This window comes from Massilia sp. BGA-UO-ETr-WB1, from assembly GCF_059567845.1.
In genome coordinates this window covers 111,090-222,730 of record NZ_JCAQOT010000013.1, presented here as the reverse complement: position 1 = coordinate 222,730, position 111,641 = coordinate 111,090, and the positions used below count along the sequence as shown (strand labels likewise).

Here is a 111,641-nt window from a genome sequence, read left to right as displayed (position 1 = left end):
GATTCCATCGGTGGCCTACACCGATCCGGAAGTGGCATGGGCCGGCATCACCGAAGACGAAGCGAAAGCCAAGGGCATCAAGGTCGAGAAGGGCCACTTCCCTTGGGCAGCGAGCGGCCGCGCCGTGGCCAATGGCCGCGCAGAAGGCTTCACCAAGCTGCTGTTCGACGCTGAAACGCACCGCATCATCGGCGGCACCATCGTCGGCACGCACGCCGGCGACATGATCGGCGAAATCGCGCTGGCCATCGAAATGGGCTGCGACGGCACCGACATCGGCAAAACGATCCACCCGCACCCGACCCTGGGCGAGTCGATCGGCATGGCCGCCGAAGTGTACGAAGGCGTCTGCACCGACCTGCCGCCACCGCGCAAGCGCTAAGCAGCAAACGCCAGGCAGCAACCGAAAAACCCGCCACGGCGGGTTTTTTTACGCCATCGCCGAGGCGGGCAGGCCGAACACGCGGTCGAAGGTCCAGCTGAAGATGAAGGTATAGACCATGAAGAAAATCACCAGCCCCAGGTCCAGCACGAAGGCGTCCCACAGCGACATGTTCAGCCACCAGGCGAACAGCGGCACCAGCACCAGCACCAGGCCGCCTTCGAAGCCCAGCGCGTGCGCCACCCGGCGCGCTACGCTGCGGCCGCGCGTGGCCTGGCGCGCTTCCCACGCTTCGAACAGCGAGTTGTAGATCAGGTTCCACACCACCGCCGTCAGCGACGAGCCCACGGCGGCTACCCCCGCGTGGCCGGCGTCATGCCCGCCCAGCAGCATCAGCGCGCTGCTGGTGAGGCCGACGGCGATCAGTTCAAACAACGACACGTAGACGACTTTTCGTTTGATTCCTTGCATGGCATTTCCGGTTTGATTCAATGGCGCCATGGTAGCGATGTTTTTTTGATTGAAAAAGTCGACAGCTATCAGTTTTTCTGACAGCATGCCGATATGGCTTTCTCCAGCGACAACGTCGCCATCTTCCTCGCCGTGCTCGATCACGGTTCCTTCTCGGCGGCGGCGCGCGCGCTGGGCCGGGTGCCGTCGGCCGTCAGCATGGCGGTGGCGCAGCTGGAAGCGGAGCTCGATCTGCAGCTGTTCGAGCGCAGCTCGCGCAACGCCCGCCCGACCGAGATGGCGCGCGCGCTGGAGGCGGAGGCGCGCCAGATGGCCGGCCAGCTGCGCCGCCTGCAGGCGCACGCCTTGTCGCTGCACCGTGGGCTGGAGCAGCGCCTGACGCTGGCGATTGCGCCGGAACTGCTGTCGGCGCCGTGGAGCCATCCGCTGGCGCGGCTGGCCGAGGAGTTTCCGTCGCTGGAGGTGGAGGTGCGTTCGGCGCCGCAGGCGGACGCGCTGCGCATGCTGCACCAGGGCGAGGCCCAGCTGGCGCTGATCTACGAACGCCAGCGGGTGGACGAGCGCGAGGATTTCCAGGAGTTGGGCAGCGAGGTGCTGGTGGCGGTGATCTCGCCGCAGCATCCGCAGGCGCGCGGACGCAACGGCAGCTTCCGCTGGGAAGACCTGGTCGATATCCGCCAGATCGCCATCGCCAGCCGCGACACGCAGGCGCAGGACGAGCGCATCCTGATCTCGCGCAAGGTGTGGCGCACCGACAGCCACCTGGCCACGCTGGGACTGGTGCAGGCGGGACTGGGCTGGGCGTATCTGCCGAAACGGCTGGCGGCGCCGCTGGTGGAGGCGGGCGAGCTGCTCGGCATCGGCTTCGAGCACATGAGCAACCAGGTGCGGCTGTGGGTGGATGTGGTGTGGCTGAATGACAAACCGCTCGGCCTGGGGGCCAAGCGGCTGATCGCCCTGATGAAGGATATCTCGGGGCTGGAGGCGCGCCCGGCGCAGGAGTAGGCCGGGCGGAGGCGCAATTACTGGGTGCGGTATTTCTCGAAATTCACTTCGAAGTCGCCGAAGTTATCGTTCAGCATCTTCTCGTGCTGCTCCTTGTAGTACTGGATGGCAGCGTCCTTCTGCTGGGCGAAGGCTTCCTGGTTGCCGGTCGAGACAGCCAGCATGTAGGCGTTGAAGCGGGTTGCCGCGAACAGGATGGCCGGGCCGATGGTGTTGCGGTCCAGGGTCTGGGCCTTGTCGTTGGCCAGGCTGATGAAGGCGTCGACAAGCTGCCAGAATTGTTCGTCGGAGGTAGGGGTGGTCATGGATGTCCCAGGGATTAATTTAAACGAGTGGGCATCCTGCCACGAATCGGCGTATTAGTCGAGCGGCGGCGCGCACCGGCGCCGCCTGGAGACTGAAGGTGTGGCTGCTTAGCCGTATTTCACCGAGCAGCCGTAGGGCTGGGTCACCGGTTTGCTGACTGGCTTGCCCGCCGTGGCCTCGTCGATGGCCTGCACCACGTAGTTGCTGGCGGTGGGAATGTCGGCCGCATTGGCGCTCGGCTTGCTGTCGATGGCGCCGGCGTAGACCAGCTTGCCGGCCGGGTCGATCAGGTACATATGCGGCGTGGTGCGCGCGCCATAGGCGCGGCCGATCTTGCCGCTGTCGACCAGGATGGCGTTGGCCGTGGCCTTTTTCTCCTTGGCCCAGCTGGACAGCGACGCCGCCGCTTTCGGATCGCCGTCCGGCGCGGCGCTGGTGCTCACCGACAGCCACACCACCTCCTTGCCGGCAGCGTGCTTTTGCGTGTTTTGCATATTGCCGCTGTTGTAGTGCTTTTGCACGAAGGGGCAGTCGGGATTGACCCATTCGAGCACCACGTATTTGCCTTTCAGGCTGCTCAGCGACACCTGCTTGCCCGCCGTGTCCACGCCGGTGAAGACCGGGGCCGGCTGGCCCACCACCGCTTGCGCCATGGCCTGCGCGCTGCCCGTCAAACCTGCCACCAGTGCTGCCGTCAACATCAGAGTTTTCATTTGATTTCCTTTCAGGTCAGAGTTGGTTCAATGCCGTCCTTACTTGTTCCACCGTCAGCAGTTCGGACAGCAACTGCGGCGGGGCGTCGCCGGGGGCGTACAGCGCGTACACCGGCACCCCGTTGCGGCCCAGCCGGGCCAATTGCTGCGTGATGGCCGGATCGCGGCGGGTCCAGTCTGCGCGCAGCAGCACCACGTTTCTGGCGTCGAAGTCCGCCAGCAGGCGGGCGTCCGCCAATGTCGCCCGCTTGTTGAACTGGCAGGTGACGCACCACGCGGCGGTGAAGTCGACGAACACCGGCTTGCCCGCCGCGCGCGCCTGCGCCACCGCCGTTTCGGACCAGGCGGACCAGCGCGCGCCTGCCTGGGATGCGTTCTTCGCACCGGTCGCCGCGCTGCCGCCATCGCCGCCGGCGAGCAAGGGACCCGCGGTGCCGACTGTGGCCGCCAGCGTCAGCAGGCCGGCGCCTCCCAGCAGCACGCGCGAGCGGCGCCGGCGCACCGGCGTGCCCAGCGTCCAGGCGGCGAAGGCCAGCGCCACCAGCATGGCCAGCGCGGCGGTCATGCCGTCGATGCCGGTCTGCTGGCCCAGCACCCAGGCCAGCCACACCACGGTGGCGAACATGGGGAAGGCCATCAGCACCTTGAAGCGCTGCATCCACGCGCCCGGTTTCGGCAACATGCGCGCCAGGCCGGGCCAGCAGGATGCCGCCAGGTAGGGCGCTGCCATGCCGAGGCCCAGCACCACGAAGATGGCCAGCGCCTTGGGGGCGGACTCGGTCAGCGCCGCGCCCATGGCGGCGCCCATGAAGGGCGCCGTGCAGGGCGATGCCACCGCGACCGCCAGCGCGCCGCTCAAGGCGTCGTCCAGCAGGCGGTTGCGGGCGCGGAAGCTGGCCAGCGCGCTGGGCAGCATGGTGCCGAATTCGAATACGCCGGCCAGGTTCAGGCCGATCAGCGTGAACAGCGCAGCCAGCAGGAATACCACCAACGGCGACTGCAGCTGGAAGCCCCAGCCCAGCTGCTCGCCGCCCGCGCGCAGGGCCAGCAGCAGGCCGGCCAGCGCGGCGAACGACAGCACCACTCCGGCAGTATAGGCAATGCCGCCGGCGATCGCCTGATTGCGCGCCTGTTTGCGTTCGCTGGCGTGCTGCGCCAGGCTGACCAGCTTGAGCGACAGCACCGGGAACACGCAGGGCATCAGGTTCAGGATGGCGCCGCCGATGAAGGCGAACAATAGCGTGAGCAGGAAGGCGGGGGCGCTGCCGGCCGATGCCGGGACTGTGGCGCGCGCTGAGCCGTTCGGCGTGGCCCCTGTGCCGGCCGTGCCCGCGTCGTCTGTCGCTGCGCCCGTGCCCGTGCCGCCGGCACGCGCTGGGGAGGCCGCCGCCGCGCCGGCCGCACCAGGGGCGCCAGGGGAGGGCCAGCCACCGGCGATGGCGACCGGCAGCGCCCATCCTGCGGGCTGGCCGGACGCTTTCAGCACCACTTGCAGCGCGGCCGGGCTTTCGCTGCGCTGCGCCGACAGCGGCACGCGCAGCGCGAGCACGCCGCCCGCCCAGCGCTGGTCCACTTTGGCGGCGTAGTCGATCACGCCCACGTCTTCCACCATCAGGCGCAGCGGCTGGCCTTGCGCGGCGGCGGGCAGGCCGCGAATTTCCATGGCCAGCGCATTGCCGTCGACGCGGGCGCTGGCGCTGGCCTGGGGTACGGCCGCCGGCGCGGCGGCGCGCGCGGCGTCGAACAGCGCCTGGTGCGCGGTGACGGGGGCGGCGGTGGGAATGGTGATGTGAAAGTCGCCCGATTCGGGCAGGCAGATCTCCTTGCACACCAGCCATTCCGCGTGCAGTTTGACGTCCAGTGTCTTGCCCGTATAGCCGGCGGGAACAGTCACCGGCACCGGCAGCAGCACCCGGCCTTCGTAGCCGTAGTTGAGCAGCGGGCCAAGCGGCAAATGCTGCGGCGTCGGCCACGCGATCTCGCCCGCCGCGAAACCGGCCGGCAGCGTCCATGCCAGCGTGGTCGGCAAGCCCGAGTCGCCCGGATTCTTCCAGTAGGTGTGCCAGTGCGGCTGATGCGCGATGGCCAAGCCCAGCCACAGCGGCTTGCCGGGCTGCACGCCCTGCGGCGCGTGCGCCAGCAGTTCGGCCCGCACGTGCTCGGTCACCACGGCCGCTGCGGCAGCAGTGGCGCTGCCTGCGGCAGCGGCGTGGCCCGGCAGCATGGCGGTCAGGGTGGCTGCCAGCATGACAGTAATAAACTTTGCGCTACGCATCAAGGCGCGAGCCCTCCGTCACAACAAGTTCAGCGTCATATCAATATGGCTGGCGACCGGCGCGCTGTTGACCAGTTCACGCGCGCGCAGCATGGCCGCCTGCGCGTCGCTGTTGCGGCCCAGGCGCTTGAGCAGCATGCCGCGTACGCTGAAATAATACGCGTAGCCGGATAATTCCGCCGCCAGCGGCTCGATCAGCACCAGCGCCGCCGTCGGCCCGCGCAGTTTGTCCACCGCCACCGCCCGGTTCAGGGTCACGATGGGGGAGGGGTGCACCACTTGCAGCACCGCGTACAGGCGGTCGATCTCGGCCCAGTCGGTGTCGGCGGCGTTGTCCGCCTGCGCGTGCACCGCCGCCACCGCCGCCTGGATCTGGTACGGCGTCAGTTCGCGGCAATGCAGCGCCGTGTCCACCATCGGCAGCGCCTCGCCGATCAGCGCCTGGTTCCAGCGCCGCCGGTCCTGGTCGTCCAGCAGGATCAGGGCGCCCTTGGCGTCGACCCGCGCCCCGGCGCGCGCGTGCTGCAGCATCAGCAGCGCCGCCAAGCCGAGGGTGCCGCCGTCGTGCGGGAACATGCGCGCCAGCAGCCGCGCCAGGCGGATCGCCTCCTCGCACAGCTCCATGCGGATGTACTGCCGCCCGCTGCTCGACGCGTAGCCCTCGCTGAACAGCAGGTAGACCATGGCCAGCACCGTCGTCAGCCGCTCCGCGCGCTCGTGCGCCGCCGGCTGCTCGAACGAGGTGCCGGTTTCGGCCACGCGGCGCTTGGCGCGCGCAATGCGCTGCTCCATGGCCGGTTGGCGTATCAGGAAGGCGTGCGCAATCTGCTGCACGCTCAGGCCGCACACCGCGTGCAGCAGCAGCGCGATCTGGTAGGACGGCGGCAAGCCCGGATTGGCGCAGATGTAGAGCAGGCGCAGCGTGTCGTCGCGGAAGGGAATGAAGTCCGTGTTGCGCTGGATGCCGGCGTTGGCGTCCACGCTGTCGGCCACGTAGTCGGGATCGGACAGCCCCCGGCCCTGCACGCCCACCGGCGCCAGGCCGGCATTGCGGCCGCAGGCCACCAGCCATGCCAGCGGATCGCCCGGCAGGCCGTTGCCCGGCCATAGCAGGCGCGCGCGCATGGCCGCGTCCTGCCAGGCGCCCAGCGCCAGGTCCAGGTCGCGGAAGGTGCGCAGCAGCGCCGCCAGCGCTTGCGGGCGGTAGATGGACAGCAGTTGCGCGATGGTGTCGGTGTCGGGTGGTGCCACGTCGGCTCGGGAAAGGTTGTGCGCAAGGGCTTAGCTTACGGCAAAGCGCGCGGCAGCGCCTAGTGGAGGGCGTAAAAAAACCGGGAGGAACTCCCGGTTGGGTGCCGCCCTCAGGGGCGCTGGTGTGCTGCGCGCTTAGCTGGCTATGAAGCGCGAAGGAATCTCGATGCCGCCCGCCCGCGCAGCCTCGGCGTAGGCGCGCAATTCGTCGATGGCCGCGTCCAGTTGTTCTTTGCTGGGGTTCGCCTGGAAGCCCTTGATGCGCTCATTCAGCGCGGCGATTTGTCTGCTCCACTCGAGCCGAGAGAACTTGCTCATACAACCTCCTCATTGAAAGGCACAGCATGCTCCGGATGAGGTATTTGCTCAGTGCGCCAGCGCACACAAGCTCGTCGGCTGGGACTCAGTCCGGCCTGCGCAGCGCGCCGCCGAGGAACAGCTCCACGCCCAGTTCCACCTGCTGGCGCACGTCCGGCATGGGCGCGGTGGCGTTGATGACGAACAGGTAGCGTTTCAGCTGGTCGCCCATGATGCAGTTCAGCAGATGCACGGTCAGCGTTTCGGGCTGCATGTCCTCGCGCAGCTGGCTGCGGATGTCCGGGCGGGCGAAGAAGCGCTGCAGCGCCTCGCGGGTCTGGCGCGGCCCCGCGTCGAAGAAGGCCTGCGCCAGTTCCGGGTTGGAGATCGATTCGGCGATCACCATGCGGTGCACCGCCAGCACCTGCGGCGAGGCCACCAGCTGGCCGAAGCGCAGGCCAAAGTCCAGCAGCACTTCGCGCAGCGGCCGCACCGACGTTTCCATGTCGTGCATGGTGGCGAAGAAGTGCTCGCAGCCGGCGTTGATGATGGCCGTAAACAGCCCGGCCTTGCCGCCGAACTTCACGTAAATGGTGCGCACCGCCACGCGCGCCTGCTTGGCGATCATTTCCAGGCTGACCTTGTTGTACCCCTTGTCCAGGAACAGGCGGGCGGCGGTCTCCATCAGATCCTGGGTGCGCGCCTCGGCTTCGGATGCGCGCGGCCGGCCGGCCGTCTTGGCAGGGCAGTGGGACACGCCGAAGAACGTGACTTCTGGCAATAAGGGCAACTTTTCTGGACTGGCGGACGTCATGGCGGCTTGCTGTCTAATTAATCGGCATCTTAACAGATGGGGACTGTAGTCCCAAATAAAATGAAATGCAATCGTTTCATTTCTTGACTTGACGCTGGAGTTGCCGAATAATGCTCCTATCCCATTTCATTATTCCGGAGCACCACATGTCCAACCAAGCAGAGCAAAAAATGCTGAGCGCCGCGCCCGGCCAACCCGCGCAGCCGGCCGCCCCGGCCGCCGCGCCAAACCGCCGCGTGCTCGTCATTGCCGGCCTGATCGCCCTGGCGGCCATCGGCGCCGGCGCCCGCATGTGGTACCGCAGCCATCACTTCGTCGAAACCGAAAACGCCTACGTGGCCGGCCATGTGCACCCGGTGTCGGCCCGCATTTCCGGCGTGGTGACCAAGGTGCTGATCGAGGACAACCAGGTGGTGAAGCAGGGCGACGTGATCGCCGAGCTGGACCCGTTCGACCAGCACGTGAAGGTGGAGCAGATCGAAGCGCAGATCGCCACCGCCGAGCAGCAGGTGCTGCAGGCCGAAGCGCAGATCGCGCAAGTGCACGCGCAGGCGTCGGCCGCCGCCGCGCAGGTGGCGCAGTCCGAAGCGCAGCTGCTGCGCGCCCGGCAGGACGCCGAGCGCTACGGCCAGCTGTACAACAGCCAGATGAAAGCCGTCTCGAAAGCCGAACTGGACGCCGCCAACGCCGGCCGCTCCAGCGCCACCGCCGACCTGGCCGCGCGCAAGGACAGCGCCGCCGCCGCCAAGGCCCAGACCACCGCCGCCACCGCCGCGCGCGACGTGCTGAAGGCGCAAGTGAACGTGCTGCGCGTGCAGCTCAAGGACGCCCGCCAGCAGCTGGCCTACAACCGCATCCTGGCGCCGGTGGACGGCCGCATCGGCAAGCGCTCGCTGGAAGTGGGCCAGCGCGTGCAGCCGGGCCAGCAGCTGACCGCCATCGTGCAGGACAACGTCTGGGTCACCGCCAACTTCAAGGAAACCCAGCTGGCCGAACTGAAAGTGGGCCAGCCGGTGCATGTCACCATCGACGCCATGCCGGGCAAGGTCCTGGTGGGCCGAGTGGACAGCTTCGCGCCCGCCTCCGGCGCCCAGTTCGCGCTGCTGCCGGCCGATAACGCCACCGGCAACTTCACCAAGATCGTGCAGCGCGTGCCGGTCAAGGTCACCTTCAAGCCGGAAGACGTGAAAGCGCTCGGCGGCCGCCTGGTGCCCGGCATGTCCGCCATCGCCGAAGTGGAACTGTAAGCCTGCCATGAGCAGCACCTCTATCAACACCGTCAACCAAGCCCCGGCGCTGCCGCAGAACGGCCAGAAGGTCGACCTGCGCACCTGGATCGCCGTCGGCGCCGGCATGCTGGGCGCCTTCATGGCGGTGCTGGACATCCAGATCACCAACGCCTCGCTGAAGGACATCCTCGGCAGCCTGTCGGCCACCCAGGAAGAGGGCTCGTGGATCTCCACCGCCTACCTGGTGGCCGAGATCATCGTCATCCCGATGACCGCGCTGTTCACCCGCGTGTTCGGCGCCCGCACCTACATGATGGGCACCACCGCCCTGTTCCTGCTGTTTTCCACCCTGTGCGGCGCGGCCTGGAACCTGGAAAGCATGATCGTGTTCCGCATGGCGCAGGGCTTCACCGGCGGCGCGCTGATCCCCATGGCGTTCACGCTGGTGATGCTCAAGCTGCCGCCGTCCAAGCGCGCCGCCGGCATGGCCATCTTCGGCCTGACCGCCACGCTGGCGCCCTCCATGGGCCCCACGCTGGGCGGCTACCTGAGCGAGATCTACGGCTGGCCGTCCATCTTCTACATCAACTGGGTGCCCGGGCTGCTGCTCATCGCCGGCATCGCCTATGGCCTGGATTCGGAAAAGACCAAGTGGGGCGACCTGCTCAAGACCGACTGGATCGGCATCGGCTTCATGGCGCTGGGCCTGGGCTGCCTGACCATCTTCCTGGAAGAGGGCAACAGCAAGGACTGGTTCGACTCCGGCTTCATCATCGCCTTCGCCTCGCTGGCGCTGGTGGGCTTGCTGGGCTGGGTGGTCACCAGCGCCACGCGCGCCAGCCCGTTCGTCAACCTGGCCCTGTACGGCCAGCGCAACTTCCTGGTGGCCACCGCGCTGTCGGGCGTGTTCGGCATGGCGCTGTACGGCTCGTCCTTCCTGCTGCCGCTGTACCTGGGCCAGATCGCCGGCTACTCGCCGATGCAGATCGGCGAAGTCATCATGTGGGCCGGCCTGCCGCAGCTGTTCATCATGCCTTTCGTGGCCAAGCTGTCGGGCAAGGTGGACAACCGCATCCTGTGCTCGTTCGGGCTGCTGCTGTTCGGCCTGTCCTGCCTGATGAACGCCTACATGGACGCCACCACCGGCTACGACCAGCTGCTGGCGTCGCAAGTGGTGCGCGCGCTGGGCCAGCCCTTCGTGATGCTGACCCTGTCGAACTTCGCCATGCAAGGCATCCCGCAGAAGGACGTGGCCTCCGCATCGAGCCTGTTCAACATGACGCGCAACCTGGGCGGCTCGATCGGCATCGCGCTGCTGGCCACCTCGCTGTCGCAGCGCGAGCACTTCCACTCGCAGCGTCTGGGCGAAGCCATCAACTCCTTCGCGCCGGCCGTGCAGGAGCGCATCGCCGCGCTCACGCAGTCCTTTATCGGCAAGGGCTACGAGGCGTCCATGGCGGCCGACCAGGCGCTGAAGGCGATCGACGGCATCGTGCGGCGCGAATCCTATGTGATGGCCTACAACGACGGCTTCTTCATCGTCGCCGCGATCCTGCTGGCCTGCATACCGGTGCTGTGGATGTCCGACAAGGTCAAGTCCCCCGGCGGTGGCGGCGGCGCGCATTAATTTAAAAGGTATAAACGATATGTTCAGTTCATTCAACAAGATCACGCTGGCCGCAGCCGTTGGGCTGGCGCTGGCAGGCTGCAGCACCGTGGGTTCCGATTTCAGCGCGCCGAAGAACGTGGCCGACGCCGGCTTCCGCCACGCCCCGGCGGACGGGCAGGGCGCCGCGCGCCTGCCCGCGCAATGGTGGACCATCTACGGCGACGACACGCTGAACCGCCTGGAACAAAGCGCGCTGCGCGACAACCCCAGCGTGAAAGCCGCCGCGCAGCGCCTGCTGCAGGCGCAGGCGCAACTGGGGCTGGCGCGCGCCAGCGAATCGCCCTCGCTGAGCGTGAACGGCGGCGTGTCGAACACGCGCACCTCGGCCAACACCTCGCAGGGCATCGCGCTGGGCAACCGCTCGATCCACGGCAACAACTACTCGCTGGGCGCCTCCATGTCCTACGAAGTGGACCTGCTGGGCCGCGTGCGGCGCATGGTCGAAGCGGCCGATGCGCAAGCGCTGGCCGCCGAGGCGGACCGCGACGGCGTGCTGCTGCTGTTGTCCTCCCAAGTGGCCACCACCTACTGGCAGCTGCGCGGGCTGGACACCGAGATCGCCATCCTGAACGGCGCGCTGGACAGCCGCCGCGAAACGGAACAACTGGTCAACGCGCGCTTCGACGCCGGGCTGTCGAATGAGCTGGACACCTCGCGCGCCCGCATCGAGCGCGCCAACGCCGAAGCGGACCTGCAGGAAGTGCAACGCCAGCGCAACACGCTGGAACACAGCCTGGCCACGCTGACGGGCGCCTCGCCGTCGGCCATGCAGCTGCCCGCCGCCGCCGTGGCCAGCCTGCCGCAGCCGCCGGCGATACCGGTCGGGCTGCCGGCCAGTTTGCTGTCGCAGCGTCCCGACCTGGCGGGCAGCGTCGCCACGCTGCGCGCCGCCAATGCGCAGATCGGCGTGGCCGAAGGCGCGTTCTACCCGTCCATCAGCCTGACGGGCAACTTCGGCTTCGCCTCCGAGAGCCTGAGCGAGATCGCCAAGGGCGGCTCGCGCCAGTTCAGCATCGGCCCGTTGGCGTTGTCGCTGCCGATCTTCGACGGCGGCCGCAACCGCGCCAACCTGGCGCTGGCCAAAGCGCGCTACGAAGAAGCGTTGGCCAACCACGAAGGCAAGTTGCTGACGGCGCTGCGCGAAGTGGAAGACGCGTTATCGGACGTGCAGCAAAAGCAGAAGCAGGAGCTGGTGCAGGCGCAATCGCGCGAAGCGGCCGCGCGCGCCTACCTGGTGGCGCGCGCCCGCTACGAGCGCGGCGTCTCGACCTATCTCGACGTCACCGACGCCCAGCGCAGTTCGCTGGCCGCCGACCGCGCCGCCGCGCAAATCAACACCCAGCGCCTGCTCGCCACGGTCGCCGTCGCCCGCGCCCTCGGCGCCGGCTGGCAGCCCCAAGGCGCCCTCGCCACCGTCGCCTCCCGCTAAGCAAGCCAATCAGGCCAAGCAAGCCAGGCAAGCTGAGCCGCATTCGGGGTCAGACCCCGAATGCGGCTCAGTTCGGCTTATTGATTACGGGGCCGAAGCGGGACAGCATGAAGTCGATGAAGGTGGTGAGCTTGGGCGTGGGTTGGCGGTCGCGCGAGTACACGAGGTGCATGGGGCGCGCCGCCGGGACGTAGTCGTGCAGCACCGGCACCAGCCGTCCGGCGGCGATGTCCTGCGCCAGCATGATTTCGGCCTGCATCACGATGCCGAAGCCGTGCAGCGCGGCCACCCGCAGCGCGTGGCCGTTGTTGGAGCGGAAGCGGCTTTCGCGCACCTTGCTGGCGCCGGGCTGGTCCTTCAGCCGCCAGCGGACCTGGTGCGTCCATTGCATGAAGTCCAGGCATTCGTGCTGCGCCAGGTCTTCCGGCGTGCGCGGCGTGCCGGCCCGCGCCAGGTAGGCCGGCGAGGCGCAGATCAGCATGCCATAGGGCCGCAGCGCGCGCGCCACCAAGCCCGAGTCTTCCAGCACGCCGATGCGGATGGCCGCGTCGTAGCCTTCTTCCACGATGTCGGCCATGCGGTCGTTCAGGTTCAGTTCCAGGCTCACTTCCGGATGCAGCGCCAGGTATTCCGTCATGGCGGGACTGACCCATTCGCTGCCGAACGATACCGGCGCGGTGATCTTCAGCTTGCCGCGAGGGGCGGCGCGCATCGCTTCGGCGCCCGATTCGGCAGCGCTGATCTGGGCCAGGATGGCGCGGCACTGCTCGGCATACTGGCGGCCGATCTCGGTCAGGCTCTGGCGCCGCGTGGTGCGCGCGAGCAGGGCGGCGCCGAGCCGTTCTTCCAGGGCGCGGATGTGCTTGCCCACCATCACGGGCGAGATGCCGAACGCTTCGGCTGCAGCCGTGAAGCTGCCCCGGTCCACCGCCGCCACGAACACTTCCATGCTGCGCAGTTTGTCCATATTCCGAACCCGGAGTTAGTAATGTTGTTCATTCTAGTGCATTTATTCCTGCGGTGAAGGAAGCCATACTGGCTGCACTTAACCAACAGGAGAACAGCATGAAAATCATCGTCATCGGCGCAACCGGTACCGTGGGCAAGGCCGTGGTGGAGCAGCTTGGCCTGCGCCACGAGATCGTGGCCGTGGGCAGCAGCAGCGGCCAGTACCAGGCGGATATCGCCGATATCGCGCAAGTGCGGGCCGTGTTTGAAAAAATCGGCAAGGTGGATGCGGTGGTGGTGGCGGCCGGCAACCTGGCCTTCGCGCCGCTGGCCGGGTTCACGCCGGAGCAGTTCCGCGTGGGCCTGGACAGCAAGCTGATGGGACAGGTGAACGTGGCGCAGGTGGCGCAGGAGTTCCTCAGCGACGGCGGTTCCATCACGCTCACCAGCGGCATCGTGGCGGACCAGCCTATCCGCAACGGCGTCAGCGCCAGCATGGTCAATTCGGCGGTGGAGGGCTATGCGCGCGGTGCGGCCATCGAGCTGCCGCGCGGCCTGCGCATCAACGTGGTCAGCCCGACCTTGCTGACCGAGTCGCTGGACAGCTACGGGCCCTTCTTCCGCGGCTTCGAAACCGTGCCCGCCAGCCGCGCGGCGCTGGCCTACAGCCGCAGCGTGGAGGGCGCGCAGACCGGGCAGGTGTACAAGGTCTGGTGATCGGTTATACCATGGGCGCTTTCCGATCAACCATCGTTAAGACCCATGAAAAATATCCTGATTCCTCTGGTGCTGGCCTTCGCGGGCGCTGCCACCGCAGCGCCCGCGAGCGTCGATGAACTGAACAAGATGGCCAGGCGTTTCGCGCCGGTCGAGCTGAAGGCCGATGCCTCGAAGCTGTCGCCCGGCGACCGGAAGGCCATCGTCAAGCTGATCGAGGCGGCCAGGATCGTCGACGTGCTGCAACTGCGCCAGCGCTGGGAGGGCAACGAGGCGCTGTGGTCCGCGCTGCAGAAGGATAGGTCGCCGCTGGGCAAGGCGCGGCTGGACTACTTCTGGCTGAACAAGGGGCCGTGGTCCATCCTGGATGGCAACGTGTCCTTCCTGCCGGCCGAGGTGGCCGGCATCAAGGTGCCGCAGAAGAAGCCGGAAGGCGCCAACTTCTATCCGTCCGGCGCCGGCAAGGCGGCCATCGAGGCGTGGATCAACAGCCTGTCTGGAGCGGACAAGGAGCAGGCGCAGTGGTTCTTCACCACCATCCGCGCCGACGCGGCCGGCCATTTTAAAACCGTGAAGTATTCTGAGGAATACAAGCCGGAGCTGGAGAAGCTGGCCGCGCTGCTGCGCGAGGCCGCCGCCGCCACCGATAACGCGTCGCTGAAAAAATTCCTCACCTTGCGCGCGGACGCTTTCCTGTCCAACGACTACCTGGCGTCGGACTTCGCGTGGATGGACCTGGATTCGCCGGTCGATGTCACCATCGGCCCGTACGAGACCTATAACGACGAGCTGTTCGGCTACAAGGCCGCGTTCGAAGCCTATGTGAGCATCCGCGACCAGAAGGAAACCGAGAAGCTGAACTTCTTCGCGCAGCACATGCAGGAGCTGGAGGACAACCTGCCGCTGGACCCGCAGTACCGCAATCCGAAAGTCGGCGCGCTGGCGCCCATGGTGGTGGTGAACCAGGTCTACGGCGCAGGCGACGGCAATATGGGCGTGCAGACCGCCGCGTACAACCTGCCGAACGACGAGCGCATCATCAGCCAGCGCGGTTCCAAGCGCGTGATGCTGAAGAATGTCCAGGAGGCGAAGTTCAAGTCCACGCTGACGCCGATCTCGAAGCTGGTGCTGAAGCCGGCCGACCAGAAGGACGTGGATTTCGATTCCTTCTTCACCCACATCCTGGCGCATGAAATCATGCACGGCCTGGGACCGCACGCCACCAAGGTGAACGGCGTGGCCTCCACGCCGCGCCAGGACTTGAAGGAAACCTACTCCACCATCGAGGAAGCCAAGGCCGACATCACCGGCCTGTACGCGCTGATGCACATGATGGACAAGGGCCAGCTGAAAAACTCCCTGGGCCAGGGCGAGGCGGCCGAGCGCAAGCTGCACACCACCTTCCTGGCCTCGGCCTTCCGCACGCTGCATTTCGGCCTGGCCAGCTCCCACGCGCGCGGCATGGCGATCCAGGTGAACTACCTGCTGGACAAGGGCGGCTTCGTGTCGCACGGCGACGGCATCTTCTCGGTGGACTTCAAGAAGATCAAGCAGGCGGTGCTGGACCTGGACCGCGAGTTCCTGACCATCGAGGCCACCGGCGACTACGCCCGCGCCAAGGACATGATGACCAAGTACGTGGTGATCCGCCCCGAGGTGCAGCAGGCGCTGGACAAGATGAAGGCGGTGCCGAACGACATCCGCCCGGCCTTCAGCACGGCCAAAGCCTTGCTGAAAAAATAAGGCGGCGCTGCGGCGGGTCTGGCAGGGTTTGACCCGCCGCAGCCTCTCTCTTAGTCGGCAAGCAGAAATGTCCCGTCCGTGTTAAATTTTCCTATTATTTCCAATAGTCAATAACAGGAACCGGGACACCAACATGGACATTGAAAGCACTAAAATCAGCACCCGCCTGGCCACCGGCTTCGGCCTGGTTTTCCTCCTCCTCATCATCGTCACCGCGCTCGGCATTAACCGGGTGCAGAAGATCGACACCATCCTCACCAATATCAGCGACGTGAACAACGTCAAGCAGCGCTACGCGATCAATTTCCGCGGCAGCGTGCATGACCGCTCCATCGCGCTGCGCGACGTGGTGCTGGCGGCCGATGCCGGCGCGGCCGCGCCGCACATCGAGCAGATCAAGACGCTGGCCGACCACTACGCCAAATCGGCCGCGCCGCTGGACCAGATCATCGCGGCCGGCAAGGGCGTCACGCCGGAAGAGAAGAGCGCGCTGGAAGGCATCAAGGCCAGCGAGGCCAAGGCCCAGCCGCTGATCGCCAAGGTGATCGCGCTGCGCGCGGCGGACCAGCTGCCGGAAGCGACCGCGCTGCTGCAGCAGCAGGCCGCGCCGGCTTTCGTCGAGTGGCTGGCGTCGGTCAACAAGCTGATCGACCTGGAAGAAAAAATGAGCATGGAGCAGGCCAACAGCGCCACCAGCGTGGCGCGCAGCTTCTTCGTGTTCATGGTGGTGCTGTGCCTGATCGCCATCGGCGTGGGCGTGGCGGCGGCGTGGTTCATCAGCCGCGGCCTGCTGCGCCAGCTGGGCGGCGAGCCTGAATATGCGGCCTCCATCGTGGCCTGCATCGCGTCGGGCAACCTGGCGGTGCAGATCGACACCAAGCCGGGCGACAGCAGCAGCTTGCTGCACGCCATGCGGGGCATGCGCGACAGCCTGGTGAACATTGTCAGCCAGGTGCGCGCGGGCACGCAGACCATCGCCACCAATTCGCGCGAGATCGCGGCCGGCAATATGGACCTGTCCAGCCGCACCGAGCAGCAGGCCGCCAACATCGAGGAAACCGCCTCGTCGATGGAGCAGCTCACCGGCACCGTCAAGCAGAACTCCGACCACGCCTACCAGGCCAACCAGCTGGCGCTGTCGGCCTCCGAGGTGGCGGTGAAGGGCGGTGCGGTGGTGAATGAAGTGGTGCACACCATGGCCTCGATCAACGAGTCGTCCAAGAAGATCGTGGACATCATCGGGGTGATCGACAGCATCGCCTTCCAGACCAACATCCTGGCGCTGAACGCGGCCGTCGAGGCGGCGCGCGCGGGCGAGCAGGGCAGGGGCTTCGCGGTGGTGGCCACCGAGGTGCGCAACCTGGCGCAGCGGTCGGCCGGCGCGGCCAAAGAGATCAAGAGCCTGATCGACGATTCGGTGGAAAAAGTGGACGCCGGCGCCAAGCTGGTGGACCAGGCCGGCGCGACGATGCAGGACATCGTCAATAGCGTCAAGCGCGTCACCGACATCATGGGCGAGATCTCCACCGCCAGCGCGGAGCAGACCTCGGGCATCGAGCAGGTGAACGAGGCGGTCGGCAAGATGGACCAGGTGGTGCAGCAGAACGCCGCGCTGGTGGAGCAGGCCGCCGCCGCCGCCGCGTCGCTGCAGGACCAGGCGGGCAATCTGTCGCAGGTGGTGAGCATCTTCAAGCTGGACGAGTCCCGGCTGCCGGCCATGTCCGCCATGCCGGCCGCGCGCCTCGCAGCCAGCGTCAGCCCATTGGCCGGCCGTGCCGCGCCCGCCCGGCGCGCCGCCGCGCTGCCGGCGGCTAAGCCTGATGCAAAGCCTGCCCCCAAGAAAGCCGCCGCCAGCGCCGGCCCGGATGACAGCTGGGAAGAGTTTTAAAAAAGCGACAATTTTTTGTTTGGCAAATATGCGATTTCGCCAATCAAATATTTTGTAACAGCTGTTACGAGTTGACTTGTGGCATGTATTATTACCTCTCCGAGGGGTAAAACATGCCTAAAGTCATCTTGCCAATTTTGTCCGCCGCGCTGCTGTCCTTGCCGGCTTTCGTTTCGGCGGCGCAGCTCACCGACGTGGAATCGCGCTGGCTGCAAGCCGGCGCTTCCGTGCTGGCTTACGCCAAGCAACAGCAGCTGCCCATCGACATCATCGTGCAGCCGCAAGCCCAGCCGGGTGCGGTGCCGCTGGCCATGGGCTTCGACGGCGGCCGCTGCAAACTGGTGCTGACCATGCGCGGCAACCCCGCTGCGGAAGACGTGTTGCAGACCGTTCCGGCCGCGCAGCGCGCGCTGATGATAGAGGCCATGACGGCGCACGAAGTGGCGCATTGCTGGCGCTACGCGCAGGGCGCCTGGCACTCGGTGCCGAGCGGCTTCCAGGAGCGCACGGCGGACGCGGCCCAGCCCCCCGAAATCCGGAAACTGACCCAGGAACTGCGCGACACCCGCCGCGAAGAAGGCTTTGCCGACCTGGTGGCGCTGGCATGGACGCAGCGCAGCCATCCCGGCCAGTATGCGCAGGTCTACAATTGGCTGCAGCAGGTGCGCGCGGCGCAGCCGGATAATCACGTGTCGCATGATACCGAGGCCTGGCTGGCGCTGGCGTCCCATGGCGCCGCCTTCGCGGACGGCGCCACGCCGTTCGAGCAAGCCCGTTCCTTGTGGAAGCAGGGCTTGCAAGCCACGGAGTAGGCTGTATCGGCTCCCGCCGATTTGATGAGTCTTGTGTTGGTTAGCGTACAGAGTGGATTTCGCCACAGGCGTTTAATCACTACGCTAACCATCACTTAGGGGGACTTATCATGAACAAACTCGTAATCCTTGCACTGGCAGGCGCCATCAGCAGTGGCTATGCCGTGGCCGACAACGATCCGGTTGCCTACAAGGCCATGAAGGACAAGGCCGCCGCTGAGTACAAAGCCGCCAAGGCGCAATGCAGCAGCCTGAAGGCCAATGCCAAGGACATCTGCCAGGAAGAGGCGAAAGTGGCCAGGGCCAAAGCCGAAGCCGACGCTGTGGCCCAGCACAAATCCGACGCCAAGGAAATCCGCAAGGCCCGCGAAGATGTGGCCGATGCCGAGTATGAACTGGCCAAGGAAAAATGCGACGACATGACCGGCAACGCCAAGAGCGCTTGCAAGCATGACGCCAAGGCTGCCAAGGATACGGCCATTGCCGACGCCCGCCGCGCCGATCCTACGCCTACCGTAGCCGAGCGCACCGCCGCCGCCACCGACACCATGCGCGACCGCACCGCCGCCACCACCGACAATATGCGTGACCGCACCGCCGCCACCACCACCACGGCTGCCGACACCACCCGCAGCGCCACTGCCGCCGCCGGCGACGCTGTCAGCGACACCGTCATTACCACCAAGGTGAAAGCCGACCTGGCTGCCGATCCCGGCGTGAAAGCCATGGACGTGCACGTGGAAACCGTGAAGGGCGTGGTCATGCTGAGCGGCTTTGTGCCTTCCAAGGCGGAGGCCGACAAGGCCGTGCAACTGGCTCGCGGCGTGAAGGGTGTGAGCGAAGTGAAAAGCTCCATCCAGGTGAAAAGCACCAAATAAATAAACGGCGCCGGGACAGGCCCGCCGGGCCGTCCCGTTCGCCCGGCCCGCGTCCGCGCGGGCTTTTCTTTGCTTGCTTAAATTATGATCGTAATTTAAAATCCTGTGGAATGCAGCATTGATTAACATTCCCCGAGGCCGCTTATGTTCGCTCACCCCCTCTCCGCCTGGCTCGCGCGCCGTGGCTGGCACTACTCCTGGGTCATCGTCGCCCTCACTTTCCTTACCGCACTGACCTCATCGGCCGCGCTCGGCCTGCCGGGGGCGCTGCTGCAGCCGCTCAGCAAGGAGTTCGGCTGGGACGTGGACCAGATTTCGTCCGCGCTGGCGGTGCGCTTCGCGCTGTTCGGCCTGATGGGGCCGTTCGCCGCCATCCTGATGGAGCGCTTCGGCCTGCGCAACGTGGTTGTGACGGCGCTGGGCCTGGTGGCCGCCGGCCTGGTGCTGGCCACCCGCATGAGCGAGTTCTGGCACCTGGTGGCGCTGTGGGGCGTGATGCTGGGCGTGGGCTCGGGCATGACGGCGCTGGTGCTGAGCGCGGTGGTGGCCAACCGCTGGTTTGAAACGCGGCGCGGCCTCATCATCGGCCTGCTGACGGCCAGCTCGGCCACCGGCCAGCTGGTGTTCCTGCCGCTGGGCGCCTGGCTGATAGAACGCTATGGCTGGCGCATGGCGCTGCTGCCGGTGTTCTTCGCCTGTTCGCTGGTGGCCGTGGCGGCGTTCTTCCTGATGCGCAACCGGCCGTCCGACGTGGGCCTGCTGCCGTTCGGCATGGACCCGGCAGCCGCCGCTGCCGCGCCGGCGCCCGCGCCGATGAAAATCACCTTCGGCACGCCGTTCGCCGTGCTGCGCAGCGTGTCCGGCAACCGCAGCTTCTGGATCCTGTTCGGCACCTTCTTCATCTGCGGCCTGAGCACCAACGGCCTGATCCAGACGCACTTCATTTCGCTGTGCGGCGACGCCGGCCTGTCGGCCGTGCCGGCCGCGTCGGTGCTGGCCATGATGGGGGCGTTCGACCTGATCGGCACCATCGGCTCGGGCTGGCTGTCGGACCGCTACGACAACCGCAAGCTGCTGTTCTGGTATTACGGCCTGCGCGGCCTGTCGCTGCTGTGGCTGCCGTATTCGGAATTCACCCTGTACGGGCTGTCGCTGTTCGCCATGTTCTATGGCCTGGACTGGATCGCCACCGTACCGCCCACCGTCAAGCTGGTTGGCGCCACTTTCGGCAAGGAGCGCGCGGGCATGGTGTTCGGGTGGGTGTTTGCCGGCCACCAGCTGGGCGCGGCGGTGGCGGCTTACGGCGCGGGGCGGGTGCGTACCTTGTGGTTCACCTACAACCCGGCGCTGTTCGCGGCCGGCGCGGCCTGCCTGGCGGCGGCGCTGCTGGTGCTGGCGATACGGCGGCAGCAGGCTGCCGCTGCTGCGGCGCCGGTCAAGGCCGCCGCGTAGTGCAAGGAAATCAGTTCGAGCCCGACACCTGGTGCAGCGCCGCCTCGGCCTGGCGGGCGTGCTTGGCTGCCGGGTAGCTGCGGTCCGCCATCAGGTTTTCCCAGAAATCGCGTTCCACGCGGTTGGCTGCCAGCTTGCCGTAGGGCTGGCCGTTGCTTTGCGCCACGGTCGCCTTCACCCATGCTTCATGCCGCGCCTTGACCACCTGGTAGTCGTGCGCGGAAGCCACCATGTCGTCCACGCCCTGGCGCTGGGCGGCGCTCAGGCGGAAACAGGCGCGCCACTCGCGCAGGGCTTTTTCCACCAGGCGCACGCTTTCCAGCGTGGTGGAGCGGACGGGAAAGTTCGGCTGCGCGCACGGCGATTTCTGCTGCGGATCGGTTTCCGCGCCGTGGGCGGCGCCGGCAAAAATCACGAACAAGGCAGCGTACAGCTGTTTCATTGAGATTCCCGGGTTAGTGAACTTGCACTTATTGTAACTTGCTCCTAGGGAAGTAGTATATATTTTTGTAACTTTTTTGCCACAGCGAATCGGCGTGGTGCTGTGGCTGTTTCGTCACTATACTGTGGGGAACAACAACAGTACTGGAGACGTGGTGGAGATGCATACATGAGCCGGTCCGGTTTCTTCGCGGCAGCCAGCCTGCTGCTGCCCGCGCTGGCGGCTGCGCAAGCCGATTATCCGAACACCTCCGCCATGGGCAGCGTGGCCGACCGCAACGCCGCCTGGTACCGCCAGTGCCTGAGCGTGCAGCATGTGCAGCCGCCCGCGCGCGAGCTGCCGCCGCCCGGTTCCCTGCATGGCCTGCGCCAGTGCGGCGCCGAAAACCTGTATTACGACACCCGCGCCCGCGCCGGCGCCACGCCGTCCGACTGGCAAAAGGTGCGCCACTGCGCCTACGCGGAAAGCGACGCCAGCGTGCTGATGATGCTGTACGCGAACGGCTACGGCGTGTCGCGCAATTACGACCTGGCCGTGCGCTACGCCTGCTCGCTGCCGGCCGCGCCGGCCGAAATGGACGGCCGCGTGGCGCACTTGAACGAACGCATGCAGCACCACGAGCCCCAGCCCTTCGACCAGTGCGACGACATCACCAGCGGTTTCATGGGCAACCAGTGCGCGGCCATCGAGCAAAGGCTGGACAGCAAGGAGCGCAGCAGCAAGCTGGCCGCGCTGATGAAGGGATGGCAGCCGGCGCAGCAGGCCGCCGCCGCCAGGCTGCAGCAGGCGCTGGAGCAGTTCGCGTCGCGCCGCGCCGACCAGGAGACCGACATGACCGGCACCTTGCGCGGCGCGCTGGCCATCGAGGCGCACGGCGTGGAGCTGGACCTGTTCGCGCACGACCTGCAGGACGCGGAGAAGGGCAAGCTGCCGCGCTATACCGAGCAGCAGTTCCAGCAGCTGGACAAGAAATTGAACCAGGTCTACCAGCGCCTGATGCAGCTGCCGCAGAAGGATGGCGAGCGGGGCTTCGGCTATGGCACGGTGACCAAGGAAGGGGTGACGGTCACGCAGCGCGCCTGGCTGGCCTACCGCGACGCCTGGGTGGCGCTGGGCGCGGCGCGCTACCCGGGGGTGGCGCCGCACGCGTGGAAGGCGCTGCTGACGCAGCGCCGTATCGAACAGCTGGAGGAGTTCGAATCCTGATTATTTCAGGTACTTCGCCAGCCAGCCGTGCACTTCGTTGTAGAAGTAGCGGCTGTTTTCCCCCTTCAGCACCCAGTGGTTCTCGTCCGGGAACACCACCAGCTTGCTCGGCGTGTTCAGGCGCTGCTGCGCGGCGAAGTTCATCAGCGCATTGTTGACCGGCACGCGGTAGTCCAGCTCGCCCACCGTGATCAGGATCGGGGTCTTGAAGCCCGTGCCTTTCTCGTGGTTACCGGCCTGCATGATCGGGCTCTGGTCGCGCCACACCGGCAGGTTGCTCCATACCGGGCCGCCGCTGTTCACCTCACGGCCGTACACGCTGTCGCTGGTACCCCATTGCATCACCAGGTCCATCTCGCCGGCGTGCGACACGATGGCCTTGTAGCGCGTGGTGGTGGCCTGCAGCCAGTTGGCCAGGTGGCCGCCGTAGCTGGCGCCGCCGGCGGCCAGCTTGCTGCCGTCGATGAAGCTATACTTGGCGATGGCTTCGTCCACCGCCTGGTTGATCTCCTCGCCCGGGCCTTTCAGCGGGTCGAACTGGATCGAGCGGGCGAATTCCTCGCCGTAGCCGGTGGAACCCTTGTAGTCGGTCAACAGCACGATGTAGCCCGGCTTGGCCAGCAGGTGGTAGTTCCAGCGCAGCACGAACTGGTCGCGCCACATATTGGCGGCGCCGCCGTGGATGACGGCGAACAGCGGGTACTTCTTGTTCGGGTCGAAATTGGCCGGCTTGACGATCATGTTGTGGATCTGGCGGCCGTCCGGCGTCTTGAACCAGAAGTGCTCGGGCGCCTGCCAGTCGATGCTGGCGGCTTTCTCCACGTTGAAGGAGGTCAGGCGCTTGGGGGCTTTGCCATTGAAAGCAAACACCTCGGGAGGGTTGATGGCCGACTCCCACACGCCCACCAGCGCCGTGCCGCCCGCGTTCAGCGAGTTGATGCTGCCGGTGGCAGCCGACGCTTCCGCTTTCACCTCGCCGCCCGCGTAGCCGATCGAATGCAGCTGCTCCAGGCCGGCGTGCTCGAAGGTGAAGTAGATGCGCTTGCCGTCCGACGGCAGTGCAAAGCGCGACACCGAGCGGTCCAGCGCGGCGGCCAGGATTTTCGGCTGCGGACTCGCGCCGTTGATGGGCCAGGAGAAGCTGGCCAGGCGGTCCAGGTCGTACACCTTGCCTTCGGTTTCGGCTTGCGTCAGGCACAGCAGGGTTTTGCCGTCCGGCGAGAACTTCAGGCTGCTGTAGCTGTGCTTGTCCGCCGTGAGCCTGGTGGCTTCGCCGCCGGTGGCTGGCAGCGAGAAGATCTGCGTGTAGGCCGAGGCGCGCGCCAGTTCGTCGCGGTTGGTCGAAGCGCTGAAGACGACCGACTTGCCGTCCGGCGCCCAGATCGCGTCCAGCGACTGGCCTTCGTCGCCCTGGCCGCCGCCGAAGCCCGGCATGGCCGCCAGCTTGCTGCCGGACAGGATGTCCTTGGGCTTGGCGCCGATCTGCGCGTCCATCACGAACAGGCGCACCAGCTTGTCGTCCAGCCACTTGTCGAAGAAGCGCGGCGGGAAGGTTTCGTAGGCGCGCGCGCTGTATTTGCGGTCCTTGCGTTCCTTGAAGGTTTTCTTGACCGATTCCTCGTCGGTGTTGCCGGGGAAGATGTCGCTGACGAACAGGATCTGCTTGCCGTCCGGGCTGAACTTGGGCGAGCGCGCGCCCAGGGTCAGGGTGGTGAGGCGCTGCGCCTCGCCGCCGCCGGCCACGTCGATGCGGTAGATCTGGCTTGCCTCGTCGCCGTCGCGCTTGGCGACGAAGATCAGCTGCTTGCTGTCCGGCGACCAGTTCAGGGCGCCTTCGCCGCCCTTGGAGAAGGTCAGGCGGCGCGGCGCGCTGTCGTCGGCGAGGGACTTGATCCACAGGTCGGACCATTGCTCCTTGCTGTCGTAGGCGGTGTCGGTGACGGCTAACACGGCCCACTTGCCATCCGGGCTGGGCACGGGCGCGCCGACGCGCTTCATCAGCCACACGTCTTCGTGGGTGATGGCGTGCTTGGCGGCGATGCCGGTGCTGACGGTCGCCGCTGCGGCCGGCGCGGTAGCGTCGGCGGCTTGGGCGGTGTGCGCCGCGCCGAAGCTGGCGGTAGCCAGCAGCAGGGCGGTCAGGGGATGGAGCAATCGGGTAGAGGTCATGTGCTAAGTCCGGCTTGGTGGATCGAAGCAGTAGATGGTGGGCAAAACCTTTACCTCTGTCAATCAGCCAATTGTTTCTCCAATGTATCCGCCGTGCCGCCGCAGGGGGCGCCACGGGCTGGCGCGGCGGCCAGTATCATGTCCGCTGCCTTTTCGGCAATGGCCACCGTGGGGGCGTTGGTGTTGCCGCCGATGAGGGTTGGCATGATGGACGCGTCCGCCACGCGCAAGCCTTGCAGGCCGTGCACGGCCAGCGTGTCGTCCACCACTGCCATGGGGTCGTGCCCCATTTTGCACGTGCCCACAGGGTGGTAAATGGTTTCCGCCTTGCGCCGGATGAAGTCGCGGATCTGGTCGTCGCTTTGCACCTGCGGGCCGGGCTGGATCTCGGCGCCGCGGTAGGGATCGAAGGCCGGCTGCGCGAGGAGGGCGCGCGCCGCTTTCACGCCGCGCACCAAGTTCTCCATGTCGTCCGGGTGCGACAGGTAATTCGGTTCGATCAGCGCATGCGCCATCGGGTCCGCGCTGTGCAGGCCGATGCGGCCCCGGCTTTTTGGACGCAGGTCGCACACGTGCAGGGCGTAGCCGTGGCCCAGCATGGTGGCCTTGGCGTGCGCCAGCGTGCGGCCGTGGCCGTCCAGCGTGGCCGGCGTGAAGTGGAACTGCAGGTCGGGCACGTCCAGTTCGGGGCGGCTCTTGACGAAGCCGCCGCCCTCGGCCGAGTTGGTGGTGTAGGGGCCACGGCGGCGGAACAGGTAGTTCAGCGTGTGCGCCGTCTGCGCCAGCAGGTTGCGCCACGAGATGCCGAGCGAAATATGCTGCGTGCTTTTCTGCACCAGCAGCACGTCCAGGTGATCCTGCAGGTTCTGGCCGACGCCGGGCAGTTCGTGCAGCAGCGGGATGCCGTGCCGCGCCAGCTCCTCCTTCGGCCCTATGCCGGACAGCATCAGCAGCTGCGGCGAATTGATGGCGCCGCCGGACAGGATCACTTCGCGCGCGGCCAGCGCCTCGTGCTGCCGGCCGTTCTTCAGATACGCCACGCCGCGCGCGCGCTTGCCGTCCATCAGCACCTTGGCGGCGTGCGCGCCGGTGATGACGGTGAGGTTGGGGCGCTGCAGCACCGGATGCAGATAGGCGCGCGCCACGCTCCAGCGTTCGCCGTTCTTTTGCGTCAGGTGGTAGCGGCCCAGGCCTTCCTGGCTGGCGCCGTTGAAATCGCCGTTGGCCGCATAGCCGGCCGCCAGGCCAGCGTCCAGGAACACTTGCGTGAGGGGATTGGGCGAGCGCTGCGCGCACACGTTCAGCGGGCCGCCGCTGCCATGGTAGTCGTCGGCGCCCGGCTCGTGGTGCTGCGAGCGCTTGAATAGGGGCAGCAGGTCTGCGTAGCTCCAGCCGCGGTTGCCGAGCGCGGCCCAGTGGTCGTAATCGCTGCGGTGGCCGCGCGTGTAGATCATGGCGTTGCTCGAGCTGCTGCCGCCCAGCGTTTTCCCCCGCGGCCAGAACAGCTGGCGGCCGTTCAGCTGCGCCTGCGGTTCCGTGTGGTAGCGCCAGTTCAGGGTCTTGCTCATCATCAGGAACAGTATGCCGATCGGCATGCGGATGAAGGGGCTGCTGTCGCGCGCCCCCGCCTCCAGCAGGCAGACCTTGACGGCCGGATCGGCAGACAGCCGGTTCGCCAGCACGCAGCCGGCCGACCCCGCGCCGACGATAACGTAGTCATACATATTCCGCTCCCTCATCTTTCCCATGCGCCGCAAGGCGGCCACCCCAGTGTTGCACACCCCGCCCGCCGCCGCAATTGCCCCAGGAGCCAATCTGCTGGCGCCGGATATTGACGCTGCTCAACCGGCGGTATGCCGAGGGATGGGGAGCTAGGACTGGGGCGCTACACTTGCGGCTATCGCGGCCATGCTGGCGGCGCTGGACAAGCATGGCGTGAAGGCGGCGCTGTTCGTCACGGCGGGCAACGGCGCGGACCGGCGGCTTCGAAATCGAAGCCTGGAAGCAGCAGTCTGCCCAGCCGCCTCAGCTGAATTAAGCCGAATTAAGCCAGCTTGCGCTGGCGCTGGATGCTCATCAGGATGCCGGCGCCTATGCCCAGCGTCATCAGCGCGGTGCCGCCGTAGCTGATGAAGGGCAGCGGCACGCCGACCACCGGCACGACGCCGCTCACCATGCCGATGTTGATGAAGGCGTAGGTGAAGAAGATCATGGTGATGGCGCCGCCCAGCAGGCGCGCGAACTGCGTGGTGGCGCCGGCGGTGATGGCCAGTCCGCGCGCGATCAGCAGGAAGTACAGGGAGAGCAGCACCGCAATGCCCAGCAGGCCGAATTCCTCGGCGTACACGGAGAAGATGAAGTCGGTGGTGCGCTCGGGCACGAAGCCGAGATGGCCCTGTGTGCCTTGCAGCCAGCCTTTGCCGTCCAGCCCGCCCGAGCCGATGGCGATGCCGGCCTGCTTGATCTGGAAGCCTTTGCCCAGCGGGTCGGCCTCGGGATCGAGCAGGGTCAGCACGCGCTGGCGCTGGTAATCGTGCAGCAGCGGCCAGGCGATGGGGATGCTGGCCGCGCCCGCCGCCACCAGCGCGGCCATGGCTTTCCACGACAGGCCGGCCAGCACGATCACGTAGCCGCCGGCCGCCAGCACCAGCAGCGCGGTGCCGAGGTCGGGCTGTTTCATGATGAGGGCGGCCGGGATCAGCAGCAGCACGCCGGCCACCGCGAAGGTCTTCCAGCGCTTCAGGCTGGCGTACTGGTGGAAGAACCACGCCAGCATCAGCGGCATGGCGATCTTCATCATTTCGGACGGCTGCATGTCGAAGCCGATATACAGCCAGCGCCGTGAACCCTTCTTGATCTCGCCCACCATGAACACCGCCAGCAGCAACAGCACGCCGGCCGCGTAGATGGGCGCGGCGTAGCGCATCAGCGTGGGCGGCGGCACGCTGGCTACCGCCCACATGATGCCCAGCGCGATCAGCACATTGCGCAGATGCAGGACGAAGCGGCCGGGGAAGTCGGCGCCGGCCGAGTACATGGTGAGCACGCCGGTGGCCAGCAGGAGCACGATGCACAGCGTGAGCTGCGGGTCCAGCACGGCGAACAGCGCCTTGATACGGCGCGGCATCAGAGCATGCCTTGCGCGCCGCGCACCGCCTGCAGCCAGATCAGGCGCCCAGCCAGGGCCAGCAGACCCACCAGCGCAATGGCGGCGAGGATGCGCAGGCGGCGGCGGAAACGGCGGTCTTCTTGTTGCTGGCTCATGGTTGTTCTCTCTTGGAAAGATGTTATTTTAACATGTCGGGAAATTTTACAGCGTTTGCGCGCCCATTCCCGCCGTAAGCCGTATTTTCCTTGAGGTAATTCAGTTTCCCTGTCGGAAAACTTTACACCCAGCACTTGCTCCCCCGGGGAAACATGGCGGCATGCAATTTGCTTGTTTTATGGTAATAACTTATTCTTCATGGAAAAATATATGACCGCTCTGAAACGCTGCCTCGCCCAACTGTGCGTCTGCCTGCCCCTGCTGTTCGCCGCCGGCGCCAGCCACGCCACGATGATCGGCCAATGGACCTTCGAAGGCAGCAACGTGCTGGCCGACTCGACCGGCAATTTCGGCAACCTGCAACTGCGCGGCAACGCCAGCATCGCCAACGGCAAGCTGACGGTCGACGGCAGCGGCACCAGCGCACTGGGCTGGGCACGCACCACCGGTTATAACGGCGCCGCCATCACCAGCAAGACGCTGGTCGTGTGGGGCCAGCTGACCGGGCTGAGCAACGCCGCCAACGCCGGTTCGCTGATGACCATCGACAAGATCGGCAGCGACAACTTCGACGGCATCATCTTCGGCGAAAACCAGGCCAATACCTGGATGAACGGCAGCAGCAACGGCTGGCGCAACAACCCCTTCAACCCGGGCTACACGGAAAACTCGATCAACAACCTGATCCAGATGGCGATCAGCTACCAGGATTTCGGCAACGGCTCGCTGCGCATCACCGGCTACCGCAACGGTGTGAACATCGGCAGCTACCTGGCCAATAACGCCGCCAGCTGGACCGCCAACGACACCGAGATCCTGTTCGGCATCCGCCACGCCAATGCCGCCGCTTCCGGCCCTGGCGGTCTGGACGCCGTCATCAGCGAAGCGCGCATCTACAACACCGCGCTGAGCCAGGCCGAAATCCAGGCGCTGCGCATGAACGCGGTGCCGGAACCGGGCACGCTGGCCATGTTCGGCCTGGGCATGGGCCTGCTGGCGCTGGCGCGCAAACGCCGCGCGCGCAAGTAAGCAGCAAGCCGCTCAGGCAAACCGTTCGCGGTATTCGCTGGGCAGTACGCCCAGCTGTTTTGCGAACGCGCGGCGCAGGTTGTATTCGGTGCCGAAACCGGACAGCCGCGCCACCTGCTTGACGCTGCAGCCGGCCGACTCCAGCAGCCGGCAGGCAGTTTCCATCCGCACCCGCGCCAGCAGCTGCGCGGGCGAGGCTCCGGTCTCCTCGCGCAGGCGGCGGTGCAGGCTGCGCGCCGACAGCGCCATCGCCTCCGCCATCCTTTCCACATCGATTTCCTCCGCCGCGCGCGGCCGCAGCCACTGCGTGAGCTGGTGCGCCAGGCCGCCGCCGCTGGACTGCGCCAGCAGTTCCGCGCTGAACTGGCGCTGCCCGCCGGGCCGCTTGTGGTACACCACCAGCCGCTTGGCGGCGCCGATGGACGCGGCGCGGCCCAGGTCTTCCTCCACCAGGCTCAGGCAAAGGTCGATGCCGGCCGTGATGCCGGCCGACGTGTAGACCGGCCCGTCCTTGACGTAGATGGCGTCGTCCTGCACCTGCACTGCGGGGTATTCGCGCCGCAGGCTGTCCACGTCCTGCCAGTGCGTGACGGCGCGGCGTCCCGCCAGCAGGCCCGCCTCGGCCAGCAGGAAGGCGCCGGTGCAGACCGAGGCGCAGCGCCGCGCCACGCGCGCGGCCGCCGCCACCCAGTCCACCAGCGCCGGCTCGGCGAGCGCAGCGCGCACGCCGCGTCCGCCGGAGACGATCAGCGTGGCGCCTTGCAGCGCGGCGGGCGGGGGCAGCGGGGCGGTCATCACGGCCGCGCCGGAGCAGGACGCCACCGGCCCGCCGTGCAGCGACACCAGTTCGACGCCGTAGGCCGGCGGACTGCCTGCGTCGCGGCAGCCGTCGTTGGCGGTGGAAAAGACCTGCGCCGGCCCGGTGGCGTCCAGCAGCAGGAAGTCGGGGAAAACCATGATCCAGACCATGGCCGGAGCCACGGCGTTTGGCGGTTTTTCAATGTTCAATGTCATGAATGCCAAGTCTAGCACGGCTACACTGGCCGGACATTCACCCACTGGAGTAACCATGCTGGAACTGAGACCGGGCTGCGAGCACTGCGATAAGGACCTGCCGCCGGCAGCGCCCGACGCGCGCATTTGCAGCTACGAATGCACCTTCTGCGCCGATTGCGTCGAGGGCGTGCTGGCCAATGTGTGCCCCAACTGCGGCGGCGGCTTCGAACGGCGCCCGGTGCGGCCGGCGCGCAACTGGAAGAACAACAATTACCTGGGCAACGATCCGGCGCGCACCGAGCCGAAGCACCGCCCGGTGGACGCGGCGGCGCACGCGGCTTTCGCCGCGCAGCTGGCCGCGATAGCGCCGGCGGAGCGTTAGGAGCGCTGGGCGCGTCGGCGGCGTACTAACGCCAGCGCCAGCAGGCCGCCGCCCAGGATGGCCACGGTGCCCGGTTCCGGCACCGAGTTGGCGTTGGCCACGCGCGCGAACACGTCCAGGCCGCCGTGGCTGATGCTCAGGGCGCCGTGCAGGCCGCCTGCGCCATAACTGGCTTCGCCCCACAGGATCTCTTTGCAGTTCTGCGCGCAATGTATGCCTTCCAGCGTGATCCACGGGTCTTCAGGGTAGGCGCCAGCGCGCGACAGTACGTTGCCGACAACGGTGCTGCCCAGGTCGACGCCGTCGCGTCCCGCATTGAGCCAGCGCAGGTTAGGATTGAAATTGCGGCCCCGGGCTTGCACCAGGCCGAAAATCTCCGCATAGGAAGCCAGGCCCCAGGTCTTGCGGTCGCCGGTGATGAACAGGATCTCGGTGGCGCCGGGCAGGGCTTTCCAGAAGTCGGTGGCGTCGCTGAAAGTGCAGCTGCCCGACAGATTCAAGTCGCACTGGCCGTTGAAAATGCCGTTGTCGGAACGGCCCACCTGGGTCCAGCCACTGAGGATGGGGGAGGCGGCGGCGCTGGATAAAAGGCCGGCGGAGGCGAACAGCACGCCGATGAGGCGGGACTTGAAAGTCTTAAGCATACGTATATATTTCCTGGTTATTATTACTGGTTACAAAAAATGCATTGTAAAACTATTATATCCACAGTGCAATTTTAATGTTCATAAAGTAACTTTCATGAGGATAGCCGGTGCGTATGTCTGCGTCTTTAATTTGTCTGGCTGCAGTGCTGCTGGCCGCGGCGCTGCCGGTGGCGGCGCAAACGGCATGCGAAGCCGAAGCCGTGCCCGCGCCGCTGCTGGGCGCGCCCCTGGTGGTGCTGGGCGAAGTGCACGGCACGGAACAGGTGCCCGCCTTCCTGGCACGCTATGTGTGCGCGGCGGCGTCGGGCGGCAAGCCGGTCAAACTGGCGCTGGAAATACCGGCCGAGGAACAGGCGCGGCTGGACGCCTTCATGGGCGGCGCCGGCACGGCGGACGAGCAGGCGGCGCTGCTGGCCGGGCCGTTCTGGCGGCGCCCCTTCCAGGACGGGCGCTCCAGCCAGGCCATGCTGCGCATGCTGGAAGCGGTGCGCAAGATGCGCGCGGCGGGCGCACCGGTGGACGTTATCGCCAATGACAGCGGCGGGGCAGGGCGGGAAGCCGGCATGGCGCAGCAGCTGCGCGCTGCCATTGCGCGCCACAGCGGCAGCGCCTTCGTGGTGCTGACCGGCGGCTTGCACGCCACTCGCACGCGCGGCAACCGCTTCAATCCCAATTTTGAATCGATGACTTATCTGCTGGCCGACCTGAAGCCGCTGTCGCTGACGGTGGTCACGGACGGCGGCAGCGCCTGGGTCTGCACCGGGCCGTCGGCGGCGGCCTGCGGCGCGAAGAGCTGGACCGTCAACCTGGGGGCGCGCCCCGCGGCGGGCAGCGTGGCGCTGGACGCGCCCACGCCGCAATTCGACGGCAGCTTCCACGTGGGCGCAACCACCGCTTCGCCGCCGGCGGTGCCGCTGTGAAGCGTTACCGGTAGCCTACTCCTCGGCGGCCGGAGTGATGCTCGTGCTCACTTTTCCGGCCTCGTCCAGCATCTGGATTTCAGCGCCGAACGCGGACAGGTCATCCAGGTACCGCAGCACCTTGTTGACGGACGAACGCACACGACGCATGCCGGCCAGTTCGAACTTGCGCATGAATATTGCAGAATTTTTAAGGAAAGGGCGTGCAAGCCCCCGGTTGCAGCAACAAGCCAGTAACCAAAGGTGACAACAAGAGAGCTTGTTGGTGGAATAGCTGGCAGTGGCGTCAGTGGCCTCAACGCTTGCCATCTGGACTGGCAACGCCGCTGGCCGCGCTGCTGGCGCGCGCCAGGCTTGAGCGCGCGCCGGCCACTGCCTGCAGGCGTTCCTGCAGGTAGTTGCTCAGGCGCGGATGCTGGCTGAACGCGACGTTGAAGCGGATGTGCCGGTCCGGCGTGTCGTTCGCCGAGAAGGCGGCGCCGCGCATCAGCAGGATCTTGTTGCGGTAGGCGTCCTGCACCAGCAAGTCCACGTCCAGGCCTTCCGGCATGGTGCCCCACAGGAAAAGGCCCGCGTCCCCGGGCTGCTCGAACAGCACGCCCGCCGCGCTCAACTGGCGCGTGCTGGCGTTGCGCGCCGCCATGATCTTGCGCTGCAGGCGGTCCAGATGTTTGCGCAGGCCGCCGGCCCTGAGCACTTCCAGCAGCACGTATTCGTTCAGCGCCGGCGTCGTCATGATGGAATGGATCTTGGTGCGCATCAGCACCTTGAGCAAGGCCGGCGCGGCGGCCAGGTAGCCCATGCGCAAGGCAGGACTGAGCGCCTTGCAAAAGCTGGAGTAGTAGATCACGCCGTCCAGCCCGGACAAGGACGCCAGCCGCGTGCTGTGGCCTTGCTGGAAATGGCCGTGCACGTCGTCCTCGGCGATCAGGAAACCGTACTGCTGCGCCAGTATCAGCAGCTTGTGCAGATTGGCCGCGCTGCTGCTCCAGCCGGTGGGGTTGTGCAAGGCCGTCTGCACGAACAGCAGGCGCGGGCGGTGCTCGCGGCAGGCGGCCTCCAGGGCGTCCAGGTCCAGGCCATCGGGGCGGCGCTTGATCGGCACCAGGCGCATGCCGTCCTGGCGCAGCCTGCCGAACATCAGGAAGTAGCCGGGGTCCTCCACCAGCACGGTGTCGCCGGGCTGCAGAAAACTGCGGCAGATCAGGTCGATCGCATGGGTGCTGCCGAAGGTGGTGAGGATATGGCCGGCGTCGAAGGACGCGCCGATGCCGCGCAACAGCAGTGCGATCTGCTCGCGCAGTTCCGGCAGTCCCTGGGGCGGACAGCGCGAGGCCATGCCGGCGGCGCTGCGCGACAAGGCCTTTTGCACGGTGGTGGCGGGCACCGCGTCCTGCAGCCAGGTGGGCGGCAAGGCGCCGCTGCTGGCCAGCAGGATGCCGCTGCGCTGATCGTTCGACTGCTGCGCCAGCCATACCGGCTCCTGCTCCTCGCCCGCTTCCAGCGCCACCTCGTCGGGAATCGACCTGGCGGCGTCGTTCGTGGAGCAGACGAAGAATCCCGCCGTGCCATGCGTATCGATCACGCCTGCCGCCACCAGCCTGTCGTAGGCCGCCACCACGGTATTGGTGCTCACTGCCAGCTGGGTGGCGAGCTGGCGTATCGACAGCAGCTTGGCGCCGCCGGGCAAGGCCCGGCTCTCGACCATGTGGCGCAGCTTGGTCTCAATCTGCTTGGACAGGGCGATGGGGGAGGAGCGGTCGATGGAGAACATGGCCAGAGTCTAGCGCAAAAACATCACGGCCAGCACCAGCAGGGTTGCGCCCATGGTCAGATTGAACACGCGCTGCTTGCGCGGGTCTGTCAGCAGGCGGCGGATCGAGACGCCGAACAAGGCCCACATCGCATTGCAGGGCATGCCCACCAGCGTGCCGATCACCGCCACCAGCAGCGCACCGGTGAGCGGGTTGTGCCCCGCAGGCATGAACACCGATGCCACGGTGATGGCCTTCATCCAGCTCTTCGGGTTCAGCGCCTGCAGCGCCGCAGCCTGGGCGAACGACACCGCCTTCGGCGCCTGCGCGCCATTCACCGAAGTGCCGCTGAGCTTCCACGCCAAAAACACCAGGTACAGCGAGCCGGCGATGCGCAGTACTTGCTGCGCCAGAGGGTAGGCCACGAACACGCTGCCCAGCCCGGCGCAAATCAGCATGGTCTGCACGAACATGCCGGCCTGGATGCCCAGGATGGCCGGCAGCGCGCCGCGCCCGCCGAAGTTGGCGCCGGTGGCCGCCAGCATCACGTTATTCGGCCCGGGAGTGGCCGACATCACTAGGCAATAGCTCATCAAGGGAAGGAGTTCGGTCATGGTGTGCAATCCGCAGCGTGGAGATGGCACAAGTCTAGAAGCGCGGCGGGGAGGGGACAAGGCACAAGGCCGAGGGCGCAGATGCATGCTGTATCAGCCGCTGGACAGCTACAGTTGCCACATACCGTTGCCACGGCCGCCATGGACGCAAAAAAGGCTTACGCGCCGGAGCGGGTAAGCCTTCATTGGTACTGCTGTATTCGTGGTAGGCCGTGCGGGATTCGAACCTGCGACCAACGGATTAAAAGTCCGCTGCTCTACCAGCTGAGCTAACGACCCGAAAGAGGCCGTATTATATACAGGTCGATGCGGGCTTGCAAAGGTTTTTGCGCGCCTTTTTTCTTCAGGCCAGCGCCGAGGTCACTTTCAGCACCTCCTCGGCGCTGGTGACGCCCTCGGCGATCTTGTAGGCGCCGGCGATGCGCAGCGGCTTCATGCCGTCGGCGATGCTCTGGCGGCGCAGCGCGGCGATGTCGGTTTCTTCCTGCACCTGCTGGCTGAACGCTTCCGTCACCGTCAGCAGCTCGTAGATGCCGGTGCGGCCCCGGTAGCCGGTTTGGCGGCACTCGGGGCAGCCCAGCGGGCGGTACACGCGCTCCGGCTTGGGCAGGTTCCAGGCGCCGCCTATGCCTTGCCACACGTCGTCGGCGATCTGGCCGTCCGGCGATTTGCAGTCCGGGCACAGTGTGCGCACCAGGCGCTGCGCCATGATGCCGATCAGCGTCGCTTCCAGCAGGTAGTGCGGCACGCCCAGCTCCAGCAGGCGCATCACGGCCGACGGCGCGTCGTTGGTGTGCAGCGTGGACAGCACCAGGTGCCCGGTCAGCGCGGCCTGGATCGCCATCTCGGCGGTGGCCAGGTCGCGGATCTCGCCCACCATGATGATGTCCGGGTCCTGCCGCATCAGCGCGCGCACGCCGTCGGCGAAGGACAGGTCGATGCCGGGCTGCACCTGCATCTGGTTGAAGGCCGGCTCCACCATCTCGATCGGGTCCTCCACCGTGCACACGTTGACTTCCGAGGTGGCCAGCGCCTTCAAGGTGGTGTACAGGGTGGTGGTCTTGCCCGAGCCGGTGGGGCCGGTCACCAGGATGATGCCGTGCGGGCGCTTGGTGAGCGCGTCCCAGCGCGCCGCGTCCTCCTCGGGAAAGCCCAGTTCGGGCAGGGTCTTGACCACCACTTCGGGGTCGAAGATGCGCATCACCAGCTTTTCGCCGAAGGCGGTGGGCAGGGTGGACAGGCGCAATTCGATCTCCTGGCCGCCGGCGGTGCGGGTCTTGATGCGGCCGTCCTGCGGGCGGCGCTTTTCAATCACGTCCATGCGGCCCAGCAGCTTGATGCGCGCCGTCATGGCGATCATCACCACCGCCGGCACCTGGTACACCTGGTGCAGCACGCCGTCGATGCGGAAGCGTATCGTGCCCAGGTCGCGCTTGGGCTCCAGGTGGATGTCCGAGGCGCGCTGCTCGAAGGCGTACTGCCACAGCCAGTCGACGATGTTGATCACGTGCTGGTCGTTGGCGTCCACCTGGCGGTTGCTCTTGCCCAGCTCCACCAGCTGCTCGAAGTTGTTGCGTAGCGCCAGGTCCTGGCCGTTGGACTTGTTGGCCTTCTTGATGGACTTGGCCAGCGCGAAGAATTGCGAGGTGTACTGCGCGATGTCGAGCGGATTGGAGATCACGCGGCGCACCACGCGGCGCGAAATCTTGGCGATCTCCGCTTCCCACTCGTGCGCGAACGGGTCGGCGGTGGCCACCACCAGCGTGTCCATGCTCATCTCGACGGGCAGGATGTTGAAGCGCGCCGCGTAGTTGGCGGACATCACGTCGGCCACCTTGGTGAAGTCGATCTTCAGCGGGTCGATGCGGTAGAAGGGCAGCTTGGCGTGGCCGGCCAGCCATTCGGTCAGCATGTCCAGGGTGAGCAGGCGGTGCGGCGGCTGGGCCGACAGCAGCTTGCAGTGGGCCACCGCGCACAGCGGATGCATGGAGCCGACCGTGTTCTTGAGGATGCCCTGGGCCTGCGCGTAGGAGGCCTTGACATTGGCCTTCTCGACCAGGCCATCGGCCAGCAGCCAGGTGAAGATTTGTTGCAGGTCTAGTGCTTTCATCTGGCTGGGGTCCCGGGTCTATTTTTTCAGCGCTTGCTCGATGCCCTTGACCCAGGACTTGGCAGGCAGCTTGGTGTCGGCCACGATCTGCGCGGCGCGCGCCTTCAGCGCTTCCAGGTCCATCGGGCGGGCCTGTTTGAAGGCGATCGCCACCACGTTGCCATCATGCACCTGCGGCAGGCACACCACCTGGGCGAAGGCGAATTTCATCGCCTTGATGTTCTTGGCGTAGCTCGGATGGTCGCCGAACAGGTTCACCGTCATCACGCCGCCGTCGGCCAGGCAGGCGTTGCAGGCCTGGTAGAACTCCGGCGTGTCCAGCACCGGGCCGCGCGCGGTGGCGTCGTACAGGTCCACCTGCAGCGCGTCGAGCGCGCCGTGGTTGGCCTTGTCGTTCACGAAATCCAGCGCATCCATTTCCAGCACCTGCAGGCGCCCGTCGTTCTCGGGCAGCTTGAACATCGATTCGCAGATGGCGATCACCGACGGGTTCAGCTCGATCGCGGTGACATCGGCCTGCGGAAACTGTTTATAGCAAAACTTGGTCAGCGCCGCCGTGCCCAGGCCCAGCTGGGCGATGCGCTGCGGTTGTTCGATCCACAGCATCCACGCCATCATCTGCTGAGCGTACTCCAGTTCCGGCCAGTCCGGCTTGCGGATGCGCATGGCGCCCTGCACCCACTCGGTGCCGAAGTGCAGATAGCGCACGCCGTCCTGTTCCGACAGGGTGACCGGCGCGTACTTCACCTTGCGCGGCGCTTTCGGCGCGGCGGCAGCAGTGGCAGGGCGCGAGGATTCTTCTTTTTCGATGGACTTACGTTTGATCAGCATGAGAGGGGCAGCCTGGAGGTGAGCATCTATTATCCCGCGCCTGCTTCCCGCAAAGCAAGATGCGCAGATGCAAAATGGGGTCAGGGTTAATATTCCCGAACGGGAATATTAACCCTGACCCCATTTGGGGGTACGGAAATAATCAAATAATCAGTTTTGCATCGGTTCGACGGAAACGCGCAGGCGCACGCGCTGGCCGGGGTCGAAGGACATGATGCTGGTGTAGTTGCGGCCGCGGTAGTCGTAGGTCACTTCGTAGCCGTTGGTGCGCGATTCCCAATGGTCCACGGTGCGGCACTGTTTCACCGCCTGCTCGCTGACCGCGCCCGGCTGGGCGTTCTGGTTGTCGACGCGGTCGCCCACCACGGCGCCGGCAATGGCGCCGGCCGCCGTCGCGGCAGTGCGGCCGTGGCCGCCGCCGATCTGGCTGCCCAGCAGCGCGCCGGCGATGCCGCCGACGATGGAGCCGCCCGCGCTGCGCTGCGCCGGCTGCTGCACCTGCACGTACTCTGTGCGGCACTCCTGGCGCGGCACGTTGACCTGCTCAACCTGCGGCTGCACACGCACCACGCGGCCGTAATCCTCGAATTCCGTGGCTTGCGCGAATGGCACCGCGCACAGGCACAGGGCCGACAGCATCAGTTTGGATGGCATGTTCATTTGATACCTCTTGTTTGTGTTGGATAGTCCGGGTATGCAATCCACACGGATAGGGATGGCTGTTGCTATGGTAATCCTGCCGCCCCAGCCAAAACAATGCTCATGGCAACAATTTGTAACAGCCCCCGAATCCAGGCGCAATACCGATGAAATGTTCTATTTCTTACAAAACTTGCGTTAGACATCACTTACGTGTTGATTCGCAGGATACAACACGTTACCCTAACAACCGTATGGGATCAGATTGACATAGAGAAACGCGACTCGCCGCCGGCGCAATGACCCGCCCGTGGCCTCCATGTATAGGTAACCACTATAGCGAAAAGCAAACCGTACATTAACAGGTCGATTTGAGGGAAAAATGAGTTTGTTGATAACTGTGCCGCCCAACCTTGTCCAGTCTATTCGCGCATTTCGTGTCACCGATCTGCAAGACGAGGCAGCCCGCCTGGGGCAGCACTTTTTATACGCGCATTGCAATGCCGGCCTGACCAAGCAGCAAGTGCTGGGCATCATCGCGGAGTCATTTCTTTTCCCTAAGCCGTGCGGCAAGAATTTCGAGGCGCTGCGCGTCACCCTGACCGACACCATGGCCAAGGCCGGCGAGCAGACCGGTTTCCTGATCGTGCTGGAGCAGCTGCCGAACACCCAGAAATTCGACCGCGAGGCGCGCGAGTGCCTGCTGGACGTGTTCCGCGACGCGGCCGACTTCTGGGCCGAGAAGAAAGTGCCGTTCCGCGTCTTCTATTCCTTCGAATAAAGACCCACCTCGCCGCGCAGGTATAATAGCGGGCTATGAAAAATATCGTCATCCTCATTTCTGGACGCGGCAGCAATATGGAAGCCGTGGTCCGCGCCGCGCAAGCCGAGCAATGGCCGGCCCGCATCGCGGCTGTCATCAGCAACCGTCCCGACGCGCTGGGTCTGGCCTTCGCCGACGAGCACGGCATTCCGACCGCCGTTGTCGCCAACAAGGCATTTCCGACCCGCGAGGCCTTCGACGCCGCGCTGCAGGAAGTCATCGACGGCTTCAAGCCGGACCTGGTGGTGCTGGCCGGCTTCATGCGCATCCTGACCCCGGCGTTCACGGCCCACTATGAAGGCCGCATGCTGAACATTCACCCGTCGCTGCTGCCGCTGTTCCCCGGACTGCACACGCACGAGCAGGCGCTGGCGGCCGGCATGAAGGAACACGGAGCGACGGTGCATTTCGTTACCGCCGAACTCGATCACGGTCCGATGGTGGACCAGGCCACGGTGCCGGTGCTGCCGGACGACACGCCCGCCACGCTGGCTGCGCGCCTGCTGGTGCAAGAGCACCAGCTGTATCCGCGCGCCATCCGCTGGTTTGTCGAAGACCGGCTGACGATAGTGGACGGCAAGGTCATCGTTGACCACAACAAGTAATTAACCAAGGAATTCCATGAGATTGCCACCAGCGATCCTCGCCAGCACCGAAGAAGTGCTGCGCGAGATTTTGCGCTTTACCGCCCCCGCCGACAGCACCCTGTCGCGCTATTTCAAAGACCATCCCCGCCTCGGCGGCCGCGAGCGCGGCGCCATCGCCGAGGGCGTGTACGCCGTGCTGCGCAACCGCGCCTTCTTCACCGACCAGTCGGAAGCGGGCAGCGGCGCCACCATGCGCCGTTTGACCCTGCTGGGCCTGGCCGACGCCGTGGGCGCGGACTCGCTGGGCGGCGTCACGCCGGAAGAGCTGGAGTGGATCGAGCGCGTGATGCAGATCGACCGCAAGCTGATGCACAAGTCGATGCGTTCGAACATGCCGAAGTGGCTGTTCGAGAAGCTGGTGGCCCAGTTCGGCGAGGAAGAGGCGCTGCTGCTGGCCGACGCGCTGAACACCCCGGCCCCGCTGGACCTGCGCGTGAACACCATGAAGTCCGGCCGCGACGAAGTGATCGCCGAACTGGCGCAAGCGCCGATCGCCGCCGATCCGACCCCGTACGCGCCGCTGGGCCTGCGCGTGCACAAGAAGCCGCAGCTGCAGAACCTGCCGCTGTTCAAGAGCGGCGCCATCGAGGTGCAGGACGAGGGCAGCCAGGTGCTGGCCCAGATCCTGGGCGCCAAGCGCGGCGAGATGGTGGTGGACTTCTGCGCCGGCGCCGGCGGCAAGACGCTGGCGCTGGGCGCGCTGATGCGCAACACCGGCCGCCTGTACGCGTTCGACGTGTCCGAAAAGCGCCTGGCCAAGCTGAAGCCGCGCCTGGCGCGCTCCGGCCTGTCCAACGTGCACCCAGTGCAGATCGCGCACGAGCGCGACGCCAAGATCAAGCGCCTGGCCGGCAAGATCGACCGCGTGCTGGTCGACGCGCCGTGCTCGGGCATGGGCACGCTGCGCCGCAACCCGGACGTCAAGTGGCGCCAGGCTGAGAGCGCCATCGGCGAAATGCACGACAAGCAGATCGCCATCCTGGCCGGCGCCGCGCGCCTGGTCAAAGGCGGCGGCCGCCTGGTGTACGCCACCTGCTCGTTCCTGAACGAAGAAAACGACGACGTGGCGGCCGACTTCCTGGCCAATCACCCGGACTTCGAACTGGTGCCGATGAGCAAAGTGCTGGCCGAGCAGAAGATCGCGCTGGAGATGGGCGACTACCTGAAACTGCTGCCGCACAAGCACCAGACCGACGGCTTCTTCGCCGCCGTGTTCGAGCGCAAGCCGATGCCGAAGAAGGCCAAGCCCGAGCCGGAAGCTGACGCAGGCGACGCGGACAGCGCAGACTAAGTAAGATGGGGCCGGCCGCTGAGCTGGCCCTTTTTCCATCTACCCGTGAGAACGATGAAGCAAGAACCCCTGAAGAACCTGATTACCGACCTGTTAACCGACCTGCGCGACCCCGGCCTGATGTGGCAGATGGGCGCGCTGGTGCTGGCCATCGTGCTGGGCTATGTGCTGTCCGGCCTGCTGCGCAAGCGCATCACGGCGCACGAACCGGCCACCGGCATGGCGCGCTTCGGCGTGGAAAGCTTCAGCCGCGTGATCGGCCCGCTGGCCATCGCTTGCCTGATCTTCATCGCCCAGGTGGTGCTGGCGCGCTACCAGAAAGTGCATCTGCTGAAGGTGGCGCTGCCGATCTTCGGCTCGCTGGCGGCGATCCGCTTCGTGTTCTTCCTGCTGCGCCGCGTGTTCGCGCGGCGCGGCGGCGAAATCGGCGCCACCATGCTGACCTTCGAGAAGATCTTCCAGTTGCTGGTGTGGGCCTGCGTGGCCATGTACATCACCGGCTTGTGGGACGACGTGTTCTTCTACCTCGAGCACACGGTGCTGCCGCTGGGCAAGAACAAGGTGTCGGTGGCCGACATCCTGCAGGCGGCCATCTCGGTGGCGGTGCTGCTGATGCTGGCGCTGTGGGCCGGCGCGGCGCTGGAAGAACGCCTGATGGGCTTGCAGACCGTGCACTCCAGCCTGCGCGTGGTGCTGGCCCGCTTCGGCCGCGCGCTGCTGATCGTGGTGGCGGTGCTGGGCAGCCTGTCCATGGTGGGCATCGACCTGACCGTGCTGTCGGTGTTCGGCGGCGCGCTGGGCGTGGGCCTGGGCCTGGGCTTGCAGAAGATCGCCAGCAACTACGTGTCCGGCTTCATCATCCTGCTGGACCGCAGCCTGACCATCGGCGACATGATCACGGTGGACAAATACAGCGGCCGGGTAACGCAGATCAACACCCGCTACACCGTGCTGCAGGGCCTGGACGGCGTGGAGTCCATCGTGCCGAACGAAATGCTGGTGTCGGGCGCGGTGCAAAACTCCTCGCTGTCGAACAAGAACCTGTGGCTGACCACCAAAGTGTCGGTCGCATACGACACCGACGTCGACCTGGCGCTGGGCTTGCTGGAGCAGGCTGCGCTGTCGATCGAGCGGGTGGTGAAGGACAAGCCGCCGTCGGCTTCGCTGGTCAATTTCGGCGCCGACGGGCTCGACCTGCAGGTGGGCTGGTGGATAGCGGACCCGGAAAACGGCCGCGGCGGGGTGACTTCGGACGTCAACCGCGCGATCTGGAAAGCCTTGCAGGAACACCAAATCTCGGTGCCATTCCCGCAACGGGAGATGCGCATCATCGGTCCAGTACCGTTACCAGAAGATACAGAAACGCCTAAAAAATAGTCAAGCGCTGCTGGCTGGCCGCTCAAACGAGGGGTGTTTCAGCGTACAATGACGCACAACAATAGATGTTCCGGCGGGTTACAGCAAGCCGCGCCGGCGCATGGGACACCCTCTCTGGAGTAGTAATGACTTTTAGTTTACAAGCAGTTCTCGAGTTCTTGAGTAATGGCATCACCGGCGCATCGGGCTGGCAAGTATTTGCCTTCACCATGATCGTCACCCATATCACCATCGCCAGCGTCACCATTTATCTGCACCGCCACCAGGCGCACCGCGCGCTGGAGCTGCACGCCATTCCGAGCCACTTCTTCCGCTTCTGGCTGTGGCTGACCACCGGCCAGGTGACCAAGGAGTGGGCCGCCATCCACCGCAAACACCACGCCAAGTGCGACACCGAGGAAGATCCGCACAGCCCGGTCACGCGCGGCATCAAGAAAGTCTTCTGGGAAGGCGCTGAGCTGTACCGCGCCGAATCCAAGAACCTGGAGACCATGGAGAAATACGGCCATGGCACGCCGACGGACTGGATCGAACGCAACCTGTACACCAAATACAGCTGGATGGGCGTGGTGCTGATGGCCGTCATCGACCTGGCGCTGTTCGGCGTGATCGGCGCCACCGTGTGGGCTGTGCAGATGATGTGGATCCCTGTCACCGCCGCCGGCATCATCAACGGCATCGGCCACTACTGGGGCTACCGCAACTACGATTGCGCCGACGCCGCCACCAACATCATTCCGTTCGGCATTATTATCGGCGGCGAAGAGCTGCATAATAACCATCACACCTTTGCCACCTCGGCCAAGCTGTCGTCCAAATGGTATGAGTTCGATATCGGCTGGTTCTATATCCGCACGCTGGAAACCGTGGGCCTGGCCAAGGTAAAGAAAGTGGCGCCTGCGCCGAAATTCCAGCACGGTAAATTGGAAGCCGACCTGGAAACGCTGCAATCGGTGATCGCCAACCGCTACGACGTGATGGCCAAATATGCCAAGTCGATGAAAAGCGCGTGGAAAGAAGAGCTGGAGCATTTGAAAGACAAAGCGCAGCTGGAAGCGCGCTTTCTGAAATCGTCGCGTAAATTCCTGACGCGTGAACCGGGTAAGCTGGAAGCGCCGCAAAAGCAGCAATTGGTGGAATTGTTCGAGCACAGCAAAGCGTTGGAAACCATGCACAATATGCGCGTGGAATTGGGCGTGATCTGGGAACGTTCCCATTTCACCCGCGACCAGCTACTGCACAAGCTGCAAGACTGGTGCAACCGCGCGGAAGCATCGGGCATTAAATCCCTGCAGGATTTCTCGCTCCGCCTGCGCAGCTACGCATAAATCAGTATCGCCCCACAAAAACGGCCCGCTCGGGCCGTTTTTTTATTCCCTTTCGATTTGTATCCAGTTCCCTTACTGCTCAATTTATTGAATGGTGGATAGCGTCTTTGCTTTCCTTGCGCAGGCATTGGCCGAGGGACATGTCGTTTCATGCCAGTTTCTGGCATATTCATGCTAGAAGCGGGCTCGATCGGCTTGCGGCGCACTGACGATGAAGGCATTCATTTCTGCTGGCCGCTGGCGCAAACCATGCATTTGGTCGGCGTGGCGATTGAAAAGGGCGAAGGCGAGGGTGATGCCGCTTCCAAGGATTTGCAGACGGTTAAAGCCAAGGTGGTATTTAATTATTATGTGCGGCAGCATGCGTCAGTAACCGTATAACATAAGCTGGGCAATCAGCCCGGCGAGCGCATTGTCGTGCCAGTCGTGCATGAAGCGGTAAAAGCCGTCACGGCACGTTATACCGCCGAGGAATCGTAAGCTTTAATTTCAGTAAAACCTTCGACGAGGCAATTGAAGCCAAGACCACGGCCGAGCAATTAAATTACCGGCCACAATGGCGGGCGGGGCGGGGCGGGGCCGTTTATCAGTCTGCCGACCAGGCAATAAAAAAGGCCGCTCAGTGAGCGGCCTTTTTATTTGAAACAAGGATCGATTACTTGATCTTGGTTTCTTTGTACAGAACGTGCTTGCGTGCCTTAGGATCGAACTTCATGATCTCCATTTTGGTAGGCATGGTGCGCTTGTTCTTGTCGGTGGTGTAGAAGTGACCGGTACCTGCGGTCGATTCCAGCTTGATTTTGTCGCGGCCAGTTTTTGCCATGATAGTGACTCCCTATTAGACTTTTTCGCCGCGGGCACGCATGTCGGCCAGGACGGCGTCGATGCCGACCTTGTCGATTACGCGCAGACCGGCGTTGGACAGACGCAGGGAGACCCAGCGATTTTCAGATTCAACAAAGATACGACGGTTCTGCAGGTTAGGCAGGAAACGACGTTTAGTTTTGTTGTTTGCATGGGAAACATTGTTGCCGACCATCGGCTTCTTCCCAGTGACTTGGCAAACACGTGCCATGGCGCACTCCTTGAATAGATTCCACAATTGGAAAAAACAAGAGTATATAGAAAAAACTGAGCTTTTTCAACGACTTGCGAAAAACAATTGTGTCTTGAACTTGTGCATAAATTTAACAATTGTAAAATCCGCCTCCAAACCCTTGTTTTTCATAGGTAAACTGCTAGCGGAGGCTGTGGTTTTCAGAGCTGGCCGTGCTCGGCGAAGGAGTGCACCTGGTGGCCGGCGACGACGAAATGGTCGAGGATGCGTACGTCCACCAGCGCCAGGGCCTGCACCAGCGCCCGCGTCAGCACCAGGTCCGACTCGCTGGGCTCGGGCGCGCCGGACGGGTGGTTGTGCGCCAGCATCACGCTGGCGGCGTTGCGCGCCAGCGCCTCGCGCACCACTTCGCGCGGATACACACTGGTGTGGGACAGGGTGCCGCGAAACAGCTCGCGCGAGTCGATCAGGCGGTTCTTCACATCCAGGAACAGCACGTGGAAGGATTCGTAGGGCTGCGAGCCCAGCGCCAGGCGCAGGTATTGTTTGACGGCGGCGGGCGAACTGAGCGTTTGCCCGGCCTGCAACTGCTCGCCGACCGCGCGCCGCGCCAGCTCCATCACCGCCTGCAGTTGGGCGAATTTGGCCGTGCCCAGGCCGGGGATGGCGGAAAAGTCGTGCAGGGTGGCCGCGAACAGCCCTTGCAGCGATCCGAAATGGACCACCATGTCGCGCGCCAGCTCCACCGCGTTCTTGCCGCGCACACCCACCCGCAGGAACACCGCCAGCAGTTCGGCGTCGGACAGGGCGGTGGCGCCCTCGCGTATCAGGCGCTCGCGCGGGCGCTGATGCTCTGGCCAATCGGCAATTCCCATGCTGGACCTCGCTGCGCCGGGAACACCCCGGCCTGGTCCAGTATTGTTGTCGGATTGTTAGCGGCGGCGTTTGTCCCGGCGCAAGCCGGGGCCAAGTATTTAGTCTGTGGGCGGCTCAGCGCGCCAGTGCGAAGGCGCCGGCGGCCACCAGCACCATGCCCAGCATGCGGGTGGCCGTCATGGCCTCGCCCAGCACGGCATAGCCGATCAGCAGCACAGTGGCCATGGTAATGGCCGTCATCAGGGGATAGGCCAGCGTCATCGGCAGCTTTTGCAGCGTAATGGTGTAGCAGACGAAGCCCAGCCCGTACACCGTGCAGGCGGCGCCCAGGTAGGCCAGGCGCTGGATGCTCCAGCCGTCGCCGGCCCCATGCGACAGCTTAATAAGGAAGGTGGCGCCGGCGCTGGCCAGCGAGGCCAGGGCGCACCAGAAGTAACCGTTCAGTACAGGATTCATATATAAAGGATAAAAGCGGGCGAATCCTTCAGAATATCACGCGGCGGCGCGCAGTTCCTCCGGCTCGGCGGCGGCGCTGCGCTCCAGCCAGGGCCGGCAGGCGGCGACGGCGAACGGTATCAGGAACGGGTACAGTCCCCAGATGGCGCGGCCATCCACCCGTACCGACAGCGCGGCATACAGCGGCGGCAAGGCCATGAGCAGCAGCAGGCGCTTGAACGGCCGCAGTTGCGGCAAGGTTTGGCGCATGCCCAGCAGGGCCAGCGGCAGCACCAGTCCGGCCGCCAGCGCGATCGACGCCAGCGAGCGCCGGTCGCGCAGCGCCTCGGCCACGCGCGCCAGGCTGGGCACCCAGGTGTAGCTGGGCAGGCCGCCGATGATCCACCAGCGCACCGCCAGCATCCATGCCAGCGCTGCCGCCAGCGCCAGCAGGCCGGCGCGCCAGCCGATCTGGCGCGCAATGAGCAGCCAGAACAGCAGGACGATGTTTTCTTCACGCACGCCGCTGCCGATCACGCCGGCCAGTGCCGCCAGCCAGGGTTGGCCGGACACCAGGGCCAGCACGAAGGCGGCACGGGCGCATACCGAGCCGGGGTCGACCAGCAGGTAGGGCGCGTACCAGAAGGTGGGTACCGAGCACACCAGCAGCAGGCCGGCGGCGACCGCGCCATCGCGGCCCAGGCCCAGGCGCTGGACGCTCAGCGCCGTCATGCAGGCGGCGGCCGACACCAGCAGCCAGTTCAGCAGCGCAAAATTGTTGCGCACGTCGCCCGGGATGGCGGCGGCGGCGGCGGGTACCAGCAGGCGGTAGGGGAAGGGCGCCACCAGCTCGCTGAAAGGTATTTCACCGCGCAGGTAGCGCGCGGTATTAAAGTAGTGCAGAGAATCCTCCACGGTGCCGCCCCAGCGCCACCACATGACGGCAAGGGCGAGCGCGGTAAAGCCGGCGACGGCCAGCAGCAGGGGCCGCCACTCGAGGCGGACGGTGGTTTTCGGATAGGCGTACGGCACGGGGAAGAGGAAATTAATCATGGCGGCGCATTCTATGCGATTTCAGCGGAAAAATGGCGTTTCTATCAACATGTGCCCGCGGATGCGGAGTGGCTTACAATAGCGTTTTCAAGTTTTCTGCCTATCATGTCCAACGCACAACCCCCAGTCGTCACCGCTTCGGCCTACCTCACGCTGCATTACCGCCTTGCCACCGTGGACGGCACCGATATCGTCACCACGTTCAACGGCACCCCCGCCACGCTGATGCTGGGCCAGGGCCAGCTGGCGCCGGTGCTGGAACAGCTGCTGCTGGGCCTGCCGGAAGGCACGCACAAGACTTTCGACCTGGAGCCGGGTGTCGGCTTCGGCCCGCGCAACCCGGAGCTGGTGCGCCCCGTGTCGCGCGCCACGCTGGACGCCAACTCGGTGCCCGGCGCCGACTATAAAGTGGGCGACCTGGTGGACTTCGCCGCCCCGGGCGGCGGCCGTTTCGCCGGCGTGCTGCGCGAACTGGGCGAAACCGAAGCGCTGTTCGACTTCAACCACCCGCTGGCCGGCCAGCCGGTGCGTTTTGAAGTGAACCTCATTTCCGTGCTGTAAAGGAACCGCCATGGACAAGGAAATCCTGCTGGCCCAGCCGCGCGGCTTCTGCGCCGGCGTCGACCGCGCCATTGAAATCGTCGAGCGCGCGCTGCAGCAGTTCGGCGCGCCGATCTATGTGCGTCACGAAATCGTGCACAACGCCTACGTGGTGGCGGACCTGCGCAGCAAGGGCGCGATATTCATCGAAGACCTGGCCGACGTTCCGGCCGGCCAGACGCTGGTGTTCTCGGCGCACGGCGTGTCGAAAGCGGTGCGGGCCGAAGCGGACGCGCGCGGCTTCAGCATTTTCGACGCCACCTGCCCGCTGGTGACCAAGGTGCACGTTGAAGTGGCCAAGATGCGCAAGCAGGGCTGCGAGATCGTCATGATCGGCCACGACGGCCACCCGGAAGTGGAAGGCACCATGGGCCAGACCGACGAGGGCATGCACCTGGTGGAAACCGTGGCCGACGTGGCCAAGCTGAACGTGGCCAACCCGGACGCGCTGGCCTATGTTTCGCAAACAACGTTGTCAGTTGACGACACCGCGGACATTATCGAGGCCCTGAAACAAAAATATCCCAACATTATCGAGCCGAAAAAAGGCGACATCTGCTACGCCACCACCAACCGCCAGGAAGCCGTGAAATTCATGGCGCCGCAAGTGGAACTGGTGATCGTGGTGGGCAGCCCGAACAGCTCCAATTCGAACCGCCTGCGCGAAGTGGCGGAGAAGAAGGGCACCCCGGCCTACATGATCGACAACGCCTCGCAGATCGACCCAGCCTGGCTGGAAGGCAAGCTGCGCGTGGGCGTGACGGCTGGCGCGTCGGCGCCGGAAGTGCTGGTGCAGGCCGTGATCGACCGCCTGAAAGAGCTGGGCGCGCGCAGCGTGCGGGCACTGGACGGCGTGCAGGAAGCGGTGACTTTCCCACTGCCGAAAGGACTGGATGGTCCCAAAGATGGCGCAACAATCGCAGCTAACGTCTGATATCTCGGAATCGCCGCGCCGGCGCCTGAATTAAATTCGGTGAACTTAATTTTTTTTCGATATTAGTTTTCGTTAAACATCGCTATTATTGCGAACGCTTATAGTTGCAGCAAGTTGCAGCATCGGTTGCAGCATCATCCAACGGCGGCACTGCGGAGTATCCTCTCCGGGTGCCGTTTTTGTTAATTCAAGAGGCTTCCCACGATGGATACATTTATCCAACAACTTATCAATGGCCTGGTGCTGGGCAGCATGTATGCGCTGATCGCCCTCGGCTACACCATGGTGTACGGCGTCCTGAACCTGATCAACTTCGCCCACGGCGACGTGCTGATGGTGGGCGCCATGGCCGGCCTGACCATCCTGAACCAGCTGAACCAGCATTTCCCCGACATGCCGGGCTATCTGCAGCTGGGCATTGCCATCCTGGGCGCCATCCCTGTCTGCATGGCCGTCAACGTGCTGATCGAGCGCGTGGCCTACCGCCGCCTGCGCAACGCGCCGCGCCTGGCGCCGCTGATCACCGCCATCGGCGTGTCCATCCTGCTGCAAACCTTCGCCATGATGATCTGGGGCCGCAACCCGCTGCCGTTCCCGCAGCTGCTGTCGTCCGACCCCATCATGCTGGGCAATTCCGTCATCACGCAAACCCAGGTGCTGCTGCTGGTGCTGGCCGCCGCCGCCATGTTCGGCTTGGTGATGCTGGTGGAGAAAACCAAGATGGGCCGCGCCATGCGCGCCGTCGCCGAGAACCCGCGCGTGGCCGGCCTGATGGGCGTGGACTCGAACAAGGTCATCGTCGCCACCTTCGCCATCGGCGCGGCGCTGGCGGCCGTGGCCGGCGTCATGTGGGGCGCCAACTATGCCTCGATCCAGTTCGCCATGGGCTTCGTGCCAGGCCTGAAAGCCTTCTCGGCCGCCGTGCTGGGCGGCATTGGCAACATCTACGGCGCCATGATAGGCGGCATCGTGCTGGGCATTATCGAAAGCCTGGGCGCCGGCTACATCGGCGACCTGACCGGCGGCTTCCTCGGCTCCAACTACCAGGACATCTTCGCCTTCGTGGTGCTGATCCTGGTGCTGACTGTGCGTCCGTCCGGCATCATGGGCGAACGCGTGGCCGACCGCGCATAAGAGAGGACTGATATGGCACTGTTGAACTTCGACGTCCAGAAGGACGCGAAAAAAGCCTACACCAGCATGGCCATCGTGCTGGTGCTGATGATTGCGTTCCCCTTCGTGGCCGCGCCCTTCGGCAATTCCTGGGTCCGCATCGTGGACCTGGCGCTGCTCTACATCATGCTGGCCCTGGGCCTGAACATCGTGGTCGGCTTCGCCGGCCTGCTGGACCTGGGCTACATCGCGTTCTACGCGGTGGGCGCCTACATGACCGGCCTGCTGGCCTCGCCGCAGTTCGCCACCCTGCTCGAATCGCTGGTCAACCTGCACCCCGGCATCGGCGAGGCGCTGGTGGCCGTGATGGGCGAAGAAATCCGCACCAACGGCATCCACCTGTCGGTGTGGTTCATCGTGCCGATGGCGGCCGCGCTGGCCGGCCTGTTCGGCGCGCTGCTGGGTGCGCCGACCTTGAAGCTGCGCGGCGACTACCTGGCCATCGTCACGCTGGGCTTCGGCGAGATCATCCGCATCTTCATGAACAACCTGAACGAGCCGATCAACATCACCAACGGCCCGCAGGGCATCAACCTGATCGACCCGATCCGCGTGTTCGGCACCTCGCTGGCCGGCGAGGCCGGTTCGCGCGCCACCGTCTTCATCGGCGGCTACGGCATGCCGTCGGTGAACGCCTACTACTTCCTGTTCCTGTTCCTGACCATCGCCGTGGTGTTCGTCACCAGCCGCCTGCAGCATTCGCGCCTGGGCCGCGCCTGGGTGGCCATCCGCGAAGACGAGATCGCCGCCAAGGCCATGGGCATCAACACCCGCAACGTCAAGCTGCTAGCCTTCACCATGGGCGCCTCCTTCGGCGGCGTGGCGGGCGCCATGTTCGCCTCCTTCCAGGGCTTCGTGTCGCCGGAATCGTTCTCGCTGACCGAGTCCATCGCCGTGCTGGCCATGGTGGTGCTGGGCGGCATCGGCCACATCCCCGGCGTCATCATGGGCGGCGCGCTGCTGGCGGCTCTGCCGGAAGTGCTGCGCCACGTGGTCGAGCCGCTGCAGGAAAAGCTGTTCGGCCACGTCATCATCGAAGCCGAAGTGCTGCGCCAGCTGCTGTACGGCCTGGCCATGGTGCTGATCATGCTGAACCGTCCGGCCGGCCTGTGGCCCGCGCCCAAGCATGAAGACCGTCCCGACGCGGACAGCGACAGTAAAAATCAATCGTCCGGCGTCATGCCAGCTTGAGGTAGAAGATGAGCGAACAAGTCATTTTGAACATCGCCGGCGTCAATAAGCGCTTCGGCGGCTTGCAGGCGCTGACCGATGTCGGCATCAAGATCATGAAGGGCCAGATCTACGGCCTGATCGGCCCCAACGGCGCCGGCAAGACCACCTTCTTCAACGTCATCACCGGCCTGTACCAGCCGGACACCGGCACCTTCGAGCTGGCCGGCAAGCCGTACTCGCCGTCGGCGCCGCATGAAGTGGCGAAAGCCGGCATCGCGCGCACCTTCCAGAACATCCGCCTGTTCGGCGAGATGACCGCGCTGGAGAACGTCATGGTGGGCCGCCACGTGCGCTCGCACCAGGGCGTGTTCGGCGCCGTGTTCCGCCATAAGGCGGCGCGCGAAGAGGAGGCGGGCATCCGCAAGCGCGCGCAGGAGCTGCTGGACTTCGTCGGCATCGGCGCCTTCGCCAACCGCACCTCCAAGTTCCTGTCCTACGGCGACCAGCGCCGCCTGGAAATCGCCCGCGCGCTGGCCACCGACCCGCAGCTGCTGGCGCTGGACGAACCGGCGGCCGGCATGAACGCCACCGAAAAGCTGGCCCTGAAAGAGCTGCTGATCAAGATCAAGGCCGAAGGCAAGACCGTGCTGCTGATCGAGCACGACGTGAAAATGATGATGAGCTTGTGCGACCGCATCACGGTGCTGGAATATGGCAAGCCGATCGCGGAAGGCCTGCCCGCCGAGATCCAAAGCAACAAGGCGGTAATCGACGCCTACCTGGGAGGTTCGCACTGATGAGCGAGAATGTATTAAAAGTCGCCGGCCTGAAGGTCGCGTACGGCGGCATCAAGGCCGTCAAGGGCATCGACCTGGAAGTGAACAAGGGCGAGCTGGTCACGCTGATCGGCGCCAACGGCGCGGGCAAGACCACCACGCTGAAAGCCATCACCGGCACGCTGCCCGACTGCAAGGTTGAAGGCACGGTGTCCTATATGGGCCAGTCGCTCAAGGGCAGCAAGTCCTTCCACCTGGTCGAGCAGAAGCTGGCCATGGTGCCGGAAGGACGCGGCGTGTTCACCCGCATGACCATCACCGAGAACCTGATGATGGGCGCCTACACGCGCGACGACAAGGCCGGCATCGAGGCCGACATCGCCAAGTGGTTCGACATCTTCCCGCGCCTGAAAGAGCGCGCGGCGCAGCTGGCCGGCACCCTGTCCGGCGGCGAGCAGCAGATGCTGGCCATGGCGCGCGCGCTGATGTGCCACCCGACCCTGCTGCTGCTGGACGAGCCGTCGATGGGCCTGTCGCCCATCATGGTCGACAAGATCTTCGAGGTGATCCGTAATGTCTCCAAGGAAGGCATCACCATCCTGCTGGTGGAGCAGAACGCCAAGCTGGCGCTGCAGGCGGCGCACCGCGGCTACGTGATGGACTCCGGCCTCATCACCATGACCGGCAAGGCCAGCGACATGCTGGACGATCCCCGGGTTAAGGCCGCCTACCTAGGCGAATAAGTCCAGGGGGATTTGGCCGACACCGCCCCGCGGTGTCAGCCTCCCCGGGTTAAGGCCGCCTACCTAGGCGAATAAGTCCAGGGGGATTTGGCTGACACCGCCCCGCGGTGTCAGCCTCCCCGGGTCAAAGCCGCCTACCTTGGCGAATAGCAAAATGGGGTCAGGGTTAATTTTGCCGAGATGGAAAACTAATTCTGGCCCCATTATGATTTACACTGGTGGCTCCTGTATACGGAGCCACCCGCATGAGCGTCAAATCCCTGCCTGAACTGGTCACACTGGAACAGCTGATCGAGGACGGCGGGGACTTGCTGAAGGCCAGCGTGGCCTGCATGGTGGCGGCCGACAGCCAGCAGTTCCCGGTCTATCTGCTGACCATGGGCAGCAGCGATCCGGCCGCGCCGGCGCTGGGTTTCTTCGGCGGCATCCACGGCCTGGAGCGCATCGGCACCCAGGTTCTCCTTTCCTTTCTTCAAAGCTTGGTGGCGCGTTCGCGCTGGGACCACGGCCTGCACCACTTGCTGGAGAGCGTGCGTCTGGTGTTCATGCCGCTGGTGAATCCGGGTGGCATGTGGCAGGCCACGCGCTGCAATCCGCAAGGCGTCGACCTGATGCGCAACTCGCCGGTGCAGGCCAGCGAGCGCGTGCCGTTCCTGCTGGGCGGGCAGCGCGCCACGCCGATGCTGCCGTGGTACCGCGGCGCGTTCGGCGCGCCCATGGAGGCCGAGAGCCGCGCCGTGTGCGAGGTGGTGGAGCGCGAGCTGCTGCCGCGCCAGTTCAGCCTGAGCCTGGATTGCCATTCCGGCTTCGGCCTGCGCGACCGCATCTGGTTTCCGCACGCGCACACCCGCACGCCGATCGCGCACTTGCCCGAGATCGCGGCGCTGGAAGAGCTGTTCACCGCCAGCTATCCGCACCACAATTACACCTTCGAGCCGCAGAGCCTGCAATACCGCACCCATGGCGATCTGTGGGACCACCTGTATCTGAGGTTCGAGCGCGGCGGGGGCGGCAGCGAGGCCGAGGGGCATGACCGGGTGTTCCTGCCGCTCACGCTGGAGATGGGCTCGTGGCTGTGGGTGAAGAAAAATCCGCGCCAGCTGTTTTCGCGCCTGGGCGCCTTCAACCCCACCGCCGCGCACCGCCTGCAGCGCGTGCTGCGCAGCCACCTGGTGTGGTTCGAGTTCCTGATGCGGGCGGCCAATGCGCACGCGCGCTGGCTGCCGGACGCGCCGGAGCGGCTGCATCAGCGCAAGCGCGCGCTGGCGCGCTGGTATGGACTGGGAGCGTCCGCATGAGCTGGGTCTTTTTGCGCGGGCTGATGCGCGAGAGCCGGCACTGGGGCGAGTTCCCGGAGCAGTTCCGCGCCGCATTGCCGCAGGCGGACATCGTCACGCCGGACCTGCCGGGCAATGGCGCCAACTTTCGCCTGCCCAGCCCGCTGTCGGTGCAGGGCATGGTGGACGCCTGCCGCGCCGACCTGCGCGCGCGCGGCAAGCAGGGACCGTACAGCCTGCTGGCGCTGTCGCTGGGGGCGATGGTGGCGGTGCAGTGGCAGGCCAGCTATCCGGACGAGGTGGCGCGCTGCGTGCTGCTCAACACCAGCATGCGGCCGTTCAGCCGCTTTTACCAGCGCCTGCGGTGGCAGAACTATCCGGCCATCGTGCGGCAGCTGGTGCTGGGCGGGGCGCGGCGCCAGGAGCAGCTGGCGCTCAGGCTCACCAGCGCGGTCCACGGCGGCGACACGCGCGACAGCGAACTGCTCAAGCGCTGGGTGGATTATCGCAACGAGTTTCCCGTGTCGCGCCTGAACGCGCTGCGGCAGCTGGCGGCGGCGGCGCGCTTCCATGCGCCGCAGCGCAAGGGCGGCGGGGCGCCGCTGCTGGTGCTGGCGGGCGCGCGCGACGGCCTGGTCGATCCGCTGTGCTCGCAACGCCTGGCGCAGGCGTGGGATGCGGAGTTCCGGCTGCACCCGGAAGCAGGGCACGACCTGCCGCTGGACGACGGCCCGTGGGTGGCGCAGCAGGTGGCGCAGTGGCTGGGAGCGGGCAGCGCCGAGGGGCAGGGACGAAAAAAAGCCCCGGACTAGCCGGGGCTGATGAAGGACATCCGCCAGAGAGGACACCACGGATGCCGAGGAGACCTAAGCGGAGCCGGTCCCAGGGGAGACCGGCGCTTCACTTATTACTTCTTTGCAGCTGGGGCAACCTTGGAAGCGGCGGCGGCGAACTGGTTCACGGCGGCGTTCAGGTTGGTTTCGATAGCCTCGCCAGCTTGCTTGGCGGACTTGGTGAACTGCTCGTAGCCGGCGCTGGCATTGCCCAGGGTCGATTTCAGCAGGGCGATCGCGTTTTCCGAACCGGCAGGCGCGTTCTTGCTCACTTCGTCAACCAGCGAGATCACTTTGCGGTTGGTTTCGGCGATTTGCGTTTCAGCGGCGCGGCTGAATTCAGCCTGGGTGCCGGAAGCGATGGCTGCCAGGTGACGGCCGTAGGCGATGGTTTTTTCTGCGTTTGGCTGAACTTGGGCAGCAGCCAGCGAGAAGAATTCTTGTGGATCCTTAGCCGACAGCAGCTGCTTGGCGGCAACCGAGGACTCTTCCAGCGATGCCTTGGCAGCGGTCAGGTTCAGGTCGACCAGCTTTTCCACGCCTTCGAAGGCTTTGGCGGTCAGCGACGAGAAGATGGCGAATTGGCTCTCAAAGTTGGCTTTGGTCGCATTGGAAAATTGCTCAGGGATAGAAAACATGTAAATCTCCAGTCTTGAAGTGATTTAATCGATTAAGCGTTAGATGCTGCTGAAAGCTACCTGCAGTAAAACGATGACGCGATTCTTTCAGGCCGAACAACAAATTGTGCAACGCAACAAACCCGATTTTACGGACTTAAATATTTAAGTCAAGCGATTTTTGTGCGTTGCACAAAGGAACCCACTCCGCCCCGTTTGCCCTGTATTGCCGGGCGGAACGGCAAAATTGATATGGATCAACTTTGCTGCAGTTGCAGCAGGAAAGCGGGCCGCCGGGGATGCCAAATTCGGGCTCGTGTTAGACTCTATATCTTTCGTGCAACATCCACTGGCTGGCTGGGCGCGTCCGATACTTTTGGTAGCCAATATGCCCAAATCCGCTTCTTTCCTGTCACCCATCCCGCTGTTTTTCGTGTTCCTGTGGAGCACAGGCTTCATCGTCGCCAAGTTCGGCCTGCCGTACGCGCCGCCGCTGATGTTCCTGCTGCTGCGTTTCCTCGGCGTGCTGGCCATTTTGCTGCCGCTGGTGCTGCTGATGCGCGCGCCCTGGCCGCATGGCAAGATCAAGGAAGTGGCGCTGGCCGGGCTGCTGATGCAGGCAGGCTACCTGGCCGGCGTGTGGTGCGCCATCAAGCTCGGCATGCCGGCCGGGCTGACCGCGCTGATCGTCGGCATGCAGCCCATCCTCACCGCCATGGCGGCGCCGCTGATCGGCGAGACGGTGCGTCCGCGCCAGTGGCTGGGCCTGGTATTCGGCCTGGGCGGCGTGGCGCTGGTGGTGTACGCCAAGATCACGCTGGTGGGCCTGTCGTGGCAAGCGATCGCGCTGTGCCTGTTCGCGCTGCTGTCGATCACCGCCGGCACCATGTACCAGCGGCGCTATTGCCCGCAGTTTGATTTGCGCACCGGCACCATCATTCAGTTCGCGGCATCGTTTGTGGCCGTTTTGCCATTTGCGCTGTATTTTGAAAGCTTTACTGACATACAATGGACTGTGCGCTTCGTCGGCGCGCTGGCCTGGTCCGTGCTGGCGTTGTCGATCGGCGCGATTTTCCTGCTGTTCGCGCTGATACGCCGCAGCGACGCCACCCAGGTCACCAGCCTGCTGTACCTGACGCCGCCCACCACCGCCGTCATGGCCTGGCTGATGTTCGGCGAAGCGTTCAGCCTGCTGGGCGTGGCCGGCATGGCGCTGGCGGTGCTGGGCGTAGTATTTGTAGTGAAGCAACCGAAATAAGTCCTAGGAAGCGAGCCTCATGATCACCACTCCAGACCAGCAGGCGGTGGATGCCGCCATCACTTCGCGCCGCTCGATCCGCGCCTTCCTGCCCACGCCGCTGCCGCGCGAGGACATCGAGCAGCTGCTGCAAGTGGCTGCGCGCGCGCCGTCCGGCACCAATACCCAGCCGTGGAAGGTGTACGTGCTCACCGGCGAGAAAAAACAGCTCTTGTCCGAGCGCATTTTGGCCGCACATACTGATCCAGAGCAGGCCAAATTACATACCGAGGAATACGCCTATTACCCGCGCGAGTGGGTGTCGCCATATGTGGACCGGCGCCGCAAGGTGGGCTGGGACTTGTACGCGCTGCTGGGCCTGACCCGCGAGAACAAGGCCGGCATGGCGGCCCAGCACGGCCGCAACTACGCCTTCTTCGACGCCCCGGTGGGACTGATGTTTACGATAGACCGCATCATGGAGCAGGGGTCGTGGCTGGACTACGGCATGTTCCTGCAGAACATCATGGTGGCGGCGCGCGGGCGCGGGCTGGACACTTGCCCGCAGGCGGCGTTCACGCAGTATCACAAGATTATCCGCGAAGTGCTGGAATTGCCCGATAATGAAATGGTCGTGTGCGGCATGTCGCTGGGCTATGCGGACCCCGCCCGGGTTGAGAATACTTTGATAACCGAACGCGCGCCGGCTGCCAGTTTTGTTAAATTTGTAGAGTGAACAAGCTGTGGTTTTACGGTGCAATGCGGGATGGAATTCGCTTGCGCCCCTGCGGGGTTTTGCTACACTGCAACAAGAATAGTCTCACTGCATTGGGGAACTGAAATGGTTAAATTTACCTTGGGCGCGATACTCGCCTTGCTGTGCGTCTCGCTGCCTGCTTCGGCGGTCCATGCGGGAGAGAGCGCGCGCAAGCCCGCAGTGAAGAAAAACAAGGCCATGCCGCGCCGCCAGACCATGGTGCTGCGGGCGGTGGCTTCCGTGCCGCGCGAGCGCACCGTGCGCCGCGTGATGGTGGTGAACGGCAAGCGCAAGATCGTGTACCAGCGCGTCACCAACGTGGGCGAGGGCCTGGCGCGGCCGACCATGGGCGACCTGGCCGGGCTGCACCTGACGCGCGATCCGCTCGACCTGAAATCGAACGTGGCCTTCGTGCTGGACCAGGCCAACTCGGAAATCCTGTTTGAGAAGAACGCCGGCGTGGCGCTGCCGATTGCCTCCATCACCAAGATGATGACCGGCCTGGTGGTGGTGGAAGCCAACCAGGACATGAACGAGATCCTCACCGTCACCGAGGAGGATGTCGACCACGCCAAATTCAGCAGCTCGCGCCTGCGCGTGGGCTCGCAGCTGACGCGCGCCAACATGCTGCATATCGCGCTGATGAGTTCGGAGAACCGCGCCGCATCCGCGCTGGGCCGCCACTATCCGGGCGGCTTGCCGGCCTTTGTGGACGCGATGAACGCCAAGGCGCAGGCGCTGGGCATGACGGACACCCATTATGTCGATTCCAGCGGCTTGTCGAAAATGAACGTGGCCAGCGCGCGCGACCTGGCCAAGCTGGCCATGGCGGCCTACCAGCATCCGGTGCTGCGCGAGTATTCCACCGACGCGAAAGCGGTGGTGGAAGCGAATGGCCGGCCGATGCAGTTCGGCACCACCAACCGCCTGATCGCCACGCCGGGCTGGGAAATCGGCCTGCAGAAAACCGGTTTCATCAATGAAGCGGGCCGCTGCATGCTGATGCAGGCGGTGATCCAGGGCCGCGCCGTGATCATGGTGCTGCTGGACGCCAAGGGTTCCGCCGCGCGTGCCGCCGACGCCGGCCGCATGCGCAAATGGCTGGAAGCGCTGAAGCCGGCCGGTTTGTCGACCGATGTGCTGGGCGGTGGCAGCGGCGGCGCCATTAGCGGTGGCACCATCGGCGCCACCATCGGCGGCAGTAGTGGCGGTGTCGTCAGCGGCGGCATGAGCCCCGCTGTGGCCGCCGACGCGAACGGCGGCGCCGCGCCGGTTTATTCGGCCGGCATGTAACCCAGGGTGGCGGAAATCTGGTTGGCGGTCGTCACCAGGTCTTCCAGCCATTCTTCCTGCAGGCGGTCGGCCGGCGCCGAGATCGACAGGCCGGCGATCAGCTTGCCGCTGTCGTCCCGGATGCCTGCCGCCATGCAGCGCACGCCCAGTTCCAATTCCTCATTGTCGCGCGCATAGCCGCGCGCCCGCACCAGGCTCAGCTCGCGCTCCAGCTTGGCCAGATCCGTGATGGAATTCTTGTTGTGCCCGGCCAGCCCGGTGCGCGTGGCATAGGCGCGGATGGCTTTCGGCTCGTCCACCGACAGGAACAGCTTGCCGGTCGAGGTCAGGTGCAGCGGGCCGCGGCCGCCGATGGCGCGCACCACCTGCATGCCGGAGCGCTCCGAGAAGGCGCGGTCGATATAGACGATTTCGTCGCCCTGGCGCACCGACAGGTTGATGGTCTGCTGGGTTTTCTTGTGCAGCGAGCGCATGAACTCCAGCGCCGCCTCGCGCACGGACAGGCGGCTCTTCACCACATTGCCCAGCTCCAGCAAGCGCATGCCGAGGCGGTAGGTGCCCGGTTCGATGCGGTCGACGAAGCGCGTGAGCACCATGTCGTTCAAAATGCGGTGCGCGGTGGACGGGTGCAGCCCGGAAACCTTGGACAGTTCTTTCAAGCTCACCGGGTCGGGGTACTTGGCCAGCGCGTCGAGCAGGGCCACCATGCGTTCGATCACTTGGATGGTGGTTTTTTGCTCCGGGACGGATTCGATTTTCATGATGTGGTTGGTGCAGTGCAGTATCTAGTCTCTACTTTATACCATGATGTGAAAAAAATGGGAATTCCGGCGCGCATTTCCTCTATGGCGAGGGCATAATGACGCAGCGTATCAATCCTGGACAGGCATATGGAACAACCAGTTAGCGAATTCAAAAGCAAAAGCGGCATCAAACGGATCTTCTCGGCACTGTTGTATTCCTTCGACGGCCTGAAGACGGCGTGGCGCCATGAGCACGCTTTCCGGCAGGAGCTGATGCTGTTCGCGGCCGGCGCTGTGGTGGCACTGCTGCTGCCGGTGTCGGCTTTCCAGAAGCTGGCGCTGGTGGCACCGCTGGTGCTGATGCTGATCGTCGAGCTGATCAATTCGGCGATCGAAGCGGTGGTGGACCGCATCTCGCTGGAGCGCCATCCGCTGTCGAAGAACGCCAAGGACCTCGGCAGCGCCGCCGTGCTGCTGGCCGGCCTGCTGGCCGCGCTGACCTGGAGCGTGGTGCTGGTGCAGCGCTTCTGGTAAGTCCATATGCAATCCAAGCATATGAAATCTCAAATTACTTCGTTCTCAAATATATAGCGCGGCGATAACCTACAGCTTCTGAGGTCCTAACTACAACGGGGTATCCTGATGCTGTCCAAAAAAATTATCGCTGCAACTGTTTTCGCTGCAACCGCCGCCGCAACCGCCTTCGCTCCGGCCATCGCTGCCGAATTCAGCCTGCTGAACGTTTCCTACGACCCGACCCGCGAGCTGTACGCGGACGTTAACGCCGCCTTCGCCAAGGACTACAAGGCCAAGACCGGCGACACCATCAAAATCAAACAATCGCACGGCGGCTCCGGCAAGCAGGGCCGCGCCGTCATCGACGGCCTGGAAGCGGACGTGGTGACCCTGGCGCTGGCCTACGACATTGACGCCATCGCCGAGCGCAGCCTGCTGAACAAGGACTGGCAGAAGCGCCTGGGCCACAACAGCACCCCGTACAGCTCCACCATCGTGTTCCTGGTGCGCAAGGGCAACCCGAAAGGCATCAAGGACTGGAACGACCTGGTGAAGCCGGGCGTGGCCGTCATCACGCCGAATCCGAAAACCTCGGGCGGCGCGCGCTGGAACCACCTGGCGGCCTACGGCTACGCGCTGCGCCAGCAGGGCGGCAGCGACGCCACCGCCAAGGAATTCCTGAAGAAACTGTACAAGAACGTGCCGGTGCTCGATTCCGGCGCGCGCGGCGCCACCACCACCTTCGTCGAGCGCGGCATCGGCGATGTGCTGATCGCGTGGGAAAACGAAGCCCTGCTGGCGATCAAGGAGCTGGGACCGAACAAGGTCGAGATCGTGGCGCCGTCGGTCAGCATCCTGGCCGAGCCGCCGGTGGCCGTGGTCGACAAGGTGGTCGACAAGCGCGGCACCCGCAAAGTGGCGGAAGCCTACCTGAACTTCCTGTACACCGACGAAGCGCAGGAACTGATCGCCAAGAACTACTACCGTCCAAGCGTGGAGAAGGAAGCGAAGAAATACGCGGCCCAGTTCCCCAACGTGAAGCTGTTCACGCTGGCCCAGGTGGCGGGCGACTGGAGCAACGCGCAGAAGGTGCACTTCGCCGACGGCGGCGTGTTCGACCAGATCTACGCCCCGGGCAGCAAGTAATTCGCCGGTGAGCCCAGGAGCGCGGCGATGGCTGGCTTGTTGTCGAAGTTTCGCGTGCTGGTCGCTCCCGGACTGCACGGCAGCGGGCCGGAGCACTGGCAGAGCCGCTGGCAGCGCCTGTATCCGTCCTTCGAACGGGTGGAGCAGGACCACTGGGACCAGCCGGACCTGGCGGTGTGGTCGGCGCGTGTCAGCCGGGTGCGGCAGCAGGACCGCCGGCCCACGCTGATCGTGGCGCACAGCTTCGGCACGCTGGCCACGGTGCACAGCCTGGCGCGCGATCCGGAGCGGGTGGCGGGCGTGCTGCTGGTGGCGCCGGCCGACCCGGACAAGTTCGGCGTGGCCGCGCAACTGCCCAGGGAGCGCCTGCCGTGCCCGTCCATCCTGCTGGCCAGCAGCAACGATCCCTGGATGACGGCGGAGCATGCCGCGCTGTGGGCGCAGCGCTGGGGCAGCGAATTCATCAATCTCGGCGCGCTGGGGCACATCAACGCCGAGTCCGGGTTGGGCGACTGGCTGCAAGGCCAACGCTACTTGCAAAATTTGGCGGAACAGGCGCACAATGAACAGATCGTCAATGTTTTCTAGCCAACCACACCGAACAAGGAGATCTTTATGACACTACGTTTGGGCGACACCGCCCCCGATTTCGAGCAGCAATCCTCCATCGGCCCGATCAAGTTCCACGAATGGGCGGGCAACTCCTGGGTGGTGCTGTTCTCGCACCCGGCCGACTTCACCCCGGTGTGCACCACCGAACTGGGCCTGACCGCCAAGCTGAAGCCTGAGTTCGACAAGCGCAACGTGAAAGCCATCGCGCTGTCGGTCGACCCGGTGGAATCGCACGCCGCCTGGATCAAGGACATCGAAGAGACGCAGAAAACCGTGGTGGGCTTCCCCATCATCGCCGACGCCGACAAGAAGGTCGCCAACCTGTACGACATGATCCACCCCGAGCAGTCCGCCACGGCCACCGTGCGCACGCTGTTCGTGATCGACCCGAACAAGAAGATCCGCCTGTCCATCACCTACCCGATGAGCACCGGCCGCAACTTCGACGAAGTGCTGCGCGTGATCGACGCCCTGCAGCTGACCGACGGCTACACCGTGGCCACGCCCGGCAACTGGAAAGACGGCGACGACGTCATCATCCCGCTGACCGTGCAAGACCCGGACGTGCTGAAGCAGAAGTATCCGAAAGGCTTCAAGGCCGAGCGCCCTTACCTGCGCGTTACGCCTCAGCCGAACAAGTAATTCATCGAACTGATGGCTCCGCCGTCATTCGGCGCATAAGCAAATAGTATTTTCGTTGTTTGCATTCACGGCAAGTCTGTATACCCTTGCGTTTCTTAAGGGGAATCTATGGACTTGTCGTTTGTTGCATCGGGTTTTGGCGTCGGCCTGCTGGTCGGCATGACTGGCGTGGGCGGCGGTTCGCTGATGACGCCCATCCTGACCCTGCTATTCGGCGTTTCCCCTTCCGTGGCCGTGGGCACCGACCTGGCCTTTGCGGCCGTGACCAAGACCGCCGGCACCTTCACGCACCGCCTGCGCAACACCGTGCGCTGGGACATCGTGCGCCTGCTGTGCCTGGGCGCCGTGCCTGCCGCCGTGGCGGCCGCCATTGCCCTCAAGCAGTTCGGCTCGCTCGACAAGGAAATCGGCCAGATCATCCGCTATTCCATCGCCGGCTCGGTCCTGCTGACCGTGGTCGCCATCCTGTTCCGCAGCAAGATGCTGGCCTGGATCAACGCCCACCCCGAACGCCAGCTGCACGGCCGCGCACTGGACAGCGCCACCGTGGCGTCGGGCGCCGTGCTGGGCGTGCTGGTCACCATTTCCTCCATCGGCGCCGGCGCCATCGGCGCCACCTTGCTGGTGATGCTGTATCCGCGCCTGAGCGCGGCCGAAGTGGCGGGCACCGACATCGCCTACGCCGTGCCGCTGACGGCGGTGGCCGCCTTCGGCCACTGGTGGCTGGGCTCGATCGACTGGATGCTGCTGCTGACCCTGCTGGTCGGCTCGGTGCCGGGCATTACCATCGGCTCCTGGTTCGCGCGCGCCGTGCCCGAGCGCGTGCTGCGCGGCCTGCTGGCCGCCACGCTGACGGCGGTCGCGGCCAAGCTGCTGGCCTGAGCCGGGCCGATAGCACACTGCCAAAACCACATCTAAGCAAATGACAATTGCGTCGTTTGCTTCATAACTCCTCTATGCGATTATCCGGGCCTAAACTCGGAATTGTAATAAGAGGAGTATTCATGTCTGCAGTCGCCATACCGGCAGCACCGCCGGTGACCTTCCAGCCCCGCAGCGCCCCATTCAGGGTGATGCCGGGCTTTAAGCTGTCGCTGGGCTTCACCATCTTCTACCTGTCGCTGATCGTGCTGATCCCGCTGTCGGCGGTGTTCCTGAAAACCTTCACCATGACGTGGGACCAGTTCTGGAACGCGGTCACCTCCGAACGCGTGATGGCCTCGTACCGGCTGACCTTCGGCGCCTCGCTGATCGGCGCCTTCATCAACGCCATCTTCGGCTTCATCGTGGCCTGGGTGCTGGTGCGCTACCAGTTCCCCGGCAAGCGCATCGTGGACGCGCTGGTGGACCTGCCGTTCGCGCTGCCCACCGCCGTGGCCGGCATCACGCTGACGGCGCTGTATTCGTCCAACGGCTGGTTCGGCACCTTCCTGGAAGGCACGCTGGGCCTGAAGGTGGCCTTCACGCCGCTGGGCGTGGTGGTGGCGCTGACCTTTATCGGCTTGCCCTTCGTGGTGCGCACCGTGCAGCCCGTGCTGGAGGACGCCGAGCGCGAGCTGGAAGAGGCCGCCGCCAGCCTGGGCGCCAGCGCCCTGCAGACCTTCGTGCGCGTGGTGTTCCCCACCGTGCTGCCGTCGCTGATGACCGGCTTCGCGCTGGCCTTCGCGCGCGCCACCGGCGAATACGGCTCGGTCATCTTCATCGCCGGCAATATGCCCATGGTGTCGGAGATTACGCCGCTGTTCATCATCACCAAGCTGGAGCAGTACGACTACGCGGGCGCCACCGCGATCGCCGTCGTCATGCTGCTGATCTCCTTCGTGCTGCTGCTGTCCATCAACCTGCTGCAAGCCTGGGCTCGCGGAAAGTCGGGGAAATAAGATGAGCGCTCCAATTCCATCCGTGCCACGCCGTGGCGAACTGGCCTCGGCGCCGAACATCCTGGAACCGCTGTGGGTGCGCGGCATCCTGATCGCCGTCGCGCTGACGTTCTTGACGCTGTTCCTGTTCGTGCCGCTGGTGGCCGTGTTCGCCGAAGCGCTGAAAAAGGGCTGGGACGTGTACGCCTCCGCCATCGTCGAGGACGACGCGATCTCCGCCATCAAGCTGACCCTGATTACGGCCGCCATCGCCGTGCCGCTGAACCTGGTGTTCGGCGTGGCCGCTTCCTGGTGCATCGCCAAGTTCGAGTTCCGCGGCAAGAGCTTTTTGCTGACGCTGATCGACCTGCCGTTCTCGGTGTCGCCGGTGATCTCGGGCCTGATCTACGTGCTGCTGTTCGGCGCGCAGGGTTGGTTCGGCCCCTGGCTGGCCGAGCACGACATCAAGATCCTGTTCGCGGTGCCGGGTATCGTGCTGGCCACCATCTTCGTCACCTTCCCCTTCGTGGCGCGCGAGCTGATCCCGCTGATGCAGGCCCAGGGCAGCGAGGAAGAGGAGGCCGCCATCGTGCTGGGCGCGTCGGGCTGGCAGACCTTCTTCCGCGTGACCCTGCCCAACATCAAGTGGGGGCTGCTGTACGGCGTCATCCTGTGCAACGCGCGCGCCATGGGCGAGTTCGGCGCGGTGTCGGTGGTGTCCGGCCACATCCGCGGCGAGACCAACACGGTGCCGCTGCAGGTGGAGATCCTCTACAACGAATACAACTTCGCGGCCGCGTTCGCGGTGGCCTCGCTGCTGGCACTGCTGGCGCTGGTCACCCTGGCCCTGAAATCCTTTATTGCCTGGCGTCTGCATGAAGACTATGCCGGCGTGAACAACGAACATTAAGCGGAGTACAAGCCATGACGATCGCAGTCAAAAACATCAACAAGCGTTTCGGCGACTTCACCGCCCTGAACAATGTGTCGCTGGACTTTCCCACCGGGGAACTGACCGCGCTGCTGGGCCCGTCCGGCTGCGGCAAGACCACGCTGCTGCGCTGCATCGCCGGCCTGGAGCACCCGGATTCGGGCCAGGTCCTGCTGGACGGCAAGGACGCGTCCGACCGCCACGTGCGCGAGCGCCAGGTGGGCTTCGTGTTCCAGCACTACGCGCTGTTCAAGCACATGACGGTGTTCGAGAACGTGGCCTTCGGCCTGCGCGTGAAGTCGCGCGCCGAGCGCCCGTCCGAAGCGCAGATCAAGAAGAAGGTCATGGACCTGCTGGGCCTGGTGCAGCTGGACTGGCTGGCCGACCGCTATCCGCCGCAGCTGTCCGGCGGCCAACGCCAGCGCATCGCCCTGGCGCGCGCGCTGGCGGTGGAGCCGCGCGTGCTGCTGCTGGACGAGCCGTTCGGCGCGCTGGACGCGAAAGTGCGCAAGGAACTGCGCCGCTGGCTGCGCCGCCTGCACGACGAGCTGCACGTGACCAGCATCTTCGTCACCCACGACCAGGAGGAAGCGCTGGAAGTGGCGGACCAGGTGGTGCTGATGAACAAGGGTAACGTCGAGCAGATCGGCGCGCCGGACCAGGTCTACAACCATCCCGCTTCGCCGTTCGTGTACGGCTTCCTGGGCAATGTGAACATGTTCCACGGCCGCGTGCACGAAGGCGTGATCACCACCGGCGGCGTGGCGCTGGACCTGCCGTCGCACGGCGAAACGCAGGACAGCAAGGGCATCGCCTACGTGCGTCCGCACGAGCTGGACGTGGACCGCTACGCGCCGGGCGCGGAAGGCATCATCGTCAAGCTGCGCCGCGCGCACGCCATCGGCCCGCTGGCCCAGCTGGACCTGGAGCGCGCCGACAACGCCGAGATGATCGAGGCGGTGATACCGAACGAGCGCTACAGCCAGCTCGGCCTGAAAGAGGGCGAGACCCTGGTGGTGCGTCCCAAGCGCCTGCATGTATTCGTCGATGAAGGAACCGCCATATGAACTTCCAGCAACTGCGTTCCATACGCGAAGCGGCGCGCCGCAACTACAACCTGACCGAAGTGGCCAATGCGCTGTTCACCTCGCAGCCCGGCGTGAGCCGCCAGATCCGCGAGCTGGAAGACGAGCTGGGCGTGGTCATCTTCGAGCGCAACGGCAAGCGCCTGACCGGCCTGACCGACCCCGGCAAGGGCATCCTGAAGATCATCGACCGCCTGCTGGTGGAGGCCGAGAACCTGCAGCAGGCCAGCCTGGAATACACCGGCCAGAACAGCGGCACGCTGACCATCGCCGCCACCCACACGCAGGCGCGCTACGCGCTGCCCAAAGTGGTGCAGAGCTTCCGCGCGGCCTTCCCGGACGTGCGCATCGCCCTGCAGCAAAGCTCGCCCGAGCACATCGCGGAATGGGTGTTGTCGGGCAAGGCCGACATCGGCATCGCCACCGAGGGCCTGAGCCAGTTCCCGGACCTGGTGTCCTTCCCGTGCTACCGCTGGAGCCACTTGATCGTGGTGCCGGACAACCACCCGCTGCTGGCGCGCACCAACATCCGCCTGGAAGACCTGGCCGAGTTCCCGCTGATTACCTACGACGTGGGCTTCACCGGCCGCGGCCACCTGGACGACGCCTTTGCGCGCGCCGGCGTGCGCCCGGACATCGTGCTCACGGCCATGGATTCGGACGTCATCAAGCAGTACGTGTCGCTGGGGCTGGGCGTGGGCATCGTGGCCTCGATGGCCTTCGACCACGGGCGCGACAAGGGCCTGCGCGCGGTGGAAGCGTCGCACCTGTTCGCGGCCAACACCACGCGCCTGGCGGTGCGGCGCGGCGCCTATCTGCGCACCTACGCGCAGGAGTTCATCTTGCAATTCGCGCCCGAGCTGCGCCGCAGCGATATCGAAGTAGCCCTTGCCGGCGCTGAGGCGGCGTAAAGACGCACTTTGTTGCGGCGGAAAAACAGGGCAACTATTTTTCCGCCAGTCATTGCTATTTAGCCATATACTGAAACTCACTGTCAGCCGTATTGCACCGATTTTTGAAACATTGTTTTAAACTTCAGGGAGCGTCAAATGGGGATCGGTAACTGGAAGATAGGCACGCGCCTGGCCGGCGGACTGGGGCTGTCGCTGGTGTTCATGGTGGGCATGTCGGTGGTGGGCATCGGCAACCTCGGCAAGCTCAACGACGGCACCGACGACCTGGCGGCCGACAAGGTGCCCAAGGTGATCGAAGCCTACGAGGCGGTGGGCGGCGTCAACGACATCGCGCGCGCCATGCGCAACGCCATGCTGTCCACCGACCCGGAAACCGTGCGCAAGGAACTCAAGCGCGTGGAAGACCGGAAGGTTGAAATCGCCGGCCGCCTCGACAAACTCTCCAAGCTCATCTCGGACGACACGGATGCCGAAAGCAAGGCCAGACTGAAGGCCGTGCTCGAGGCGCGCGAACGCTACGAAGTGGTGCAGACGGCCTTCGTCGCCAAGTCGGCCGACGCGGCCAAGCGCGACGAGAACGTGGTCTACCTGCTGACCACGGTGCGCAAGGAACAGACCGCCTATCTCAATTCCCTGACCGAGCTGGTCAAGTATCAAACCGAAGCAGTGGCCAGGGCCAGCACGGAGGCCAAGGCCGCCTATGTGAGCGCGCGCAACATGATGATCGCGCTGACGGTGATTGCGGCCGCGCTGGCCGCTGCCGTGGTGTACTGGATCACGCGCAGCATCACGCATCCGCTGAACCGCGCGGTGGGCGTGGCCGAGGCGGTGGCCAGCGGCGACCTGACCCAGCGCATCGAGTGCGACACGGCCGACGAAACCGGCCAGCTGCTGCGCGCGCTGAAGAACATGAACGAGAGCCTGGCGCGCACCGTGGGCCGGGTGCGCTCAGGGTCGGACACCATCTCCACCGCGTCGAGCGAGATCGCCAGCGGTAACCTGGATTTGTCTTCGCGCACCGAGCAGCAGGCCTCCAGCCTGGAGGAAACCGCGTCCTCGATGGAGGAGCTGACGTCGACCGTGACGCAGAACGCCGAGAACGCTCGGCAGGCCACCACGCTGGTGGTGTCGGCTTCCGAGTTCGCCACCAAGGGCGGCAAGGTGGTGGGCGAAGTGGTGATCACCATGGGCGCCATCAAGGAGAGCTCGAACAAGATCGTGGACATTATCGGCGTGATCGACGGCATCGCGTTCCAGACCAATATCCTGGCCTTGAACGCGGCGGTGGAAGCGGCGCGCGCGGGCGAGCAGGGCCGGGGCTTTGCGGTGGTGGCGTCCGAAGTGCGCAACCTGGCGCAGCGTTCGGCGGCGGCGGCCAAGGAGATCAAGGCGCTGATCGGCGAGTCGGTGGAAACGGTGGATGCGGGCGCGCGGCTGGTGGACGAGGCGGGCGCGACGATGGACGGCATTGTCAAGGCCGTGCGGCAGGTGGCCGACATCATGACCGAGATCAGCGCGGCCAGCCAGGAACAGAGCTCCGGCATCGCGCAGGTGAACCAGGCCATCGTGTCGATCGACGACGTGACGCAGCAGAACGCGGCGCTGGTGGAAGAGGCGGCGGCGGCCGCGCAGTCGATGCGCGACCAGGCCGAGATGCTGGCCGAGGCGGTCAGCGTGTTCCGGCTGGCGGAGCAGCAGTACCAGGCGCACGCGGTGCAGTCCGCGCCGCGCAAGGTGGCACGGGCCGCGCTGCCCAAGCCGGCCGCCAAGGCGGCCCCGCGCACCGCCAGCACCGCCGGCGAGGATTGGGAAGAGTTCTAGCCGGCGCCTGGCGGCTTACCAGCTATAGCCGGCCTTCGCGTAGTAGTAGCGCCCATTGAAGCCATTGGGCGCAAAGCCGCTATACGGGTTGATGCCGTTGTTGTTCAGGTTGTTCAGCGACGTCACCTGGTCCGGATACTTGTCCGTCACATTGTCGATGCCCGCGCTCAGCCTCCAGTTCTTGCCCAGCTTGACGCTGCCCGACACGTCCAGCACCCACTGCGGGCTGTACACCTGGTCCTGCGCGGCCACGTTCTGCGGCACCGTGAAGCTGCCGTAGCGCGTGACCAGGCCGCGCGCGGTCCAGATGCCGGCCGTGTAGTCGGCCGCCAAACTCAGCTTGTCCTTCGGCGAGCCCACCGTGGCGCGGTTCACCGTCTGGCGGTCGATCAGCAGCAGCTTGTTCGCCGTCAGCACCGCCGGATTGGCGGCCACGCGCACCACCTCGTTCTTGTTGTGGTTGTAGGCCAGCGTGAAGTCCACGCGGTCGCGGTTGGCCAGGTCGACGCGGTAGGTGCTCACCAGGTCCACGCCCTTGGTGCGCGTGTCCACTGCGTTGGTGAAGTAGCGCGCGGCGCCCACCGGTGCGCCTTGCGCCGCCAGCGCGGCTTTCAGCGCGTCCGGCAGGATCAGGTTGGCCGAGAACAGGATGCGGTCGTCGATGTCGATGCGGTACACGTCCACCGTGGTGCTGAAGTTGCGGAACGGCTGCAGCTGCAGGCCCAGGCTCAGGTTCTTCGCCTTTTCCGGCTTGAGTGGCTGCGAACCCAGGGCCAGCGCGGCTGCGCTGTTGACCGCGAAGGTGCCGGTTTCAATCGGCGTGTTCACGCCGTTGATGATGGAGAAGTTGGTGGTGGTGATGGTGTAGAACTGCTGCGCCAGCGACGGGGCGCGGAAGCCGGTGGAAGCGGTGCCGCGCAGCGAGACCGCGTCGCTGAAGGCGTAGCGCGCCGAGGCCTTGGCCGAGGTGGTGGTGCCGAAGTCGCTGTAGTTCTCGTGGCGTGCCGCCAGCGCGCCGGAGAACTGCCTGGTGAACGGCGCCTCCAGGTTCACATAGATGGACTTGTTGTTGCGGCTGTTCTTGCCCGCGTTGACGGGGCGGAAGCCGCTGAAGCCCTGCGAGCCGCTGCCGCTGTAGGACGCCGCGTCGCCCGCTTCGATCTCGTAGCTTTCGCGGCGCGCTTCCACGCCGGTGGCCAGCGTCAGCGGGCCGTCCAGGCCCGGCACGGCGAACTCGCGCGCCAGGTCGAAGTTGAACACGGACTGGGTGTTGGTCAGCTTGCCGAGGTGGAAGCTGGTCGGGCTCTTTTCCCTCAAGTCCTGGTTCACCGTGTTGTGGATGTTCAGGTCGAAACGGTTGCTGCCGTAATCCAGGCTGGCGTCCCAGCGCCATGCGCCGGCCGCGCCGCGCAGGCCGGCCGTCAGCGACTCGTCGATGGAGGTGCTGTCCTGCAGCGGCAGGAAGCCTTCCGGGAACAGGGGGCTGCGCTGCGCGGTGCCGTTCAGCGCGGTGCGCCAGGTGGCGGCGGCCTCGGTCTTGCGCTGGCCGAAATTGCCGAAGGCGTAGAAGTCGGTGTCGTCGTTCACGCGCAGCTGGCTGTTGAAGAACAGGTTGCGCGGCTTGGTGTCCGGGTCGCCGTAGCGCTGGTTCACCTTGCCGTAGCGCGGCTCGGCCTTGTTGCGCAGGTCGGGACCGGCGCGGTTGGTCGGGTCGCGGTCGGCCGCTTCGGCCGCCAGGCGCAGCCAGTTGCCGTTGCCCAGGTCGAAACCGGCCGAGGCCTTCAGCGTCACGCTCTGGCCGTCGCCTTCCTGGTACTCGCCGTAGCCGATTTCCGCTTCGCCGCCCTTGGCGCCTTTTTTCAGGATGATGTTGATGACGCCGGCGATCGCGTCCGAGCCATACTGGGCGGCGGCGCCGTCGCGCAGCACTTCAATGCGGTCGATGGCGGCGATGGGGATGGCGTTCAGGTCCACCGGCGCGGAGCCGCGTCCCAAGGTGCCGTTCACGTTGACCACGGCCGAGGCGTGGCGGCGCTTGCCGTTCACCAGCACCAGAACCTGGTCCGGCGACAGGCCACGCAGCTGCGCGGGGCGCACGGCGTCGCTGGCGTCGGCGCCGGACGGGCGCGGGAAGTTCACCGACGGCAGCACGCGGCCCAGCACCGTGGCCAGTTCCGTCGAACCGGATGCCTGCAGTTCGCGCGCGCCGATGATGTCGACCGGCGATTCTGAGTCGGTGATGCGGCGGTTCTTGGCGTAGGTGCCGGTCACCAGCACGGACTGCAGCTCGGGCTCGGCCGCGCTGGCGGTGCCTGGCGAAGTCTGCGCCGCGGCGGGCATGCCGAGCGAGGCGGCCAGGCTGAAGGCCAGCGCTGCGCGGCCGGGATGCGGGTGGGAATGGCGGAAACTCATGGCTGACTCTCTTGCTTGTAGAAAGCCGAGAGCTTAACCATGAGTTGTTAAAGAAGGAACGAATGCTTATTGCTAAGCTTATGTTCCTCCAACATATGAACCGATTGGCAGCGTTACTGGCAGCGTTACTGGCAGCGTTACTGGCCGGGATTCGGCAGCCGCGCGTGGATCGCGTCGATCTGCTCCGCCAGGCCGGGCGGCAGCACGGTGCCCAGCGCGTCGATGTTTTCCTTCAGCTGCGCCAGCGTGGTGGCGCCGATGATGGTGGAGGCCACGAACCAGCGCGTGTAGCACCACGCCAGCGCCATCTGCGCCGGCGTCATGCCGTTGGCGCGCGCCAGCGCGGCGTATTGCGCCACCGCTTCCAGCACGGCCGGGCGCAGGTAGCGCGGGCTCCAGCTGGGCGGGAAGATGGTCAGGCGGCCATGCGCTTTCGGGTTGTCCAGGTACTTGGCGCTCAACTGGCCGAAGGCCAGCGGGCTGTAGGCAAGCAGGCTGACCTGCTCGCGGTAGCAGGTCTCGTTGAGCAGGCTGGTTTCGTAGTGGCGAGCCGTGAGGTTGTACAGGTTCTGGATGGTGGCGATGCGCGGCAGGCCTTTCATCTCGGCCTGCTTCACGAACTCGCTCACGCCCCAGCACGATTCGTTGGACACGCCGATGTGGCGGATCTTGCCTTCCTGCTGCAGTTCGCCCAGCACGGCCAGCGTGTCCTCGATCGCCACGCAGGCGCGCTCGTTGGCCGGATCGAACACCGACGCGCCGAAGATCGGCACGTTGCGGCTGGGCCAGTGCAATTGGTACAAATCGATATAGTCGGTTTGCAGGCGCTGCAGGCTGGTGTCGACGGCGGCGCGGATGTTGGCCGCGTCCAGGTTGTTGCGGCCGCCGCGCACCCAGTGCATGTTCGGGTTCGGACCGGCCACCTTGGTGGCCAGCACCACGCCGGCGCGCTTGCCGCTTTTCTTCAGCCAGCTGCCGATATGGCGCTCGGTCGAGCCTTGCGTTTCGGCGCGCGGCATCACCGGGTACATCTCGGCGGTGTCGATGAAGTTGATGCCGCGCTCGAGCGCGTAATCGAGCTGGCTGTGCGCGTCGGCTTCGGTGTTCTGTTCGCCGAAGGTCATGGTGCCGAGGCAGATCTTGCTGACCTTGACATCGGTGGCGCCCAAGGTGGTGTATTCCATGCGTGCTCCTTATGTGCGGCCGGGTTTAGCGGCGGATGGCGTCCGCGCAGTCGCGCACCAGCGCGGGACCGGCGTAAATCAGGCCGCTGTACAGCTGCACCAGCTGCGCGCCGGCGTCCATTTTCACCTTGGCGTCCGCGCCGCGCATGATGCCGCCCACGCCGATGATCGGCAGCGCGTCGCCCAGTTCGGCCTTCAGCAAGCGGATCACCTGGTTGGACAGCTCGAACACCGGCGCGCCGGACAGGCCGCCCGCCTCGGCGCCGTGCTGCATGCCTTCCACGGCGGTGCGGCTCAAGGTGGTGTTGGTGGCGATCACGCCGTCGATCTTGTGGCGCAGCAGCGCATCGGCGATGTTCTTGACCTGGTCGCCGTCCATGTCCGGCGCGATCTTCAGGGCCAGCGGCACGTAGCGCTTGTGCTGGTCGGCCAGGCGCTGCTGCGCTTCCTTCAGCTGGGCCAGCAGGCCGTCCAGCTCGGAGCCGCCCTGCAGCTGGCGCAGGTTCTTGGTGTTGGGCGATGAGATGTTCACCGTCACGTAGCTGGCGTAAGGGTAGACCTTCTGCAGGCAGTGCAGGTAGTCGTCGGCGGCGCGCTCGATCGGGGTGTCGGCGTTCTTGCCGATGTTCAGGCCCAGCACGCCCTCCTTGTTCTGGTAGAAGCGCGAGGACTGCACGTTGGCCACGAAGGCGTCCACGCCGCCGTTGTTGAAGCCCATGCGGTTGATGATGCCGTGCGCGGCCGGCAGGCGGAACATGCGCGGCTTGGGGTTGCCCGGCTGCGCGCGCGGCGTGACGGTGCCCACTTCGATGGAGCCGAAGCCCAGGTCGGCCAGCGCGTCGATGAAGGCGCCGTCCTTGTCCAGGCCGGCGGCCAGTCCGACCGGATTCTTGAACAGGATGCCCATCACGGTGCGCGGGTCCGGCGCGGGGGCGCGCACGAAGGCGCGCGTCAGGCCCAGTTTGGAGGCCTTCTTGAGCGCCGGCAGCGTGAAGTGGTGGGCGGTTTCCGCGTCCATGGAAAACAGGATGGGGCGGGCGAGGGAGTACAGGAATTTGTCGGACATGGCGGGGGCTGGCTGAAAAAGTAGCCCGTATTCTACCTTGCCATGACGCTCCACTGACCCTTGATGCGCGCCTCCAGCGGCTGGAAATTGATCTTGTAGGACATTTTCGGACTGTCCGCGATCCAGTAGCCGAGGTAGACGTAGGGCAGGCCCAGCTCGCGCGCCTGGGTGATCTGCCACACGATGTTGTAGGTGCCGTAGGAGGCGCCTTCCACGTCCGGGTCGAAGAAGGTGTAGACCGAGGACAGGCCGTCCGACAGCACGTCGATGATGCTGACCATGCGCAGCGTGCCGTCCGGCTCGCGGAACTCCACCAGGCGCGTGTTGACGCGGCTTTGCAGCAGGAACTGGGCGTACTGGTCGCGGCTGTCCTGGTCCATGCCGCCGCCGGCGTGTCGCGTGCTCTGGTAGCGCAGGTACAGGTCGTAGTGCTCGTCCGAGAACGACAGCGTGGCCACGCCCGCCGTCAGGTCGCTGTGGCGGTTCCAGGCGCGGCGCTGGCCGCGCGTGGGCTGGAAGCCGGCCGCCGCCACGCGCACCGGCACGCAGGCCTGGCAGCCGTCGCAGTACGGGCGGTAGGTGAAGATGCCGCTGCGGCGGAAGCCGTTGCGCACCAGCTCGGAATACACGTCGGCATTGATGAGGTGCGAAGGAGTGGCCACTTGCGAGCGGGCCTGGCGTTCATCCAGGTAGCTGCAAGGGTAGGGCGCTGTCGTGTAGAACTGCAGCGTTGCGAATGGCAGATCGTTCAGGTGCGTCATGCGCGTCCCAGGGCAAAAATGGTTCGTGTGCTGGTGTCCGTAGGCATATCATAGCGCAGAAACCGGCGAACTTTGCACCCTAATCGGGCGCATGCGGGAACGGCGGCAACGGCGTCCACCCGGCGATGGCTGGCAGGCCGATATTGGCGCGCAGATGCTGCAGGAACTGGGCGCGCGGAATGGGGGACGCGCCCAGCGAAGCGAGGTGGCCGGTCTCCTGCTGGCAGTCGACCATGGCCACGCCGTGGTGTTTCAAAAAATGCACAAGGTAGGCCAGCGCAATCTTGGAGCCGTCCGTCACGCGCGCAAACATGGATTCGCCGTAGAACATGCGGCCGATGCACACGCCGTAGGCGCCGCCCACCAGTTCGCCGTCCAGCCACAGCTCGGACGAATGGGCGTAGCCCAGCTGGTGCAAGCCGGTGTAGCCGGCGATGATGTCGTCCGAGATCCAGGTGCCGGGGCCGTCGCGGCGCGGTGCGGCGCAGGCGCGCATCACGTCCTCGAAGGCGGTGTCGAAGCGCACCTGCCAGCGCCCGGCCGGATCGGCGGCGCTGCGCTGCACTTTCTTAATGGCTTTTTTCAGGCTGTCCGAGACGCGGAAGCGTTCCGTCATCAGCACCATGCGCGGGTCGGTGCTCCACCACAAGATGGGCTGGCCTTCCGAGAACCAGGGGAAAATGCCGCGCTGGTAGGCCGCCAGCAGGCGCGCCGGCGACAGGTCGGCGCCGGCGGCCAGCAGGCCGGGCGCGTCGGAGGTCAGCGCCTGGGAGACGTCGGGGAAGGGGGTGTGGGCATCGAGCCAGGGGATCATACGTCGCTGCGCATGGGTTTCGTGATGTCCTGGGTGTGGAAGCCGTAGCCGCCGCCGCTGGCGCGCATGCGCGCGCGGTCGGCGAAGAACAGTTCCAGCGTGGTGCGGATGGTGGGGAAGGCCAGGTCGTCCCACGGGATTTGCTGTTCCGTGAACATTTGCACCTCCAGGCTTTCCTCGCCGGGCGCGAAGTCGAGGTTGCGCAGCGTGGCCAGGTAGAACATATGCACCTGGTGCACGCGCGCCACGTTCATCAGCGAGAACAGCGGGCCCAGTTCGATATTGGCGCCGGCTTCCTCGATGGTTTCGCGCACGGCCGCTTCGGCGGTGGTTTCGTTGTTTTCCATGAAACCGGCGGGCAGGGTCCAGTAGCCGTAGCGCGGCTCGATGGCGCGCTTGCACAGCAGGACCTGCAGCTGTCCGTCACGCTCCCATACCGGGATGGAGCCAAGCACCATCTTGGGGTTTTGATAATGGATGGCGGTGCAGTGGGTGCAGACGTAGCGGGGGCGGTTGTCGCCGGCGGGGATGGTCAGTTCGACCGGGTTGGCGCATTCGGAACAGAATTTCATGGGGAGGCGTTCTAGTCAGCGGTTTCTCGTCACAGTAGTGCTTACTTTACACCGATTGCAGGCCCTGCGCGTAGCGCGAACGCAAGCTATGCGGGCGTCTTGATGGATAAATCGGCTCTATCATCGATGATTTTGGGATTGATATTGCCTAAAGTCTCCAGTTGCCCTATAATACGTTCATACAGACGCGGGGTGGAGCAGTCTGGCAGCTCGTCGGGCTCATAACCCGAAGGTCACAGGTTCAAATCCTGTCCCCGCAACCAGATACAGAAAGCCGTTGAATTCGAAAGAGTTCAACGGCTTTTGCGTTTGGGCGCTTATTTTTTCAGGAAGGGCAGCGCGTACAGCATGATGAGGTTGAAGATGACGCCGCCTACGATCATGAAGACGCCTAGCCGTAGTGTCAGCTTGCGCCGGTTTCCGGGCTTTCCATGTATTCCGCAAACCACTTGATCATAGTGCCCTCCGCCAACAGAAGCGACCCGGCAAGGTAATGAGTGAAAGAATAGCTGGCAGCCGTTATCACTGAGACCGCAATTGATATTAGCACCAGCGGCGCCAAGGTGCCTTCATCGCCCGCGCGGGGCGTCAAAGTTGCCTCCGTCGTGCTGACTGTGACGAGTACGGCAGATGCAACAATGAACAGGACATGCCAGCCGATTGCAAGCCAGGCTAGAACTGCGCTCTGCGCGCGCGCCGGCTCTGCGATGATGCCGGCCGCTTCGTGGCAAGCAGCGGCGCAGATGGCTCACGGGCCAGTACGGCTGACCGTCCCGAATTGCCCACTTGATCAGTATCACGACTCGTCCGCGATGCAAGCGCTGACGGAACGCAAAGGGTGGCGGGTTTCCATTATGATGTCGGGTATGCAACGCTTACTCATCTTTCTGCTCGCTTGCGTGGCCTGCTCGGCGCTGCGCGCGGATGGCCAGGCCGGTCTTCCGGGGCATCCCGCGCTGGCGCAGCTGCCTGCGCGCATGCTGTGGGCCTGGGAGCGGCCGGAGGATTTACGCTGGCTGCCGGCCGATGTGGGCGTGGCCTACGTGGCCTCCACCATCCTGCTGCGCGGCGGGGACGCGCTGGTCCATCCGCGCACGGCGCCGCTGCTGCTGGCCGACGGCGCGGCGCTGGTGCCGGTGCTGCACGTGGGTGCGTCGTGGCGCGAGCCGCCGGTGCTGAGCGCGCAGCAGTCCGCGCGCATCGTGCAGGAGCTGCTGCGCGTGGCGCGGCGCGGCAACCGCAGCGTGGTGCAGCTCGACTTTGAAGTGCGCCGCTCGCAGCGGCCCTTCCTGGCGCAGACCATGGCCGAGATCCGCCGCCAACTGGACCCGCGCATCGCGCTGTCGGTGACGGCGCTGGCCTCGTGGTGCATGGATGACGCCTGGCTGCCGGCAGGCGTGGCCGACGAGGTGGTGCCGATGGCGTTCCGCATGGGGCCGGGCCAGGATGCCTTGCGCCAGCGCCTGCACCGCCAGGGTTTCACGCAACCCGTTTGCCGCGCCGCCGCAGGCTACGCCAGCGACGAGCCGCCGCTGCGCAGCGTGGCCGCGCGCGGCTATTACTTTTCTCCCCGTTCGTGGACCGCCGCAAGCTGGCGCGCCATGCGGCGAAATACCACGCCGGACACTTCTCCAGACTCTTACTCAGCCTATCCATGAAACGATTCCGCATCCTTCCTTCCATCATTGCCGCCGCGCTGCTCGCGGCGCTGCCGCAGCCTGCGCTGTCCAGCGGCGGCGACGGCTTCAGCGCCAACCGCTTCGCATCCGAATTCCAGGTGGCGCCCGGCGTGCTGTCCCAGTTCGCGGGCGGCAATCTGGGCGTGCTGCCGGGCACCTACTGGCGCGTCTATCAATACCTGGCGTACCAGGCCGCGAAAGGCCGGCCGCTCACACCGCAGCAACTGGCCGCGCTGGAACTGGACCGCTGGCACGTGGGCAAAGGCAGCGACTGGGACTACAGCTATGAAGCGGAGAAGAACGGTTCCGGCGCGTGGTTGAAGGAGCGCGCGGCGTACGCCAGGCAGTGGGGCCTGGCCGATGTCAAACTCGACGTCATGGCGGACGTGGATCACGCCAGCTACGTCAACTGCCACGCCGACGCGTTCAGGCAGGCGGCGCTGACGTTGAAGGCGCGTGCGCAGCTCGGCGCGGGAGGCAAGCCGGATCAATGGCACAAGGCCTGGCTGCAAGGGCAGGATGCGGTGTTTGCCAATTGCGAGGAGCCAGCCTACCAGTACGGCTCGCCCCAACCGAAGCGCGTGGTGCAGCTGCCGCCCGCCGTGCCGGCCAATGCGCCGGACTGGCTGAAGGCCGACCAGGCTTACCAGTCCGCTGCCGCGCATTTCTACGCCCGCAATTTCGACGCGGCGCGCAAGCAGTTCCAGGCCGTTGCGCAGGACGGCAAATCGCCTTGGCGCACGCTGGGCGGCTACCTGGCTGCGCGCAGCCTGATACGCAGCGCCACGCTGGAGCAGGACGGCAAGGCGCCGGACCGCGCGGCGAAGCTGACGCTGGCGCGCAAGGAACTGGAGGCGCTGGCGCCGGCCTACGCGCCGGCCAGGCAGATGATCTCGCTGGTGGACGCGCGCCTCGATCCGGTGGCCCGCATCGCAGTGCTGGCGCGCAGGCTGGAGCAGGAGCCGTTCAGCGCCGAGACGCCCAGGCTGCTGAGCGACTACCTGGTGCTGCTGGACCGGCAGCCGCGCAGCGCCATGATCACGGCTCAGGAGCCGCTGACGGCGTGGATAGGCAGCATGCAGGCGGAGGCGCCGCTGGACGTCTACGAAAGCCCGAACAGCAAAGACGTGCAGCAGGCGCGCGCCCAAGCCTTGTCGACCTTGCGCGCGCGCTGGCTGAAGCACAAGGACGATAGCGCCATATGGCTGGCGCCGCTGCTGACGCTGGCCCATGCCGGAGACTTGAGCGAGGCCGAGAAGAAGGCCGCCGCCGCCGTGCCGGCCAAGCACCCGCTGTACCTCACGCTGCAATACCACCTGGCGCGCCTGGCCATCGCCGAGAAGCAGGCGGCGCAGGCCGACAAGGACATCGACCGCTTGATGGCCAGCCACGGCAAGGCCATGTCGGTCGCCACCAGCAACCGTTATCTGGCGCTGAAGATGTTCTCGGCAGGGAGCATGGATGAATTCCTGAAAGCCGCACCGCGCAGGCTCGACCCGGTCGAAGTGGGCGAGGCGATCGACAGCAAGCCGGCCGAAGGCGAAACCGACGAGGACTTCGGCCGCAGCGTGTACCGCCATTTCCCCACCAGCGAGCTGCGCGCCCTGCTGGCGCATCCGCGCCTGCCGCAGCAGTGGCACCGGCAGTTGGAGGAAACCATGCTGGCGCGCGCGCTGATCTTCAACGACGAGGCAACCGCGCTGGCGCTGCTGGACAGCGTGGCGCAAGGCCGCAAGACCACCGAGCATCTGTACGCGCGCTACCGCAAGGCGGCCAGCGGCGCGGAGCGCAAGCTGGCCGGGGCGCTGATCCTGGTGAATACGCCGGAGCTGAACCCGTCCGTGATCGATGCGCAAGGCCGCAGCCGCAACTGGGGCTGCCGTTCGGGCGGCATGGAGCAGCCCTTGGCCGATCCGGCGCAGCCGCCGCGCTATCTGAGCGCGGAGCAGCGGGAGGCGGCAAGCAGGGAGCAGCAGGTGCTGCTGAAGCTTCCGCTGCGCACCGAGTTCATCGCGCCCACCTTGCTGGCGTGGGCGAAGCAGAAGCCGAACGACGAGGAAGCGCCGAAGGCGCTGCATTTCCTGGTGGCGTCCACCCGCATGGAGTGCCCGTACGGCACCGACAAGGAAGAGAAGGAGCAGCTGCGCGCACAGTATTCGAAGGAGGCCTTCAACCTGCTGCACAAGCACTACCCGAACAGCAAGTGGGCCAGGCAGACCAAGTACTTCTTCTAGTCAGTCTTCCTGGCGCGGGTGCAGGCTGGCCCACAGGTGCGCCGCCGCCATGGTGCGGTGGGGCGCGTAGCGCTTGAGGATTTCTTCGGCGCGCGGCATGTCCGGCTTGCTGTCCTCGCCCAGCAGCGCTTGCAGCGCGGCGCGGATGGCGACGTCGCCGTGCAGCGAACAGTCGGGATAGCCGTAGCCGCGCAGCAGGCCGTAGTTGACGGTCCACGGGCCGATGCCTTTGACCGCCAGCAGCGCCTTGCCGATGTCTTCGATGCTGTTGCCGGGGCCGGGTTGCAGATCGAGTTCGCCGCCGGCCACCAGCGCGGCGAAGCGCAGCAGGGTTTCGGCCTTGGCGCGCGAGAACTTGCGGCTGGTGAGGTCTTCCACTTGCAGGCGCGCGGCGCTGGCGGCGTCCGGGTAGCACCACAGGCCGCTGCTGTGCTGCGTGCCGGCCTGCAGGATGAAGGTGCGGCGCAGCGAGATGGCGAACGGCAGGTTGATCTGCTGGCCGATGATGGCCCAGGTCAGCGCTTCGAACACGGTGGCCGACTGCACGATGCGCAGGCCGGGCTGGCGGCGCGACAGCTCGCCCAGCAGCGCGTCCTGCGCCGCGAAGTCGAGGAAGGGCCGCGGATCGATGCGCAGGCCCAGCACGTTCAGCACGGCGTCGCGCGCTCGCGCAGCCAGCGCGGCCGGCAAGCCTGCCGGCGCGGCGGGCAGGTCGGCGTGCACCGTATAGTCGGCGGCCGCGCTGCCCAGCGCGATATCGAGCACCAGCGGCACGCCATCCATCACCACGCCCTTGCGCAGCCGTTCCGGGCTGATCTGCTCGGCCACGCTTTCCGCGTCGCGGCTGTGGAAGGCGAGGACGTCGTGCAGGCGGTAGCCGTGCGGCAGTTCGATCCGGTGCTTCATGCGGAGGCCGATTTGCGCAGCCAGCTGAAACCCGGCTTGAAGCCGGTCACCAGGGCGGTGCCGACGATGACGATGGCCGAACCGACAATGGTGTACCAGCCCACTACTTCACCCAGGAACACGGTGCCCAGCAGGATGCCGAACAGCGGGCTGAGGAAAGTGACGGTCAGCGCCGAGGTGGGGCCGACGTCGCGGATCAGGCGGTAATACAGCAGGTAGGCCACGCCGCTGCACACCACGCCCAGCGCCAGTGCCGCGCCCATGATGCCGGCGGTGGCCTGGCCCGGCTGCGGGAAGAAAGCCAGCGACGGCAGCACCAGCAGCGAGGCGGCCCACATGCTGCCGTGCGCGTTGGCGAACGGCTCCACGGTCCTGGCCGACTTGGCGTAGGTGCTGGCGATGCCGTAGTTGAATGCCGCGAACAATGCGGCGGCGATGGCCAGCCCGGCGCCTTCGCGCGAACTGGCATGGTCGAAGCCGACCAGCAGCGCCACGCCGCCGGTGCCCATGACCAGGCCCAGCATCACGCGCGCGGACACCATCTGGCGCTGCCACACGGCGCCGATGACGGCGCCCCAGATCGGCGCGGTGGCGTTCAGCACCGCCATCACGGAAGCGGACAGGGTGCGCGCGGCGTAGGCGTACAGCAGGAAGGGCAGGGCGGAGTTGAAGAAGCCCAGGATCAGGTAGTGCTTCCAGTTCTGGCGCAGGTCGAGCGGCTTTTTCATCAGCAGCGCCACCGCCAGCAGGAACAGCGAGGCGAACACCACGCGGTATTCGATCAGCACCGCCGGCCCGAGCACCGGCGCGGCGATGCGCATGAAGAGGAAGGAGCCGCCCCAGATGGCGGCAAGCAGGATAAGGCGCAGCAGGTTGGCAGTGCTCATGGAGGGCTCGGTCTAAAGGGTGGTCAGGCGGCGCCATTGTGCGGCCGGCGCCTGGTAGGCGCCAGCCGGTTCTTGCTTTTGAATTCGTTCAGGTAACTACGCAGGCGTTCGGCGCGTCCGGCGTGGACGGCGCTTCCGGCGAGGCGGCGTGCTTGACTTGCAGCGCGGCCGGCACGCCGTTCTTCACCGCCGTCATTTCGGCCAGGATGGAGATGGCGATTTCGGCCGGGGTCTTGCTGCCGATGTACAGGCCGATGGGGCCGTGCAGCTTGTCCAGCTGCGCTTCGGTCACGTCGAACTGCACCAGGCGCTCGCGGCGCTTGGCGTTGTTCACGCGCGAGCCGATGGCGCCGACATAGAAGGCGTCCGACTTGAGCGCTTCCATCAGCGCCAGGTCGTCCAGCTTGGGGTCGTGCGTCAGCGCCACCACGGCGCTGCGGTGGTCCAGGCGCATCTCCAGCACCAGGTCGTCCGGCATGGCGTGCACCAGCTGCACGCCGTCGACCTGCCAGCCGGCGCGGTATTCCTCGCGCGGGTCGCACACGGTGACGTGGTAGTCCATGGCGGTGGCGATCTGCGCCAGGAAGCGCGACAGCTGGCCGGCGCCGATGATGAGCAGGCGCCAGCGCGGGCCGTGCTGGGTGACCAGTTCCCCTGCGCCCAGCTCCAGCACATTGCCGGCGGTGGTGTGCGCCAGCTGCACCGCGCCGGTGGCCAAATCCAGGCGGCGCTCAACCAGCTGGCGCTGCTCCAGCATGTCCAGCAGCTCGGCGATGCGGCTGTGCGCGCCCAGCGGCTCGATGGCCAGTTCGATGGTGCCGCCGCAGGGCAGGCCGAAGCGGTGCGCCTCGTCGGCGGTGATGCCGTAGCTGACCACTTCCGGCGCGCTGCGCGTGATGCCCTGTTCGCGCACGCGGGCGATCAGGTCGTCCTCGATGCAGCCGCCCGAGACCGAGCCGACCACGCGGCCGTCGTCGCAGATGGCGAGCGTGGCGCCGATCGGGCGCGGGCTGGAGCCCCAGGTTTTGATGACGGTGACCAGTTCGGCGCGGTGGCCGGCGGCCACCCAGGCGGCGCTGGTTTTGAGTACTTCGAGGTCTATGCTGTCCATGGCCTTAACTATACTACGGCGCGAGCGGATGGGTGTCCCTGGCCCTTGTTGCATTTTTAGTTGGTCTGCGGTAAAAGTAATTCCCTTTTTGGCATCCAATGGTTGGGAAAACATGACTGGTCTGGTTTGGCTTCATATCTCCGATATCCACTTTCAGAAGAAAGGCGGTTGGCGGGAAGTCCCGGCAAGAACGTCCTTGCTAAGTTTTCTCTCGTCGAAGTTCCGGTCGGGCGAAATGACGCTTCCACATCTCATTTTTTGCACCGGAGACATCGCATTCGGTGAGGTCGGCAATGCCGCGATGACCACGCAATACGAGCAAGCTGAAGAATTTTTTAATGATTTGCGGCAGTGCTGCGGCGGACTGGCGCGGGAGCGCGTGTTTTTTGTGCCCGGAAATCATGATGTCAACAGGAAAAAAATCAACCGCCATGCTCAGGAAGAGTTGATCAACAAGTCCAGGGATGCGCGACGCCACGAAAGTGCTATTAATCAGGAGTTTGACGAGAAGGACTTCTCCTATCGGCAAAATATGGAGCGGCTGGCTGATTACGGAGAATTTATCAAACGGGTTGCTCCGCACCAGTATGATGCCGAATCACATGTTTACACCAGTTTGCTGGAGATCGACGGTGTATCGGTCGGTGTGGCTGGGTTTAATTCGGCATGGAGCTGTGCCGGGGACGAGGATGATCGGCACCTTTGGCTGGCAGGGCAGTGGCAGTTCAACAAGGCTAAGGCGGCGTTGAAAAATGCCCAGCTCCGCATTGGTTTGATACACCATCCGATCGACTGGTTGAATCAGGCCGAGCAGGATCTCGCCGGCAGGAGAATTGACAGCGGATTCAATTTCTGGTTGAACGGCCACAAGCATAACAGTTGGGTGGAGGAGGGGCGCTGCATTAAAGTCAGCGCGGGTGCTGTCGGAGCGATGCAGGAAGACGAGTTCGGGATTAATTCCGTTGAATTCGATTCGCAGACGGGGGCGGCGAACATCAAGTTGTTTACCTATAAACCGCGCGACGATTATTGGGCCAAACATGTGATGCCGCCCAAGGCGCCGGATGGAATTTGGCCGGTGACTGTTGACGGATACGATAGGCCGCCGGCGCCGGCGCCGGAAAGCGCGAAACGGAGCCTGGCCGAGCCTGCGTTCAGTCTGGAAAATCGGTCCGCAGCGACGGGGAAATTGTATGGGCGCGATAAACTGCTGGCCTCGGTGAACGAGGAGTTGAAATCCAAGTCCGTGCTGGTGCTGTATGGCATGCGGGGCAACGGCAAGACTTCCTTCATCAGAAGACTGGCCACCGAGCCATCTTTGCAGGGGAAAGAGTTGTTCCGGATAACGGCCGGCGTGGGCTATGACGCGGATTACCTGTTCCGTCAGCTGGTTCCCCTGCTGCGCGATACGACTGAGCAACCGGTCGCGCCGACGGGCGATGTGCCGGCCATGGCGGGGCAGTTGGCCAGCCGATATCAGAATGTCCAGCCTGCATGTATCTGGATCGACATGGCACATCAATGGTTCAATGCAAATGGTTGGCGCGACCCATCGCTGGGCAAGCTCTTTTCCGCACTGCGGCAAGCTTTCGGAGCCCGCTGGCGCTGGATTTTTGAATTGCGCGAACGGCCGAGTCCCACCGTGTTTGCGGCGAATTGCTGCCAAGTCGAGTTGCCGGGATTGGACCGCCCGACGCTGTCCCATTGGCTGAGTGATGTGGCGCCGTCCGGCAGCGAGGCCGAGTGGACGTATAGCGGCAACAAGCTGCTTCAGCTGTATCAGTGGCTGGGTGGCGGGCAGGGAGAGCAAGCTCATCCGCAAGCGATTCAGCTGATGATTGAAGTGGCGAAAGGCCTCGGCGTTACGCCGCTCGATGTCCGGCAGCGGTACATTAATGCGGCAGAGGAACGCGTAGAAGACTATTTGTTGCGGGATCTTTTTGATTCGGTGCTCTCGCCGGTCGAGCGCGATTTGCTCAGTGCGCTCGCTTTGTATCGCGATGAAATACCGCATGATCATGCCGATCTGCTGGAAGAGAAATTGTCCGTGTTGGGCGCTTGGGACGGGCTGGATAAAAGGTGCTTGCTGCCGAGCGATGCCAGCCAGGGCAACTACTATTTGCACGGCTTCATATCCGCCTGGCTGCGCGGGAGGATGGGGTACGGGGACTCCAGTAGCGATGAAGAGCTTGTGTATGTCAAGAGTGTCAGCGACGCTCAAATCGCCAAGCTGCAAAGCCTGCACGGCACCATTGCCGAGTGCTGGCTGAATCAGCTGGGCCACAGCAGCCGGGTTACGCATCCGAACGTCAGGCGGGCGCTCGAGGCATTCCATCACCTGCTATCGGCCGGCGACATCCACGGCATGGACCGGATAGCCCACAAACTGCTGAGCGGAACGTCCCGATGGACGATCGAACGGCTGTGGAGCCATGATGAGAAATTGCGCCAGAGCCGTGCGTCGGCGACGCAACGGGTGCAGGTACTGAGACTGATTACCAAACTGGACCCGCGTGATCATATGGCGTGGCGATTCCTGGGCGAGCGGCTGCAGAAGGAAGGCAGCGGAGCGCCCGAGGAGGTGTTGTCGGCTTTCGAGAATGCGCATAAGCTGCGACCGGATTTTCCGCCGTACTTTGCCAATCTTGGTAAGGCCCTGCTGTTGCAGGGCAAGCATGGCGCCGAAGATTTTCTGCGCCGGCTTGCGGAGGCCCGCGAATTGTATCCGACCGCAGTGGATGCAATCGTCCAGTCCATCGAGGCGGACTGTCTAGCTGTCATAGGCGATGTGGCCGGAGCGTCCGTCCTGCGCCAGGCGCGGATTCGCGAGCGCGCGGGAAACCCGGCTTTTTATACGGCCGAGGCGTCCTATCAGCTGCAGAGCGGTAATTTTGACGGCGCGCTTTATTATCTGGACTTGGCCGTGTCGCATGGGAATGCCGACTCCTATACCGAGTTCACCCGCGCGGAGGTGCTGGAAGCCAAGGGGGAGAAGGTGGCTGCATCGGCGCTGCGCAACCTGTGGATCGACCGCGGGGACGCCAGCGTGACGTTTTACAACTCCGAGGCCGATTATCAAATTGAAATCGGAAATTTGAAGAAAGCTGGAGCGATTATCGATTTGGCTGTGCAACGCGGCTGCGCGAATGGCTATACGGAATCGGCGAGATACCGCCTGCTGGATGCCCGAGGCAGAAGCGATGAAGCATCCATGTTACGGCAAGAGAGAATCATGTCCGGGGAAAGGAATACATTTTTATACAACTCGGAGGCTGATTACCAATTCGGGCTGGGCAATTTTGCAGCAACCAGAGACCTGCTGGATCGCGCGGCAGAACTGGGATGTTCGGATCACTATAGCGGCGCGATCAGGGACAAACTGTCCGGAAAAGTTGATTGAGGCCAGGCCGCCGCGCTTTAGCGCAGCTTGCGGCGGCACACGTACTTGAGGGCGGTTTCGGTGTGGCTGCCGGGAGCCGGCTTTTCCGCGTCGTACTGCTCGTACTTGAAATTGCCGACCGCCTCGCCGCGCGCCAGGGTGGCGGGGTAGAAGGTCTGCGCCAGCAGCGTCACGCTGCGCTCCTTGCAGGAGTACAGGTACTGGGCTTTCAGGGAGCGGTAGGTCTTGCCGTCGGCGGACATTTGCGGCTTGCTGTGGGAAACCAGGGTCCAGGCCTTGCGGGCGTCTTCGCCGGCGTCCTCCACCCTGGCCACGCTGGCCTTGTCGATGTAGAGCGTGGCCGCGCCGTTGCCGGACAGCTTGCTCCAGTTGGCGCCTTGGGCCGACTGGGCCGCGACCGGGAGGAGCAGCGCCGCCAGCAGCGGCAGGGCGGCGCGCTGCATTACGGCACCAGCGGCTTCTTCGCCACCAGCTTGGCCTTGATCTCGGCCACGCCCTTGTCGATGGCGGCAAAACGGGCGGAAGTGGAGGGATGCAGGGCGGTGTAGCCGTTCAACACCGAGGCCGGGTATTGCGACGACAGGCGCTGCCAGAACGGCTTGGCGCGCTCGATGTTGTAGCCGGCGCGCGCCAGCATGTACAGCGCCAGGTTGTCGGCCGCCGTGTCCAGGTCCTGCGGCACCGGCTTGATGCCGCCGCTGCCGATCAGCAGCGACAGGTCCGGCTTGGTGCGCACCAGGTTGTCGATCATGCTGCCAACGGTGGCCGAATTGCGCATGGCGCCGGCGTGGCCCAGCACGTTGTGGGCGATGTCCTTGGCCAGCACATAGGCGATGGCCTCGTCGCTCTGGGCGAAGTTCATCATGCCGCGCGTGATCAGCACGCGCTGGCCGTCGGCATAGGAATTGATGTTGTCGGCGTTGCCGAGGTGGACGCGGATGGCGCAGGCGCGCGTGACGGGCACCTTGAGCGTCTGGTTGTTGCCGTTGCGGGCGATGGTCATGTCCAGCGCGGCCTGCTTGCCCACCAGCGGGCCAAGCACTTCGGCCGCCTGCGATTCGGCGTCCGGGCCACCCGGCAGGGACTTGCCTTCCACCGCCACCAGGCCGTCGCCCTTGCGCAGGCCGGCGCGCGCGGCGCCGCTGCCGGCCAGCACGGAACTGACCTGCAGGCGTTCGCCGTAGCCCAGCACGGCGTGCGCCGCGTCCGAGAATTCGCCGGGGTAGGAATAGCGGTTCTGCGCGGTGAAGCCGAGCAGGTTGCGCGCCATGCTCTTGCACAGGTCGGCATTGTTGATCAGCAGCGGGGCGGACACGCGCGACAGGCGGTCCTGCAGGTTCACCATGACGCGCAGCGCGTCCTGCGCGGCGGCCATCCTGGCGGTGACCACCGGCTGCTGCGGTTCGGCGGGCGCCGGCACGGCGGGGCCGGGCTGCGGCGCGCTGGTTTGCGGCGCAAACGTGGAGCAGGCCGACAGCAGCGCCACCGCCAGCGTTGCCGCGGCGGTCGCCAGCGTCCTGCCCACCGGCCTGCCTGCTGCCTGTTCCGTCACCATTGCGTTTGCCGATGCGTTTGCCAATGCTTGCGCCTTGCCTGCCATTCGAATTTCCTTAGTGTTTGCCGGTGCTGCCGAAGCCGCCTTCGCCGCGTTCGCTGCCGCCGAATTCTTCCACCACGTTGAAGCCCACCTGCAGCACCGGCACGATAATCAGTTGCGCCAGGCGTTCCATCGGGTTCAGCGTAAACGTGTTTTGACCCCGGTTCCAGGTCGATACCATCAGCTGGCCCTGGTAGTCGGAGTCGATCAAGCCTACCAGATTCCCGAGCACGATGCCGTTCTTGTGGCCCATGCCGCTGCGCGGCAGGATCATGGCGGCGTAGCCCGGATCGGCGATGTGGATGGCCAGGCCGGTGGGCACCAGCACGGTCTGGCCGGGCTCGATGACGATGGGCGCGTCGATGCAGGCGCGCAGGTCCAGGCCGGCGCTGCCGGGGGTGGCGTAGGCCGGCAGCTGGTCTTTCATGCGCGGGTCGAGAATTTTTACGTCTACGTTTTTCATATGTCCTATTGGAACAGCGAGTGCTTGTCGATGCGTTTGGAGATTTCGGAAATCAGCTGGCGCGCCAGCGTGAGCTTGTCGGCGCGCGGCAGGATGGTGTGGCCGTTTTCGTCGAACAGGATAATGGTGTTGTCGTCCTGGCCGAAGGTCTGGTGGCCGATATTACCGACCAGCAGCGGGATGCCCTTCTTCTCGCGCTTGGCCGCGCCGTATTCGAGCAGGTTCTCGGATTCGGCGGCGAAGCCCACGCAGTAAGGGTAGCCGGCCAGGTTGGTGCGGGTGGCCACGGTGGCCAGGATGTCCGGGTTCTGCTCGAACTTCAGGTCCGGCACGGTGCCGTCGCCCTTCTTCTTCATCTTCTGCGTGCTGGGATTGGCCACGCGCCAGTCGGCCACGGCGGCCACCGAGATGAAGACGTGCTGGCCGTGCACCGCCGACAGCACTTCGTCGTGCATCTGCAGCGCGCTTTGCACGTTGATGCGCTGCACGCCGAACGGCGTGGGCAGGGCGGTGGGGCCGGAGATCAGCACCACGTCGGCGCCCGCTTCGCGCGCGGCGCGCGCCACGGCGTAGCCCATCTTGCCGGAGGACAGATTGGTGATGCCGCGCACCGGATCGATGGCTTCGAAGGTGGGGCCGGCGGTGATCAGGATGCGCTTGCCGGCCAGGACCTTCGGCTGGAAGGCGGCGATCAGTTCGGCCAGCAGCTGCTCGGCTTCGAGCATGCGGCCCAGGCCCACTTCGCCGCAAGCCTGTTCGCCGGCGGCGGGACCGAACACCTGCACGCCGTCGTCCTTGATCTGCTGGACGTTGCGCTGGGTGGCCGGGTTCTGCCACATTTCCACGTTCATGGCCGGCGCCACCAGCAGCGGCACCGTGCGCGGACGGGCCAGGCACATGGTGGAGAGCAGGTCGTCGCACACGCCGTGCGCCAGCTTGTAGATGAAGTCCGCCGAGCAGGGCGCGATCAGGATCGCGTCCGCGTTGCGGGTCACGTCGATGTGGGCCATGTTGTTGTCCACGCGCGGGTCCCACTGGCTGGTGTAGACCGGCTTGCCGGACAGCGCCTGCATGGTGACGGCGGTGATGAAGTGGGTGGCCGCGTCGGTCATCACCACTTGCACGGAAGCGCCTTCGCGCGTGAGCGCGCGGCACAGTTCCGCCGCCTTGTAGCAGGCCACGCCGCCGGACAGGCCGAGGACGATTTTTTTGCCGGTCAATTCCATCATGCTGCTCCTACTTGGTTTTACTTGTTCACCCTGCGCAGTTCATCCAGGATGAACAGCGCGGCGCCGACGCAGATGGCCGAGTCGGCGATGTTGAAGGCCGGGAAGTGGCCGATGCCCTTCCAGTGGAAGTCCAGGAAGTCCACCACGTGGCCGTACAGGATGCGGTCGATCACGTTGCCCACCGCGCCGCCCAGGATCAGCGCCAGGGCCCAGCAGAACATGCGCTGGCCGGCGTGCTTTTTCAAGAGGTAGACGATGAACAGCGCGGCGGCGATGCCGATGCCGGTGAAGAAGTAGCGCTGCCAGCCGCTCTCGTTGGACAGGAAGCTGAACGCCGCGCCCTTGTTGTAGGCCAGCACCAGGTTGAAGAAGGGCGTCACCACCACTTCCTCGCCCCAGCGGAAGGTCTTGTTGACGGTGATTTTCGTGATCTGGTCGAGCAGCAGCACGATGAAGGCAATCCCCAGCCATGGCGTCAGGCCGCCGGCGGAGGACTTGGAGGAGAAGCTTTTTGGTTTGGATGCCATGGAGGTCAGGATAGGGTTGCGTAGGGCGGGTCGGCGCAGCGATGCTGCGCCGACCCGCCGGGGAGTTTAAGCGAACTTGCGCTTCTCGCCCGCACCGAACAGATTGCTGTGGCAGCGGCCGCACAGGGTCGGGTGGTCGACGTGCGCGCCCACGTCGGCGCGGTAGTGCCAGCAGCGCTCGCACTTGGCGGCAGCCGATGCGGCCACGGCCACCGCTTCGTCGGCTTCGGCCGCCACTTGCACCGCCTTGGCCTGCGAGGTGATGAAGACGAACTTCAGGTCCTCATCCAGGCTGGCCAGCAGCTGGTACTTGTCGCCGAAGGCCTTGATCTCCAGCTCGGCCTGCAGCGAGGAGCCGATGGCGCCCGAGGTGCGCAGGTCTTCCAGCTGCTTGGTCACGCCGGTGCGCACTTCGCGCAGGGCGGCGTACTTGGCCAGCAGGGCTTCCGAGTCCGCCACGGCAGGCAGTTCCCACCAGGTTTGCGTGAAGATGGTCTCGTCGCTGGCCTGGTACGCTTCGGCGCCGGCGAACACCGCCCACGCTTCCTCGGCGGTGAACGACAGCATCGGCGACATCAGGCGCAGCAGGCTTTGCGTGATGTGCCACAGCGCGGTCTGCGCCGAGCGGCGCTGCTGCGAATCGACGGCCGAGGTGTACAGGCGGTCCTTCAGGATGTCCAGGTAGAAGCCGCCCAGGTCTTCCGAGCAGTAGTTCTGCAGCTTGGACACCACCGGGTGGAACTCGTAGTTCTCGTAGTGCCTGGCGATGTCGGCCTGCAGGCGCGCCATGTCGGCCAGCGCGTAGCGGTCGATCTCCAGCAGCTCGGCCACCGGCACGGCGTTCGCCTTGGCGTCGAAGTCCGAGGTGTTGGCCAGCAGGAAGCGCAGCGTGTTGCGGATGCGGCGGTACGATTCGGTCACGCGCTTGAGGATTTCGTCCGAGATCGACAGCTCGCCGGTGTAGTCGGTGGCGGCCACCCACAGGCGCAGGATGTCGGCGCCCAGCTTGTTCGACACGTCCTGCGGCGACACGGTGTTGCCGATCGACTTGGACATCTTCTTGCCTTCGCCGTCGACCACGAAGCCGTGCGTCAGCAGCGCCTTGTAGGGCGCGGCGCCGTTCAGCATGGAGGAGGTCAGCAGCGAGGAGTGGAACCAGCCGCGGTGCTGGTCCGAGCCTTCCAGGTACAGGTCGGCCGGGAAGGCGCTCTGCTCTTTATGCGAGCCGCGCAGCACGGTCTGGTGCGTGGTGCCGGAGTCGAACCACACGTCCAGCGTGTCCTTGTTCTTCTCGTACAGGGCGGCGTCGTCGCCCAGCAGGGTGGCCGGGTCGAGCGACAGCCAGGCGTCGATGCCGTTCTTCTCGATCAGCTGCGCCACCTGTTCCAGCAGCTCCGGGGTGCGCGGGTGCAGGTCGCCGCTTTCCTTGTGGATGAAGAAGGCCATCGGCACGCCCCACTGGCGCTGGCGCGACAGGGTCCAGTCCGGACGGTTGGCGATCATGCCGTGCAGGCGCGCCTGGCCCCAGTCCGGGAAGAAGCGGGTTTCATCGATGGCTTTGAGCGCGGTCTGGCGCAGGGTCGGGCCGCCGTCTTTCGGGTGCGCGTCCATGCCGGCGAACCATTGCGAGGTGGCGCGGTAGACGATGGGGGTCTTGTGGCGCCAGCAGTGCATATAGCTGTGGTCGAACATCTTCAGTTCGAACAGCGCGCCCGCTTCGCGCAGCGCGTCGCAGATCGGCTTGGAGGCCTCCCAGATGGTCAGGCCGCCGAACAGCGGCAGGGTGGACACGTATTTGCCGTCGCCCATCACCGGCTTGAGGATCTCGTCGTCCTTCAGGCCGTGCGCTTTGCAGGAGATAAAGTCGTCCTGGCCGTAGGCCGGCGCCGAGTGCACCACGCCGGTGCCGCTCTCGGTGGTCACGTAGTCGGCCAGGTAGACCGGCGACAGGCGGTCGTAGAAGGCGTCGCGCGCGTGCAGCGGGTGCTTGAAGCTGATGCCGGCCAGGTCCTGGCCCATGCAGGTGCCGATGGTGGTGCCGTCCAGCTTGTAGCGCGCCAGGCAGGATTCCACCAGGTCTTGCGCCAGGATCAGCAGCAGCGGCTGGCCGTCGCGTTCGGCCTGCACCAGCGCGTATTTCACTTCGGCGTGCACGTTCAGCGCCTGGTTGGACGGGATGGTCCACGGCGTGGTGGTCCAGATGACGATGAAGCCGTTCTGCGTCGGCAGGGCCGGCAGGTCGAAAGCCGTGGCCAGCTTGTCGAATTCATGGAAGGCGAAGCCGACGTCGATGGCCGGGTCGCGCTTGTTCTGGTATTCCACTTCCGCCTCGGCCAGCGCCGAGCCGCAGTCGAAGCACCAGTTCACCGGCTTCAGGCCGCGGTAGACGTAGCCCTTCTCCAGCAGCGTGCCGAGGGCGCGCAGCTCGTCGGCTTCGTTGGAGTAGTTCATGGTCAGGTAAGGGTTCTCCCACTCGCCCAGCACGCCCAGGCGGATGAAGTCCTTCTTCTGGCGCTCGACCTGCTCGTAGGCGTAGGCGCGGGCCTTGGTCAGCACGTCGGCGGTCGGCAGGTTCTTGCCGTGCAGTTTTTCGATCTGGATCTCGATCGGCATGCCGTGGCAGTCCCAGCCCGGCACGTAGGGCGCGTCGTAGCCGGCCAGGGTGCGGGCCTTGACCACCATGTCCTTGAGCACCTTGTTGACGGCGTGGCCGATATGGATGTCGCCGTTGGCGTACGGCGGGCCGTCGTGCAGCACGAATTTCGGGCGGCCGGCGGCGGCCTTGCGGATGCGGTGGTAGATCTTCTTCTCTTGCCAGTCTTTGACCCAGTTCGGCTCGCGCTTGGCGAGGTCGCCGCGCATCGGGAACGGGGTTTCGGTCATGTTGACCGGGTACTTGCTTTCAGCCTTCTTTGGTTTGTTGTCGGACATAGCGATCTTCAAGTTTGTGTATCTGTGTGCTTTGGGGGACCAGCGCTTGCTTGCAGCCGGCGGGCTGCGGCGCGGGTCAAATTCGGTCGGTGGCGTTGACGGCGCCGCTGCTGGTGCGCCTGGCGAACCAGGCGCGCGCCAGTTCGGCGTCGCGGTCGATGGCCGCCGTCAGGGTGGGCAGGTCGATGAACTTCTCTTCGTCGCGGATCTTCTGCAGGAATTCCACGCGCACGTTTTTGCCGTAGCAGGACTGGGCGTAGTCGAAGATGTGCACTTCCAGCAGCACCCGGCCGGCGTCTTCCACGGTGGGGCGCACGCCCAGGCTGGCCACGGCCGGCAGCGGGCCGCGGCTGTCGTCCAGGCCGTGCACCTGCACGATGAAGATGCCGCCCAGGGCAGGGCGGTGCGGCACGCGCAGGTTCAGCGTGGGATAGCCGATGGTGCGGCCCAGCTTGGCCCCGTGGATCACGTGGCCGGAAATCGAGTACGGATGGCCCAGCAGCTGCTCGGCGTGCCGGAAGTCGCCCTCGGACAGCGCGGCGCGCACGGCCGAGGAGGAGATGCGGGTCGAGCCCTTCATCACCGTGGGCAGCGTGTGCACTTCGAAGCCGTATTGGCGGCCGGCCTCGATCAGCATGGCCACGTTGCCGGCGCGGCGCGCGCCGTAGCAGAAGTCGTCGCCCACCATCAGCCATTTCACGTGCAGGCCGTCCACCAGCACGTTCTCGGTGAATTCCTGCGGCGTGAGCGAGGCGAAGGCATTGCTGAAATGCTCGACGATGACGCGGTCGATGCCGTTATTCTCCAGCGACTGCAGCTTGTCGCGCAGGTTGGCGATGCGGGCCGGCGCCTTGCTCAGGTCGCCCGCCTTGTGCGCAAAGAACTCGCGCGGGTGCGGCTCGAAGGTCATCACGGCGGCCTCCAGGCCCAGCTGGTCGGCGGCGGCGCGCACCTGCGCCAGCAGCGCCTGGTGGCCGAGGTGGACGCCGTCGAAGTTGCCTATCGTCAGCGCGCAGGGCGCGCGCGCCGCTGCATTGGGAAGTCCGCGAAATACCTTCATGGGAATCTGGAGCGAAAAACTGGGCTAAATGGGGGATTATACGGACTGTTGGCCGGATTCACATGGGGAAACACTGCTAATCACTGCGCTGCACCATAAAAAGCAAAAAAGCGCTGCGGGCGTGAGCCGGCAGCGCTTGCTTTCCCGCAGGGGGCAATTACATCGGGTGGTTGATCTGCATGATGTTGTAGCGGGCCAGTTCGGCTTCGCCTGCAGTGCCCTTGACCGACTTCAGCGTGGCGATGGCGGCGGCTTTCTTGCCGGCAATCGCTTGCGCCTGGCCGTAGTGCAGCTTCATTTCTTCAGGACGGCGCGCGGTGCCGAACTTGATGGCTTGGTCCATCAGTTTCAGGCCGGCGTCGCCCTTGCCTTCGCTGACCATGGCGTAGCCCAGGTTGGCCAGGCCGTCGGCGTCCTTGTTCTTGATGAACTCGGCTTCGGCGGCGGCGCGGTTTTTCACGGCTTCCGCTTCGGTCTTCACGGCCAGGTCTTTCAGGCGCTGGTGGCGGCCGGCGTCGGCGCCGGTGCCCAGGGCACCCTTCTTGTAGCCTTGCTCGATCACTTTCAGCGCTTCAGCCGGGTTGGCCACTTGCAGCGACAGCTGGCCCATTTCCATGTACTCGTTCGGCTTGGACAGCAGGCCCAGCGCCATTTTCAGGCGCAGCAGGTCCAGGTTCAGCGTGCTCGAGAAGCCAGGCTTGCCGGCCACGCGGTTCAGCAGGTCGGCCCAGTAGCTGGTTTTCGGGTAGTTGCCGGCCAGTTTTTCCAGCGTGGCCACGTAGCCGGCCTTGTCGTTCTGCTTCAGCTGGATGTTGGCCAGCATCTGCAGGTTGGACTCGGACTGCTTGCCGCCGGCTTGCAGTTCCTTGGCCGCTTCGGCGTACTTGCCGCTGATGTAGTAGGTCTGCACCAGCAGGTCGTGCATGGTGGCGTCGTTCGGGCTGTCCTTCAGCGCGCGCTGGATCCAGGTGATGGCTTTCGGGTAGTCCTTGGCGCCGTAGTACATGCCGGCCAGGCCCTTGGTGAAGTTGGCGCTTTCGCCGGCGGACAGGCGGCCGGAGTTGATCACGGCTTCGAAGGCGCGGATAGCGGTGTCGTTGTCGCGGGCGGCGGCGGCTGCGGCGGCGCGCACGCGCTCAATCTGGTATTTCTCGAATTCGGTTTTGCCGCCAACTGCGTCGGCTTCCTTCAGTTTGGCCAGCGCTTCCTTGTGCTTGCCGGAGCTCGTCAGCTTCTGTGCTTCCTGCAGCGGTTTGCCGACGGCGGCGCTGACGGCGTCAGCAGCGTAGGCGACCGAGGTCAGACCGGTCAACGGGGCGGCAGCGGTGAAACCGATGGCGGCCATCACCAGGCCGAGATGAGCGAGACGAAACTTGGTCATGAGGAAGTATTCTTTCTGTAAAAACGAAATAGGCAGGAAGACCTGCCTATCGCGGAAAATAGTACGGATTACTGGAACTGCTCGTTGCCGACCAGACCAATCTTGGTCACACCCAGACGCTGGGCCGAAGCCATCACGCCTGCCACCGATTTGTACGACACCAGCTTGTTGGGGCGCAGATGCACCTCGGGCTGGTCAGCTTGCGCTGCCACGGCGACCAGTTTCGATTCCAGGGTAGCGCGGTCAGGAACAACCTGGTTATCCCACAGAATCGTACCGTCGAAGTCGACGTCAATCGTAATAACCACTGGGTCCTTGGTCGGCGGTGGCGGGGTGCCCACCGGCATGTTCAAGTTCACCGAGTGATTAGCTTTCGGAATGGTGATGATCAGCATGATGATCAGTACCAGCATGACGTCGATCAGCGGCGTCATGTTCATTTCCATCATTGGTTCGGGATCCGCATCCGCTGCGGACGACGAACCGACATTCATACTCATGGTGTTTCCTTTGTAGAAGGTGACTGGACTTGCCCCGGCCAATACGGCCGGCCGGGGCAGAGTAGGGTCTGAGGCCTGCGCCCTTAGCCCTTGTCAGGCGGTTCGGTGATGAAACCGACCTTCTGGATACCAGCACGCTGAGTCGTGAAGATCACTTTGCCGATTGCTTCGTACTTGGTTTCTTGGTCACCACGTACGTGTACTTCCGGCTGCGGCAGTTTCACGGCCTCTTTTTTCAGAAAATCGAACAACTCATTCGTGTCCGCCATTTTCTTTTGATTCCAGTAGATGTCGCCATCCTTGTTAACAACGATGTTGACGTCTTCCGGTTTGGTCTGAATTACCTGGTTGGTCTCGGTCGGCAGTTGAATCTTCTGCAGCTTGAGAACGACCGGGCTCGTAATCAGAAAGATAATCAGCAGAACCAACATGATGTCCACGAGGGGCGTCGTGTTGATTTCTGACATTACCTGATCTTCTCCGCTATCGGAGCCTACGGACATCGACATGGTTATTATCCAATCTTTTTAGCGCCGCCAGCACGGATGGCCGAGTCAGCGGTCGACATTGCGCCCGAGATCAGCACCGAGTGCACGTCGGCGGAGAAGGCGCGCACGTCTTCCATTGCGGACTTGTTACGACGCACCAGCCAGTTGTAACCCAGAACGGCTGGAACTGCCACGAACAGACCGAAGGCGGTCATGATCAGTGCTTCACCCACTGGGCCTGCAACTTTGTCGATCGACGCGTTACCGGTCATACCGATGTTGATCAGTGCATTGTAAATACCCCAAACGGTACCGAACAGACCGATGAACGGCGAGGTCGAACCAACGGTTGCCAGGAACGACAGGCCGTCTTGCAGGCGCGACTGGACTTTGTCCACGGCGCGCTGGATCGACATGGTCACCCAGGTCGACAGGTCGATTTGTTCCAGCAGGGCGCCGTCGTGGTGCGCGGTGGCCTTGGTGCCGGTTTCAGCGATGAAGCGGAATGGCGAGCCGTCGGTCAGGGTCGCTGCGCCGGCGGCGATCGACGATGCTTTCCAGAACTTGGCAGCGGTTTCTTTCGACTGCTTGAAGATCTTGGCCTGGTCGATCAGCTTGGTAACGATGATGTACCACGAACCCATCGACATGATGGTCAGGATGATCAGGGTGGCGCGGGAAACGAAACCGCCGTCCCATACGGCTTTGAAGCCGAATGGGTTTTCAACTTCTTCGTGGCCTGCTGGTGCTGCTGCTGCCGGTGCTGCTGCGTCTGCTGCTGGAGCTGCTGCGTCTGCTGGAGCTGCTGGAGCTGCCGCTGCATCCGCTGGAGCCGCTGCTGGTGCCGAAGCGGCCGGGGCAGGCGCGTCGGCCATGGCTGGGGCGCTGACCAGAGCGGATGCTGCGGTCACCGAGAACAGCACAGCGGCCAGTACAGCGGACAAACGGGTATTCTTAAACATGCTTCCTCCAAATTGATAAAATAATCAGTTCGCTGAAATGTCAACGAAGTACTAAGTGGGACGGTGTTGCTGCCCCGGTTTTTATTCCAGCGTCCAGACGTATTGCATTTGCATCCACGCTTGCTCCGGCTTGCCGTCGGTCATGCCTGGCTTGAATCGGCACTTGGAGATGCCGGCGATCGCGGCCTTGTCCAAGTCCCTGAAGCCACTGGATTTCACTAATTTGGATTCGACGACATGGCCGTCTACACCAATCAGGAACGATAACGTGACCGTACCGGTTTCTTCATTGCGCAGGGAGGATTTAGGCCACTCTGGTTTTGCGCAAGTGTTGAAGTCGGCAACTGCAGGCACGTGTACCGATTTTGCAGGCGGCGCTGGCGGTGCTGGCGGTGCAGCTGGCGGCGCTTTCTGCAGTTCGTTCGTCGCAGGTTTCACGTTGGTCGCGTTAGCGATCACGTTTTGCTGCGGCGGCGGCTGCTGCACGTTCACCTCAACCGGAGGAATGAAGGGCGGTGGTGGTGCCTTCATCTCTGGCGGTGGTGGCGGTGGCGGCAGTTCTTTTGGAGGAGGTGGGGCCACCTCCTCGATGATCTTGGTTTCTACGGGTTCGATCATTTTGGCCACCAAGCGCTTGCCCAGTCCCGTGATGATTCCGTAAGCAACCAGGACGTGCAACAAGACCACGACGGTTATGCCAGTTAGATTCTTCTTGGCGTCCTTCTCGTTATGCGTGAAATTCATGCCTGCTTTCTCCAATACCAACTCTTTTGTACTACCTCGAACCCCGTTATGGCGACAAAAAGCTCCAGCCGCATCCGGGACGTCGGCGAATTATACATACGAATTCCTCAATTTACATAGAATTTTGCTTCCTAAAACCGGTTAAATTTCATGTGCTTAGCTGCGTTTTCCGGCCCGCCGCTGCACCGTTCTGGCACAAAAAGCAAGACTTCCCGGCACGTTTTTGGGGAGTATTTTTTCACCCCTTCACGATGTTTATTATTCCGCCGAAAAACGGAATTTAATTACGGCGTTGGCCTGACCAGCCGTGTAAAAGTTGGTCTCTACCGTTGCTTCCATGCAACTCAAGCACGCTGGCAATATGGATAGTATAGAAGAATTTTGCTGACGGGCGCCCGTTAAGGTGGTCTTAAAAATTGTTCTATCTATATGCGCCGCGCGGCTGGGGCGCGCGGCGCAGTGGGGGAATGGGGCGCGGCGCCCCGGTGGACTTCAACCGCCGCGGTTGCGCTTCTCGCGCTTGACTTCCAGGGTGTTGATAACATTGCCATGCGGATCGACTGTTTCCAGGTGGACATCGAAGCCCCACAGCCGCGCCACGTGCTTGAGCACCTCGTTGGCCTGCTGGTTCAGCGGGCGCCGGTTGAACTGGGTATGGCGCAAGGTCAGGGCGCGGTCGTCGCGCGTGTTGACCGACCAGACCTGGATGTTGGGCTCGCGGTTGCCCAGGTTGTACTGCTCGGCCAGCTGCTGGCGCACGTAGCGGTAGCCCAGCTCGTCGTGGATGGCCGACACGTTGAGCTTTTCGTTCTTGTCGTCGTCCAGCACGGCGAAGAAGTGGAACTCGCGTATCAGGCGCGGCGACAGGTACTGGGCGATGAAGCTTTCATCCTTGAAGTTGCGCATGGCGAAGTCCAGCGTCTTGCGCCAGTCGCTGCCGGCGATGTCGGGGAACCATTCGCGGTCCTCCGCCGTCGGGTTCTCGCAGATGCGGCGGATGTCGGTCATCATCGCGAAACCGAGCGCATACGGGTTGATCCCGCTGTAATAGGGGCTGTGCACCGGCGGCTGGAACACCACGTTGGTGTGGCTCTTGAGGAATTCCATCATGAAGCCCTCGGCCACCACGCCCTCGTCGTACAACTGGTTCAAGATGGTGTAGTGCCAGAACGTGGCCCAGCCCTCGTTCATCACCTGGGTCTGGCGCTGCGGGTAGAAGTACTGGCTGATCTTGCGCACGATGCGCACCATCTCGCGCTGCCACGGCTCCAGCAGCGGCGCGTACTTCTCGATGAAGTACAGCAGGTTCTCTTCCGGCTCGGGCGGGAAGCGCGGCATCGGCTTGTCGACCTCCTCCTCGTCGCGCCGCGGCAGGGTGCGCCACAGCTCGTTGATCTGCGACTGCAGGTAGGCTTCGCGCTCCTTCTGCTTTTGCTGCTCCTGGAACAGCGACAGCTTGGCCGGGCGCTTGTAGCGGTCCACGCCGTAGTTCTGGATCGCGTGGCAGGAATCGAGCAGCAGCTCGACCGCGTCGATGCCGTGGCGCTGCTCGCACTCGGCGATGTAGTTCTTGGCGAACACCATGTAGTCGACGATGGCCTCGGCGTCGGTCCAGGTGCGGAACAGGTAGTTGCCCTTGAAGAAGGAATTGTGGCCGTAGGCCGCGTGCGCGATCACCAGCGCCTGCATGGTCAGGCTGTTCTCCTCCATCAGATAGGCGATGCAGGGATTGGAGTTGATGACGATCTCGTAGGCCAGCCCCATCTGCCCGCGCTTGTAGCCTTTCTCGGTGGACAGGAAATGCTTGCCGAACGACCAATGGTTGTAGGAGACCGGCATGCCCACCGAGGTGTAGGCGTCCATCATCTGCTCGGCGGTGATGATTTCCAGCTGGTTGGGGTAGGTGTCCAGGCCGAAGTTCTGGGCCACGCGGCGGATTTCCTCGTGCGCCTGCTCGATCAGTTCGAAGGTCCACTCGGACTGCTCGGGCAGCGCGCGCGGATGCGGTTGGCGTTTGGTCATCTGGTTCATATCTCGCCTGCTTATATAGAAGGGTCTATTTCGGCTGCTTTTTGAACAGTTCGCGGAACACCGGGTAGATGTCGGCCGGCGTGACGATTTTCTGCATGGCGAAATGCGGGTGCAGGTCGGGCACCTGGGCGTACTGCTCCCACAGGTTCTGCGGCGGCCCGTCGGTGATCTCGACGTAGGTGTAGTACTGCACCTTGGGCATGATGGTGTTGACCAGCAGCTGCTTGCACAGCAGCGAGTCGTTGTCCCAGTTGTCGCCGTCCGAGGCCTGGGCCACGTAGCTGTTCCACTGGCCGGCGCCGTAGCGCTCGTCGATGATCTTGTTGAGCATGTGCAGCGCCGACGACACCACCGTGCCGCCCGATTCGCGCGAGTGGAAGAACTCGTCCTCGCTGACCTCGGCCGCCGCCGTGTGGTGGCGGATGAAGACCACTTCGATCTTGTCGTACACGCGCTTGAGGAACAGGTACAGCAGGATGAAGAAGCGCTTGGCGGTGTCCTTGCGGCTCTCGTCCATGGAGCCGGACACGTCCATGATGCAGAACATCACCGCCTGCGTCATCGGCTTGGGCACTTTCACCCGGTTGCTGTAGCGCAAGTCGAACGGGTCGATATAGGGGATGGCCAGCAGCCGCGTGTGCAGGTGGTGGATCAGCTTGCGCAGCTCCACCACGTAGGGGTCTTCCATCGGCGCGCCCGCTTCGAGCAGGGCCTGCAGTTCGCGCTCGGCTTCCAGCAGCCGCTTGCGCGAGCTGCCGCCGACGGCGATGCGCCGGCCCAGCGCGCCGCGCAGCGAGCGCAGCACGTGGATGTTGGACGGCGTGCCGGACACCGTGTAGCCGGCGCGCTGGTTCTTGAACTCGGTGGTCGCGGTCAGCTGGGTCTTGACCAGGTTGGGCAGTTCCAGGTCCTCGAAGAAGTAATTCATGAATTCTTCGCGCGACAGTTCGAAGATGAAATCGTCCTCCGAGGTCTGGTCGCTATTGCCGGCCTTGCCGCGCCCGGAGCCGCCGCCGCCTTTCGGCCGCGCGATCTGGTCGCCCTTCTGGTATTCCTGGTTGCCCGGGTTGATCACTTCCCACACGCCGCCATGGGCATGGCCGAACGACGGCTCGTTCACGTCCTTGACGGGAATGGAAACCTTTTCGCCATTCTCGACGTCGGTGATCGAGCGGCCCTTGATGGCCCGTCCCACCGCGTCCTTGATCTGGCCCTTGTAACGCCGCAAGAAGCGTTCGCGGTTGACCGCGGACTTGTTCTTGCCCTGCAAACGACGATCAATGAGGTAAGTCAAAGTGCCTCCTGCTGCTACATAGTATCCGGCGTCGGAAGAGGGCGGCATGCCGGCACGCCGGGCCCGCCCCTGTTCCGTATTATCGCACCGCCGGCTTGGTGTGGTGCGCAACACCACACTAGGATGACTTCCTCACGCGCAGATACCACTCGCACAGCAAGCGCACCTGTTTCGCGGTGTAGCCCTTTTCCACCATGCGCGCCACGAAGTCGGCGTGCTTGTTGGCGTCCTCGGCGCTGGCCTTGGCGTTGAAGGAGATCACCGGCAGCAGCTCCTCGGTGTTGGAGAACATCTTCTTCTCGATCACGGTGCGGAACTTCTCGTAGCTGGTCCAGGCCGGGTTCTTGCCGCCGTTGTTGGCGCGCGCGCGCAAGCCGAAGTTGACGATCTCGTTGCGGAAGTCTTTCGGGTTCGAAATCCCGGCCGGCTTCTCGATCTTCTCCAGCTCGTTGTTCAGCGATTCGCGGTCGAAGCTCTCGCCGGTGTCCGGGTCGCGGTATTCCTGGTCCTGGATCCAGAAGTCGGCGAAGGTCACGTAGCGGTCGAAGATGTTCTGGCCGTACTCGGAATAGCTTTCCAGGTAGGCGGTCTGGATCTCCTTGCCGATGAACTCCACGTAGCGCTGCGCCAGGTGCTCCTTGATATAGGAGAAGTACTTCTGCTCGGTCTCCGGCGGGAACTGCTCGCGCTCGACCTGCTGCTCCAGCACGTACAGCAGGTGCACCGGGTTGGCGGCCACTTCGGTGGTGTCGAAGTTGAACACCTTGGACAGGATCTTGAAGGCGAAGCGCGTCGACAGCCCGCTCATGCCCTCGTCCACGCCGGCGTAGTCCATGTACTCGTGGATGGACTTGGCTTTCGGGTCGGTGTCCTTCAGGTTCTCGCCGTCGTACACCAGCATCTTGCTGTAGATGGAAGAATTCTCCGGGTCCTTCAGGCGCGACAGGATGGCGAACTGCGCCATCATCTTCAGCGTGCCGGGCGCGCACGGCGCCTTCTCCAGCGAGGAGTTCACCAGCAGCTTGTCGTAGATTTTGATCTCGTCGGTCACGCGCAGGCAGTACGGCACCTTCACTATATAGATACGGTCGAGGAATGCCTCGTTGTTGCGGTTGTTCTTGAAGGCCTTCCATTCGGACTCGTTCGAGTGCGCCAGGATGATGCCGTCGAAGGGGATCGCGCCGAAGCCCTCGGTGCCCTTGTAGTTGCCTTCCTGGGTGGCCGTCAGCAGCGGGTGCAGCACCTTGATCGGGGCCTTGAACATCTCGACGAATTCCATCAGGCCCTGGTTGGCCAGGCACAGGCCGCCGGAATAGCTGTAGGCGTCCGGATCGTCCTGCGCGTAGTCTTCCAGCTTGCGGATGTCGACCTTGCCCACCAGCGAGGAAATGTCCTGGTTGTTCTCGTCGCCCGGCTCGGTTTTCGAGATGGCGATCTGCTTCAGGATGGACGGGTAGCGCTTGACCACGCGGAACTGGTTGATGTCGCCGTTGAACTCGTGCAGGCGCTTGACGGCCCACGGGCTCGGGATGTTGCGCAGGTAGCGGCGCGGAATGCCGTAATCCTCTTCCAGGATGGTGCCGTCCTCGGCCTCGTTGAACAGGCCCAGCGGCGACTCGTTGACCGGCGAGCCTTTCAGGCAGTAGAAGGGCACCTGTTCCATCAGCGACTTGAGCTTTTCGGCGATGGACGACTTGCCGCCGCCCACCGGGCCCAGCAGGTACAGGATCTGCTTGCGCTCCTCCAGGCCTTGCGCGGCGTGGCGGAAGAAGGACACCACTTGCTCGATCACTTCCTCGGTGCCGTAGAACTCGCGGAAGGCGGGATAAATCTTGATGACCTTGTTGGCGAAGATGCGCGACAGCCGCGTGTCGTTGCGCGTGTCGACCAGGGTCGGTTCGCCGATGGCGGCCAGCATCCGCTCCGGCGCGGTGGCATAGGTCAAGCGGTCTTTTTTGCAAAGCGCGAGGTACTCTGTCATCGACATTTCCTCTTCCTTGGTGCGCTCGTACCGTGCTGCGTAGTTGTCAAAAATGGTCATTTGAATGTCCTTTGATGTAAACCTGCTAGTCACCTGGTCGGCAGTCAAGACGGCTGCTGGCCCTTGCCTTTATTCGATACCAACTCCCTGTATTTTTTTTGTATGTGCTCTTTGTTGTCGTTGCCAGCTGCCTGCGCTGGTACGGATTGCCCGTACCTCGGAGCTGAACTTTGTGGCCGTGCGGTGGACTTTTGCCGGCATGTTTGTGTGTATGTCGAAACGCATCTTACGTCTATGAAATTTATTATTGCGCTATTGGATCAGGAAGTCAAAAGGTATGTCGTAACTTACTTAATTGGATTGTGCAACTAATTGATTTTAAAGTGGAAAATTGTGAAAAAACATAAGTTTTCAGTGGTTTTTCAAGCGATTTTCCGGTGCTTTGGTGCCACATTAGCACGGCTGAAGCGGTCATGCCGACACCCATGCAAACCGTGCGCGCATTTTGCTTTGCCGTTAAGATGACCGCATCGCGACACTCACGGAAGAAACAATATGAACGACCAGCTGCGCACTGCGGTGCAAACCATGCCCAAGGCCGAACTGCACATCCATATCGAAGGTTCGCTGGAGCCCGAACTGATCTTCGCGCTGGCCGAACGCAACGGCGTCGCGCTGCCCTACGCCTCGGTGGACGCGCTGCGCGCCGCCTACGCCTTCACCGACCTGCAATCCTTCCTCGACATCTATTACGCCGGCGCCAGCGTGCTGCTGCGGGAGCAGGACTTCTACGACATGACGGCGGCCTACCTGAAAAAGGCCGAAGAAGACCATGTGCGCCACGCCGAGATCTTCTTCGACCCGCAGACCCACACCGCGCGCGGCGTGGACATGGGCACCGTGTTCAGCGGCATCCACCGCGCCTGCCAGGACAGCCCGGTCAGCGCCACGCTGATCATGTGCTTCCTGCGCCACCTGTCCGAAGAGGACGCGCTGGCCACGCTGGACGCCGCGCTGCCCTACCTGGACAAGATCATCGGCGTGGGCCTGGACTCGTCCGAAGTGGGGCACCCGCCGGAAAAATTCGCGCGCGTGTTCGCGCGCTGCCGCGAGCTGGGCCTGCACCTGGTGGCGCACGCCGGCGAGGAAGGCCCGCCGGCCTACATCCAGTCCGCGCTGGACGTGCTGCACGTGGAGCGCATCGACCACGGCGTGCGGGTGCTGGAAGACGCCGCGCTGACGGCGCGCGTGGCGCGCGAGCAGATCGCGCTGACGGTGTGCCCGCTGTCCAACACCAAGCTGCGCGTGTTCGACCGGATGCAGGACCACAACCTGGTGCAGCTGCTGGACGCCGGCCTGATGGCCACCGTCAACTCGGACGATCCGGCCTACTTCGGCGGCTACATGAACGACAACTTCATCGCCACCTTCGAAGCGCTGCCGCTGACCCTGGCGCACGCCAGACAGCTGGCGCGCAACAGCTTCCAGGCCTCCTTCCTGCCTGCCGGGCAGAAGCAGAAATTCCTGGCCGAAGTGGACGCCTTCTTCGCCGCCGTCCCGGCCTGATGTCTACCGCCGTCAAGCGAGCTGAGCCGCATTCGGGGCCAGACCCCGAATGCGGCTCAGTCTGCTGAGGTAACTGGAGAGTTGCATGTTCAACCTGGCTTTACGTATGACCTTGCGCGACTGGCGCGCGGGGCAGTTGCGCTTCCTGCTGGTGGCGCTGATCGTGGCCGTGGCCGCGCTGTCGGCGTCCGGCTTCTTCATCGACCGCCTGCGCGCGGCGCTGGACCGCGACGCGCACCAGCTGCTGGGCGCGGACATGGTGGTCAACGCGGACCAGCCGGTGGACCCGGCCTGGCGCGCCGAGGCGCAGCGGCGCGGCCTGCTGCTGGCCGACACGGTGGTGTTCCCCAGCATGGCGCAGGCCGGCGAGGGCGAGGCGGTGCTGTCGCAGCTGGTGTCGCTGAAGGCGGTCAGCAGCGGCTACCCGCTGCGCGGCCGCGTCAAGACCAGCACCGATCCCGAACAGGCCAACGACGGCGTCGGCGTGGCCGCCAGCGATGTGCCGCAGCCCGGCACGGCCTGGGTGGACGCCGGCCTGCTGACCGCGCTGCAGGTGGGCGTGGGGGAGGACATCAAACTGGGCGACAAGAGCTTCAAGGTGGCGCGCCTGATCGCGGCCGAGCCGGACCGGGGCGCCTCGTTCATGAACTTCGCGCCGCGCGTGATGCTGCCGCTGCCGGACCTGGCGGCCACCAACCTGGTGCAGCCGGGCGCGCGCGTCACCTACCGCCTGCTGCTGGCGGCGCCGCCGCAGCGCGGCGATGAAGTGAAGGAATACGAGACCTGGCTGCGCGCCAAAATCGAAACAGACGGCGTGAAAGGCGTGCGCGTCGATTCGCTGGAAGCGGGCCGCCCCGAAATGCGCTCGACGCTGGAGCGCGCCGACCGCTTCCTGTCGCTGGTGGGCCTGCTCTCGGCCATGCTGGCGGCGGTGGCCGTGGCCATGGCCGCGCGCCGCTTCATGATGCGCCACCTGGACGCCTGCGCCATGCTGCGCTGCCTGGGCCTGACGCAGAACCAGGCCACATCCATGTACCTGATCGAGTTCCTGCTGGTGGGCCTGGCCGGCAGCGTGATCGGCGTGGCGATCGGTTTCGGCAGCCACTTCGTGCTGCTCGAAGCGCTCGGCAAGCTGGTGGCGAACGACCTGCCGCCGGCCAGCATCCGCCCGGCGCTGCAAGGCGTGGCCACCGGCATGCTGCTGCTGGCCGGCTTTGCCTTGCCGCCGATACTCCAGCTGCGCAACGTGCCGCACAACCGCGTGATCCGGCGCGAAGCGGCCGCGCCGCAGCCGATGGCGCTGGCCACCTACGGCCTGGGCCTGGGCAGCTTCGTGCTGCTGTTGCTGTGGCAGGCCGGCGACGCCAAGCTGGCGCTGATGACGGCGCTCGGCTTCCTGGGCGCCTTCGCCGTGTTCGCGCTGGTGGGCTGGCTGGGCTTGAAATCGCTGAAGTCCCTGCGCGGCGCGTTCAGCCACCAGGCCTGGCGCTTCGCGGTCACCTCGCTGCAGCGCCGCCCCGGCGCCACCGTGGTGCAGATCGTGTCGCTGGCGCTGGGCCTGATGGCCCTGCTGCTGCTGACCGTGGTGCGCGGCGACCTGATGACGGCCTGGCGCAACGCCACCCCGGCCGACGCGCCGAACCGCTTCATCATCAACATCCAGCCGGAGCAGAAGGACGATATCGCCAGGCGCCTGGCCAGTGCCGGCGTGGCGAACGCGCCGCTGTATCCGATGATACGGGGCCGCTTGGTGGCCGTGAACGGCGAAACCATCACCGCCGCCACCTACACCGAAGACCGCGCGCGCGGGCTGGCGGACCGCGAATTCAACCTGTCCACCATGGATGCCATGCAGGACGGGAACCGCATCGCGGCCGGCAAGTGGTTCAACGACGGCGCCATTCCCGCCGGCGCGGCGGAAGCGTCGGTGGAGGAGGGCATCGCCAAGACCTTGCGCCTGAAGCTGGGCGACACCATGCGCTTCGATATCGCCGGCTCGCCGGTGGAGGCGAAGATCACCAGCTTGCGCAAGCTGGAATGGGGTTCGATGCGGGTGAACTTCTTCGTCATCATCAATCCGAAGGCGATGGCGGACACGCCGCAAAGCTGGATCACCGCCTTCCACCTGCCGAAAGCGCAGGCGGCGCTGGGCAACGCCCTCACGCGCGACTATCCCAACCTGACCATCGTCGACGTGGGCAGCGTGCTGCGCCAGGTGCAGTCGGTGCTGGACCAGGTGATCACGGCGGTGGAATTCCTGTTCGCCTTCACCCTGCTGTCCGGCGTGCTGGTGCTGTACGCGGCGCTGATGGGATCGCAGGACGAGCGCACCCGCGAGGCCGGCCTGCTGCGGGCGCTGGGCGCCACCCGCAAGCAGCTGTCGCAGGCGCAGCTGATCGAGTTCACGCTGGTGGGCGCGCTGGCCGGCCTGCTGGCGGCCAGCGGCGCGGCGGCCATGGGCTGGGGGCTGGCGACTTACCAGTTCAAGTTCGAATGGGCCTTCAATCCGGGCGTGTGGCTGGTGGGGCTGGCGGTGGGCGCGCTGTGCGCCATCGCGGGCGGCTGGCTGGGCCTGCGCGGCGTGCTGAGCCGCCCGCCGCTGCAAACCCTGCGCGAGGCGTAACCCGCCGTTACGCCGCTTCGCTCAGATACTGCGCATGCGTATAGGGCTGCTCGCGCAGATAACTGTGCGGCAGCTCGAACAGCGCCCAGTAGTAGGTCTCTTCGCCCTGGCACACCTGCGGCTCCCGGCAATAGCGCTGCCAGTTGCCGCCGATGGCCTTGTCGTACATGCCGTCGCGTCCCATGTGATCGAAGAAGGGCAGCACCTGGCGCAGCTCCAGCGCCTGCAGCAGCGTGCGCGGCGCGCCGCTGTCGCGCGCGATTTCGTACTGCGCCTGCATGCCCGCTTCGGTCTCCACCACCATCAGCTGCGCGTTGCCGGCGCTGTCTATCAGCAGGATGCCGTTCGGCTGCGGGAACACGTAGTGCTCCACGAAGCCGTGGCGCTGGTACAGCTGCCGCACCACCTCGGCCACTTGCCGGCATTGCAGGAAGCTGTACTCGTGCATGGCCAGCAGGTCGTGCGCCACCCGTTCCTGGTCCAGGAACCAGGCCTGCTGCATCTGCGCGATCTGGCGCTCCAGCTGGAGCAGCGCGTCCGGGTCCTGCTTGCGCACGTAGCGGTCGATCAGGCCGTCGTTCACCGCCCCCATGACCAGGCATTCTTCGGCCGGCCCGGCCAGCAGGATTTTCTTGCACGGCAGGTATTGCAGCGCGCGGCAGAAGTCCAGGCCGTTCATGTGCGGCATGTAGAAATCCACCACCAGCACCGACGGCACGGCGAAACGCTCGCGCTGGCTGCTGATGCGGAAGATGCCTTCCACGTCCACCGTCACGCTGCAGGGCGGCAGGTCGTGGTTGACGCGCAGCGGCGCACGCGCGTGGCGCGGGCTCTTCATCAGCCAGGCCAGCGCCTCGTCGGCCTGGTGGAACGTCTTGCGCGCGTGGGAATGCAGGGGCAGGTCTTGCAAAAATGAGCTGCGGTCGTCCACCAGGACGGTGAGGGTGGGGTGGGCGTAAATGGGCAGTTTCATTTGCTTCGGAACTTTTGATCAAAGGAGAAGTTTCGCCTGAAACCGGGCTTGAGCGTTTGAGGAATATCAAGCTTCTGCTGTGTAAGTTATGATTGAGCCTATGAATGAGCCACAATCCCTGTATGAAACCATCGGCGGTGAAAGCAAGCTGCGCGAAATGGTGGACCGCTTTTACGACCTGATGGAGCTGGAGCCGGAATTTGCCGGCATCCGCGCCCTGCACCCGCCCAGTACCGAGGGCTCGCGCGACAAGCTGTTCTGGTTCCTGACCGGCTGGATGGGCGGGCCGGATGTCTATATCGAGCGCTTCGGCCATCCGCGCCTGCGCATGCGGCACATGCCGTTCGCCATCGGCACCAGCGAGCGCGACCAGTGGCTGCGCGCCATGGCCTGGGCCATGGAGGACGTGGGCATTGCCGAGGAACTGCGCGTGCGGCTGATGGAATCGTTCTACCAGACGGCGGACTGGATGCGGAATCACCCGCACTAATCATCCGCATTTACCGCAGCGCTTACCTGAGCTTATGACCCATATCGAATTCTTCGTCCTGCTGGCGCTGGGCGCCGTCCTGCTGGTGCTGCAAATCCTGATGCTGCTGCGCGGGCGCGGGCAGGACAACCGCGCCGGCCATGCCGAGCTGGCCTCCCATATCGAGCGGGTGGAGCGCGAAGTGCGCATGCAGCTGCAGGCCACGGCGCAAGCGTCGCGCCAGGAGATGGGGCAGACCCTGGCGCAGTCGCACGCGGCCACGGTGCAGCAGCTGGACGGCATGCGGCGCCAGATCGAGGTGCTGACCGAGTCGAACGCGCGGCGCCTGCTGGAAGTGCGCGCCACGCTGGAAGTGAAGATGCGCGAGCTGCAGACCGACAACGGCGCGCGGCTGGAAGAGATGCGCAAGACGGTCGACGAGAAGCTGCACGCCACGCTGGAGGCGCGCCTGAGCGCGTCGTTCCAGCAGGTGTCGGAACGGCTGGAGCGGGTGCACCAGGGGCTGGGCGAAATGCAGCTGCTGGCGCAGGGCGTGGGCGATTTGAAGCGGGTGCTCACCAACGTGAAAACGCGCGGCACCTGGGGCGAGGTGCAGCTGGAAATGCTGCTGGAGCAGGTGCTCACGCCGGAGCAGTACGCGAAGAACGTGGAGACCGTGGCGGGCAGCAACGCGCGGGTGGAATTCGCGCTCAAGCTGCCGGGCCAGGTGGCGGGCGGGGCGCCGGTGTGGATGCCGATCGACGCCAAGTTCCCGAAAGAGCAGTACGAGCGGCTGCTGGAGGCGGCCGAGCGGGCCGACGCGGAAGGCGTGGCGACGGCCGGGCGCGAGCTGGAGCGCGCGGTGCGCGGCGAGGCCAAGACCATCGCCGACAAATACCTGGCGCCGCCGCAGACCACCGATTTCGCCATCCTGTTCCTGCCCACCGAGGGCTTGTACGCGGAAGTGATGCGCAGGCCGGGGCTGGCCGACGAGCTGCAGCGCGTGAACCGGGTCAGCATCGCCGGTCCATCGACCTTGATGGCCTTGCTGAACAGCTTGCAGATGGGCTTCCGCACCCTGGCGCTGGAGAAGCGCTCGTCCGAGGTGTGGCAGGTGCTGGGGGCGGTGAAAACCGAGTTCGGCAAGTTCGGCGACGTGCTGGCCGCCACCAAGCTGACCCTGGAAAAAGCCGCCCGCAACATCGAGACGGCCGAAGTGCGCAGCCGCCAGATGGCGCGCAAGCTCAAGACCGTGGAAGCGCTGCCCAGCGAAGCGGCCCGGCTGATGCTGGGCCCGGACACCGATACCGATCCGCCCGAGGCTTAGGCCTCAAACCAGCCCGTCGAACAGCACCACGTCCACCAGGTCGCCCGGGGCGGCGTCGCCCTGGCCGGCCGGCAGCACCACCATGCAATTGGCTTCCGACATGGACCGTAAAATGCCCGAGCCCTGCGCGCCGGTGATGCGCACTTCCTGCTCGCCGTTGCCGTTCACGCTGAGTATGCCGCGCTGGTACTCGGTGCGCCCCGGCTTCTTGCGGATGGCCGCCGCGCTGCGCGCGCGCATCACCGGCAGCGCCTGTTGCGCCGCGTCGGCCCCCATCATCTGCAGCAGCGCGCCGCGCGCGAAGAAGTAAAACGCCACCATGGCCGCCACCGGGTTGCCCGGCAGGCCGAACAGCAGCGCGCTGCGGCCGTTGGACGCGATGCGGCCGAACGCCATCGGCCGCCCGGGCCGCATTTCCATTTTCCAGAACGCCACGTCGCCCAGCTCCGCCATGGTCTGGCGGATATAGTCCGCCGCGCCGGCCGACACGCCGCCGGTAGTCAGCACCACGTCGGCACGCTCGCAGGCCAGGAGCAGCGTGGCGCGCAGCGTTTCCGGGTCGTCCTTCACGCTGCCCATGTCGATGGCGTCGCAGCCGAGCCGCTGCAGCATGCCGAACAGGGTATAGCGGTTGCTGTCGTAGATGCTGCCGGCGTCGAGCGGTTCGCCGATGGAGCGCAGTTCGTCGCCGGTGGAGAAGTAGGCCACCCGCAGGCGGCCCTGCACCGCCACTTCGGCGATGCCCAGCGAGGCCACCAGGCCCAGGTCGGCCGGCGTTACGCGCTTGCCCTTGTGCAACGCGGGCGCGCCTGCCGCCAGGTCTTCGCCACGGAAGCGGCGGTTGGCGCCGGGCGCGATGCTGCCGGCCGCCACGGTGACGCTGCCGTCGCCCACGGCGGCGGCCAGTTCCTGCGGCAATACGGTATCCAGCCCGGCGGGCATGACGGCGCCCGTCATGATGCGCACGCACTCGCCGGGACCGGCCGGCACGGCGGCGGGGCGGCCGGCGTAGGCGGTGGCCACCACCTTGAAGGTGGTGGGCGCGTCCGGCTGGAGGTCGGCGCCGCGGAAGGCGTAGCCGTCCATGGCCGAGTTGTCGTGCGCGGGGACGTCGATGGGGGAGATGATGTCGGCCGCCAGCACGCGGTCCAGCGCGCTGCGCAGGCCGACCCGTTCAGCCAGCGGCGCGGACGGCATCTGCCGCACCAGGCTGCGGATGATGGCTTGCGCCTGCTCCACCGGCATGGCGTCCGGCGTGTAGCCTGCGGTGCCGGCGGCAACGTCAGCACCCTGGCCGCGCGCGGCCAGGGCCTCCATGTCCTTCAGGTCGCCCAGCGTGTTGATGTTGCGGAAGGCGGCGGCGTCGCTGAACAGCACCTCGGCCACCCGCACCGATTTGTACCAGCCGTCCATGCGGCGCGCGCCGGTGTCGAGATAGGCGCTGAGCGGCTGCAGCACGCTGGCTTTCATCAGGCTGAACACCGGATGCACGCGCTGGTAGCTGTCGCCGCTTTCATCGGACTCGGTGGTGACGGCCACGGCCAGGTCGGCGTCCTGCTCGCGCAGGGCGGCGTGCAGGCGCTCGGCCAGGTCGGCCGGCAGGAAAGGGGAGTCGCAGGGAGCGGTCAGCAGCAGTTCGGTGGTGCAATTGCGCAGCGCCGTCTGCAGCCCGGCCAGCGGGCCTTCGAAGCCGCTCAGCTGGTCCGGCCAGACCGGCACGCCCATGGCCTCGTAGACGCCCAGGTTGCGGTTGGCGCTGATGGCCACGCTGGCCACCTGCGGCGCCAGGCGCCGCAGCACATGGGCTGCCAGGGGGCTGCCGTGGAAGGGTTGCAGGCCCTTGTCGACGCGGCCCATGCGGGTGCCGCGTCCGCCGGCCAGTATCAGTCCGGTAATGCTGCCGGTAACGCTGTTCTTCAAACTCAAACTATCCCCCGATATAAGACATCTCGACCTTTTTGCGCTGGGCTATGCCTTCGGTCTGGCTGGTGCGCAGCTCCGAGTAGCGGTCGCCGCGCGCCTGCCACAGGTGGCTGACGGCGCCGGCGATCTGCGCGTCGCTGCTGCCGTTGCGCAGCAGGGCGCGCAGGTCGTGGCCGCGCGTGGCGAACAGGCAGGTGTACAGCTTACCTTCAGTCGAGAGGCGGGCACGGGTACAGTCCTGGCAAAATGCCTGGGTTACACTTGAGATCAGGCCGATCTCGCCGCCGCCGTCGCGGTAGCGCCAGCGCGTGGCGGTTTCGCCGGCGTAGTTGGCCGCGATGGGGTCGATCGGCAGCTCGGCGCCGATGCGGCGCGCCACTTCCGCCGAGGGCACCACTTCGTCCAGCTTCCAGCCGTTGGAGGCGCCCACGTCCATGTATTCGATGAAGCGCAGGATGAAGGGCGTGTTCTTGAAGTAGCGCGCCATCGGCAGGATTTCCTGGTCGTTCATGCCGCCCTTGACCACCATGTTCACCTTGATCGGCCCCAGCCCCGCGCCGTGCGCCACGTCCAGGCCGTGCAGCACGTCGACCACGGCGAAGTCGACGTCGTTCATGCGCTTGAAGATGGCGTCGTCCAGCGCGTCCAGCGACACGGTGACGCGCTGCAGGCCGGCGTCCTTCAGCGACTGCGC

Annotated in this window: 104 protein-coding genes and 2 tRNA genes (2 of these 106 cut by a window edge); 50 read left to right on the top strand and 56 right to left on the bottom strand. The window is 65.0% G+C overall.

The genetic code is table 11. From position 1 onward, the window contains the following. A protein-coding gene (lpdA, locus tag AC56DV_RS02450; protein ID WP_496312712.1) for a dihydrolipoyl dehydrogenase crosses the window boundary here: on the top strand, positions 1-382 show its end. Its footprint begins 1,424 nt before the window's first position; 382 of the gene's 1,806 nt are visible here — the last part of the coding sequence; its start codon lies off the left edge, out of view; its stop codon occupies positions 380-382. Between the two features lie 48 nt (positions 383-430). On the opposite strand, the gene AC56DV_RS02445 is transcribed toward lpdA, so the two are convergent. Then, positions 431-853 carry a PACE efflux transporter gene (locus AC56DV_RS02445; protein WP_496312711.1) on the bottom strand — a complete coding sequence of 141 codons (423 nt, stop codon included), beginning with the start codon at positions 851-853 and terminating at the stop codon, positions 431-433. Positions 854-946: 93 nt separating this feature from the next. Here AC56DV_RS02445 and AC56DV_RS02440 point away from each other — a divergent pair, with 93 nt between their 5' ends. Then, positions 947-1,858 carry a LysR family transcriptional regulator gene (locus AC56DV_RS02440; protein WP_496312710.1) on the top strand — a complete coding sequence of 304 codons (912 nt, stop codon included), beginning with the start codon at positions 947-949 and terminating at the stop codon, positions 1,856-1,858. Between the two features lie 17 nt (positions 1,859-1,875). Here AC56DV_RS02440 and AC56DV_RS02435 read toward each other — a convergent pair whose 3' ends face one another. From AC56DV_RS02435 to AC56DV_RS02410, 6 genes are all read right to left on the bottom strand, one after another. Next, the gene (locus AC56DV_RS02435) at positions 1,876-2,163 is read right to left on the bottom strand and encodes a DUF3144 domain-containing protein (RefSeq protein ID WP_496312709.1); all 288 of its coding nucleotides are present in this window, start codon (positions 2,161-2,163) and stop codon (positions 1,876-1,878) included. A gap of 108 nt (positions 2,164-2,271) precedes the next feature. Continuing rightward, a complete protein-coding gene (locus AC56DV_RS02430) occupies positions 2,272-2,877 on the bottom strand; it encodes a redoxin domain-containing protein (RefSeq protein ID WP_496312708.1) in 606 nt (201 codons plus the stop codon). Positions 2,878-2,893: 16 nt separating this feature from the next. After that, positions 2,894-5,125 (bottom strand): protein-disulfide reductase DsbD family protein, encoded by a 2,232-nt coding sequence (locus AC56DV_RS02425; RefSeq protein WP_496312707.1) that lies wholly within the window; start codon positions 5,123-5,125, stop codon positions 2,894-2,896. Between the two features lie 45 nt (positions 5,126-5,170). Then, positions 5,171-6,403 carry an RNA polymerase sigma factor gene (locus AC56DV_RS02420; protein WP_496312706.1) on the bottom strand — a complete coding sequence of 411 codons (1,233 nt, stop codon included), beginning with the start codon at positions 6,401-6,403 and terminating at the stop codon, positions 5,171-5,173. A 135-nt stretch (positions 6,404-6,538) separates the two neighbouring features. Continuing rightward, complete coding sequence (locus AC56DV_RS02415) at positions 6,539-6,721, bottom strand: hypothetical protein (RefSeq protein ID WP_496312705.1); 183 nt, start codon at positions 6,719-6,721, stop codon at positions 6,539-6,541. 85 nt (positions 6,722-6,806) lie between these two features. Then, a complete protein-coding gene (locus AC56DV_RS02410; RefSeq protein ID WP_496312704.1) occupies positions 6,807-7,481 on the bottom strand; it encodes a TetR/AcrR family transcriptional regulator in 675 nt (224 codons plus the stop codon). Positions 7,482-7,660: 179 nt separating this feature from the next. On the opposite strand from AC56DV_RS02410, the gene AC56DV_RS02405 reads away from it, so the two are divergent. From AC56DV_RS02405 to AC56DV_RS02395, 3 genes are read left to right on the top strand one after another with little or no spacing between them, the layout of a single operon-like run. After that, positions 7,661-8,761 carry an HlyD family secretion protein gene (locus tag AC56DV_RS02405; RefSeq protein WP_496312703.1) on the top strand — a complete coding sequence of 367 codons (1,101 nt, stop codon included), beginning with the start codon at positions 7,661-7,663 and terminating at the stop codon, positions 8,759-8,761. A gap of 7 nt (positions 8,762-8,768) precedes the next feature. Further along, complete coding sequence (locus tag AC56DV_RS02400; protein ID WP_496312702.1) at positions 8,769-10,370, top strand: DHA2 family efflux MFS transporter permease subunit; 1,602 nt, start codon at positions 8,769-8,771, stop codon at positions 10,368-10,370. 19 nt (positions 10,371-10,389) lie between these two features. Continuing rightward, positions 10,390-11,841 carry an efflux transporter outer membrane subunit gene (locus AC56DV_RS02395; RefSeq protein ID WP_496312701.1) on the top strand — a complete coding sequence of 484 codons (1,452 nt, stop codon included), beginning with the start codon at positions 10,390-10,392 and terminating at the stop codon, positions 11,839-11,841. Between the two features lie 67 nt (positions 11,842-11,908). On the opposite strand, the gene AC56DV_RS02390 is transcribed toward AC56DV_RS02395, so the two are convergent. Further along, a complete protein-coding gene (locus tag AC56DV_RS02390) occupies positions 11,909-12,808 on the bottom strand; it encodes a LysR family transcriptional regulator (RefSeq protein WP_496312700.1) in 900 nt (299 codons plus the stop codon). Positions 12,809-12,906: 98 nt separating this feature from the next. On the opposite strand from AC56DV_RS02390, the gene AC56DV_RS02385 reads away from it, so the two are divergent. The 6 genes from AC56DV_RS02385 (at position 12,907) to AC56DV_RS02360 (ending at position 20,279) form a co-directional block, all read left to right on the top strand. Next, positions 12,907-13,506, top strand: coding sequence for a short chain dehydrogenase (locus AC56DV_RS02385; protein WP_496312699.1), 600 nt, complete (start codon positions 12,907-12,909; stop codon positions 13,504-13,506). A 45-nt stretch (positions 13,507-13,551) separates the two neighbouring features. Next, the gene (locus AC56DV_RS02380) at positions 13,552-15,249 is read left to right on the top strand and encodes a dipeptidyl-peptidase 3 family protein (protein ID WP_496312698.1); all 1,698 of its coding nucleotides are present in this window, start codon (positions 13,552-13,554) and stop codon (positions 15,247-15,249) included. A 133-nt stretch (positions 15,250-15,382) separates the two neighbouring features. Next, positions 15,383-17,137 carry a methyl-accepting chemotaxis protein gene (locus AC56DV_RS02375; protein WP_496312697.1) on the top strand — a complete coding sequence of 585 codons (1,755 nt, stop codon included), beginning with the start codon at positions 15,383-15,385 and terminating at the stop codon, positions 17,135-17,137. 113 nt (positions 17,138-17,250) lie between these two features. After that, positions 17,251-17,949: a hypothetical protein gene (locus AC56DV_RS02370; RefSeq protein WP_496312696.1), complete on the top strand. Its 699-nt coding sequence runs from the start codon at positions 17,251-17,253 to the stop codon at positions 17,947-17,949. Positions 17,950-18,059: 110 nt separating this feature from the next. After that, on the top strand, positions 18,060-18,827 hold the full coding sequence (locus AC56DV_RS02365; RefSeq protein WP_496312695.1) for a BON domain-containing protein: 768 nt from the start codon (positions 18,060-18,062) through the stop codon (positions 18,825-18,827). Between the two features lie 144 nt (positions 18,828-18,971). Continuing rightward, positions 18,972-20,279 (top strand): MFS transporter, encoded by a 1,308-nt coding sequence (locus AC56DV_RS02360; protein ID WP_496312694.1) that lies wholly within the window; start codon positions 18,972-18,974, stop codon positions 20,277-20,279. Positions 20,280-20,289: 10 nt separating this feature from the next. Here AC56DV_RS02360 and AC56DV_RS02355 read toward each other — a convergent pair whose 3' ends face one another. Further along, positions 20,290-20,721: a hypothetical protein gene (locus AC56DV_RS02355; protein ID WP_496312693.1), complete on the bottom strand. Its 432-nt coding sequence runs from the start codon at positions 20,719-20,721 to the stop codon at positions 20,290-20,292. Positions 20,722-20,889: 168 nt separating this feature from the next. On the opposite strand from AC56DV_RS02355, the gene AC56DV_RS02350 reads away from it, so the two are divergent. Further along, positions 20,890-21,927 carry a lysozyme inhibitor LprI family protein gene (locus AC56DV_RS02350; RefSeq protein ID WP_496312692.1) on the top strand — a complete coding sequence of 346 codons (1,038 nt, stop codon included), beginning with the start codon at positions 20,890-20,892 and terminating at the stop codon, positions 21,925-21,927. Here AC56DV_RS02350 and AC56DV_RS02345 read toward each other — a convergent pair whose 3' ends face one another. The 4 genes from AC56DV_RS02345 to AC56DV_RS02330 form a co-directional block, all read right to left on the bottom strand. Then, entirely contained in the window at positions 21,928-24,096 is a 2,169-nt protein-coding gene (locus tag AC56DV_RS02345; protein ID WP_496312691.1) for a dipeptidyl-peptidase 5, read from the bottom strand. A 59-nt stretch (positions 24,097-24,155) separates the two neighbouring features. Then, positions 24,156-25,820, bottom strand: a complete 1,665-nt coding sequence (locus AC56DV_RS02340; RefSeq protein WP_496312690.1) for a GMC family oxidoreductase — start codon at positions 25,818-25,820, stop codon at positions 24,156-24,158. 320 nt (positions 25,821-26,140) lie between these two features. Further along, positions 26,141-27,223, bottom strand: coding sequence for a rod shape-determining protein RodA (rodA, locus tag AC56DV_RS02335; protein WP_496312689.1), 1,083 nt, complete (start codon positions 27,221-27,223; stop codon positions 26,141-26,143). Next, the gene (locus tag AC56DV_RS02330; protein ID WP_496312688.1) at positions 27,223-27,360 is read right to left on the bottom strand and encodes a hypothetical protein; all 138 of its coding nucleotides are present in this window, start codon (positions 27,358-27,360) and stop codon (positions 27,223-27,225) included. The genes rodA and AC56DV_RS02330 overlap by 1 nt, the downstream gene beginning before the upstream one ends. Positions 27,361-27,571: 211 nt before the next feature. On the opposite strand from AC56DV_RS02330, the gene AC56DV_RS02325 reads away from it, so the two are divergent. After that, positions 27,572-28,390 (top strand): LamG-like jellyroll fold domain-containing protein, encoded by an 819-nt coding sequence (locus tag AC56DV_RS02325; RefSeq protein WP_496312687.1) that lies wholly within the window; start codon positions 27,572-27,574, stop codon positions 28,388-28,390. A gap of 12 nt (positions 28,391-28,402) precedes the next feature. Here the strand turns inward: AC56DV_RS02325 and AC56DV_RS02320 are convergent, their stop codons facing one another. Then, entirely contained in the window at positions 28,403-29,347 is a 945-nt protein-coding gene (locus AC56DV_RS02320; RefSeq protein ID WP_496312686.1) for a GlxA family transcriptional regulator, read from the bottom strand. 112 nt (positions 29,348-29,459) lie between these two features. On the opposite strand from AC56DV_RS02320, the gene AC56DV_RS02315 reads away from it, so the two are divergent. Then, positions 29,460-29,768, top strand: a complete 309-nt coding sequence (locus AC56DV_RS02315) for a DUF1272 domain-containing protein (RefSeq protein ID WP_496312685.1) — start codon at positions 29,460-29,462, stop codon at positions 29,766-29,768. On the opposite strand, the gene AC56DV_RS02310 is transcribed toward AC56DV_RS02315, so the two are convergent. After that, complete coding sequence (locus AC56DV_RS02310; protein ID WP_496312684.1) at positions 29,765-30,412, bottom strand: PEP-CTERM sorting domain-containing protein; 648 nt, start codon at positions 30,410-30,412, stop codon at positions 29,765-29,767. The two genes, AC56DV_RS02315 and AC56DV_RS02310, sit on opposite strands and share 4 nt — an antisense overlap. A 116-nt stretch (positions 30,413-30,528) precedes the next feature. Here AC56DV_RS02310 and AC56DV_RS02305 point away from each other — a divergent pair, with 116 nt between their 5' ends. Next, positions 30,529-31,335, top strand: a complete 807-nt coding sequence (locus AC56DV_RS02305; RefSeq protein ID WP_496312683.1) for a TraB/GumN family protein — start codon at positions 30,529-30,531, stop codon at positions 31,333-31,335. A gap of 15 nt (positions 31,336-31,350) precedes the next feature. Here the strand turns inward: AC56DV_RS02305 and AC56DV_RS02300 are convergent, their stop codons facing one another. The 7 genes from AC56DV_RS02300 to AC56DV_RS02270 form a co-directional block, all read right to left on the bottom strand. Beyond that, positions 31,351-31,509 (bottom strand): hypothetical protein, encoded by a 159-nt coding sequence (locus AC56DV_RS02300; protein ID WP_496312682.1) that lies wholly within the window; start codon positions 31,507-31,509, stop codon positions 31,351-31,353. Between the two features lie 121 nt (positions 31,510-31,630). Continuing rightward, positions 31,631-33,109 (bottom strand): aminotransferase-like domain-containing protein, encoded by a 1,479-nt coding sequence (locus AC56DV_RS02295; protein ID WP_496312681.1) that lies wholly within the window; start codon positions 33,107-33,109, stop codon positions 31,631-31,633. Positions 33,110-33,118: 9 nt separating this feature from the next. Further along, positions 33,119-33,703, bottom strand: coding sequence for a LysE family translocator (locus AC56DV_RS02290; protein WP_496312680.1), 585 nt, complete (start codon positions 33,701-33,703; stop codon positions 33,119-33,121). 203 nt (positions 33,704-33,906) lie between these two features. After that, positions 33,907-33,982: transfer RNA gene (locus AC56DV_RS02285), tRNA-Lys, on the bottom strand. Between the two features lie 64 nt (positions 33,983-34,046). Continuing rightward, positions 34,047-35,813, bottom strand: coding sequence for a type IV pilus assembly ATPase TfpB (gene tfpB, locus AC56DV_RS02280; protein ID WP_496312679.1), 1,767 nt, complete (start codon positions 35,811-35,813; stop codon positions 34,047-34,049). Positions 35,814-35,831: 18 nt separating this feature from the next. Then, positions 35,832-36,644 carry a spermine/spermidine synthase domain-containing protein gene (locus AC56DV_RS02275; RefSeq protein WP_496312678.1) on the bottom strand — a complete coding sequence of 271 codons (813 nt, stop codon included), beginning with the start codon at positions 36,642-36,644 and terminating at the stop codon, positions 35,832-35,834. A 150-nt stretch (positions 36,645-36,794) separates the two neighbouring features. Then, positions 36,795-37,304, bottom strand: coding sequence for a glycine zipper 2TM domain-containing protein (locus AC56DV_RS02270; RefSeq protein WP_496312677.1), 510 nt, complete (start codon positions 37,302-37,304; stop codon positions 36,795-36,797). Positions 37,305-37,665: 361 nt separating this feature from the next. Between AC56DV_RS02270 and AC56DV_RS02265 the strand changes: the two genes are divergently transcribed. From AC56DV_RS02265 to AC56DV_RS02240, 6 genes are all read left to right on the top strand, one after another. Next, a complete protein-coding gene (locus AC56DV_RS02265; RefSeq protein ID WP_057157449.1) occupies positions 37,666-38,064 on the top strand; it encodes a barstar family protein in 399 nt (132 codons plus the stop codon). 35 nt (positions 38,065-38,099) lie between these two features. Further along, positions 38,100-38,711 carry a phosphoribosylglycinamide formyltransferase gene (purN, locus tag AC56DV_RS02260; protein WP_496312676.1) on the top strand — a complete coding sequence of 204 codons (612 nt, stop codon included), beginning with the start codon at positions 38,100-38,102 and terminating at the stop codon, positions 38,709-38,711. 16 nt (positions 38,712-38,727) lie between these two features. After that, positions 38,728-40,044: an RsmB/NOP family class I SAM-dependent RNA methyltransferase gene (locus AC56DV_RS02255; RefSeq protein ID WP_496312675.1), complete on the top strand. Its 1,317-nt coding sequence runs from the start codon at positions 38,728-38,730 to the stop codon at positions 40,042-40,044. A gap of 54 nt (positions 40,045-40,098) precedes the next feature. Further along, positions 40,099-41,421: a mechanosensitive ion channel family protein gene (locus AC56DV_RS02250; protein WP_496312674.1), complete on the top strand. Its 1,323-nt coding sequence runs from the start codon at positions 40,099-40,101 to the stop codon at positions 41,419-41,421. 125 nt (positions 41,422-41,546) lie between these two features. Further along, positions 41,547-42,749, top strand: coding sequence for a DesA family fatty acid desaturase (locus tag AC56DV_RS02245; RefSeq protein ID WP_496312673.1), 1,203 nt, complete (start codon positions 41,547-41,549; stop codon positions 42,747-42,749). 171 nt (positions 42,750-42,920) lie between these two features. Beyond that, positions 42,921-43,130 (top strand): SPFH domain-containing protein, encoded by a 210-nt coding sequence (locus tag AC56DV_RS02240; RefSeq protein ID WP_496312672.1) that lies wholly within the window; start codon positions 42,921-42,923, stop codon positions 43,128-43,130. A 274-nt stretch (positions 43,131-43,404) separates the two neighbouring features. On the opposite strand, the gene rpmG is transcribed toward AC56DV_RS02240, so the two are convergent. From rpmG to AC56DV_RS02215, 5 genes are all read right to left on the bottom strand, one after another. After that, positions 43,405-43,572, bottom strand: a complete 168-nt coding sequence (gene rpmG, locus AC56DV_RS02235; protein ID WP_056393804.1) for a 50S ribosomal protein L33 — start codon at positions 43,570-43,572, stop codon at positions 43,405-43,407. 15 nt (positions 43,573-43,587) lie between these two features. Beyond that, complete coding sequence (rpmB, locus tag AC56DV_RS02230; protein ID WP_008451488.1) at positions 43,588-43,824, bottom strand: 50S ribosomal protein L28; 237 nt, start codon at positions 43,822-43,824, stop codon at positions 43,588-43,590. A gap of 182 nt (positions 43,825-44,006) precedes the next feature. Further along, positions 44,007-44,681: a RadC family protein gene (gene radC, locus AC56DV_RS02225; protein ID WP_496312671.1), complete on the bottom strand. Its 675-nt coding sequence runs from the start codon at positions 44,679-44,681 to the stop codon at positions 44,007-44,009. Between the two features lie 115 nt (positions 44,682-44,796). Next, on the bottom strand, positions 44,797-45,138 hold the full coding sequence (locus tag AC56DV_RS02220; protein ID WP_496312670.1) for a DMT family transporter: 342 nt from the start codon (positions 45,136-45,138) through the stop codon (positions 44,797-44,799). Between the two features lie 36 nt (positions 45,139-45,174). Beyond that, positions 45,175-46,170, bottom strand: coding sequence for a hypothetical protein (locus AC56DV_RS02215; RefSeq protein WP_496312669.1), 996 nt, complete (start codon positions 46,168-46,170; stop codon positions 45,175-45,177). A 105-nt stretch (positions 46,171-46,275) separates the two neighbouring features. On the opposite strand from AC56DV_RS02215, the gene AC56DV_RS02210 reads away from it, so the two are divergent. The 8 genes from AC56DV_RS02210 to AC56DV_RS02175 all read left to right on the top strand — a co-directional run bounded on the left by AC56DV_RS02210 (position 46,276) and on the right by AC56DV_RS02175 (position 53,658). After that, positions 46,276-46,731, top strand: a complete 456-nt coding sequence (locus AC56DV_RS02210) for an FKBP-type peptidyl-prolyl cis-trans isomerase (protein WP_496312668.1) — start codon at positions 46,276-46,278, stop codon at positions 46,729-46,731. 10 nt (positions 46,732-46,741) lie between these two features. Beyond that, the gene (ispH, locus tag AC56DV_RS02205; RefSeq protein ID WP_496312667.1) at positions 46,742-47,704 is read left to right on the top strand and encodes a 4-hydroxy-3-methylbut-2-enyl diphosphate reductase; all 963 of its coding nucleotides are present in this window, start codon (positions 46,742-46,744) and stop codon (positions 47,702-47,704) included. A 204-nt stretch (positions 47,705-47,908) separates the two neighbouring features. Further along, positions 47,909-48,838 (top strand): branched-chain amino acid ABC transporter permease, encoded by a 930-nt coding sequence (locus tag AC56DV_RS02200; protein ID WP_496312666.1) that lies wholly within the window; start codon positions 47,909-47,911, stop codon positions 48,836-48,838. A 12-nt stretch (positions 48,839-48,850) separates the two neighbouring features. Continuing rightward, positions 48,851-50,068, top strand: a complete 1,218-nt coding sequence (locus tag AC56DV_RS02195) for an ABC transporter permease subunit (RefSeq protein ID WP_496312665.1) — start codon at positions 48,851-48,853, stop codon at positions 50,066-50,068. An 8-nt stretch (positions 50,069-50,076) separates the two neighbouring features. Next, on the top strand, positions 50,077-50,847 hold the full coding sequence (locus AC56DV_RS02190; RefSeq protein ID WP_107872840.1) for an ABC transporter ATP-binding protein: 771 nt from the start codon (positions 50,077-50,079) through the stop codon (positions 50,845-50,847). After that, positions 50,847-51,569, top strand: coding sequence for an ABC transporter ATP-binding protein (locus AC56DV_RS02185; protein ID WP_496312664.1), 723 nt, complete (start codon positions 50,847-50,849; stop codon positions 51,567-51,569). The genes AC56DV_RS02190 and AC56DV_RS02185 overlap by 1 nt, the downstream gene beginning before the upstream one ends. Before the next feature lie 245 nt (positions 51,570-51,814). Further along, a complete protein-coding gene (locus AC56DV_RS02180; RefSeq protein WP_496312663.1) occupies positions 51,815-52,867 on the top strand; it encodes a M14 family zinc carboxypeptidase in 1,053 nt (350 codons plus the stop codon). Continuing rightward, positions 52,864-53,658 (top strand): alpha/beta fold hydrolase, encoded by a 795-nt coding sequence (locus tag AC56DV_RS02175; RefSeq protein ID WP_496312662.1) that lies wholly within the window; start codon positions 52,864-52,866, stop codon positions 53,656-53,658. The genes AC56DV_RS02180 and AC56DV_RS02175 overlap by 4 nt, the downstream gene beginning before the upstream one ends. Positions 53,659-53,753: 95 nt before the next feature. Here AC56DV_RS02175 and AC56DV_RS02170 read toward each other — a convergent pair whose 3' ends face one another. Then, a complete protein-coding gene (locus AC56DV_RS02170) occupies positions 53,754-54,317 on the bottom strand; it encodes a phasin family protein (protein ID WP_496312661.1) in 564 nt (187 codons plus the stop codon). Positions 54,318-54,684: 367 nt separating this feature from the next. On the opposite strand from AC56DV_RS02170, the gene AC56DV_RS02165 reads away from it, so the two are divergent. The 3 genes from AC56DV_RS02165 (at position 54,685) to AC56DV_RS02155 (ending at position 57,583) form a co-directional block, all read left to right on the top strand. After that, on the top strand, positions 54,685-55,554 hold the full coding sequence (locus tag AC56DV_RS02165; RefSeq protein WP_496312660.1) for a DMT family transporter: 870 nt from the start codon (positions 54,685-54,687) through the stop codon (positions 55,552-55,554). A 19-nt stretch (positions 55,555-55,573) separates the two neighbouring features. Then, a complete protein-coding gene (locus tag AC56DV_RS02160; RefSeq protein WP_496312659.1) occupies positions 55,574-56,269 on the top strand; it encodes a nitroreductase in 696 nt (231 codons plus the stop codon). A 105-nt stretch (positions 56,270-56,374) separates the two neighbouring features. Then, positions 56,375-57,583 carry a serine hydrolase gene (locus AC56DV_RS02155; protein WP_496312658.1) on the top strand — a complete coding sequence of 403 codons (1,209 nt, stop codon included), beginning with the start codon at positions 56,375-56,377 and terminating at the stop codon, positions 57,581-57,583. On the opposite strand, the gene AC56DV_RS02150 is transcribed toward AC56DV_RS02155, so the two are convergent. After that, complete coding sequence (locus AC56DV_RS02150; protein WP_496312657.1) at positions 57,565-58,344, bottom strand: IclR family transcriptional regulator; 780 nt, start codon at positions 58,342-58,344, stop codon at positions 57,565-57,567. The genes AC56DV_RS02155 and AC56DV_RS02150 overlap by 19 nt on opposite strands. A gap of 129 nt (positions 58,345-58,473) precedes the next feature. On the opposite strand from AC56DV_RS02150, the gene AC56DV_RS02145 reads away from it, so the two are divergent. From AC56DV_RS02145 to AC56DV_RS02100, 10 genes are all read left to right on the top strand, one after another. Further along, a complete protein-coding gene (locus AC56DV_RS02145; protein WP_496312656.1) occupies positions 58,474-58,860 on the top strand; it encodes a diacylglycerol kinase in 387 nt (128 codons plus the stop codon). A 108-nt stretch (positions 58,861-58,968) separates the two neighbouring features. Then, complete coding sequence (locus tag AC56DV_RS02140) at positions 58,969-59,988, top strand: sulfate ABC transporter substrate-binding protein (RefSeq protein ID WP_496312655.1); 1,020 nt, start codon at positions 58,969-58,971, stop codon at positions 59,986-59,988. A gap of 27 nt (positions 59,989-60,015) precedes the next feature. Continuing rightward, positions 60,016-60,576 carry an RBBP9/YdeN family alpha/beta hydrolase gene (locus AC56DV_RS02135; protein ID WP_496312654.1) on the top strand — a complete coding sequence of 187 codons (561 nt, stop codon included), beginning with the start codon at positions 60,016-60,018 and terminating at the stop codon, positions 60,574-60,576. A gap of 27 nt (positions 60,577-60,603) precedes the next feature. Beyond that, on the top strand, positions 60,604-61,242 hold the full coding sequence (locus AC56DV_RS02130) for a peroxiredoxin (RefSeq protein ID WP_496312653.1): 639 nt from the start codon (positions 60,604-60,606) through the stop codon (positions 61,240-61,242). Positions 61,243-61,350: 108 nt separating this feature from the next. Continuing rightward, positions 61,351-62,124 carry a sulfite exporter TauE/SafE family protein gene (locus AC56DV_RS02125; RefSeq protein WP_496312652.1) on the top strand — a complete coding sequence of 258 codons (774 nt, stop codon included), beginning with the start codon at positions 61,351-61,353 and terminating at the stop codon, positions 62,122-62,124. 191 nt (positions 62,125-62,315) lie between these two features. Further along, entirely contained in the window at positions 62,316-63,122 is an 807-nt protein-coding gene (cysT, locus tag AC56DV_RS02120; protein WP_496312953.1) for a sulfate ABC transporter permease subunit CysT, read from the top strand. A gap of 1 nt (position 63,123) precedes the next feature. Next, positions 63,124-64,011 carry a sulfate ABC transporter permease subunit CysW gene (gene cysW, locus AC56DV_RS02115; protein ID WP_496312651.1) on the top strand — a complete coding sequence of 296 codons (888 nt, stop codon included), beginning with the start codon at positions 63,124-63,126 and terminating at the stop codon, positions 64,009-64,011. A 14-nt stretch (positions 64,012-64,025) separates the two neighbouring features. Next, positions 64,026-65,099, top strand: coding sequence for a sulfate/molybdate ABC transporter ATP-binding protein (locus AC56DV_RS02110; RefSeq protein WP_496312650.1), 1,074 nt, complete (start codon positions 64,026-64,028; stop codon positions 65,097-65,099). Then, on the top strand, positions 65,096-66,028 hold the full coding sequence (locus tag AC56DV_RS02105; protein WP_496312649.1) for a CysB family HTH-type transcriptional regulator: 933 nt from the start codon (positions 65,096-65,098) through the stop codon (positions 66,026-66,028). The genes AC56DV_RS02110 and AC56DV_RS02105 overlap by 4 nt, the downstream gene beginning before the upstream one ends. 138 nt (positions 66,029-66,166) lie before the next feature. Then, positions 66,167-67,852, top strand: a complete 1,686-nt coding sequence (locus AC56DV_RS02100) for a methyl-accepting chemotaxis protein (RefSeq protein WP_496312648.1) — start codon at positions 66,167-66,169, stop codon at positions 67,850-67,852. Between the two features lie 15 nt (positions 67,853-67,867). Here the strand turns inward: AC56DV_RS02100 and AC56DV_RS02095 are convergent, their stop codons facing one another. The 6 genes from AC56DV_RS02095 to AC56DV_RS02070 form a co-directional block, all read right to left on the bottom strand. Next, positions 67,868-70,264, bottom strand: coding sequence for a TonB-dependent receptor plug domain-containing protein (locus AC56DV_RS02095; RefSeq protein ID WP_496312647.1), 2,397 nt, complete (start codon positions 70,262-70,264; stop codon positions 67,868-67,870). 137 nt (positions 70,265-70,401) lie between these two features. Continuing rightward, entirely contained in the window at positions 70,402-71,448 is a 1,047-nt protein-coding gene (locus AC56DV_RS02090; RefSeq protein ID WP_496312646.1) for an aldo/keto reductase, read from the bottom strand. Positions 71,449-71,473: 25 nt separating this feature from the next. Further along, entirely contained in the window at positions 71,474-72,514 is a 1,041-nt protein-coding gene (locus AC56DV_RS02085) for a quinone-dependent dihydroorotate dehydrogenase (protein ID WP_496312645.1), read from the bottom strand. Positions 72,515-72,546: 32 nt separating this feature from the next. Beyond that, entirely contained in the window at positions 72,547-73,275 is a 729-nt protein-coding gene (locus AC56DV_RS02080; protein ID WP_496312644.1) for an arginyltransferase, read from the bottom strand. A gap of 79 nt (positions 73,276-73,354) precedes the next feature. Beyond that, a complete protein-coding gene (gene aat, locus AC56DV_RS02075; RefSeq protein WP_496312643.1) occupies positions 73,355-74,089 on the bottom strand; it encodes a leucyl/phenylalanyl-tRNA--protein transferase in 735 nt (244 codons plus the stop codon). After that, positions 74,086-74,661 (bottom strand): NUDIX hydrolase, encoded by a 576-nt coding sequence (locus tag AC56DV_RS02070; protein ID WP_496312642.1) that lies wholly within the window; start codon positions 74,659-74,661, stop codon positions 74,086-74,088. Before AC56DV_RS02070 ends, aat begins: the two co-directional genes overlap by 4 nt. A gap of 186 nt (positions 74,662-74,847) precedes the next feature. Here AC56DV_RS02070 and AC56DV_RS02065 point away from each other — a divergent pair. The 3 genes from AC56DV_RS02065 to AC56DV_RS02055 all read left to right on the top strand — a co-directional run bounded on the left by AC56DV_RS02065 (position 74,848) and on the right by AC56DV_RS02055 (position 78,574). After that, positions 74,848-74,924, top strand: a tRNA-Met gene (locus AC56DV_RS02065). A 603-nt stretch (positions 74,925-75,527) separates the two neighbouring features. Continuing rightward, a complete protein-coding gene (locus tag AC56DV_RS02060; RefSeq protein ID WP_496312641.1) occupies positions 75,528-76,319 on the top strand; it encodes a hypothetical protein in 792 nt (263 codons plus the stop codon). Next, entirely contained in the window at positions 76,316-78,574 is a 2,259-nt protein-coding gene (locus AC56DV_RS02055; protein ID WP_496312640.1) for a hypothetical protein, read from the top strand. The genes AC56DV_RS02060 and AC56DV_RS02055 overlap by 4 nt, the downstream gene beginning before the upstream one ends. Here AC56DV_RS02055 and AC56DV_RS02050 read toward each other — a convergent pair whose 3' ends face one another. The 3 genes from AC56DV_RS02050 to AC56DV_RS02040 all read right to left on the bottom strand — a co-directional run bounded on the left by AC56DV_RS02050 (position 78,575) and on the right by AC56DV_RS02040 (position 81,478). Then, complete coding sequence (locus tag AC56DV_RS02050) at positions 78,575-79,480, bottom strand: DNA-3-methyladenine glycosylase 2 (RefSeq protein WP_496312639.1); 906 nt, start codon at positions 79,478-79,480, stop codon at positions 78,575-78,577. It abuts the gene before it with no gap. Further along, positions 79,477-80,367, bottom strand: a complete 891-nt coding sequence (locus tag AC56DV_RS02045) for a DMT family transporter (RefSeq protein WP_496312638.1) — start codon at positions 80,365-80,367, stop codon at positions 79,477-79,479. Before AC56DV_RS02045 ends, AC56DV_RS02050 begins: the two co-directional genes overlap by 4 nt. Before the next feature lie 88 nt (positions 80,368-80,455). Further along, positions 80,456-81,478 (bottom strand): XdhC family protein, encoded by a 1,023-nt coding sequence (locus tag AC56DV_RS02040; RefSeq protein WP_496312637.1) that lies wholly within the window; start codon positions 81,476-81,478, stop codon positions 80,456-80,458. Positions 81,479-81,590: 112 nt separating this feature from the next. Between AC56DV_RS02040 and AC56DV_RS02035 the strand changes: the two genes are divergently transcribed. Further along, complete coding sequence (locus AC56DV_RS02035; RefSeq protein WP_496312636.1) at positions 81,591-84,878, top strand: metallophosphoesterase; 3,288 nt, start codon at positions 81,591-81,593, stop codon at positions 84,876-84,878. Between the two features lie 17 nt (positions 84,879-84,895). Here the strand turns inward: AC56DV_RS02035 and AC56DV_RS02030 are convergent, their stop codons facing one another. From AC56DV_RS02030 to AC56DV_RS01960, 15 genes are all read right to left on the bottom strand, one after another. After that, positions 84,896-85,321: a surface-adhesin E family protein gene (locus AC56DV_RS02030; RefSeq protein WP_496312635.1), complete on the bottom strand. Its 426-nt coding sequence runs from the start codon at positions 85,319-85,321 to the stop codon at positions 84,896-84,898. After that, complete coding sequence (locus AC56DV_RS02025; RefSeq protein ID WP_496312952.1) at positions 85,321-86,433, bottom strand: M48 family metalloprotease; 1,113 nt, start codon at positions 86,431-86,433, stop codon at positions 85,321-85,323. Before AC56DV_RS02025 ends, AC56DV_RS02030 begins: the two co-directional genes overlap by 1 nt. Positions 86,434-86,488: 55 nt before the next feature. Beyond that, entirely contained in the window at positions 86,489-86,938 is a 450-nt protein-coding gene (dut, locus tag AC56DV_RS02020; protein ID WP_496312634.1) for a dUTP diphosphatase, read from the bottom strand. A 5-nt stretch (positions 86,939-86,943) separates the two neighbouring features. Further along, positions 86,944-88,164, bottom strand: coding sequence for a bifunctional phosphopantothenoylcysteine decarboxylase/phosphopantothenate--cysteine ligase CoaBC (gene coaBC / locus AC56DV_RS02015; protein ID WP_496312951.1), 1,221 nt, complete (start codon positions 88,162-88,164; stop codon positions 86,944-86,946). A 20-nt stretch (positions 88,165-88,184) separates the two neighbouring features. Beyond that, positions 88,185-88,694 (bottom strand): signal peptidase II, encoded by a 510-nt coding sequence (lspA, locus tag AC56DV_RS02010; protein WP_496312633.1) that lies wholly within the window; start codon positions 88,692-88,694, stop codon positions 88,185-88,187. Between the two features lie 66 nt (positions 88,695-88,760). Further along, positions 88,761-91,625, bottom strand: coding sequence for an isoleucine--tRNA ligase (gene ileS / locus AC56DV_RS02005; RefSeq protein ID WP_496312632.1), 2,865 nt, complete (start codon positions 91,623-91,625; stop codon positions 88,761-88,763). Between the two features lie 76 nt (positions 91,626-91,701). Continuing rightward, positions 91,702-92,685, bottom strand: a complete 984-nt coding sequence (locus tag AC56DV_RS02000; protein WP_496312631.1) for a bifunctional riboflavin kinase/FAD synthetase — start codon at positions 92,683-92,685, stop codon at positions 91,702-91,704. 157 nt (positions 92,686-92,842) lie between these two features. Continuing rightward, positions 92,843-94,066 (bottom strand): tetratricopeptide repeat protein, encoded by a 1,224-nt coding sequence (locus AC56DV_RS01995; protein ID WP_496312630.1) that lies wholly within the window; start codon positions 94,064-94,066, stop codon positions 92,843-92,845. 68 nt (positions 94,067-94,134) lie between these two features. Continuing rightward, positions 94,135-94,566 (bottom strand): ExbD/TolR family protein, encoded by a 432-nt coding sequence (locus AC56DV_RS01990; protein ID WP_496312629.1) that lies wholly within the window; start codon positions 94,564-94,566, stop codon positions 94,135-94,137. 83 nt (positions 94,567-94,649) lie between these two features. Further along, positions 94,650-95,075, bottom strand: a complete 426-nt coding sequence (locus tag AC56DV_RS01985) for an ExbD/TolR family protein (RefSeq protein ID WP_496312628.1) — start codon at positions 95,073-95,075, stop codon at positions 94,650-94,652. Between the two features lie 5 nt (positions 95,076-95,080). Next, on the bottom strand, positions 95,081-96,016 hold the full coding sequence (locus AC56DV_RS01980) for a MotA/TolQ/ExbB proton channel family protein (RefSeq protein WP_496312627.1): 936 nt from the start codon (positions 96,014-96,016) through the stop codon (positions 95,081-95,083). A gap of 81 nt (positions 96,017-96,097) precedes the next feature. Further along, complete coding sequence (locus AC56DV_RS01975) at positions 96,098-96,760, bottom strand: energy transducer TonB (protein ID WP_496312626.1); 663 nt, start codon at positions 96,758-96,760, stop codon at positions 96,098-96,100. A gap of 492 nt (positions 96,761-97,252) precedes the next feature. Further along, entirely contained in the window at positions 97,253-98,791 is a 1,539-nt protein-coding gene (locus AC56DV_RS01970) for a SpoVR family protein (protein WP_496312625.1), read from the bottom strand. A 25-nt stretch (positions 98,792-98,816) separates the two neighbouring features. Then, on the bottom strand, positions 98,817-100,085 hold the full coding sequence (locus tag AC56DV_RS01965; RefSeq protein WP_496312624.1) for a YeaH/YhbH family protein: 1,269 nt from the start codon (positions 100,083-100,085) through the stop codon (positions 98,817-98,819). A 118-nt stretch (positions 100,086-100,203) separates the two neighbouring features. Then, positions 100,204-102,126 (bottom strand): PrkA family serine protein kinase, encoded by a 1,923-nt coding sequence (locus tag AC56DV_RS01960; protein WP_496312623.1) that lies wholly within the window; start codon positions 102,124-102,126, stop codon positions 100,204-100,206. Between the two features lie 495 nt (positions 102,127-102,621). Here AC56DV_RS01960 and AC56DV_RS01955 point away from each other — a divergent pair, with 495 nt between their 5' ends. Both AC56DV_RS01955 and AC56DV_RS01950 read left to right on the top strand, forming a co-directional pair. Further along, positions 102,622-103,632: an adenosine deaminase gene (locus AC56DV_RS01955; protein WP_496312622.1), complete on the top strand. Its 1,011-nt coding sequence runs from the start codon at positions 102,622-102,624 to the stop codon at positions 103,630-103,632. An 85-nt stretch (positions 103,633-103,717) separates the two neighbouring features. Beyond that, positions 103,718-106,255: an ABC transporter permease gene (locus AC56DV_RS01950; RefSeq protein WP_496312621.1), complete on the top strand. Its 2,538-nt coding sequence runs from the start codon at positions 103,718-103,720 to the stop codon at positions 106,253-106,255. A gap of 7 nt (positions 106,256-106,262) precedes the next feature. On the opposite strand, the gene AC56DV_RS01945 is transcribed toward AC56DV_RS01950, so the two are convergent. Continuing rightward, positions 106,263-107,228, bottom strand: a complete 966-nt coding sequence (locus AC56DV_RS01945; RefSeq protein ID WP_496312620.1) for a response regulator — start codon at positions 107,226-107,228, stop codon at positions 106,263-106,265. A gap of 100 nt (positions 107,229-107,328) precedes the next feature. Here AC56DV_RS01945 and AC56DV_RS01940 point away from each other — a divergent pair, with 100 nt between their 5' ends. Together AC56DV_RS01940 and AC56DV_RS01935 are read left to right on the top strand one after the other, a co-directional pair. Continuing rightward, the gene (locus AC56DV_RS01940) at positions 107,329-107,718 is read left to right on the top strand and encodes a group II truncated hemoglobin (protein WP_496312619.1); all 390 of its coding nucleotides are present in this window, start codon (positions 107,329-107,331) and stop codon (positions 107,716-107,718) included. Positions 107,719-107,752: 34 nt separating this feature from the next. Beyond that, on the top strand, positions 107,753-109,024 hold the full coding sequence (locus AC56DV_RS01935; RefSeq protein WP_496312618.1) for a DNA recombination protein RmuC: 1,272 nt from the start codon (positions 107,753-107,755) through the stop codon (positions 109,022-109,024). A gap of 3 nt (positions 109,025-109,027) precedes the next feature. On the opposite strand, the gene moeA is transcribed toward AC56DV_RS01935, so the two are convergent. Together moeA and moaA are read right to left on the bottom strand one after the other, a co-directional pair. Beyond that, positions 109,028-110,944, bottom strand: coding sequence for a molybdopterin molybdotransferase MoeA (gene moeA / locus AC56DV_RS01930; RefSeq protein ID WP_496312617.1), 1,917 nt, complete (start codon positions 110,942-110,944; stop codon positions 109,028-109,030). 7 nt (positions 110,945-110,951) lie between these two features. Then, positions 110,952-111,641: the 3' portion of a GTP 3',8-cyclase MoaA gene (gene moaA / locus AC56DV_RS01925; protein ID WP_496312616.1), read on the bottom strand. 417 nt of this gene lie beyond the right edge of the window; the window shows 690 of its 1,107 coding nt (coding positions 418-1,107); the start codon falls outside the window, past its right edge; the stop codon is at positions 110,952-110,954.

What these genes read in the sequence shown, in the direction of transcription:
- AC56DV_RS02210 (WP_496312668.1), top strand. Translation starts at nt 46,276, where the DNA reads ATGTCCAACGCACAACCCCCAGTCGTCACCGCTTCGGCCTACCTCACG.
- AC56DV_RS02445 (WP_496312711.1), bottom strand. Translation starts at nt 853, where the DNA reads ATGCAAGGAATCAAACGAAAAGTCGTCTACGTGTCGTTGTTTGAACTG.
- AC56DV_RS02090 (WP_496312646.1), bottom strand. Translation starts at nt 71,448, where the DNA reads ATGGAATACACCACCTTGGGCGCCACCGATGTCAAGGTCAGCAAGATC.
- AC56DV_RS02145 (WP_496312656.1), top strand. Translation starts at nt 58,474, where the DNA reads ATGGAACAACCAGTTAGCGAATTCAAAAGCAAAAGCGGCATCAAACGG.
- AC56DV_RS02105 (WP_496312649.1), top strand. Translation starts at nt 65,096, where the DNA reads ATGAACTTCCAGCAACTGCGTTCCATACGCGAAGCGGCGCGCCGCAAC.
- AC56DV_RS01960 (WP_496312623.1), bottom strand. Translation starts at nt 102,126, where the DNA reads ATGACCATTTTTGACAACTACGCAGCACGGTACGAGCGCACCAAGGAA.
- AC56DV_RS02360 (WP_496312694.1), top strand. Translation starts at nt 18,972, where the DNA reads ATGTTCGCTCACCCCCTCTCCGCCTGGCTCGCGCGCCGTGGCTGGCAC.
- AC56DV_RS02270 (WP_496312677.1), bottom strand. Translation starts at nt 37,304, where the DNA reads ATGAACATGCCATCCAAACTGATGCTGTCGGCCCTGTGCCTGTGCGCG.
- AC56DV_RS02430 (WP_496312708.1), bottom strand. Translation starts at nt 2,877, where the DNA reads ATGAAAACTCTGATGTTGACGGCAGCACTGGTGGCAGGTTTGACGGGC.
- AC56DV_RS02100 (WP_496312648.1), top strand. Translation starts at nt 66,167, where the DNA reads ATGGGGATCGGTAACTGGAAGATAGGCACGCGCCTGGCCGGCGGACTG.
- AC56DV_RS02330 (WP_496312688.1), bottom strand. Translation starts at nt 27,360, where the DNA reads ATGAGCCAGCAACAAGAAGACCGCCGTTTCCGCCGCCGCCTGCGCATC.
- AC56DV_RS02000 (WP_496312631.1), bottom strand. Translation starts at nt 92,685, where the DNA reads ATGAAGGTATTTCGCGGACTTCCCAATGCAGCGGCGCGCGCGCCCTGC.
- rpmB (WP_008451488.1), bottom strand. Translation starts at nt 43,824, where the DNA reads ATGGCACGTGTTTGCCAAGTCACTGGGAAGAAGCCGATGGTCGGCAAC.
- AC56DV_RS02295 (WP_496312681.1), bottom strand. Translation starts at nt 33,109, where the DNA reads ATGTTCTCCATCGACCGCTCCTCCCCCATCGCCCTGTCCAAGCAGATT.
- AC56DV_RS02035 (WP_496312636.1), top strand. Translation starts at nt 81,591, where the DNA reads ATGACTGGTCTGGTTTGGCTTCATATCTCCGATATCCACTTTCAGAAG.
- ileS (WP_496312632.1), bottom strand. Translation starts at nt 91,625, where the DNA reads ATGTCCGACAACAAACCAAAGAAGGCTGAAAGCAAGTACCCGGTCAAC.
- AC56DV_RS02340 (WP_496312690.1), bottom strand. Translation starts at nt 25,820, where the DNA reads ATGTATGACTACGTTATCGTCGGCGCGGGGTCGGCCGGCTGCGTGCTG.
- AC56DV_RS02095 (WP_496312647.1), bottom strand. Translation starts at nt 70,264, where the DNA reads ATGAGTTTCCGCCATTCCCACCCGCATCCCGGCCGCGCAGCGCTGGCC.
- AC56DV_RS02215 (WP_496312669.1), bottom strand. Translation starts at nt 46,170, where the DNA reads ATGATTAATTTCCTCTTCCCCGTGCCGTACGCCTATCCGAAAACCACC.
- AC56DV_RS02355 (WP_496312693.1), bottom strand. Translation starts at nt 20,721, where the DNA reads ATGAAACAGCTGTACGCTGCCTTGTTCGTGATTTTTGCCGGCGCCGCC.
- AC56DV_RS01995 (WP_496312630.1), bottom strand. Translation starts at nt 94,066, where the DNA reads ATGACCAAGTTTCGTCTCGCTCATCTCGGCCTGGTGATGGCCGCCATC.
- AC56DV_RS02435 (WP_496312709.1), bottom strand. Translation starts at nt 2,163, where the DNA reads ATGACCACCCCTACCTCCGACGAACAATTCTGGCAGCTTGTCGACGCC.
- AC56DV_RS02040 (WP_496312637.1), bottom strand. Translation starts at nt 81,478, where the DNA reads ATGGACAGCATAGACCTCGAAGTACTCAAAACCAGCGCCGCCTGGGTG.
- AC56DV_RS02080 (WP_496312644.1), bottom strand. Translation starts at nt 73,275, where the DNA reads ATGACGCACCTGAACGATCTGCCATTCGCAACGCTGCAGTTCTACACG.
- AC56DV_RS02390 (WP_496312700.1), bottom strand. Translation starts at nt 12,808, where the DNA reads ATGGACAAACTGCGCAGCATGGAAGTGTTCGTGGCGGCGGTGGACCGG.
- AC56DV_RS02350 (WP_496312692.1), top strand. Translation starts at nt 20,890, where the DNA reads ATGAGCCGGTCCGGTTTCTTCGCGGCAGCCAGCCTGCTGCTGCCCGCG.
- AC56DV_RS01940 (WP_496312619.1), top strand. Translation starts at nt 107,329, where the DNA reads ATGAATGAGCCACAATCCCTGTATGAAACCATCGGCGGTGAAAGCAAG.
- AC56DV_RS02085 (WP_496312645.1), bottom strand. Translation starts at nt 72,514, where the DNA reads ATGTCCGACAAATTCCTGTACTCCCTCGCCCGCCCCATCCTGTTTTCC.
- AC56DV_RS01990 (WP_496312629.1), bottom strand. Translation starts at nt 94,566, where the DNA reads ATGAGTATGAATGTCGGTTCGTCGTCCGCAGCGGATGCGGATCCCGAA.
- AC56DV_RS02185 (WP_496312664.1), top strand. Translation starts at nt 50,847, where the DNA reads ATGAGCGAGAATGTATTAAAAGTCGCCGGCCTGAAGGTCGCGTACGGC.
- AC56DV_RS02265 (WP_057157449.1), top strand. Translation starts at nt 37,666, where the DNA reads ATGAGTTTGTTGATAACTGTGCCGCCCAACCTTGTCCAGTCTATTCGC.
- AC56DV_RS02135 (WP_496312654.1), top strand. Translation starts at nt 60,016, where the DNA reads ATGGCTGGCTTGTTGTCGAAGTTTCGCGTGCTGGTCGCTCCCGGACTG.
- AC56DV_RS02325 (WP_496312687.1), top strand. Translation starts at nt 27,572, where the DNA reads ATGACCGCTCTGAAACGCTGCCTCGCCCAACTGTGCGTCTGCCTGCCC.
- AC56DV_RS02220 (WP_496312670.1), bottom strand. Translation starts at nt 45,138, where the DNA reads ATGAATCCTGTACTGAACGGTTACTTCTGGTGCGCCCTGGCCTCGCTG.
- AC56DV_RS02370 (WP_496312696.1), top strand. Translation starts at nt 17,251, where the DNA reads ATGCCTAAAGTCATCTTGCCAATTTTGTCCGCCGCGCTGCTGTCCTTG.
- AC56DV_RS02290 (WP_496312680.1), bottom strand. Translation starts at nt 33,703, where the DNA reads ATGACCGAACTCCTTCCCTTGATGAGCTATTGCCTAGTGATGTCGGCC.
- AC56DV_RS02240 (WP_496312672.1), top strand. Translation starts at nt 42,921, where the DNA reads ATGCTAGAAGCGGGCTCGATCGGCTTGCGGCGCACTGACGATGAAGGC.
- AC56DV_RS02195 (WP_496312665.1), top strand. Translation starts at nt 48,851, where the DNA reads ATGGCACTGTTGAACTTCGACGTCCAGAAGGACGCGAAAAAAGCCTAC.
- AC56DV_RS02345 (WP_496312691.1), bottom strand. Translation starts at nt 24,096, where the DNA reads ATGACCTCTACCCGATTGCTCCATCCCCTGACCGCCCTGCTGCTGGCT.
- AC56DV_RS01970 (WP_496312625.1), bottom strand. Translation starts at nt 98,791, where the DNA reads ATGAACCAGATGACCAAACGCCAACCGCATCCGCGCGCGCTGCCCGAG.
- AC56DV_RS02425 (WP_496312707.1), bottom strand. Translation starts at nt 5,125, where the DNA reads ATGCTGGCAGCCACCCTGACCGCCATGCTGCCGGGCCACGCCGCTGCC.
- AC56DV_RS02070 (WP_496312642.1), bottom strand. Translation starts at nt 74,661, where the DNA reads ATGAAATTCTGTTCCGAATGCGCCAACCCGGTCGAACTGACCATCCCC.
- AC56DV_RS02245 (WP_496312673.1), top strand. Translation starts at nt 41,547, where the DNA reads ATGACTTTTAGTTTACAAGCAGTTCTCGAGTTCTTGAGTAATGGCATC.
- AC56DV_RS02415 (WP_496312705.1), bottom strand. Translation starts at nt 6,721, where the DNA reads ATGAGCAAGTTCTCTCGGCTCGAGTGGAGCAGACAAATCGCCGCGCTG.
- AC56DV_RS02375 (WP_496312697.1), top strand. Translation starts at nt 15,383, where the DNA reads ATGGACATTGAAAGCACTAAAATCAGCACCCGCCTGGCCACCGGCTTC.
- ispH (WP_496312667.1), top strand. Translation starts at nt 46,742, where the DNA reads ATGGACAAGGAAATCCTGCTGGCCCAGCCGCGCGGCTTCTGCGCCGGC.
- AC56DV_RS02385 (WP_496312699.1), top strand. Translation starts at nt 12,907, where the DNA reads ATGAAAATCATCGTCATCGGCGCAACCGGTACCGTGGGCAAGGCCGTG.
- AC56DV_RS02315 (WP_496312685.1), top strand. Translation starts at nt 29,460, where the DNA reads ATGCTGGAACTGAGACCGGGCTGCGAGCACTGCGATAAGGACCTGCCG.
- radC (WP_496312671.1), bottom strand. Translation starts at nt 44,681, where the DNA reads ATGGGAATTGCCGATTGGCCAGAGCATCAGCGCCCGCGCGAGCGCCTG.
- AC56DV_RS02320 (WP_496312686.1), bottom strand. Translation starts at nt 29,347, where the DNA reads ATGGTTTTCCCCGACTTCCTGCTGCTGGACGCCACCGGGCCGGCGCAG.
- AC56DV_RS02200 (WP_496312666.1), top strand. Translation starts at nt 47,909, where the DNA reads ATGGATACATTTATCCAACAACTTATCAATGGCCTGGTGCTGGGCAGC.
- AC56DV_RS01980 (WP_496312627.1), bottom strand. Translation starts at nt 96,016, where the DNA reads ATGTTTAAGAATACCCGTTTGTCCGCTGTACTGGCCGCTGTGCTGTTC.
- AC56DV_RS01985 (WP_496312628.1), bottom strand. Translation starts at nt 95,075, where the DNA reads ATGTCGATGTCCGTAGGCTCCGATAGCGGAGAAGATCAGGTAATGTCA.
- AC56DV_RS02365 (WP_496312695.1), top strand. Translation starts at nt 18,060, where the DNA reads ATGAACAAACTCGTAATCCTTGCACTGGCAGGCGCCATCAGCAGTGGC.
- lspA (WP_496312633.1), bottom strand. Translation starts at nt 88,694, where the DNA reads ATGGCATCCAAACCAAAAAGCTTCTCCTCCAAGTCCTCCGCCGGCGGC.
- AC56DV_RS02170 (WP_496312661.1), bottom strand. Translation starts at nt 54,317, where the DNA reads ATGTTTTCTATCCCTGAGCAATTTTCCAATGCGACCAAAGCCAACTTT.
- AC56DV_RS02160 (WP_496312659.1), top strand. Translation starts at nt 55,574, where the DNA reads ATGATCACCACTCCAGACCAGCAGGCGGTGGATGCCGCCATCACTTCG.
- AC56DV_RS02050 (WP_496312639.1), bottom strand. Translation starts at nt 79,480, where the DNA reads ATGAAGCACCGGATCGAACTGCCGCACGGCTACCGCCTGCACGACGTC.
- AC56DV_RS02190 (WP_107872840.1), top strand. Translation starts at nt 50,077, where the DNA reads ATGAGCGAACAAGTCATTTTGAACATCGCCGGCGTCAATAAGCGCTTC.
- AC56DV_RS02310 (WP_496312684.1), bottom strand. Translation starts at nt 30,412, where the DNA reads ATGCTTAAGACTTTCAAGTCCCGCCTCATCGGCGTGCTGTTCGCCTCC.
- AC56DV_RS01945 (WP_496312620.1), bottom strand. Translation starts at nt 107,228, where the DNA reads ATGAAACTGCCCATTTACGCCCACCCCACCCTCACCGTCCTGGTGGAC.
- AC56DV_RS02110 (WP_496312650.1), top strand. Translation starts at nt 64,026, where the DNA reads ATGACGATCGCAGTCAAAAACATCAACAAGCGTTTCGGCGACTTCACC.
- aat (WP_496312643.1), bottom strand. Translation starts at nt 74,089, where the DNA reads ATGATCCCCTGGCTCGATGCCCACACCCCCTTCCCCGACGTCTCCCAG.
- AC56DV_RS02045 (WP_496312638.1), bottom strand. Translation starts at nt 80,367, where the DNA reads ATGAGCACTGCCAACCTGCTGCGCCTTATCCTGCTTGCCGCCATCTGG.
- AC56DV_RS01935 (WP_496312618.1), top strand. Translation starts at nt 107,753, where the DNA reads ATGACCCATATCGAATTCTTCGTCCTGCTGGCGCTGGGCGCCGTCCTG.
- AC56DV_RS02405 (WP_496312703.1), top strand. Translation starts at nt 7,661, where the DNA reads ATGTCCAACCAAGCAGAGCAAAAAATGCTGAGCGCCGCGCCCGGCCAA.
- AC56DV_RS01950 (WP_496312621.1), top strand. Translation starts at nt 103,718, where the DNA reads ATGTTCAACCTGGCTTTACGTATGACCTTGCGCGACTGGCGCGCGGGG.
- dut (WP_496312634.1), bottom strand. Translation starts at nt 86,938, where the DNA reads ATGAAAAACGTAGACGTAAAAATTCTCGACCCGCGCATGAAAGACCAG.
- AC56DV_RS02175 (WP_496312662.1), top strand. Translation starts at nt 52,864, where the DNA reads ATGAGCTGGGTCTTTTTGCGCGGGCTGATGCGCGAGAGCCGGCACTGG.
- AC56DV_RS02165 (WP_496312660.1), top strand. Translation starts at nt 54,685, where the DNA reads ATGCCCAAATCCGCTTCTTTCCTGTCACCCATCCCGCTGTTTTTCGTG.
- AC56DV_RS02255 (WP_496312675.1), top strand. Translation starts at nt 38,728, where the DNA reads ATGAGATTGCCACCAGCGATCCTCGCCAGCACCGAAGAAGTGCTGCGC.
- AC56DV_RS02060 (WP_496312641.1), top strand. Translation starts at nt 75,528, where the DNA reads ATGCAACGCTTACTCATCTTTCTGCTCGCTTGCGTGGCCTGCTCGGCG.
- AC56DV_RS02250 (WP_496312674.1), top strand. Translation starts at nt 40,099, where the DNA reads ATGAAGCAAGAACCCCTGAAGAACCTGATTACCGACCTGTTAACCGAC.
- AC56DV_RS02275 (WP_496312678.1), bottom strand. Translation starts at nt 36,644, where the DNA reads ATGCTGATCAAACGTAAGTCCATCGAAAAAGAAGAATCCTCGCGCCCT.
- AC56DV_RS02130 (WP_496312653.1), top strand. Translation starts at nt 60,604, where the DNA reads ATGACACTACGTTTGGGCGACACCGCCCCCGATTTCGAGCAGCAATCC.
- AC56DV_RS02140 (WP_496312655.1), top strand. Translation starts at nt 58,969, where the DNA reads ATGCTGTCCAAAAAAATTATCGCTGCAACTGTTTTCGCTGCAACCGCC.
- AC56DV_RS02305 (WP_496312683.1), top strand. Translation starts at nt 30,529, where the DNA reads ATGTCTGCGTCTTTAATTTGTCTGGCTGCAGTGCTGCTGGCCGCGGCG.
- AC56DV_RS02380 (WP_496312698.1), top strand. Translation starts at nt 13,552, where the DNA reads ATGAAAAATATCCTGATTCCTCTGGTGCTGGCCTTCGCGGGCGCTGCC.
- AC56DV_RS02300 (WP_496312682.1), bottom strand. Translation starts at nt 31,509, where the DNA reads ATGCGCAAGTTCGAACTGGCCGGCATGCGTCGTGTGCGTTCGTCCGTC.
- AC56DV_RS02395 (WP_496312701.1), top strand. Translation starts at nt 10,390, where the DNA reads ATGTTCAGTTCATTCAACAAGATCACGCTGGCCGCAGCCGTTGGGCTG.
- coaBC (WP_496312951.1), bottom strand. Translation starts at nt 88,164, where the DNA reads ATGGAATTGACCGGCAAAAAAATCGTCCTCGGCCTGTCCGGCGGCGTG.
- cysW (WP_496312651.1), top strand. Translation starts at nt 63,124, where the DNA reads ATGAGCGCTCCAATTCCATCCGTGCCACGCCGTGGCGAACTGGCCTCG.
- AC56DV_RS02150 (WP_496312657.1), bottom strand. Translation starts at nt 58,344, where the DNA reads ATGAAAATCGAATCCGTCCCGGAGCAAAAAACCACCATCCAAGTGATC.
- AC56DV_RS02030 (WP_496312635.1), bottom strand. Translation starts at nt 85,321, where the DNA reads ATGCAGCGCGCCGCCCTGCCGCTGCTGGCGGCGCTGCTCCTCCCGGTC.
- purN (WP_496312676.1), top strand. Translation starts at nt 38,100, where the DNA reads ATGAAAAATATCGTCATCCTCATTTCTGGACGCGGCAGCAATATGGAA.
- AC56DV_RS01975 (WP_496312626.1), bottom strand. Translation starts at nt 96,760, where the DNA reads ATGAATTTCACGCATAACGAGAAGGACGCCAAGAAGAATCTAACTGGC.
- AC56DV_RS02055 (WP_496312640.1), top strand. Translation starts at nt 76,316, where the DNA reads ATGAAACGATTCCGCATCCTTCCTTCCATCATTGCCGCCGCGCTGCTC.
- rpmG (WP_056393804.1), bottom strand. Translation starts at nt 43,572, where the DNA reads ATGGCAAAAACTGGCCGCGACAAAATCAAGCTGGAATCGACCGCAGGT.
- AC56DV_RS02025 (WP_496312952.1), bottom strand. Translation starts at nt 86,433, where the DNA reads ATGGTGACGGAACAGGCAGCAGGCAGGCCGGTGGGCAGGACGCTGGCG.
- cysT (WP_496312953.1), top strand. Translation starts at nt 62,316, where the DNA reads ATGCCGGGCTTTAAGCTGTCGCTGGGCTTCACCATCTTCTACCTGTCG.
- AC56DV_RS02400 (WP_496312702.1), top strand. Translation starts at nt 8,769, where the DNA reads ATGAGCAGCACCTCTATCAACACCGTCAACCAAGCCCCGGCGCTGCCG.
- AC56DV_RS02180 (WP_496312663.1), top strand. Translation starts at nt 51,815, where the DNA reads ATGAGCGTCAAATCCCTGCCTGAACTGGTCACACTGGAACAGCTGATC.
- AC56DV_RS02125 (WP_496312652.1), top strand. Translation starts at nt 61,351, where the DNA reads ATGGACTTGTCGTTTGTTGCATCGGGTTTTGGCGTCGGCCTGCTGGTC.
- AC56DV_RS02440 (WP_496312710.1), top strand. Translation starts at nt 947, where the DNA reads ATGGCTTTCTCCAGCGACAACGTCGCCATCTTCCTCGCCGTGCTCGAT.
- tfpB (WP_496312679.1), bottom strand. Translation starts at nt 35,813, where the DNA reads ATGAAAGCACTAGACCTGCAACAAATCTTCACCTGGCTGCTGGCCGAT.
- AC56DV_RS02155 (WP_496312658.1), top strand. Translation starts at nt 56,375, where the DNA reads ATGGTTAAATTTACCTTGGGCGCGATACTCGCCTTGCTGTGCGTCTCG.
- AC56DV_RS01955 (WP_496312622.1), top strand. Translation starts at nt 102,622, where the DNA reads ATGAACGACCAGCTGCGCACTGCGGTGCAAACCATGCCCAAGGCCGAA.
- rodA (WP_496312689.1), bottom strand. Translation starts at nt 27,223, where the DNA reads ATGCCGCGCCGTATCAAGGCGCTGTTCGCCGTGCTGGACCCGCAGCTC.